The 88,826-nt window shown below is 71.4% G+C and carries 79 protein-coding genes, 1 tRNA gene, 1 rRNA gene, 1 pseudogene and 2 riboswitches; of the genes and pseudogenes, 38 read left to right on the top strand and 44 right to left on the bottom strand.

Annotated elements, in window-relative coordinates; all coding sequences use genetic code 11:
- On the top strand, nt 1-1,217 hold a 1,217-nt coding region (locus tag BMZ47_RS24135), incomplete at its 5' end, for a glycosyltransferase (protein ID WP_139221055.1).
- Complete coding sequence (locus BMZ47_RS29225; protein WP_091864548.1) at nt 1,214-1,933, top strand: CatB-related O-acetyltransferase; 720 nt, start codon at nt 1,214-1,216, stop codon at nt 1,931-1,933. The genes BMZ47_RS24135 and BMZ47_RS29225, both read left to right, overlap by 4 nt.
- A gap of 3 nt (nt 1,934-1,936) precedes the next feature.
- On the opposite strand, the gene BMZ47_RS28705 is transcribed toward BMZ47_RS29225, so the two are convergent.
- The 3 genes and pseudogenes from BMZ47_RS28705 to BMZ47_RS28230 form a co-directional block, all read right to left on the bottom strand.
- The gene (locus BMZ47_RS28705) at nt 1,937-2,080 is read right to left on the bottom strand and encodes a hypothetical protein (RefSeq protein ID WP_167369092.1); all 144 of its coding nucleotides are present in this window, start codon (nt 2,078-2,080) and stop codon (nt 1,937-1,939) included.
- Nucleotides 2,081-2,151: 71 nt separating this feature from the next.
- Complete coding sequence (locus BMZ47_RS24125; RefSeq protein WP_091864546.1) at nt 2,152-2,874, bottom strand: glycosyltransferase; 723 nt, start codon at nt 2,872-2,874, stop codon at nt 2,152-2,154.
- 554 nt (nt 2,875-3,428) lie between these two features.
- Nucleotides 3,429-3,518 (bottom strand): annotated as a pseudogene (locus BMZ47_RS28230) (IS5/IS1182 family transposase); the annotation flags it as partial.
- A gap of 103 nt (nt 3,519-3,621) precedes the next feature.
- Here BMZ47_RS28230 and BMZ47_RS29350 point away from each other — a divergent pair.
- Both BMZ47_RS29350 and BMZ47_RS29345 read left to right on the top strand, forming a co-directional pair.
- Nucleotides 3,622-3,879 carry a transposase gene (locus BMZ47_RS29350; RefSeq protein WP_425285078.1) on the top strand — a complete coding sequence of 86 codons (258 nt, stop codon included), beginning with the start codon at nt 3,622-3,624 and terminating at the stop codon, nt 3,877-3,879.
- Between the two features lie 135 nt (nt 3,880-4,014).
- Complete coding sequence (locus BMZ47_RS29345; RefSeq protein ID WP_091864539.1) at nt 4,015-4,338, top strand: transposase; 324 nt, start codon at nt 4,015-4,017, stop codon at nt 4,336-4,338.
- On the opposite strand, the gene BMZ47_RS24105 is transcribed toward BMZ47_RS29345, so the two are convergent.
- The 5 genes from BMZ47_RS24105 to BMZ47_RS24085 form a co-directional block, all read right to left on the bottom strand.
- Nucleotides 4,322-5,557, bottom strand: coding sequence for a Zn-dependent hydrolase (locus tag BMZ47_RS24105; RefSeq protein ID WP_091864537.1), 1,236 nt, complete (start codon nt 5,555-5,557; stop codon nt 4,322-4,324). The genes BMZ47_RS29345 and BMZ47_RS24105 overlap by 17 nt on opposite strands.
- 168 nt (nt 5,558-5,725) lie before the next feature.
- Complete coding sequence (gene trmFO / locus BMZ47_RS24100) at nt 5,726-7,153, bottom strand: methylenetetrahydrofolate--tRNA-(uracil(54)-C(5))-methyltransferase (FADH(2)-oxidizing) TrmFO (protein ID WP_091864535.1); 1,428 nt, start codon at nt 7,151-7,153, stop codon at nt 5,726-5,728.
- A gap of 78 nt (nt 7,154-7,231) precedes the next feature.
- The gene (locus tag BMZ47_RS24095) at nt 7,232-7,378 is read right to left on the bottom strand and encodes a DUF1127 domain-containing protein (RefSeq protein WP_007566967.1); all 147 of its coding nucleotides are present in this window, start codon (nt 7,376-7,378) and stop codon (nt 7,232-7,234) included.
- Between the two features lie 270 nt (nt 7,379-7,648).
- A complete protein-coding gene (locus BMZ47_RS24090; protein ID WP_007566965.1) occupies nt 7,649-7,915 on the bottom strand; it encodes a GCG_CRPN prefix-to-repeats domain-containing protein in 267 nt (88 codons plus the stop codon).
- Between the two features lie 173 nt (nt 7,916-8,088).
- Nucleotides 8,089-9,063 carry a S1C family serine protease gene (locus BMZ47_RS24085; RefSeq protein ID WP_007566963.1) on the bottom strand — a complete coding sequence of 325 codons (975 nt, stop codon included), beginning with the start codon at nt 9,061-9,063 and terminating at the stop codon, nt 8,089-8,091.
- 303 nt (nt 9,064-9,366) lie between these two features.
- Between BMZ47_RS24085 and BMZ47_RS24080 the strand changes: the two genes are divergently transcribed.
- Both BMZ47_RS24080 and BMZ47_RS24075 read left to right on the top strand, forming a co-directional pair.
- A complete protein-coding gene (locus tag BMZ47_RS24080) occupies nt 9,367-10,017 on the top strand; it encodes a sigma-70 family RNA polymerase sigma factor (RefSeq protein ID WP_007566961.1) in 651 nt (216 codons plus the stop codon).
- On the top strand, nt 10,014-10,709 hold the full coding sequence (locus BMZ47_RS24075) for an anti-sigma factor (protein ID WP_091864532.1): 696 nt from the start codon (nt 10,014-10,016) through the stop codon (nt 10,707-10,709). Before BMZ47_RS24080 ends, BMZ47_RS24075 begins: the two co-directional genes overlap by 4 nt.
- Nucleotides 10,710-10,771: 62 nt before the next feature.
- Here the strand turns inward: BMZ47_RS24075 and BMZ47_RS24070 are convergent, their stop codons facing one another.
- From BMZ47_RS24070 to uvrA, 3 genes are all read right to left on the bottom strand, one after another.
- A complete protein-coding gene (locus BMZ47_RS24070; protein ID WP_007566957.1) occupies nt 10,772-11,341 on the bottom strand; it encodes a fasciclin domain-containing protein in 570 nt (189 codons plus the stop codon).
- A gap of 235 nt (nt 11,342-11,576) precedes the next feature.
- Nucleotides 11,577-12,560: a transporter family protein gene (locus tag BMZ47_RS24065; RefSeq protein ID WP_091864530.1), complete on the bottom strand. Its 984-nt coding sequence runs from the start codon at nt 12,558-12,560 to the stop codon at nt 11,577-11,579.
- Between the two features lie 504 nt (nt 12,561-13,064).
- On the bottom strand, nt 13,065-16,181 hold the full coding sequence (gene uvrA / locus BMZ47_RS24060; RefSeq protein ID WP_091864528.1) for an excinuclease ABC subunit UvrA: 3,117 nt from the start codon (nt 16,179-16,181) through the stop codon (nt 13,065-13,067).
- Nucleotides 16,182-16,470: 289 nt separating this feature from the next.
- On the opposite strand from uvrA, the gene BMZ47_RS24055 reads away from it, so the two are divergent.
- Both BMZ47_RS24055 and BMZ47_RS24050 read left to right on the top strand, forming a co-directional pair.
- Nucleotides 16,471-16,740, top strand: coding sequence for a type II toxin-antitoxin system ParD family antitoxin (locus BMZ47_RS24055; protein ID WP_007566950.1), 270 nt, complete (start codon nt 16,471-16,473; stop codon nt 16,738-16,740).
- Nucleotides 16,733-17,023: a type II toxin-antitoxin system RelE/ParE family toxin gene (locus BMZ47_RS24050; RefSeq protein ID WP_091864527.1), complete on the top strand. Its 291-nt coding sequence runs from the start codon at nt 16,733-16,735 to the stop codon at nt 17,021-17,023. The genes BMZ47_RS24055 and BMZ47_RS24050 overlap by 8 nt, the downstream gene beginning before the upstream one ends.
- 23 nt (nt 17,024-17,046) lie before the next feature.
- On the opposite strand, the gene BMZ47_RS24045 is transcribed toward BMZ47_RS24050, so the two are convergent.
- Both BMZ47_RS24045 and BMZ47_RS24040 read right to left on the bottom strand, forming a co-directional pair.
- Nucleotides 17,047-17,469, bottom strand: coding sequence for a cupin domain-containing protein (locus tag BMZ47_RS24045; RefSeq protein ID WP_091864525.1), 423 nt, complete (start codon nt 17,467-17,469; stop codon nt 17,047-17,049).
- Between the two features lie 10 nt (nt 17,470-17,479).
- Nucleotides 17,480-18,499, bottom strand: coding sequence for a zinc-binding alcohol dehydrogenase family protein (locus BMZ47_RS24040; protein ID WP_091864523.1), 1,020 nt, complete (start codon nt 18,497-18,499; stop codon nt 17,480-17,482).
- Between the two features lie 123 nt (nt 18,500-18,622).
- Here BMZ47_RS24040 and BMZ47_RS24035 point away from each other — a divergent pair, with 123 nt between their 5' ends.
- The gene (locus BMZ47_RS24035; protein ID WP_039903813.1) at nt 18,623-18,994 is read left to right on the top strand and encodes a winged helix-turn-helix transcriptional regulator; all 372 of its coding nucleotides are present in this window, start codon (nt 18,623-18,625) and stop codon (nt 18,992-18,994) included.
- 96 nt (nt 18,995-19,090) lie between these two features.
- Nucleotides 19,091-21,142: a methyl-accepting chemotaxis protein gene (locus tag BMZ47_RS24030; RefSeq protein ID WP_091864522.1), complete on the top strand. Its 2,052-nt coding sequence runs from the start codon at nt 19,091-19,093 to the stop codon at nt 21,140-21,142.
- Between the two features lie 127 nt (nt 21,143-21,269).
- On the opposite strand, the gene BMZ47_RS24025 is transcribed toward BMZ47_RS24030, so the two are convergent.
- Nucleotides 21,270-22,124, bottom strand: coding sequence for an amidohydrolase family protein (locus BMZ47_RS24025; protein ID WP_091864520.1), 855 nt, complete (start codon nt 22,122-22,124; stop codon nt 21,270-21,272).
- A gap of 174 nt (nt 22,125-22,298) precedes the next feature.
- Nucleotides 22,299-23,732 (bottom strand): MFS transporter, encoded by a 1,434-nt coding sequence (locus BMZ47_RS24020; RefSeq protein WP_091864518.1) that lies wholly within the window; start codon nt 23,730-23,732, stop codon nt 22,299-22,301.
- Nucleotides 23,733-23,897: 165 nt separating this feature from the next.
- On the opposite strand from BMZ47_RS24020, the gene BMZ47_RS24015 reads away from it, so the two are divergent.
- On the top strand, nt 23,898-24,788 hold the full coding sequence (locus BMZ47_RS24015; RefSeq protein WP_091864516.1) for a polysaccharide deacetylase family protein: 891 nt from the start codon (nt 23,898-23,900) through the stop codon (nt 24,786-24,788).
- A gap of 219 nt (nt 24,789-25,007) precedes the next feature.
- Nucleotides 25,008-27,005: an HWE histidine kinase domain-containing protein gene (locus BMZ47_RS24010; protein WP_244536925.1), complete on the top strand. Its 1,998-nt coding sequence runs from the start codon at nt 25,008-25,010 to the stop codon at nt 27,003-27,005.
- Nucleotides 27,006-27,169: 164 nt separating this feature from the next.
- Here the strand turns inward: BMZ47_RS24010 and BMZ47_RS24005 are convergent, their stop codons facing one another.
- Nucleotides 27,170-27,424, bottom strand: a complete 255-nt coding sequence (locus tag BMZ47_RS24005; RefSeq protein WP_091864514.1) for a hypothetical protein — start codon at nt 27,422-27,424, stop codon at nt 27,170-27,172.
- A 127-nt stretch (nt 27,425-27,551) separates the two neighbouring features.
- A complete protein-coding gene (locus BMZ47_RS24000; RefSeq protein WP_230367217.1) occupies nt 27,552-28,382 on the bottom strand; it encodes a TrmH family RNA methyltransferase in 831 nt (276 codons plus the stop codon).
- A gap of 743 nt (nt 28,383-29,125) precedes the next feature.
- On the opposite strand from BMZ47_RS24000, the gene BMZ47_RS23995 reads away from it, so the two are divergent.
- On the top strand, nt 29,126-30,226 hold the full coding sequence (locus tag BMZ47_RS23995; protein ID WP_007560538.1) for a replication protein RepA: 1,101 nt from the start codon (nt 29,126-29,128) through the stop codon (nt 30,224-30,226).
- Between the two features lie 137 nt (nt 30,227-30,363).
- On the top strand, nt 30,364-31,008 hold the full coding sequence (locus tag BMZ47_RS23990; protein ID WP_091864510.1) for a hypothetical protein: 645 nt from the start codon (nt 30,364-30,366) through the stop codon (nt 31,006-31,008).
- 99 nt (nt 31,009-31,107) lie between these two features.
- On the opposite strand, the gene BMZ47_RS23985 is transcribed toward BMZ47_RS23990, so the two are convergent.
- The 6 genes from BMZ47_RS23985 to BMZ47_RS23960 form a co-directional block, all read right to left on the bottom strand.
- A complete protein-coding gene (locus BMZ47_RS23985) occupies nt 31,108-31,419 on the bottom strand; it encodes a hypothetical protein (protein ID WP_007560536.1) in 312 nt (103 codons plus the stop codon).
- Between the two features lie 258 nt (nt 31,420-31,677).
- Nucleotides 31,678-32,355 carry a carbonic anhydrase gene (locus BMZ47_RS23980; RefSeq protein WP_050734673.1) on the bottom strand — a complete coding sequence of 226 codons (678 nt, stop codon included), beginning with the start codon at nt 32,353-32,355 and terminating at the stop codon, nt 31,678-31,680.
- A gap of 225 nt (nt 32,356-32,580) precedes the next feature.
- On the bottom strand, nt 32,581-32,889 hold the full coding sequence (locus tag BMZ47_RS23975) for a hypothetical protein (protein WP_007560534.1): 309 nt from the start codon (nt 32,887-32,889) through the stop codon (nt 32,581-32,583).
- A gap of 414 nt (nt 32,890-33,303) precedes the next feature.
- Entirely contained in the window at nt 33,304-34,170 is an 867-nt protein-coding gene (locus BMZ47_RS23970) for an alpha/beta hydrolase (protein ID WP_091864508.1), read from the bottom strand.
- Nucleotides 34,171-34,239: 69 nt separating this feature from the next.
- The gene (locus BMZ47_RS23965; protein WP_091864507.1) at nt 34,240-34,674 is read right to left on the bottom strand and encodes a GlcG/HbpS family heme-binding protein; all 435 of its coding nucleotides are present in this window, start codon (nt 34,672-34,674) and stop codon (nt 34,240-34,242) included.
- Nucleotides 34,675-34,710: 36 nt separating this feature from the next.
- Nucleotides 34,711-35,010: a hypothetical protein gene (locus BMZ47_RS23960; RefSeq protein WP_091864506.1), complete on the bottom strand. Its 300-nt coding sequence runs from the start codon at nt 35,008-35,010 to the stop codon at nt 34,711-34,713.
- Nucleotides 35,011-35,169: 159 nt separating this feature from the next.
- Here BMZ47_RS23960 and argE point away from each other — a divergent pair, with 159 nt between their 5' ends.
- Nucleotides 35,170-36,354 carry an acetylornithine deacetylase gene (argE, locus tag BMZ47_RS23955; RefSeq protein ID WP_091864505.1) on the top strand — a complete coding sequence of 395 codons (1,185 nt, stop codon included), beginning with the start codon at nt 35,170-35,172 and terminating at the stop codon, nt 36,352-36,354.
- Nucleotides 36,355-36,508: 154 nt separating this feature from the next.
- A complete protein-coding gene (locus BMZ47_RS23950; RefSeq protein WP_007560528.1) occupies nt 36,509-36,976 on the top strand; it encodes a DoxX family protein in 468 nt (155 codons plus the stop codon).
- Between the two features lie 64 nt (nt 36,977-37,040).
- Here the strand turns inward: BMZ47_RS23950 and BMZ47_RS23945 are convergent, their stop codons facing one another.
- The 3 genes from BMZ47_RS23945 to BMZ47_RS23935 form a co-directional block, all read right to left on the bottom strand.
- On the bottom strand, nt 37,041-37,646 hold the full coding sequence (locus BMZ47_RS23945; RefSeq protein WP_007560527.1) for a glutathione S-transferase: 606 nt from the start codon (nt 37,644-37,646) through the stop codon (nt 37,041-37,043).
- A gap of 77 nt (nt 37,647-37,723) precedes the next feature.
- The gene (locus BMZ47_RS23940; protein ID WP_007560526.1) at nt 37,724-37,975 is read right to left on the bottom strand and encodes a hypothetical protein; all 252 of its coding nucleotides are present in this window, start codon (nt 37,973-37,975) and stop codon (nt 37,724-37,726) included.
- A gap of 208 nt (nt 37,976-38,183) precedes the next feature.
- Nucleotides 38,184-39,560: an MFS transporter gene (locus tag BMZ47_RS23935; protein ID WP_091864504.1), complete on the bottom strand. Its 1,377-nt coding sequence runs from the start codon at nt 39,558-39,560 to the stop codon at nt 38,184-38,186.
- A 331-nt stretch (nt 39,561-39,891) separates the two neighbouring features.
- On the opposite strand from BMZ47_RS23935, the gene BMZ47_RS23930 reads away from it, so the two are divergent.
- Nucleotides 39,892-40,866, top strand: coding sequence for a LysR family transcriptional regulator (locus BMZ47_RS23930; RefSeq protein ID WP_208601102.1), 975 nt, complete (start codon nt 39,892-39,894; stop codon nt 40,864-40,866).
- Here BMZ47_RS23930 and BMZ47_RS23925 read toward each other — a convergent pair.
- From BMZ47_RS23925 to BMZ47_RS23915, 3 genes are all read right to left on the bottom strand, one after another.
- Entirely contained in the window at nt 40,850-41,263 is a 414-nt protein-coding gene (locus BMZ47_RS23925; RefSeq protein WP_091864502.1) for a GFA family protein, read from the bottom strand. The two genes, BMZ47_RS23930 and BMZ47_RS23925, sit on opposite strands and share 17 nt — an antisense overlap.
- Before the next feature lie 112 nt (nt 41,264-41,375).
- Complete coding sequence (locus BMZ47_RS23920) at nt 41,376-43,163, bottom strand: ABC transporter ATP-binding protein (RefSeq protein ID WP_091864501.1); 1,788 nt, start codon at nt 43,161-43,163, stop codon at nt 41,376-41,378.
- Nucleotides 43,164-43,459: 296 nt separating this feature from the next.
- Nucleotides 43,460-43,795: a hypothetical protein gene (locus tag BMZ47_RS23915; RefSeq protein WP_091864500.1), complete on the bottom strand. Its 336-nt coding sequence runs from the start codon at nt 43,793-43,795 to the stop codon at nt 43,460-43,462.
- A 145-nt stretch (nt 43,796-43,940) separates the two neighbouring features.
- A riboswitch (glycine riboswitch) is annotated at nt 43,941-44,044 on the top strand.
- Between the two features lie 3 nt (nt 44,045-44,047).
- Nucleotides 44,048-44,155: riboswitch (glycine riboswitch) on the top strand.
- A gap of 67 nt (nt 44,156-44,222) precedes the next feature.
- Here BMZ47_RS23915 and BMZ47_RS23910 point away from each other — a divergent pair.
- The 6 genes from BMZ47_RS23910 to BMZ47_RS23885 all read left to right on the top strand — a co-directional run bounded on the left by BMZ47_RS23910 (nt 44,223) and on the right by BMZ47_RS23885 (nt 51,871).
- Nucleotides 44,223-45,497, top strand: coding sequence for a D-amino acid dehydrogenase (locus tag BMZ47_RS23910; RefSeq protein WP_091864499.1), 1,275 nt, complete (start codon nt 44,223-44,225; stop codon nt 45,495-45,497).
- Between the two features lie 191 nt (nt 45,498-45,688).
- A complete protein-coding gene (locus BMZ47_RS23905) occupies nt 45,689-46,822 on the top strand; it encodes a threonine synthase (protein WP_091864554.1) in 1,134 nt (377 codons plus the stop codon).
- Nucleotides 46,823-46,875: 53 nt separating this feature from the next.
- Nucleotides 46,876-47,997, top strand: a complete 1,122-nt coding sequence (locus BMZ47_RS23900; RefSeq protein ID WP_007560514.1) for a DSD1 family PLP-dependent enzyme — start codon at nt 46,876-46,878, stop codon at nt 47,995-47,997.
- Between the two features lie 162 nt (nt 47,998-48,159).
- Nucleotides 48,160-49,089 (top strand): ornithine cyclodeaminase family protein, encoded by a 930-nt coding sequence (locus BMZ47_RS23895; RefSeq protein WP_091864498.1) that lies wholly within the window; start codon nt 48,160-48,162, stop codon nt 49,087-49,089.
- 48 nt (nt 49,090-49,137) lie between these two features.
- The gene (gene cobF / locus BMZ47_RS23890) at nt 49,138-49,893 is read left to right on the top strand and encodes a precorrin-6A synthase (deacetylating) (protein ID WP_091864497.1); all 756 of its coding nucleotides are present in this window, start codon (nt 49,138-49,140) and stop codon (nt 49,891-49,893) included.
- A 286-nt stretch (nt 49,894-50,179) separates the two neighbouring features.
- Nucleotides 50,180-51,871, top strand: a complete 1,692-nt coding sequence (locus tag BMZ47_RS23885; protein ID WP_091864496.1) for a DEAD/DEAH box helicase — start codon at nt 50,180-50,182, stop codon at nt 51,869-51,871.
- Between the two features lie 563 nt (nt 51,872-52,434).
- Here BMZ47_RS23885 and BMZ47_RS23880 read toward each other — a convergent pair.
- From BMZ47_RS23880 to BMZ47_RS23860, 5 genes are all read right to left on the bottom strand, one after another.
- Complete coding sequence (locus tag BMZ47_RS23880) at nt 52,435-53,571, bottom strand: hypothetical protein (protein ID WP_091864495.1); 1,137 nt, start codon at nt 53,569-53,571, stop codon at nt 52,435-52,437.
- A gap of 164 nt (nt 53,572-53,735) precedes the next feature.
- Complete coding sequence (locus BMZ47_RS23875; RefSeq protein ID WP_091864494.1) at nt 53,736-54,764, bottom strand: patatin-like phospholipase family protein; 1,029 nt, start codon at nt 54,762-54,764, stop codon at nt 53,736-53,738.
- 102 nt (nt 54,765-54,866) lie between these two features.
- Nucleotides 54,867-58,076, bottom strand: a complete 3,210-nt coding sequence (locus tag BMZ47_RS23870; RefSeq protein ID WP_244536924.1) for an efflux RND transporter permease subunit — start codon at nt 58,074-58,076, stop codon at nt 54,867-54,869.
- Nucleotides 58,069-59,178, bottom strand: coding sequence for an efflux RND transporter periplasmic adaptor subunit (locus BMZ47_RS23865; protein WP_091864493.1), 1,110 nt, complete (start codon nt 59,176-59,178; stop codon nt 58,069-58,071). The genes BMZ47_RS23870 and BMZ47_RS23865 overlap by 8 nt, the downstream gene beginning before the upstream one ends.
- Before the next feature lie 112 nt (nt 59,179-59,290).
- A complete protein-coding gene (locus BMZ47_RS23860; RefSeq protein ID WP_208601101.1) occupies nt 59,291-60,544 on the bottom strand; it encodes a sensor histidine kinase in 1,254 nt (417 codons plus the stop codon).
- 249 nt (nt 60,545-60,793) lie between these two features.
- On the opposite strand from BMZ47_RS23860, the gene BMZ47_RS23855 reads away from it, so the two are divergent.
- From BMZ47_RS23855 to BMZ47_RS23810, 10 genes are all read left to right on the top strand, one after another.
- Nucleotides 60,794-61,057, top strand: a complete 264-nt coding sequence (locus tag BMZ47_RS23855) for a hypothetical protein (protein ID WP_007560496.1) — start codon at nt 60,794-60,796, stop codon at nt 61,055-61,057.
- Between the two features lie 326 nt (nt 61,058-61,383).
- Nucleotides 61,384-61,605, top strand: coding sequence for a hypervirulence associated TUDOR domain-containing protein (locus tag BMZ47_RS23850; RefSeq protein ID WP_007560494.1), 222 nt, complete (start codon nt 61,384-61,386; stop codon nt 61,603-61,605).
- Between the two features lie 121 nt (nt 61,606-61,726).
- On the top strand, nt 61,727-62,218 hold the full coding sequence (locus BMZ47_RS23845; RefSeq protein WP_007560492.1) for a (2Fe-2S)-binding protein: 492 nt from the start codon (nt 61,727-61,729) through the stop codon (nt 62,216-62,218).
- Entirely contained in the window at nt 62,215-63,255 is a 1,041-nt protein-coding gene (locus BMZ47_RS23840) for an FAD binding domain-containing protein (RefSeq protein WP_091864492.1), read from the top strand. The genes BMZ47_RS23845 and BMZ47_RS23840 overlap by 4 nt, the downstream gene beginning before the upstream one ends.
- 11 nt (nt 63,256-63,266) lie before the next feature.
- Nucleotides 63,267-65,525 carry a xanthine dehydrogenase family protein molybdopterin-binding subunit gene (locus BMZ47_RS23835; protein WP_091864491.1) on the top strand — a complete coding sequence of 753 codons (2,259 nt, stop codon included), beginning with the start codon at nt 63,267-63,269 and terminating at the stop codon, nt 65,523-65,525.
- A gap of 577 nt (nt 65,526-66,102) precedes the next feature.
- Nucleotides 66,103-67,068: a galactofuranose ABC transporter, galactofuranose-binding protein YtfQ gene (gene ytfQ, locus BMZ47_RS23830; RefSeq protein WP_007560487.1), complete on the top strand. Its 966-nt coding sequence runs from the start codon at nt 66,103-66,105 to the stop codon at nt 67,066-67,068.
- A 35-nt stretch (nt 67,069-67,103) separates the two neighbouring features.
- Nucleotides 67,104-68,642, top strand: coding sequence for a sugar ABC transporter ATP-binding protein (locus BMZ47_RS23825; RefSeq protein WP_091864490.1), 1,539 nt, complete (start codon nt 67,104-67,106; stop codon nt 68,640-68,642).
- Nucleotides 68,642-69,613: an ABC transporter permease gene (locus BMZ47_RS23820; RefSeq protein ID WP_091864489.1), complete on the top strand. Its 972-nt coding sequence runs from the start codon at nt 68,642-68,644 to the stop codon at nt 69,611-69,613. Before BMZ47_RS23825 ends, BMZ47_RS23820 begins: the two co-directional genes overlap by 1 nt.
- Nucleotides 69,613-70,629 carry a galactofuranose ABC transporter, permease protein YjfF gene (gene yjfF, locus BMZ47_RS23815; protein WP_091864488.1) on the top strand — a complete coding sequence of 339 codons (1,017 nt, stop codon included), beginning with the start codon at nt 69,613-69,615 and terminating at the stop codon, nt 70,627-70,629. The genes BMZ47_RS23820 and yjfF overlap by 1 nt, the downstream gene beginning before the upstream one ends.
- 120 nt (nt 70,630-70,749) lie before the next feature.
- On the top strand, nt 70,750-71,697 hold the full coding sequence (locus tag BMZ47_RS23810; protein ID WP_091864487.1) for a dihydrodipicolinate synthase family protein: 948 nt from the start codon (nt 70,750-70,752) through the stop codon (nt 71,695-71,697).
- Nucleotides 71,698-71,763: 66 nt separating this feature from the next.
- On the opposite strand, the gene BMZ47_RS23805 is transcribed toward BMZ47_RS23810, so the two are convergent.
- Nucleotides 71,764-74,193 carry a membrane-bound PQQ-dependent dehydrogenase, glucose/quinate/shikimate family gene (locus tag BMZ47_RS23805; RefSeq protein WP_091864486.1) on the bottom strand — a complete coding sequence of 810 codons (2,430 nt, stop codon included), beginning with the start codon at nt 74,191-74,193 and terminating at the stop codon, nt 71,764-71,766.
- Between the two features lie 146 nt (nt 74,194-74,339).
- Nucleotides 74,340-75,152, bottom strand: coding sequence for an aminotransferase class IV family protein (locus BMZ47_RS23800; protein WP_091864485.1), 813 nt, complete (start codon nt 75,150-75,152; stop codon nt 74,340-74,342).
- Nucleotides 75,153-75,226: 74 nt separating this feature from the next.
- Between BMZ47_RS23800 and BMZ47_RS23795 the strand changes: the two genes are divergently transcribed.
- Nucleotides 75,227-75,601 (top strand): MerR family transcriptional regulator, encoded by a 375-nt coding sequence (locus tag BMZ47_RS23795; protein WP_091864484.1) that lies wholly within the window; start codon nt 75,227-75,229, stop codon nt 75,599-75,601.
- A gap of 10 nt (nt 75,602-75,611) precedes the next feature.
- Here BMZ47_RS23795 and BMZ47_RS23790 read toward each other — a convergent pair whose 3' ends face one another.
- Complete coding sequence (locus BMZ47_RS23790; RefSeq protein WP_007560475.1) at nt 75,612-76,883, bottom strand: efflux RND transporter periplasmic adaptor subunit; 1,272 nt, start codon at nt 76,881-76,883, stop codon at nt 75,612-75,614.
- 306 nt (nt 76,884-77,189) lie between these two features.
- On the opposite strand from BMZ47_RS23790, the gene BMZ47_RS23785 reads away from it, so the two are divergent.
- The 3 genes from BMZ47_RS23785 to purD all read left to right on the top strand — a co-directional run bounded on the left by BMZ47_RS23785 (nt 77,190) and on the right by purD (nt 80,229).
- A complete protein-coding gene (locus BMZ47_RS23785; RefSeq protein ID WP_091864483.1) occupies nt 77,190-78,419 on the top strand; it encodes an oxalate decarboxylase family bicupin in 1,230 nt (409 codons plus the stop codon).
- A 75-nt stretch (nt 78,420-78,494) separates the two neighbouring features.
- Nucleotides 78,495-78,803: a hypothetical protein gene (locus BMZ47_RS23780; RefSeq protein ID WP_091864482.1), complete on the top strand. Its 309-nt coding sequence runs from the start codon at nt 78,495-78,497 to the stop codon at nt 78,801-78,803.
- Between the two features lie 148 nt (nt 78,804-78,951).
- A complete protein-coding gene (purD, locus tag BMZ47_RS23775; RefSeq protein ID WP_091864481.1) occupies nt 78,952-80,229 on the top strand; it encodes a phosphoribosylamine--glycine ligase in 1,278 nt (425 codons plus the stop codon).
- A 67-nt stretch (nt 80,230-80,296) separates the two neighbouring features.
- Here the strand turns inward: purD and ggt are convergent, their stop codons facing one another.
- Nucleotides 80,297-82,066 carry a gamma-glutamyltransferase gene (gene ggt / locus BMZ47_RS23770; protein ID WP_091864480.1) on the bottom strand — a complete coding sequence of 590 codons (1,770 nt, stop codon included), beginning with the start codon at nt 82,064-82,066 and terminating at the stop codon, nt 80,297-80,299.
- Between the two features lie 558 nt (nt 82,067-82,624).
- Entirely contained in the window at nt 82,625-83,635 is a 1,011-nt protein-coding gene (locus BMZ47_RS23760) for a 1-aminocyclopropane-1-carboxylate deaminase (protein WP_007560465.1), read from the bottom strand.
- A 197-nt stretch (nt 83,636-83,832) separates the two neighbouring features.
- On the opposite strand from BMZ47_RS23760, the gene BMZ47_RS23755 reads away from it, so the two are divergent.
- Complete coding sequence (locus BMZ47_RS23755) at nt 83,833-84,297, top strand: Lrp/AsnC family transcriptional regulator (RefSeq protein ID WP_007560463.1); 465 nt, start codon at nt 83,833-83,835, stop codon at nt 84,295-84,297.
- A 7-nt stretch (nt 84,298-84,304) separates the two neighbouring features.
- Here the strand turns inward: BMZ47_RS23755 and BMZ47_RS23750 are convergent, their stop codons facing one another.
- The 5 genes from BMZ47_RS23750 to rrf all read right to left on the bottom strand — a co-directional run bounded on the left by BMZ47_RS23750 (nt 84,305) and on the right by rrf (nt 88,810).
- Nucleotides 84,305-85,648, bottom strand: a complete 1,344-nt coding sequence (locus BMZ47_RS23750; protein ID WP_091864478.1) for a replication-associated recombination protein A — start codon at nt 85,646-85,648, stop codon at nt 84,305-84,307.
- Nucleotides 85,649-85,735: 87 nt separating this feature from the next.
- Nucleotides 85,736-87,193 carry a DegQ family serine endoprotease gene (locus BMZ47_RS23745; RefSeq protein ID WP_091864477.1) on the bottom strand — a complete coding sequence of 486 codons (1,458 nt, stop codon included), beginning with the start codon at nt 87,191-87,193 and terminating at the stop codon, nt 85,736-85,738.
- Nucleotides 87,194-87,316: 123 nt separating this feature from the next.
- Entirely contained in the window at nt 87,317-87,808 is a 492-nt protein-coding gene (locus BMZ47_RS23740) for a Ros/MucR family transcriptional regulator (protein ID WP_091864476.1), read from the bottom strand.
- A 705-nt stretch (nt 87,809-88,513) separates the two neighbouring features.
- Nucleotides 88,514-88,590: transfer RNA gene (locus tag BMZ47_RS23735), tRNA-Met, on the bottom strand.
- Nucleotides 88,591-88,694: 104 nt separating this feature from the next.
- Nucleotides 88,695-88,810 (bottom strand): 5S ribosomal RNA (rrf, locus tag BMZ47_RS23730).
- Between the last annotated feature and the right edge of the window lie 16 nt (nt 88,811-88,826).

Raw genomic sequence — 88,826 nt, 5'->3', positions numbered from 1 at the left:
TCCGCGGCCGGGCGGTGCTGTTCGTGACCCATAGCTGGGGCGGGGGCATCCAGCGGCACATCGACGACATGATCGCCCGGCTCAAACGCGAGGGCACGGCCGTGGTGCTGCTCTCGGTCGACCGGGCCCGGAACATCCAGGTCAACGTCTCGTATCGCAGCCGGGAGTTCGTGTACCTGCCGAGCCTGGACAGCCTGTACCTGCCGCGCGATGCCGAGGCGGTGGCGGCGTTCGTGGAGCAGCTGGCGCCGCTCTTGATCCACGTGCACTCGCTGGCGGGCCTGCGCTGGAATGCGGCGCGGGCGCTGATGGACCTCGTGTCCGGGTCGGGGCGGCCCTATGCCTGGACGCTGCACGACTTCTCGCCGGTGTGCCACCGCAACCACCTGGTGATGCCGGACGGGCGCTATTGCGGGCTGGCGCCGGTGTCTCTGTGCCGGGACTGCCTGGCCTCGGACGCGGACGGCTACGAGGAGCCGGATCCGGCGGAGCGGCGGGCCACGTTCGGGCGGTTCCTGGCCGGGGCGGCGCGGGTGCTCGCGCCGTCCGCCGACACGGCGGGGCGGATCGGCGGCGTGTATCGGGATCTGGCGATCACGGTGCGGCCGCATGTCGAGGCCGACCGAAGCGTGCGGTCCACCGCCCTGCGGCGGCCGGGCCGCCTGCGCCGGGTCGCGGTGCTCGGCGCGATCAGCGCGACCAAGGGCGGCCTGTTCCTGCAGGCCCTGGCCACCGACGCCCAGGACCGGAAGCTGCCGCTGCGGTTCGCGATCGTGGGCTTCTCCGATCCCGCGCTGGCGGGCGGCCTGGAGCGGGCCGGGGTGAGCCAGACCGGCCGCTACGCTGGCGACGACGAGGCCCTCGACCTGGTCTGGCGGACTTCCGCCGACCTGGTCCTGCTGCCGGCGATCTGGCCGGAGACGTATTCGTATGCCCTGACGCTCGGGCTGCGGACCGGCCTGCCGGTGGTGGCCTTCGATCTCGGCGCCCAGGGCGACCGGCTGCGGGCCTATCCGAACGGCCATGTCCTGCCCTACGCCCTGGCGCATGATCCGGCCGCCTTCAACGACCGGTTGCTGGCGCTCGACATCTCACGCGCCGGGGAGCTCTCGGTGCCGATCCAGGCGGCCGAGTACGACGACCTGATGCGCGACTACTACGTCCTGGACCTGAATCCGGCCGGGGCGAAGAACCCATTCGACGAGGACGCCGCATGATCTCCGTCAACGAGGACATGAAGCAGGAGATGCTCCGGCGCGGCATCTCGGTGCTGCACCCGGCCCCGTTCGGCCTGCCGGAGGATTGCACCTTCGAGCCGCCCTGCAGCATCAAGTGGATGGGGATCGATTACTGCCTCACCATGGGGGCGTTCTCCTACGCGGTGAGCGGCTATTATTTCGGCGCCGACATCGCCCGCTACTGCTCGATCGGCGAGAGCGTCCAGGTCGGGCGCGGCAGCCACCCGGTCCATTGCGGCTCGACCTCGCCGCTGTTCTACACGCACCATTCCGCCGTGTTCGACCGGCTGGATCCGCGCGCGGAGGATTACGAGATCTGCGGCCCCTACCTGTGGCCCAAGCGGGTGCGCATCGGCAACGACGTCTATATCGGCCACGGCGCCTTCCTGATGCCCGACATCACCATCGGCGACGGGGCGATCATCGGCGCCATGGCGGTGGTGACCAAGGACGTGCCGCCCTACGCGATCGTGGCCGGCAGCCCGGCCCGGGTCGTGAAGATGCGCTTCCCCGACGCGCTGATCGAGCGTTACCTGAAGGTGCAATGGTGGCGCTACGCCTTCTGGGACCTGCGCCAGTGCTCGATCACCGACCCCGAGAAATTCCTCGACGCGGTGGAAGAGCGGATCGCCGGCGGGATGCAGGAATATCGCCCGGACCTGATCCCGATCCAGTCGCTGATCCCGGGCGCCTGAGGCTCAATCCCCCGCCTCGGCGAACCGCCGCGCGAATGCCGCCACCAGCGCGTCGGCGGCCGGCCCGCTCAGATCGCTGAAGCAGAGGCCCTCGCCGACGAACACGGTCCACACCCCGTCATACGTCGCTTCCTTGCGGATCCGCATGGCCGCCCTCCGGCATCGTTCCGGATCAACGGTTGGATGTGGGGGGACGTTGCGTGAGTCCTCATCGCCCTTCAGGCGCGCCCCATGATCAGGCGACGCTGGTCGCGCTCCGGAAGACGACGCCAATATTCGTCGGCTGCGCGCACATAGCTGAGGTCGACCGTTCCCTCCGGGGGCGACTCGTGGCGTCCGGTGTAATGCACGGCCCATTTCGTTTTGTAGTTCATCGTCGCCATTTCGGTGAGGGCGATCTTGAAGCCTCTCTGCTTGATCGCCGACCAGACGACTTGGTCCCCCGCGCCGCTGAGTCCAACCGGCATCGTCGCCCATAGAGCCGCGATCTCGATGGCAGACCTAGTCAGCATGACCGTTCCCGTGTCGGCGAACCGAACCCCGTCGCTCTCCCAATCGAACGGATCCAGGACGCTGCGATCGAGGCGGCGTAGCATCCTCCGCGAAACGCCTATGTCGGCAGACGATTTGGAGACGGCTTGATAGAGGCTCGAGACGTGATTGGTTTCGAGCCAATTGTCGGCATCGAGGAAACAGACATATTCGGCGCCGCTCTGGAAAGCGTGCAGAGCCCCGACACCCCGAGCGAAATTGCCAGCGTCGCCATGAGCGGATGGCAAAACGATGTGTTGGCAATCCCAAGTGGACACCACCGGGTTTGGATGGCCATCCGCGACCATGATGTGGATGACTTGGATGTCCTGCCGAAGCACGCTCTCGTGCGCGACGGACAACTCATCCGGATGCTCTTTATAGTATGGCGTTACGACAGCGATATGCATCGGCGCTTCCTATCTTAGTGCCAAATTTTCTATCTATATATCAAATTACCTCCGAATGAACACAACTATTGCTCCGGGAAACCCTTTCACATCATATGAAAAGCCGATTTGATTGAGAGCCTCAAAACAAGACATAATGCCTTATCCTCCGATGCTGGCTGGATGGATTTCACACATAATGCTTCTGACACAGTCAGGAGCTACCATTCCTCGAAATAGAGACTCCTCTCCGCCCTCAATGTCTAAAACCAAAACATCAGGGCACATCTTATCAATAAATTTTGATTTATTGATGAATTACGCTCTCGTTTCGAAAATATCCGGCAGACAATGCGACAAAGATGACCAAAATGTATCCTTCCGATGAAAAATATATTGCCTGTCGTCGGTAGATGCAAGCCCCGAAGTACTTAGGCATATACGTTGTTTAATATATAGCTTTTTATTACATGTATCAATATCTCATTGGCCCCTACAGAACAGACATAGCTTGCACATAGATACTTGAGTGCGAAGTTGATGTAAATCCAACTCCCCCGACTCAAAAACTCGATCGTCTGCACGAAGCGGTCGTAGCGGGTCGCGATGCGCCGCCAATCTTTGATGTGGCCGAACAGGCGTTCGACGCGATTGCGCCGCCGGTATGCGATCCGGCTGTAGGTAGGGAACTCATACGACCAATTGCTTTCGCTTGCGTTTTCTTCCTGGCTTTGAGGTTTTCAGCGCAGGAGGATCGTAACGGCACAGTTGTTCTGGCTTTCGGATGAAGCCTGGGCGCGGATCGAGCCACATCTGCCTCACGGGCAACCGGGCAAGCCCCGAGTCAACGACAGGCGGGTGATCAGCGGCATCCTGCATGTGCTGAAGGTCGGCTACGCCCTCCGCGTACGGCCCGCACACCATGATCTACAACCGCTACAACGGGTGGTCCCAGCGCGGGCTCTGGCAGCGGCTGTTTTCCGAGATCGCAGCCGCAGGCCCTGTTCCAGACGAACTGATGCTTGATGCCTCTCACGTGAAGGCACACTGCTCGGCATCGGGCGGAAAGGGGGGGCCTGGAGCTTTGGGCATCGGCCGTCTCATCCTGAGCCTATCAAAGGACACGCGGCGGGTTCACGAGCAAAATCCATTGCTTGGCCGATGGTCGTAGCTGACAGCACCATGGCGCTGCCGCTGCTGCAGGCTGTCGTGCCGCCCAAGCGTCTGATCGCCGACAAAGCCTACGATGCGCAGAGCTTGAGGGATTGGCTCAAGAGTTACCGGGTGATCGCCACCACCCCGTCCATCGCCACCCGAACGGTACCCTACAAGCAAAGCCGGATCGCCTACCGCCGGCGCAACAGGATCGAGCGCCTATTCGGCCATCTCAAAAACTGGCGGCGCATCGCGACCCGCTACGACCGCTTGGCCTGCAACGACCTCGCGGCCGTCGCGCTCGTTTCCTGTGTCATCGCAGCGACCTGAATGAGTCCCCTGCCTTGCGAGTCGCCAGCACCCGAGCCGCCGCCGCGCCGAGCGTGCGCACCCCGAAGGCCAGGTCCGCGTCGCTGGTATCCTCCGCCCAATGGTGGCTGATGCCGCCGATCGACGGGACGAACAGCATGGCGGCCGGCAGGATCCGGGCGATGTTCTGGGCGTCGTGGCCGGCGCCCGAGGGCATCACCTGCCAGCGGCCGGGGCAGACCTGCTCGGCGGCCTCCGAGAGGGCCCGCATGAGGTCCGGGTCGCAGGGGGCGGGGATCGCTTTCGACAGGGCCGTGAGGGTGGCGGGGCAGCGCTCGCGCCGGTTCGACTCGCGCACCAGAGCCTCGAGGCACGCCTCCATGCGCTCCAGCACCGGGATCGACACGTCGCGGAACTGGAAGGCCACCTCGGCGCGGCCCGGGATGATGCTGTAGCCGCCGGGATCCAGGGTGATCCGCCCGGTGGTCCAGGTGCTGCGGGGGCCGCAGAGTTTCGGGAATTCCCGGTCGATCGCCGCGAGCAGGCGTACCGCCGAGAGCCCCGCATCCCGGCGCTCGGCCATGGTGGTCCCGCCGGCATGGTCCTGGTTGCCGTCGAACACGATCTGGAATTGCCAGATCGCCACGATGCCGCTGACCACACCGAGATGCAGACCGGCGGATTCGAGCTGCGTGCCCTGCTCGATATGCAGTTCCAGGAAACCCCGGTAGCGGGCCGGATCGAGCCGCATCCGCGGCAATCCTGCGAGTCCGGCGGCCTCGAGGGCCCCGCGCAAAGGCGTGCCGTCGGTGCGGTTGCGGGCGGCCTCGATCTCGGCCTCGGTCAGGTCGCCGATCGCCGAGCGGCTGCCCAGGAAGCCGCCCGAGAAGTGCCCCTCCTCGTCCGCGAAGGCGACGACGTCGACCGGCAGCCCGGCCCGGGCCAGGGCCAGCCCGGCCACCACCCCCAGCGCCCCGTCGAGCCAGCCGGCCTCGTTCTGGGTCTCGATGTGGCTGCCGACCAGGAGGTGGGGTCCGGGGCCGCGATGGCGCCCGAGCACATTGCCGATCCCGTCGATCGATGCCTCCAGCCCGCATTCCTCCAGCTTGGCCATCAGCCAGCGGCGGGATTCCATGTCGGCGGCCGAGAAGGTCGGGCGGTGAACGCCGGTGCGGAACCGGCCGATCTCGCGCAGAGCATAGAGGTCGGCCAGGAAGGCGTCGGTATCGATCTCGGTCATGCAGCGGTCCCCGGGAGTTGAGCGCCCAGACTGTGCAAGCGCCATGCGCACATCGGGGTTTTCAAAGGGCGAGCCCTTTGGCGGGGTGTCGGGGCGGAGCCCGACAGCAGGGCTTCAGCCCTGCACCCGCGAAAGGTCCCGGCCCCTTCGAAACCGCGCCTCGCCGCGCTACTCCGCCGCCGCCTGTTTCCAGTCCGCGGGTTGCGCCCCCGCCATCCAGGCACCGAGGTCGGCCCTAGCCCGGTCGGTGAGGGCCCGCTTCTTCAGCACCGCCTTCTCGGGCCCGCGCAGGCGGCGGCCGGTCTCGTTGCGGGGCGCCTGGGCCAGGGGCGGGAACAGGCCGAAATTCACGTTCATCGGCTGGAACGAGCGCGGGGCGTTGGCCTCGCCGTCGGCCACCATGTGGCCGCCGGTGATGTGGGCGATGAGCGCGCCCAGCGCCGTGGTCTGGGGCAGGGGGCTGAGCGGCCGGCCCGCCGCCTCGGCCACCGCGAAACGGCCGGCCATCAGGCCGACCGCGGCGCTCTCGACATAGCCCTCGCAGCCGGTGATCTGGCCGGCGAAGCGCAAAGCGGGCCGGGCCTTCAGCCGGAGGGTGGCGTCCAGCAGGCGCGGGCTGTCGAGATAGGTGTTGCGGTGCAGGCCGCCGAGCCGCGCGAACTCGGCCCGCTCCAGGCCGGGGATCGTGCGGAAGATCCGGACCTGCTCGGCATAGGTCAGCTTCGTCTGGAAGCCGACCATGTTGTAGAGGGTGCCCAGCGCGTTGTCCTGGCGCAGCTGCACGATCGCGCAGGACTTGACCAGGGGATCGCGCGGGTTGGTGAGCCCTACGGGCTTCATCGGGCCGTGCCGCAGGGTCTCGGGACCGCGCTCGGCCATCACCTCGATCGGCAGGCAGCCGTCGAAATACGGCGTGCCCTCCCATTCCTTGAACCCGATCTTCTCGCCGGCCACGAGGGCGGCCACGAAGGCGTCGTACTGCGCCCGGTTCATTGGGCAGTTGAGGTAGTCGGCACCCGTGCCGCCGGGCCCGGGCTTGTCGTAGCGGGACTGGAACCACGCCACGTCCATGTCGATCGAGTCGCGATGGACGATCGGCGCGATGGCGTCGAAGAAGGCGAGGGACTCGGCGCCGGTGAGCGCCCGGATGCCCTCGGCGAGCGCCGGAGCGGTCAGCGGGCCGGTGGCGACGATGCACGGCCCCCACGCCTCCGGCGGCAGGCCCTCGACCTCGCCGCGGACAACCGTGACGTTGGGGTGCTGCTCCAGGCTCCTTGTCACCGCCGCGGAAAAGCCCTCGCGGTCCACCGCGAGCGCACCGCCCGCGGGCACCTGGTTCGCGTCCGCCGCCCGCATGATCAGCGAGCTTAAGCTGCGCATCTCCTGGTGCAGCAGGCCGACGGCGTTGCTCTCCGCATCGTCCGACCGGAACGAGTTCGAGCAGACCAGCTCGGCCAGGCCGTCGGTCTGGTGGGCCTCGGTGCCGCGCACCGGCCGCATCTCGTGGATCACGGCGCGATGGCCGGCCTCGGCCACCTGCCAGGCCGCCTCGGATCCCGCCAGGCCGCCGCCGATGATGTGAATGGTCTGTGTCATATCCCAGAATAGCGAAGGACCGTCGCCCGGATCAACGGGCGGCGGTCCTTTCAGTCGAATCGCGATGGTGCCGGGAGATCAGACGCGGGCGATGCCGTGGATCTCGCTGCGGTTGATGCCGAGATCGGCAAGATCGCGATCCGAGAGGCGGGAGAGCTGGGAAACGGTGTCGCGGTACCGGAGATAGGCGCGGACGCGACTCAGGACGCTACGAGCGGCGGACATGGAGTTATTTGACCTCTGTTCAGGCAGTGGATGGCGCGCCGTTGCGCATCGCTGCCTCTTGTTGGTGCAACGCACATATAAACCTCCCGCGGCGCAGCAGGAGTCGAAAGGCCAAGGATCTGGCCTGCGTGCGCCGCATGCCCGGATTAAGAAACCGGCAACCTTCCCGGATGGTCATTCTTTGTGCGCATGCCGGGAGCCCTCTGAACGCGCGAAGGGCGCCCCACCGGCCGGCGGGACGCCCTTCGCGGCGCAAAACGGATGGATCCCTCAGTAGAACGGGCGCGGGCCATAGAAACCGTAGGGTCGGTAATAGGGCCGGTAGAACGGCCGCGGCCGCACGTAGCCGCCGTAATAGACCGGCCGGCGCCAGTAGGGGCGGGGGCCCCAGTTCGGGCGGCAGATGCCCCAGGGGTTCGGATGGAAGCCCGGGCCGCAGCCCCCCGCCGCCTCGGCGGAGCCCGCGAGCCCGAGGCCGCCGGCGATCGCGGCGGCCATAACGAGTGCCTTCGCGCGCGGTGCGCTCAGAATCGCCATGACACATCTCCTCAAAGGGTCCGGCGGATCGGTGCCGGTCGAGAGAGATTCGGCCCCGCCGCCTGAACCGAAGCTGAGCCTGTGGTTGTATCCCGTGCAGCCTCGACCTCGGCATCCGAGAAACGCAACCCCGGCCGCGACGGTTTCGCCGCCGGCCGCCGCGGATGGCCCCGTCAGTGCAGCGAGGGCGTGCGCAGGAACCGCTCGCGGTCCGCCGAGACGAGGGCGAGCTTCACGCTGCGCCCGTCGCGGCGCACGGTGAGCGGGACGCGGACCCCGGCCTCCCCGAGCGCCCAGATGCTGCGGAACAGGGCGGCGAGATCCGGGATCGGCTCGCCGGCCACCGCCTCGATCACGTCGCCGCTGCGCAGGCCGCCGGTCTCGGCCGGGCCGCCATCGGCCAGCCCCATCACGACGATGCCCTCCTCGCTCTCGGTGGCGTAGAGGCCGAGCCAGGGCCGGGGCGGCCGGTTGGCGCGCCCGCGCGTGGCCAGGTCGTCGAGGATCGGCGGCAGCAGGTCGATCGGCACCACCATGTTGATCGGGCGGCCGCCGCTGCTGCCGCCCTGCTGCAGCTGCAGGGAACCGATCCCCAGCAGCTCGCCCTGCGCGCCGATCAGCGCGGTGCCGCCCCAATGCGGGTGAGCGGGGGCGGTGAACAGCGCCTCGTCCAGGACATACTCCCAGTACCCGGCGAATTCCTGCCGGGCCACGACCTCGACGGCGACGCAGCGCTGGCGCCCGCCGGCGCCCGCCACCACGGCCCGGTCGCCCGTCTTCAGCTCGGCCGAGCGGCCGAGCGGCAGGGCCGGGACGCCGAGCTCGCCCAGGGCCTGGACCAGGCCGAAGCCGGTGGCGGCATCGAAGCCGAGCACGTGGCCCTGGACCGAGCGGCCCTCCCGGGTGGTGAGCCAGACGCTCTCGGCCTCCGTGATGAGGTAGCCGACCGTGAGAACGAGCCCGTCCTCCCGGATCACCACGCCGTTGCCGGCCCGCTCGGTGCCGAGGGTCTCGGCCGTGAAGGCGCTCTCCGGCACCCGCGCCGACAGGGCGAGCACCGACGAGAGCGCCCGATCGAGATCGTAGCCGTAATCCGCAGGCCTGGGCTGGGCCTGCGCGGGGATCTTCCACTCGCCCTGGGTCGCCATGAGATTCCTTCGGCTCGTTCGCCCCTGCGCCGCCGCCGGCCGCGCCACTTCGGACTGAAGCCGCGTCCCGCATGTCGGACGCGGCTCCGGGATTGTGCTGCGCATCGTCGTGTCCCGAAAGCCGGCAACCACCGGATCGGGATGAGAGCCTAAGATAGGCGGTCCGCCCGGCCTGCGACACCCGTGGCGCGGCGCCGCGCGCGGATCGCTGAGCCGACGACCTATCGACGATCCCGCGCGGCCGGCGATGTGACAGCACGCGCAGGGACGTCTAGACCACTCTTACGGGAGCGCGACCGGCAGATGAACGGCGCGCGGGCACGGGAACGGATCTTGACCGGACCGATCTTTGCCGCGGGGGCGTCTCCAGCCCCGGCGCGACCGCCAGGCTCTTCCGGTGCCGACGAGGCGCAGCTGCGGCGCCTGCTGGCCGAGATCGGGCGCGGCGAGGCGGCCGCCCTGGCCGAACTCTATGACCTGACGAGCCCGAAACTCTTCGGCGTGATCCTGCGTATCCAGCGCGACCGGTCGCTCGCCGAGGACGTCCTTCAAGACGCGTATCTGCGGATCTGGCAGGCGGCCGGGACCTACGATCCCGAGGCCGGACGCCCGCTCGCCTGGCTGTGCACGATCGCCCGCAACCGGGCGATCGACGGCGTGCGCCGCAAGGGGGTGGCCGAGGTTCAGGGACCGGTGCGGGATGACGGTGAGGATTGGGTGGCGCGGCTGATGGATCCGCATGACGACGCCGCGGCGTTCCTGGACCGGGACGCGCTCGGGGCGTGCCTGGGCCGGCTGGAACCCGCGCACCGGGATTGCGTGGTGCTGGCCTATTGCGAGGGCCATTCGCGGGACGAACTGGCCCAGCGCTACGACCGGCCGGTCAACACGATCAAGACCTGGCTGCACCGGGCGCTCGCGTCCTTGAAGACCTGCCTGGAGGCTGTCTCGTGAGCGGCGGCCTCGACGACCCGGCCTCGGATCCGGACCTGCGCGCGGCCGAGTACGTGCTGGGCACCCTCGATCCGGGGGAGCGGGCCGAGATGGCCCGTGCGATCACCACCGATGCCGGCGCGGCGGCCCGGGTCCGGTCCTGGGAGCGGCGGCTGTCGCCCCTGCTGTCCGCGATCCCGCCGGTGGCGCCGCCGCCGCGGGTGCGCGCGGCGCTGCTGCGGGCGCTGGGGGCCCGGTCCGCCGGCGCGCCCGACCCGCTCGCCCACCTGCGCCGCCAGGTCCGGCGCTGGCGCATCGCCACCGCGGGGACCGGCCTACTGGCGGCCGGGCTCGCGCTGTTCGTCGCGGTCGGGTCGCGGCCGGAGCCGGAGGGCGGCCGCTACCTCGCGGTTGTCCAGGGCGGCGGCGCCCTGCCGGCCCTGATCGTGCGCGTCGACACCCGCACCGGCACCGCCCAGGTCCGGCCGGTCGGGGCCGAGGCGCCCGCGGGTCGAAGCCTGCAATTGTGGTATGTCGGCGCCGAGGGGCCGAAGCCGCTCGGCCTCGTGGGAGCCGATGCGAGCCGGGTGAGCCTGCCCCAGGGCGCCTCGCCGGACGGGGTGCTGGCGGTGTCCGTGGAGCCGCCGGGCGGCTCGCCGAGCGGCCAGCCCACGGGACCTGTGGTCTATACCGGCAAGCTGATCGCCGAGTAGGCGCCGGGCAGAACCCGCGGCGCCGGGGCGGCGCCGCGGATGGTCGGATCACACAATCCGGCTCAGGGCATCAGCACGGCGTTGATCACGTGGATCACGCCGTTCGACTGCATCACGTTCGGGATCGTCACCGTGGCGGTGTTGCCCTTCACGTCGGTGATCAGGACCTTCTTGCCCTGCACCGCCACCGCGAGCGGCTCGCCCGCGACCGTGGTGAGCTGGCCCTGGCCGCCGCCCTTCTTGACGAGCGCCACAAGGTCCTGGGCGGTGTAGACGCCCGGGACCACGTGGTAGGTCAGGATCTTGGTCAGCGTCGGCTTGTTCTGCGGCTGGACGAGGCTCTCCACGGTGCCAGGCGGCAGCTTGGCGAAGGCGGCGTTGGTCGGCGCGAACACCGTGAACGGGCCGGGCCCGCTCAGCGTGTCGACGAGGCCCGCGGCCTTCACGGCGGCGACCAGCGTGGTGTGGTCCTTGGAGTTGACCGCGTTCTCGACGATCGTCTTGCTGGCATACATCGGCGCGCCGCCGACCATCGGGTTCTTGGCCTGGGCCATACCGGTCGCGCCGAGGCCGAGGGTCAGAGCGAGGGCGAGCGCCCGGGCCGCGCGCCGGCCTCCGATAACGTTGAGCATCCTGGAGTTTCCTTCCGTCAGGCATCCCGCGATCACGTCAGGACCGGGATTGCGCCGCCGCTTACGGCGCCTCGAGCGGAAAGGTTTCGCAGGATCTGACTATCGGCCGCTCCCTGCGCCGGCCATGAAAAAACCGCCCGGCGGGAGCCGGGCGGTTCGCCGTCCTCGCGGACGGTGTCGTCGAGATCCGGGATCCCCCGCCGCCTTGGCGGCGGGAGACCGGCGTGTCGTCTGATCAGTACTTGCGGACCAGGGCGGTCGGGACCGGCGACACGGGGGCCGGCGAGTACAGCGGCACGATCAGGCGCAGCCAGCCGTCCGTGGAGTAGTTGTCACGGGTGCGACCGAAGGCGGTCGTGTAGGTCGCGCTGGTGACGACGTCGCGGGCGACGTAGGCCTGCACGGTGAAGACCTTGAAGTCGTAGCCGATCAGGCCGCCGACAGCGAACCGGCCGCGGTTGCCAGCCGCCGCGCTGAACTGGCCGATGTCGAAGTTGTAGGTGCCGTAGGCGACCGGGCCGATCTCGAAGTTGCCGAACTTCTTCGTCGCGGTGATGTCGAAGTTCAGGGAGTCGGACAGGTAGAACGGACCGCGGGTGGGGCCGAAGCCGGGGAAGCGGCCGGGCGAGTCGTAGATGTTGGCGGTCAGGTTGCCGGTGATGTTCCAGCCGTCGCCGGTGTAGCTGCCGGCCACGCCGAAGCGGTAGGTGTTGGAGGAGAGCTGCGGAAGGACCGGGCTCGGACCGCCGACGCTGGCGAGCGTGCCGCGGTCGCCGTTGAGGTCGTTCAGGTAGGCACCGCCGAGCAAGCTGACGCCGAAGTTGTTACCCAGGTCGAATGCCCAGATGCCGCCGACAAAGGTGCCGACGTTGATCGAGATGTCCTTGTTGTTCCGGCCGGCACCGTTGCGGGTGAAGGCGAACACGGTCGGGGGAGCGACGAGCAGCTCGATGCGGCCGCCGAGCGGCACCAGCGGGGTCGACCAGACCAGCACCGGGATGTTCACGGCCGTGTCGAGCGCGCCACCGACGGCGGTCGACGGCGCATCGGCGCGGCGGTACGTGAACGTGTTGATCGCGTAGATACCCTCGGGCAGCGGCGCGCCGACGGCGAGGCCGACCTGCTCGCCCGGGATGGTCGTGGTCTGCGCCTGCGCGATCGTCGACGTCATGCCGACCGTGAGCGCGACTGCGCCGGCCGCGAGCCAGTTCTTCATCATTGTTTCATTCCTTCCCAAGGTCTCAAGGCATCCGTCCCGCATTCGGCACTACCCTGCCGGTCTGCTCGCCCTTGGCGGCTGCCGACTTCCGGTGTGCCGAGCGCCCCCACGGAGCCCGCCCGTCTCAACGTTGGTGACTATTCTACAGAGACCTGCGGAAAGACAGTGGAATGCTGATCGAAGCGGCAAAACCGGCCGAACCGTTGCGCAAAAGCCGCATTTTTGCGGCGATGCAACACAGTCCCCAGGAATGAATATGGGGGTTCCGGCCGGCAAAATATCGTTGAACGGTCAAGCTGTTGCCGACGGCGCTGGCGGGAGAATCCGGCAAGCGGGAGCGGGGGAACGGGCAGGGGCCCGGCCATCACCCACGGGCCGGAATCCCCGCCCCGACCGGGCCGCCCGGGGCCGGCATCGGCGGCCGGCGGCCCGAATCAGGCGGCGTGGCGGGCCGACCGGGCCGGGATTCCCGCCCTCACCCGGCAGAATTTGCCGCCCCGGCGCCTATTCGGCGGCGCTGCGGCGGCCGGTCTGCGGGGCGGGGCGCCGGGCCAGAACCTCGCGCAGGAACCGGCCGGTATGGCTCGCCTTCGCGCGGGCGATCTCCTCCGGCGTGCCCAGGGCCACCACCCGGCCGCCGCCATCGCCGCCCTCGGGACCCATGTCGATCACCCAGTCGGCGGTCTTGATCACTTCGAGGTTGTGCTCGATCACCACCACCGTGTTGCCCTGGTCCACGAGCTCGTGGAGCACCTCCATGAGCTTGGCCACGTCGTGGAAGTGCAGGCCGGTGGTCGGCTCGTCGAGGATGTAGAGGGTGCGCCCGGTGGCGCGCTTCGACAGCTCCTTGGACAGCTTCACCCGCTGCGCCTCGCCCCCCGACAGGGTGGTCGCCTGCTGGCCGACATGAACGTAGTGCAGGCCGACCCGCTTCAGGGTCTCGAGCTTCTCGCGGATCGCCGGCACCGCCTTGAACAGCTCGGCCGCCTCCTCGACGGTGGAGTCGAGCACGTCGGCGATCGACTTGCCGCGGTACTTCACCTCCAGGGTCTCGCGGTCGTAGCGCTTGCCCTTGCACACGTCGCAGGTGACGTAGACGTCCGGCAGGAAGTGCATCTCGATCTTGATGACGCCGTCGCCCGAGCAGGCCTCGCACCGCCCACCCTTCACGTTGAAGGAGAAGCGGCCCGGCTGGTAGCCGCGCGCCTTGGCCTCGGGCAGGCCGGCGAACCAGTCGCGGATCGGCGTGAAGGCGCCGATATAGGTGGCGGGGTTCGAGCGCGGCGTGCGCCCGATCGGCGACTGGTCGATGTCGATGACCTTGTCGAGATGCTCCAGCCCCTCGAGGCGGTCGTACGGGGCCGGGTGCTCCAGCGCCCCGTTCAGTTTCTTCGCGACGGCCTTGTACAGGGTGTCGATCACCAGGGTGGATTTCCCGCCGCCCGAGACGCCGGTGATGCAGGTGAAGGTCCCGAGCGGGATCTCGATGTCGACGTCCTTGAGGTTGTTGCCCCGGGCGCCGAACACGCCGAGCTTGCCCTTGCGCCCCTTCCGCCGTGCGGCCGGGGTGCGTACCGCCATCTCGCCGGTGAGGTACTTGGCGGTGAGCGAGGCGGGGTTGGCCAGCACCTCGGCCGGCGTCCCCTGGGCGATGATCTCGCCGCCATGGATGCCCGCGCCCGGGCCGACATCGACCACGTAGTCGGCCTGCAGGATCGCGTCCTCGTCGTGCTCGACCACGATCACCGAATTGCCGAGATCGCGCAGGCGCTTGAGCGTGCCGAGCAGCCGCTCGTTGTCGCGCTGGTGCAGGCCGATCGAGGGCTCGTCCAGCACGTAGAGCACGCCGGTCAGGCCGGAGCCGATCTGCGAGGCCAGCCGGATGCGCTGGCTCTCGCCCCCCGACAGGGAGCCGGAGCCGCGGGCCAGCGTCAGGTATTCCAGGCCGACATCCACCAGGAAGCTGAGCCGGTCGCGGATTTCCTTCAGGATCCGGACCGCGATCTCGTTCTGCTTGGCGGTCAGCTTCTCCGGCAATTCGGAGAACCAGCGATGGGCCTCCGAAACGGACAGCGCCGTCACGTCGCCGATATCGGCCATGGCGACCTTCACGGCCAGCGCCTCGGGCTTCAGCCGCTTGCCGCCACAGGACGCGCAAGGCGTCTCGCTCATGAAGCGGCCGATTTCTTCCCGGACGGCGTCGGAATCGCTCTCCTTGTAGCGGCGCTCCAGGTTCGGGATCACGCCCTCGAACGGCTTGTTGACCGCATACTTGCGCAGGCCGTCATCGTAGGCGAAGCGGATCGCCTGCTTGCCGGAGCCGTAGAGCACGATGGCGCGGGCCGCCTCCGGCAGGCTCTGCCAGGGCACGCTGGTCTTGAAGCCGTAATGCTCCGCCAGCGCGTCGAGCGTCTGGCCGTAATAGGGCGAGGTCGATTTCGCCCAGGGGCCGACCGCGCCGCGCTTCAGGCTCAGGGCCGCGTCCGAGATCACCAGCTCGGGGTCGATCCGCATCTCGTGGCCGATGCCGCCGCAGGTCGGGCAGGCGCCGAACGGGTTGTTGAACGAGAACAGCCGGGGCTCGATCTCCGCGATGGTGAAGCCCGAGACCGGGCAGGCGAAGCGCGAGGAGAACGTGATCGTCCGAGGCTCCTCGCCTTCGGGGGCGTCCGCGAACACGATCTCGGCGATGCCGTCGGCGAGCTCCAGGGCGGTCTCGAACGAGTCGGCCAGCCGCGCGGCGATGTCGGGCCGCACCACGATCCGGTCGACCACCACGTCGATGTCGTGCTTGAACTTCTTGTCGAGCTTGGGCGCGTCGTCGATCGCGTAGTATTCGCCATCGACCCGCAGCCGCTGAAAGCCTTTCTTTTGGTACTCTGCGATCTCTTTCCGGTATTCGCCTTTTCGCCCACGGACCACCGGGGCCAGCAGGTACAGCCGGGTCTTCTCCGGCAGTTCCAGCACCCGGTCGACCATCTGCTGGACGGTCTGGCTCTCGATCGGCAGGCCGGTGGCCGGGGAGTAGGGGATGCCGACCCGCGCCCAGAGCAGGCGCATGTAGTCGTAGATCTCGGTCACCGTCCCGACGGTGGAGCGGGGATTCTTGGAGGTGGTCTTCTGCTCGATGGAGATGGCCGGCGAGAGCCCGTCGATCTGGTCGACATCGGGCTTGGACATCATCTCCAGGAACTGGCGGGCATAGGCCGAGAGCGACTCGACGTAGCGGCGCTGCCCCTCGGCGTAGATCGTGTCGAAGGCGAGCGACGACTTGCCCGAGCCCGACAGCCCGGTGAACACCACGAGCTTGTCCCGGGGGATCGTCAGGTCGACGTTCTTGAGGTTGTGCTCCCGGGCGCCCCGGACCGTGATGACCCGCCGGTCGCCGGCGGCCGGCTGCGCGGCGTCGAACAGGGCCTCCAGCTTGGCGTCGGTGGCGGCCTCCGCGGCCGCGTTCCGCCGGTCCGGCGCGGGGGCCTCGGCCTTCTTGCGCGCGGGCTTGACCGGCACCGCGTCCGCAGGCGCCTTGGCTGCGGAAACCTTCACGGGCGAGGGTTTGGGGGCGGCTTTGCTGGCGCCGACTCGGGCTCCGACTCGGGTTCCGGCTTGGGCTTTGGCCATGAGGGCGGCGGTCTTTCGAGGCGTCGACGCGGTCGGGGCTGGCTTGCGCGCGGGTCAGCCGCCGCACCCGCTCATGTCGAGCCGGGAGCGGTCGACGGCAAGGTGGGGCCGGCGGGACGCAGGCCCGTCATGCGAAGCCCTTGCTAGAACGAAACGCGTACGCCGGCAACCACGTGGTGAAACAGTTGGATCCGGCCGGCGGCGAACCGCGGGCATAAGAAATTTTGTGAAAAACGCTTATCCTTGATATCGTGGTCTCCGATCCTCCCGGGCTTATGACGAGGCCCTCATGGCCACCATGACCATTTCCCTGCCCGATCCGATGAAAGAATGGATCGAGGCGCAGATCAAACAGGGCGATTACGCCAGCACGAGCGACTATGTCCGCGACCTCGTGCGCCGTGATCGCGAGCGGCGGGTCCAGCCCGAACTGACGATCGAGGATCTGCGCCGGATCGTCGACGAGTCCCGGGCCAGTGGAGCGAGCCATCGCAAGGTCCCCGACATCGTCGCCCGGGCCAGGACGCATGCACAGAGCGACCAGCCGCTGGATGAGTGACTACACCCTCACAAAGAGGGCAGAGGCGGACCTGTTCGACATCGCCGTCCACGGCTACCGGCAGTTCGGTGTCCGCCAAGTCGAAGCCTATGCCACCGGTCTGGAGCACGCCTTCCAGCTCCTCGCCGACAATCCCCGTATGGGCCGGAGGGCCGACGCGATCCGGCCCGGCGTGCACAGGCACGAATATGCCGCGCACGTGATCCTCTACGAGCCGGTGGATGACGGCGTCCTGATCCTGGCCATCGTCCACGGCCGCAGCGTGAGACATCTCGCGCTTTAGAGCATCATCCCGGTTGCGAATTCTTACGACCCGGCGTTGCGCGCCATGAGGGTGGCGGGGGTGCCGTCCTCGGGGTTCACGAAGATGATGTCGGTGGGCGCCCGCCGCGGGGTGTCGATCGACAGGAACGTCACCGGCTCGTCCGGGGCGATCTCCGGCATCGCGTGCACCGTGCCCTTCTCGAAGAACAGGAGCTGGCCGGGACCGAAGGTCGTCAGGTTCGCGGGGTCGCCCAGCCAGACAGTGCCGCGTCCCGAGAGGCAGTAGAGGTACTCGTCGCAGGTGGCGTGGTAGTGCGGCGGCGTCGGGCGGTAGACCCGGAACACCCGGGCGCTCGCCGCCTCCCGGTCGGTCAGGTAGGTGTCGACCAGGAGCGTCCGCGCGCTGTCGGGCAGGGCCGCCGCGAGCGCCGCCACGTCGAAGAGGCCGGTGCCGGCCTCGGTCATGGCGCCCGCCTCACGACGCGAAGCCTTCGAGCACGATCTTGCCCTTGGCGCGCCCGCTCTCGATCAGCGCGTGGGCCCGCCGCAGGTTCTGGGCGTCGATCCGCCCGTAATGCTCGCCCAGGGTCGTGCGCAGGCGCCCCGCATCCACCAGCCGGGCGACCTCGTCGAGGAGCGCGCCCTGGGCGCCGATGTCGGAGGTGCCGAACATCGAGCGGGTGAACATGAACTCCCAGTGCAGCGACAGGCTCTTGCGCTTGAGCTGGGCCACGTCGAGCTGGGCGGGGTCGTCGATCAGGGCGAACCGGCCCTGCGGGGCGATCAGCGCGGCGATCTCGGCCAGGTGCGCGTCGGTGTTGGTGGTCGAGAACACGAGGCCCGGTGCGCCGAGGCCCAGGGAAGCCACCTCGGCGGCCAGCGGCCTGGCATGGTCGACCACGTGGTGGGCGCCGAGATCCCGGCACCAGGCCGCCGTCTCGGGCCGGGACGCGGTGGCGATCACGGTCAGGTCCGTGAGGTGCCGGGCGAGCTGGATCGCCACCGAGCCGACGCCGCCCGCCCCGCCGACGATCAGGATCGCCGGGGCGGCGCCCGGCACCGGCTTGGCGGTGTCGAGCCGGTCGAACAGGGCCTCCCAGGCGGTGATGGCGGTGAGCGGCAGGGCGGCCGCCTGCGCCCAGTCGAGGCGCGCGGGCTTGTGCCCAACGATGCGCGCATCGACGCAGTGGAATTCGGCGTTGGTCCCCGGCCGGGTGAGGTCGCCCGCGTAGAACACCGCGTCCCCGACGGAAAAGCCCTCGGCCTCGGCGCCCTTGGCGACCACGGTGCCGGCGGCGTCCCAGCCCAGCACCTTGACCCCGCCCGCCTCGGGCTCGGCCCGCAGGCGGATCTTGGTGTCGACCGGGTTCACCGAGACCGCCTCGACCTTCACCAGGAGGTCGCGGGGTCCGGGCTCGGGCTGGGGCAGGTCGCAATCGACCAGGGCCTCGGCCTCGGTGATCGGCAGGGATTTTCTGTACCCGACGGCGCGCATCGCAATCTCCTCCGGCTGACCCGCCAGGAGATGCCGCCCGCCTTCACGAACCGCAAGTACGCACATAAAACGCCGCTAGTGCCGAAAATGATACCGTCCCTGGAGACGGCCGAGGATCCTGCCATGCCCCGCACCCGACATCATCGCGGCGCCTGCAGCCCCGGCTGCGCCGTCGAGGCGACCCTCCGGCTCATCGACGGCAAGTGGAAGGGCGTGATCCTCTACCACCTGATGGAAGGGACCCTGCGCTTCAACGAGATCCGCCGGCGGCTGACGAACGTCACGCAGCGCATGCTGACGAACCAGCTGCGCGAAATGGAGGCGGACGGCCTGATCGCGCGGAAAGTCTACGCCGAGGTGCCCCCGAAGGTGGAATACAGCCTGACCGCGCGCGGGCGGTCGCTGGAGCCGGTCATCCACGCGCTGAAGGTCTGGGGCGACCGGCATGTGGAACTGCATGACGACGCGGCACCGACTGTTCGGAGTGCCGCCTGATTGTGCATGGCGGTCCGCGCCAAACCCTTCCACCGTAACGGTGTTTTTATACCCGTCCCGGATGATTCGGGTTAACCGCGACCGCTCTGGATTCCGATGACCGTCCTCTCCTCGCTCCGCGCCCGCATCCTCGCGGTGGCGCTTGCGCCATGCCTCGCCTTCGCGGGCGCAGCGGGGTGGGCGGTGTCCGACCAATGGGCGCGGCGCGCCGAGATGGACCGGGTCGAGAACCTCGTCGGCCTCGCCTCGCGGATCAGCGCCTTCGTCCACGAGGCGCAGCGCGAGCGCGGCGCGTCCAGCCTGTTCCTGGGCGCCAAGGGCGCGCAGTTCGGGCCGGAACTCGCGGCCCAGCGCAGCCGCACCGACGCGGCGCTCGCCGGGCTTCCCGACGCGATGACGGCGGCGACCGGCTTCGGCCCCGCCTTCGCGGCGCGGGCGGACGGATTGTCCAAGGCGCTCGCCGTGCTCGCGGCCCAGCGCCGGGCGGTCGACGCCCTCGGCGTGAGCGCGCCACAGGCGGTATCGTTCTATACTGGCCTGATCGGCGAGGGGCTGGGCGTGGTCCGGGCGATGGGCGGGGTGATCGGCGAGGCCGGCATCGCGGGCCGGGCGAACGCCTACGCGGCGTTCCTGGCGCTGAAGGAGGCCGCCGGCCAGGAGCGGGCCGCCGCCTCGGCGGTGTTCGCCTCCGGCACCCTGGACCTTCCCGCCACGCGCCGGCTCACCACGCTCTCGGCCGATCAGGCGACCTACGGCGCCCTGTTCCGGGCCGGGGCCTCGGACGGGCAGGCCGCGCTCTTGGACGCCGCGGAGGCGACCGAGCCGGCCCGGGAGGTGGCGCGCCTGCGCAAGGCCGTGCAGGAGACGATGCCGGGCACGACCCTCGCCTTCCGCGACGCGCCGGCCTGGTTCCGGCTCGCTACCCAGCGCATCGACGCCCTGAAGGGCGTCGAGGACCGGCTGACCGCCGACCTCGTGGCCGCCGCCGACGCGGTGCGGGCCCGGGCCGACCGGATGCTGGCGGTCTGGATCGCGGGCGGCCTCGCTTTGTTCGCGCTCTCGGTGGGCTTCGCCTTCTGGCTGGGCACGGCCATCGCCCGGCCCCTGGCCCGGATGGCCCGGGTGCTGACGGCGATCGGCCGGGACGAGCCGGGCGCCGCCGAGCTGGCGATCCCCGCGGGGGGCCCGCGCGAGGTGCGGGCGATCGCCGCCGCCGCGGTGACGTTCCGCGACAGCGTCGCCGAGCGCCGGCTCGCCCGGGCCGAGCAGCAGCGGCTCGCCGCCGAGAACGCCGCCGCCCAGCGCGCCGCCGCCCTGAGCCTGGCCGACAGCTTCGAGCGGCAGGTCGGCGGCATCGTCGAGGCGGTCTCGGCCGCCGCCGAGCAGCTGGAGGACTCCGCCCACGGCATGGCCCGGGCCGCCCGGGACACCACCGACCTCAGCCGGGCGGTGACCGGCGCCGCGGATTCGGCCGCCCGCTCGGCCGATACGGTGGCGGCGGCCACCGAGGAGCTCACCGCCTCGGTCCGGGAGATCGGCGTGCAGGTCGGGGCCTCCGCCGACCTCGCGGCCTCCGCGACCCGGGATGCGGACGGCATGGCCGGGGAAGTCCGCCGCCTCGCCCAGGCCGCCGGCAATATCGGGGCGATCGTCGCGATGATCTCGGACATCGCCGGCCAGACCAACCTGCTGGCGCTCAATGCCACAATCGAGGCCGCCCGGGCCGGGGAGGCGGGGCGCGGCTTCGCCGTGGTGGCGTCCGAGGTGAAGGAACTGGCCGGCCAGACCGCCAAGGCCACCGAGGAGATCGCCGCCAAGGTCGCCGAGATCACCGGCTCCACCGAGGCCTCGGTCCGGTCGATCGGCGGCATCACCGAGGTGATCCGCACCCTCGCCCGGATCGGGGCCGAGATCGCCGCCATGGTCGAGCAGCAGGGCGCGGCCACCGCCGAGATCGCCCGCACCACCGGCCAGACCTCGCAGGATACCCGCGCGGTCTCGGGCCACATCGCCGGCGTGGGCGAGGCGGCGGACATGGCCAGCCACGGCTCGTCCCAGGTGCTCGACGCCGCCAGCGACCTGGCCCGGCAGGCCAGCGCCCTGCGCGGCGCCGTCGGCGACTTCCTGGCCAACGTCCGCGCCGCCTGACGACAAGGTCCCGGATTCACAAGGTCCGGGACCTTGTGCGGGTCCAGGGCGGAGCCCTGGTGTCTCGGGGGCTCCGCCCCCGAACCCCTGCCAAAGGGCTGAGCCCTTTGGGATCTCAGGACCGGGCCTAGGCGAGGCCGAGGTTGAGCAGGCGGTCGGCGTTGCGCCAGAGGGCGGCGTCCAGGGCCTCCTCCGAGAGGCCGAGGGCGCGAAAATCCGCGACGCCCTGGCGCATCGGCCGGAACGGGAACGAGGAGCCGAACAGGAACTGGTCCTTCATGAAGCCGTTCGCCGCCTCCACGTAGAGGCCGCCGCCGGGGGCGAACGTGTACATGTCCGGGGAGACGAACACGTTCTCGTTGCGGAAGGCCACGGTCACCATCTCGGCCACGTGCGGATAGAACCCGTGGCAGCAGACGATCGGCAACTTCGGGAAGGTCCGGGCGACCCGATCCACCGCCAGCGGGTCGTTGAGGCGCAGGTCCGGAGTGGTGGGGCCGGACATCACGAAGGCCGGGACCGCGAGTTTCTCGCACAGCTCGTAGAGCGGCATCAGCCGCTCGTCGTCGGCCCGCATGCCCTCCCGGTAGAAGCCCGCATCGAGGTTGATCCCCTTGAAGCCGAGCTCGGTCACGGCGCGCTTGGCCTCGGCGACCGCGGCCTTGCGGCCGAGCTTCACCGGATCCACCGAGGCGATGCCGATCAGCCGCTTCGGATCATGCCCGGCGGCCTGCGCGAGGGCGTCGTTCGAGACCCGCACCCCCGGCACCGAGCGGGCGACCATCACGGCGACGTCGATCCCGGCGCCGTCCATCTCGGCGCAGAACCCCTCGATCGTGGCGCCGCGGGTGAAGTGCTCGACCTCGCGGCTGCCGACCCGGGCGTTCAGCCAGCGCGCGACGCCGAATTCCGGCGTGTCGGGCTCGGCGCCGAAGAACTTGTGCAGGAAGGTCGGCCGGCTGCGCATGTCCACGACGGGCATTGTTTGGGGACTCCATGGTTGTGACTGGATCCACAAGGTCGAGACCTTGTGCGGGTGCAGGGCGGAGCCCTGCTATCGGGCCTCGGGCCGTGCGCTCAAGGGCTCCGCCCCTGAACCCCGCCAAAGGGCTGAGACCTTTGGAAACCCGATCTCGTCCCTGGTAGGCGGGTCTCGTCAATGCGAGACCGCCTCCAGCACCTTGCCGCGCGTCTCGACCCCGAGGGTGAGGACCAGCAGGGCGGCGATCAGGAAGCCGCCCGCGCCGACCTGGAAGGCGGTGGCCGGGCCGTAATCGCGGACCAGCACGGGCACGATCATCGGCCCCAGGATGGCGCCGATCCGCCCGAAGGCCGAGGCGAAGCCGGCCCCCGTGGCCCGGGCCCGGGTCGGGTACAGTTCCGGCGTGTAGGCGTAGAGGCAGCTCCACATGCCGAACATGAAGAACTGCATCACGAAGCCGGCGACGAACAGCCAGGTCACCGCGAGGCCGGCGACGGTCAGCACGGGCTCGCCGCCGGCATTGCCGTACAGCCAGGCGGCCGCCGCCGCGCAGACGAGGAACAGGGAAGTGGTCGGCTTGCGGCCGATCCGCTCGAGCAGGACGGCCGCCGCGGCGAAGCCCGGGATGCCGCCCAGCGTGATCAGGGTCACGAACCCCACCGAGCCGACGATCGAGAAGCCGCGCTCCTTGAGCAGCACCGCGATCCAGGAATTGAGCCCAAAGAACCCGATCAGCGCGAAGAACCACAGCCCGAAGGCCATCACGGTGCGCATCCGGTAGGCCGGCGCGAACAGGGTCGCGACCGCGCTCAGGCGAGGGCCAGGAATCGGTTCGGCGACGGTCTCCGCCACCGCGGCGGCGATCTGCGGGGTGACCGGGGGCAGGGGTCGGCCGGTGGCGCGCTCGACCGCGCGCTCCATCGTGGCCATCACCGCCTCGGCCTCCGCGTGACGGCCGGATTCCGCGAGCCAGCGGGGCGATTCGGGCATGGTCCGGCGCACCGCCAGCACGACCAGCGACAGCAGGCCGACCACCACGAAGGCCCAGCGCCAGCCGAGATAGGGCAGGACGAAGAAGCTGATCGCCCCGGACAGCACGTAGCCCACCGCCCAGAACCCTTCGAGGATCGCGATGTACTTGCCGCGCACGGAGGCCGGGACGATCTCCGAGACCATCGCCTGCGCCACCGGCGCCTCGCCGCCGACGCCGACCCCGATCAGGAACCGGCAGGCCATCAGGACGGGCAGGCTCCAGGCGGTCGCCGCCGCGAGGCTCGCCAGGCCCCAGACCACCATGGTCACCTGGAACACGGCCTTGCGGCCGAACCGGTCGGAGGCGGTGCCGGCGGCGATGTTGCCGACGAGCTGGCCCGCGAAGGTCATGGCGGCGAGCTGGCCGGCCTCCGTGGGGCTCAAGCCGAACGCCACCACGATCGAGCCGAGCAGGAAGGTCAGGAGCGCCACGTCGATCTGGTCGACCAGCCACGCCGAGGCGATGATCGCAAAAATCTTCCGCTGGTAGCGCGACATCGGCAGCCGTTCCAGGCGCGCGGCGATGTCGGAGACGACCGGACGGCCGTCCCCCTGAGATGTCGCGGCAAGCGGCACGGCGGATCCTTCCTCGGCACCCGGACCGCGCCCCGCGCGGTCCCGTTTCCGACCCGGTACAGCAGGGCCGCCCGCCCGAACAGGCATGGCGGCGGATCGGCCGGCGCTGTCGGCGGCCCGGATCCGGCCTATCTGGTCGGGCGCCCCCGGACATTGAGACCCGCGATGGATGAGTCTGCCTCGGCCGCACTGCACGGCCGCTACCGCTACAGCGCCCTTCCGGACCGGCCGGTCTACGACTGGCCCGGGGGCAGGCGGCTCGCGGTCTATGTCGGGCTCAATCTCGAGACCTTCGATTTCGGCTCCGGGCTCGGGGCCGAGCTCGCCCCGGGCGGGCCGCAGCCCGACGTGCTCAATTACGCCTGGCGCGACTGGGGCAACCGGGTCGGGGCCTGGCGGCTGCGCGACGCCCTCGACGGCCTCGGCCTGCCCGCGAGCGTGCTGGTCAACAGCCGGCTCTACCGGGACTGCCCGGGCCTGATCGAGGCGTTCCGGGCCCGGGGTGACGAGATCGTCGGGCACGGGCGCACCAATGCCGAGCGGCAGGGCACCCTGCCCGAGGCGGAGGAGCGGGCCCTGATCGCGGAGGCGACCGCGATCCTGACCCGACAGGAGGGCCGGGCGCCGGCCGGCTGGCTCGGCCCCTGGATCTCGCAATCGCGGGTCACGCCCGACCTGCTCGCCGAGGCCGGCTACCGCTACCTGCTCGACTGGTGCCACGACGACCAGCCGACCTGGATGGCGACCCGGGGCGGCGGCCGGATCCTGGCCGTGCCCTATCCGCAGGAGCTGAACGACATCCCGGCGATCGTCGCCCGCAAGGAGACCGGCCGGCAATTCGCCGACGCCATCGTCGACGCCTTCGACGAGATGCTGGAGCAATCCGCCGCCGCGCCGCTGGTGATGGGCATCGCGCTCCATCCCTACATCGTCGGCCAGCCCCACCGGCTGCGGCCGCTGCGGGCGGCGCTCGGCCATATCGCGGCCCACCGGGACCGGATCTGGCTCACTACGGCGGGCGGAATCGCCGCGCACGCCACGGCCCTGGCGGGTTGATCGGCGCCGGGCGCCCGCTCCCGGGCCGGATCCCGGTTCCATCGGTCCGGATTGGCTATCCAGGCCGATCTGATCGGGTCTCGTCGAGGTCTTCCGGGCCCGAAAACGCGCCTCATCGTTTCGGATGAGGCCCGGGATCGCGATTTTTGCCCAGTCAGCCTTGCTGCCGCCATCGTTGCCCCGGAGGCGGCTCTATCCGCGTCCACCGATCACGCCCCGATGCACGACGTCCGCGACCCGTGCCGCCTCGCCGCGCCGGCCAGCTTCGTTTCCGACACCCCGCCGGAGGCCGGGTTCGCGGACCTCGTCCGCATGGCCCGGCGGGCCTGCGCAACCCCGATGGCCTTGCTGGGCCTCGCGGCCGGAGACCGGGTCCGGTTCCAGGCCGGAGCCGGGTTCGAGCCCGGCCCATACGCGCCCGGCAGCAGCCTCGACGGTCTCCTCGGGCGTATCCCCGACGGGCCGGGCCTGCTGGTCATCCCCGACCTGACGACGGATCCGCGCACCCGCGCCGACCCGCTGGTCGTGGCCGGCCCGGGCCTGCGCTTCTACGCCGGGGCGGCGCTTCAGACCGAATCCGGCGAGCGCCTCGGCACCCTCTGCGTGCTCGACCACGCCCCCCGCCCCGGAGGCCTCGGAGCCGAGGAGGCCGAGGATCTGGCCGCCCTCGCCCGGCTCGCCGTCCGGCAGCTGGACTTCCAGCGGAGCCGGGCCGCGCGCGACCGCCTCCTGACCCAGCGGGCGGTGGTGGCCGGGGTGCTCACGGCTCTGCTGGAGGCCGGCGACCGGCGGGCGATCCTCGATCTCCTGGTGGCCGCCGCCCTGGCGGCGGTGCCCGAGGCCGAGGGCGGCGGCGTCGCGATGCGCGAGGGCGCCGACCTGGTCTACCGCTCGGGGGCCGGGACCCTCGCCGGCCAGGTCGGCCTGCACCGGCCGCTCGCCGGCAGCCTGGCCGGCGCGGCGCTGACCGGGGACACGGCGCTCCTGAGCCCGGACCTGGCGGCGGATCCGCGGGTGACGCAGGACCCGCTGCCGGTGCCCGGGATGCGCGCGGCGCTCTACGCGCCCGTGCGCCTCGGCGGCGCGGTTCTGGGCATCCTCGAATTGCGCGCGGCCCGGGCGGATGCCTTCACGCCGGACGATCTGGAGGTGGCCCGGTTGATCGCCGGCACGGTCGCGGCGGGGCTCGCCGAGACCCGCGAGGTCGGCGCGGCCGAGGCCCGGCTCGCCACCGTGATGGACACGGTCCCGGTCGGGATCCTGCTCGCCGAGGCGCCGTCGGGCCGCATCGTCATGGGCAACCGGCGCATCCGCGAGGTGCTGGGCCACGACACGCTCTACGCGCAGGCCAGCACGGAATACGGCGTCTACGTCGCCTACCACGCCGACGACAGACCGGTGGCCCCGGAGGAATTCCCCCTCGCCCGGATCTGCGCGGGCCAGGCCGCCCGGGCCGAGCTGGAGGTCCGCTACCAGCACCCGGACGGGGCGCGCCGCTGGATCGCCATCCGGGGCGAGGCGATCAAGGATGCCGCCGGCGCCACCGTCGGCGCCGTGGTTGCGGTGTCCGATATCGAGGCGCGCAAGCGCACCGAGGCGAACCAGACTCTGCTCAACGGCGAGCTGTCCCACCGGCTCAAGAACACTCTGGCGCTGGTGCAGGCGATCGCCGCGCAGACGCTGCGCAACGCCCCCGATATCGACGCGGCCCGCGAGGCCCTGGCGGCGCGGCTGGTCGCCCTGGGCCAGGCCCACGACGTCCTGCTCGCCGGGCACCTTGCCGGCCAGGCCGAGACCGCCAGCGTCGCCGCGGTGGTGACGGGAAGCCTGGCGCTGCATCAGGACGGGCGCGGCCGGTTCGAGCTGAACGGCCCGGACCTGCTGATCGGGCCGTCCGCCGCCCTGTCGCTGGCCCTGATGCTGCACGAGCTCGGCACCAACGCGGTCAAATACGGCGCGCTCTCGACGGAGACGGGCCGGGTCGCGGTGCGCTGGGAGACGGGCTGCGACGCGGCCGGGGACGATGGCTTCACGCTGGTCTGGCGGGAGAGCGGCGGCCCGCCGGTGGCCCCGCCGAGGCGCAGGGGCTTCGGCTCGCGGCTGATCGAGCGCGGGCTGGCCGGGGCGGTCGGCGGCCGGGCCGAGCTCGACTTCGCCCGCGACGGGCTCGTCTGCACACTGACCGCACCGCTCGCCGGATTCCGGGCCGAGCCGTAGAGCCGGCGCGACGGCGCTTCCAAAGGGCTCACCCCCTCGGCGGGGTTCAGGGGCGGAGCCCTCGCGGCAGGACGTTACCCACTCAGAGCACCTCACAAAACTCCCGGTTCCCGGGAGCCCTCGCCTCGCACGCGACTGTGCGGCGGGAGTTTTGTGAGAGGCTCTCAGTCGGGGATCGCGAGGCCGATCGACAGGCACAGGGCGCCGACCGCGGTCAGGGCCACGGCCGCCTGGCGGATCTGATGCCAGCGGGCGGTGCGGGCGCGCTCCTCCGGGCTCGCGCCCAGCCGCAGCTCGTCGTCGAACCCCTTCACGAAGGACTCGAAGCTCGGGATCGCCCGCCGGGCGAGCCACAGCCACACGCCGACCGCGATCAGGCTGAAAGCCCCACCGCCGTAAGTTAAAGCATCGTCCAGCATCCGGCGCACGCCTCGCAGCCCACGCCCCCCTCAATGCGGTCTTCTACGGCAGAGGACTGGAATTGCCTAGGTCGCGGCACGGATTCGGCGCGGGTCTTTTTGTTTCCGGGCCGTATCCGGCCGCCCTTCAGGCCGGCGGCCGGCCCAGGGCGTAGAGCGTGATCGCGGCGGCGTTCGAGACGTTGAGGCTGCGGATCGCCCCCGAGAACGGGATCCGGGCCAGGATGTCGCAGCAGGTGCGGGTCCGCTCGCGCAGGCCCTTGCCCTCCGCCCCGAGGACGATCACCAGCGGCCGGGCGATGGTGAGCGTGTCGAGGCTCGCGGGCGCGTCGGAATCGAGGCCGATCCGCGTGTAGCCGCGCTCGCCCAACTCGATCAGCGCCTCGGCCAGGTTGCGGACGGTGACGAAGGGCACGTGCTCCAGCCCGCCAGAGGCGGATTTCGCCAGGACCCCGGTGGCACCCGGCGCGTGCCGCACCGTGGTGACGATGCCGGCGACCCCGAAAGCCGCAGCCGTGCGGACGATCGCTCCGACATTGTGCGGGTCGGTGATCTGGTCCAGCGCCAGCAGCAGGGCATCGGCCGGCAGGTCGTCGAGCCCGGGGGCGGGCAGGGGCTCGGCCTCGAGATAGAGACCCTGGTGGACCGCGTCCGGCCCGAGCAGGCGCCCGATCTCGCTCGGCCGCACCAGCTCGGGGGTGATGCGCAGGGCGTCGCCGAATTCCTCGGTCAGCCGGGCCGCCGCGTTCTCGGTGGCGAGCAGCCGGTGCAGGCCGCGCTCCGCGTTGCCGAGCGCCTGTACCACCGGGTGCCAGCCGTAGAGCACCGCGGCGCCCTCCGGCGCGCCGGATTCGGGCCGCGGCCCGGACCCGCCGGGACGCCCCCCAGGCCGGAAGCCGGGTCGGAACCCGGACCGGGGTGGGCCGCCCGGGCGACCGTCATTGCGGCGGCCGGTCATCGGAACGCGATCGGGGAGGGGAGCATCGGCACGGCCTTTCCAGACTGGGTCGGTCCGAGAAACCGGGCGGCACAGCCCACGTCAACCCGAGGCCGTCCGAAACATCGTCGCCGGGCTGACCGGGCACCGGATTCCCTGACGGACGCCTCACCCCCGCACCCCGGTCTGTGGATGGATCGGGTATATTCCCTTCAAACCATGTGCATGTCGACGGAACCGGATGTGTTCGTCAGAACGAACGAGCGCCGCGTTAAGTAGGAAGATTATCTAGAAGGAATCTTTCAGAGAGTCAGTTCGGAAGACTATATGCAGTGCCCAATTCCTCATCTGTGCCATGGGTTTAGGCCTGGTTTTCGTATCCGACTCTGCGTGGATGCGCATGCGACTCTGCGCGCCGGCGTATCGGAGTCTGCGCGGATCCGGCCGGTGGGCGCATGGGATTCTGCGCGGTCGCGTATCCGATTCGGCGCGGATTCGGGGTCGGGGCGGTGGAATGCGGGGACAGAATGCCCGGACCCGGGCGTATCGAACTCTGCGTGGGCTCAGGGCCCGGATCCGCGCGTATGCAACTCTGCGCGGCTGCCGCTCTGGAGATCCTCGCGACAGGCCTCGGGGAAGCGTGGATTGCCGGGACAAGCCGGATCGGACCGGAGCCCCGGCGGGCGAATCGTGGCATGGCAGGATCGGGCCGCCTCTCCGCCTGTTGGAAGGGCGTGCCCGCGTGCGGCTCGGGCTGAGGGGCGATGGGCATCGAGGAAAAGATTGCCGCGATCCACGACGCGGATCTGCGGGCCGAGATCGAGGCGGCGCGCGGCGGCTTCCTGTTCGCCCAGATCGTCGAGCACGTGCTGCACCGCCAGCGCGCGCGCGATGCCGAGGCCGCCGTTCTCGGGGAGCAGGAGCTCCGCCGCGCCCAGCTGTCGCGCGACCAGCGCCGCCGCGACGCGGTGCGCCTCGTCATCGAGAGCGAGCCGGCGCTGCCCTCGAGCCTGCAGCACATCCACTCGGTGCTGGCGCTCTGCGGCCTGCCCTATCGCGATCCCGGGCCGGTGCGGGAATTCTCCCGCACCTACGGGCGCAACTCGCTGAGCCTGATGGCCGGGCGGATCAAGGATCCGGAGACCGGCGCCTTCGAGCCCCAGGGGCTGCCCTACGGGCCGAAGGCCCGGCTGGTGCTGCTGCACCTCTGCACCGAGGCGGTGCGCCAGCGCAGCCCCACCGTGAAGGTCGCCGAGACGCTCTCGGGCTTCATGCGCGAGATGGGGTTCGCGGTGACCGGCGGCGAGCGCGGCACCATCCGGCAGTTCAAGGAACAGCTGAACCGGCTGGCCGCCTGCACCATGCAGATCGGCCTCTGGGACGGGCGCGACAGCGCCACCACCCTCAACGTCCCGCCGTTCCGCAGCCTGGAATTGTGGCGTCCGCGCGCCGGCGAGGGCGAGGAGGAGGCGGGCCGGACGGTCCGGTTCGACCCGGAATTCTACGAGACGCTGATCAAGCACGCCCTGCCGGTCGACGTGCGGGCGGCGCGGGCCTTCTCCGGCTCGGCGCGCAAGCTCGACCTGCTGTTCTGGACCGGCTACCGGCTGCGGGCCCTGCAACGGCCGCTGCGGCTGACCTGGGGCAACCTGCACGCACAGTTCGGCGCCGAGAACGCCTCGATCCGCAGCTTCCGGCAGGCGTTCAAGGCCGATCTGGCGCATCTGCGCGAGGTGTTCCCGCGCCTGCCGATCGTGCTCGACGATGGCGGCCTGACCCTGCACCCGGCCGATCCGAGCGCCCTGCTGGTGCCGCCACGCCCGGCCTCCACGAAGGGAATGAAAGCGCGCCGGCAGGGAATTTGAGGGAACGGAGTGAATTCCCTTTCAGAAGGGGTCAATTCCCTCATGCGTCTGGCTGCCGAGGCAATGGAACGAAGACGAGCTATTCCCTAGGCGTTTGGAACAGGCTACATGTTCCGTCCTGCTGAAGGGAACGCGACATGGGCCTGTCGGACGAGGAGATCGAGGCGCGGCTCGCCGCGTTGCGGCGGCAGCGTGAGGCGCTCGACCGCGAGATCGCCGATCTCGTGCTCTACCGGGAACTCGGCCGGCGGCTGAAGGGGGCGGGGAGCGGGTCGGCCGTCCTCGATCGAGACGAAGGCCGCGACGCGGGCCACGCCGCCCGTCCGGCGCCGGAACCGCGGCCTGCCGCAGCCCGGGGCATCCCCGTCGAGACCAGCCCGCCGCCCGGCTCCCGGCCGAGCCCGGCCGCGCCCGAGGCCTGGGACATCCCAGCCCAGGAGACCCGACCCGTTCCACCGCACGAGGAGCCGGCCGGGATCCCGCCGGCGATCGCTTTCACGGAGGATGCGGCGGCCGCGCGCCGCTACGGACGGGCGCTGGTGGAGGCGGCCTGCGGGGCGATCCTGGAGGCCGGCCGGCCGTTGCACGCGGCCGAGATCCTGGAGATCCTCCTGGCCCGCGGCTTCAGCCTGCCGGGGCGCGATCCGGTGGCGGCGCTCAACACCCGGCTGTGGAAGCGAGCCGGATCCGGCGGACCCCTGCGCCGCGTCGCCGAGGCCACCTACGCCCTGGCCGGAGAGGCCGATCCCCCATTCGAGCGGGACCCGGATCCGGAGGCTTGAGAACGAGGCTGGGCGCGCGGCGACGCGATCTGGCTTGCGGCGTCCCCGAGGGCACGGGCCCGCTGCCGCAAACCGCCGTCCCGGGCGTCGGGAGGCGCTTCAGTTGATCAGGCAGAAGCCCGCGCCGGTGCCGACGCGTCTCTCCTGCGCGCACCAGGGCTTGGGGACCGGCCTGAGCGCCTCCCTGGGCAGATCCGCCGGGCTCTTCAGGGACGCGGTGGTCTGGGCGGCCTCGGGCTCCGGGTGACGGAGGGCGAGGCTGTCGAGGGGGATGCGGGGCGCGGGGTCCGGTCGCTGCGCCTCCGGCCCCGGGATCGCCGCCACCGGTTGGACGCTCTCGGTCCGGTCCTGCGCCGCGGCGATTCCGGCCAGGGCCAGGCAGGCGACCGGGGCCGCGAGGAACCTGAACATCGACGAAGCTCCCTGCCGAAGACGCATGTCCGCCGGATCCCGGGCCGCGGGTCGACCGGACCGGGCGAGTGTGGCGGCGGCGTCTTAAAAGGGCGCGAAGATTCAAGCTTAACCGGATGCGAAGATCTTGGGTCGAAGAGGCTATACGGGCGGACAAAGTTTTCGGCCCGGGTCGTGATCAATCGTCGGCGCTGTGACATCCGGTCCGGGCGGGCCGTGCCCGCGTCTCGCCGGGCCGGCCGCGGCGCGGGTGGGCGCTTACGCGGCGCGCATCCGGTCCCCCGGCAGGGGCGACTGGGCCACGGGCATGTCCACCTCGGCGATCGGCCGGAACCGCCCGGTCGTGCCGTCATAGGCCAGGAGCGCGCCGGACTCGATCTCGAAGAACCAGCCGTGCAGGCGCAGGACGCCCCTGGCCAGGCCGGCGGCGACGCTCGGATGGGTGCGCAGGTTGGCGAGCTGGACCACCACGTTCTCCAGGGCGAGGGCCCGGTGGCGCTCCTGGGGATCCATCCCCTCGGGATAGGCCTCGCAGACGATCCGCTCGGCGGCCTCGGCGTGGCGCAGCCAGGCCGCGACGCTGGGCATCTTCTTCAGGAGGTCCGGCTTCATCAGGCCGCTCATGGCGCCGCAATCGGAATGGCCGCAGATCACGATGTCACGCACCCCCAGCGCCACCACGGCGTACTCGATCGCCGAGGAGACGCCGCCGACCACGTCGGAGGCCGGGGGCACGATGTTGCCGGCGTTGCGGCAGACGAACAGGTCGCCCGGGCCCGCCTGGGTGATGTGCTCGGGCGCGACCCGGGAATCGGCGCAGGCGATGATCAGCGCGCTCGGGTGCTGACCGTCGCGCACCAGCTGCTGGTACATCTGGCGCTGGCCCGGGAAGACGCTGCCCTGGAAGCTGGCGATGCCCTGGATGATGCTGTTCACGGATATGGCCTTCGGCGGCGAGAGATCGGGCTGTGAGGGAGGGGCGAACAGGGGCCGGCACGGGGGAGCCCGGGCGCCGCGCCGTCTCGGCGTGGCGGTGCGGGCCTTCGGATGGGACCGCCCGACCCGGGGTCTCGGGCATCATCCCGACAGGGGGGCTCTACGAATCCGGCGCCGCGTCCCGGATATCGGATGCGGGACGCGGCGCCGGGTCTCACGCGAAGGTCAGCGCCGGGTGCGGCGCTCGACATGCCCGGAAGCCCAGTGCGGATCGATCACGCTGCGGCGCGCGACCGTGGCGTGGCCCCGGTCATGCAGCATCGGGGCACCGAGCAGCTGGCCGCTGCCCACGCGCTGCGAATGCAGGGAGCGCGGATCGTGGGAAGGATCGCTGACATAGGAGCTCATGTGGCCGCCGCCGGCGGCCTGCCGGCTGCCGCCGCCACCCTCGCCGGCCTGGGCTGCCATCGGCAGGGCGAGGGCACCGGCCAGGAGGCCGAGGGTCAGGATGCGCTGGGTTGTGGTGCGCGTCATGTGAAGCTCTCCGCCTGTGTTCGTCATGCTGGCTCGGGACACCGCGTCCTGTGCCGATGAACCCAACATAGCTTCGAGCGATCCAAGTAGATGTGCGGATAAGCACAGTAGATCGATGTAAAATTTAATCCGATTTGCTGATCGACTTGGTGCGTGACCGCACGCGGCAACCCGAGGCCTGTCGGACCGATGGATTAACCGGCCCCGATCCGGTTCGCGCTGCGGGATCGCGGCCGCCCGGTCCGGGGCGGGGGAGGGGCGGGGGAGGGGCGGGGATGGAGGCGACCGGCTCCGGACAGGACCCGCCGAGGCCGGGCCCGTGCGCGATCTCACCCCTCCGCAGGGTCTTCCGCAGGGGCGGCGTGTCCGGCGAAACGGCGGTCCGTGCTGCCGCGCGGACGTCGGCGCGGGCGCTCAGCCGCCGAGCAGCGCATGCGCCGCCCGCACCAGGATCCCGTCCGGCCGACGCAGCTCGCCGAGCACCGAGAAATGCTCGGCCCCGGGGACCGGCAGCAGGGGACCCGGCGCATGGGCCGCCGCCCGCAGGGCGTGCAGGTTGCGGGCATCGTGGATCAGGGCCGGCAGCTCGCGGCTGCCATAGGCGAGGCAGAGCGGCTTGCCCACCACCGGCAGGCGCAGCGGCGACAGGGTCTCGACCTCCGCCTCCGTGAGGCCGAGCTTGTCGTCCAGGGTAGTCTCACGGATCGGCGCGAGATCGTAGACGCCCGAGATCGCGAGCCCCGCGGCGATCGCCGGGTGGCCGAGCTGCAGCGCGGTCAGCAGCCCGCCCGCCGACCAGCCGGCCAGGACCAGGGGGCCGCCGATCCCGTGCGCGGGTCCCTGGGCGCCGATCCAGTCGAGCGCCGCGCCGATCTCGGCTGCGATCCGGGTCAGGCTCGCCTCCGGGGCGAGGGTGTAGCCGACCAGCGCCACCGACCAGCCGGCGGCGTTCGGCCCCTCGGCGAAGCAGGCGAACAGCTCGCGGGCGCCGCGCTGCCAGTAGCCGCCATGGAGGAAGATCAGGCCGGGCGCCGAGGCGTCGCGGGCCGGGTAGAGGTCGAGGGCGTTGCGGGGGCCGGGGCCGTACGGGATGTCGAGGCCGGCCGGATGCCGGGCCCGGTAGGCGGCCGAGGCGGCGTCGCGGGCGGCCACCTGGGCGGCGCTGTCGGCCACCGCGCGGGTGTTGTCGTAGCAGGCGCTGCGCGCGTCCCGGTCGAGCTCGGCCCAGCGGCGGCGCGGATCGGCCGGGGTCGGATCGTCCAGGCGGAAATCGAGAACCATCGTGGGTTGCCTCCCGGCCTCCCGCCACACCATGACAGGCCGCCGGACCCGGGTCGAGCCGCCCGGTTCTCAGGCCGCGGGGTCGGGATCCTGCGCGCCGATCGCCCGCAGGCCGGCGCGGGCCACCGCCACGTCCTGGTCGCTGGCGCCGGAGCCGACCCCGATGCCCCCCAGGCAGGCGCCGTCGATCACGATCGGCAGGCCGCCCGGGAGGTTGGTCAGGCGGCCGCCCGAGGCGAGGGCGACCGTCACGGCGAGATCGGCCGGGAGCTGGCCGGTGGCGGCGCCGTTCGAGGCGGCGGTGACCGCCTTGGCGAGCGCGCTCTCGCGCGACAGCAGCTTGGCGCCGTCCATGCGCAGGAAGGCGAGCAGGTTGCCGTCGGCATCGACCACGGCGACGTTCTCCGGCACCCCGATCGCCTCCGCGTGGGCGATGGCCGCCTGGAGGACGGTCAGGGCCGCGGCATGGGTGAGCCGGGCGGCGGGGCGGGTGGGGGCAGGCATCGCAATCCTCGGACGCGGAGTCGGGCGGGGGAGGGGTCAGAATCCGGGCCGGGCCCCCGGGATCGTGCCGCCATAGCCCCATCCTGTGACGGGCGGGGCCGCGACCCGCTCCCGCGTCGCCGGGGGAAGGATGCCCGCGCGGGGCCGGGGCCTCTGCCACGACCGCCAGCCCCGGAGCCGGTCGCGCTCGGCCATGCGGGCCAGCGTCGCCTCCATGTCCGGTGCTGCGCGGTACTGCAGTTCCCGCGGGCGCGGGCGGGCCTCGGCCGGAGCGGGCGTCAGCAGCAGCGCCGCCGGCAGGAGGGCCGCGAGGATCGGGACGGACGCGGGGCGCATGGTTCGGGCTCGGCTGTGCGGGCTCTCCGGCGCCTACGCGGCTCCGCGCCGCCGGTTCCGGGGGCGATCCCCGGGGCAGGGCGGTTTTCGCCGGTCCGGAACTTGCGAAAACGCCGTAGGATGCGGGACGCCCTCCCCCGAGACGATGCGAGCCGCCCGATGCCGATCGCCGCCGAAAACCCCGCCGCGCAGGATCCGGTCGCGCTGCTCGAGACCCTGGTGGCCTTCGACACCGTGAGCGCCCGCTCGAACCTGCCGCTGATCGACTGGGCGGAAGGCTACTGCCGCGCTCACGGCGCCGCGGTCGCGCGAGTGCCCGACGCCACCGGCACGAAGGCGGCCCTGCTCGTCAGCGTCGGCCCGTTCGAGACGCGGGCCGGTTACGTCCTCTCCGGGCACAGCGACGTGGTGCCGGCCGAGGGCCAGCCCTGGTCGTCGGACCCGTTCGTGCTGCGGGAGGAGGCGGGCCGGCTCTACGGGCGCGGCACCTCGGACATGAAGGGGTTCCTCGCCGTCTGCCTGGCGCTGCTCCCGGAGATGGCGGCGGCGGAACTCGCCACCCCGCTCCACATCGCGATCTCGTACGACGAGGAGGTCGGCTGCCTCGGGGTGCGGCCTCTGATCGCCCGGATGCTGGAGCGGGGGCCGCGCCCGCTCGGCTGCTTCGTCGGCGAGCCCACCGGGATGGGCGTGGTGGTCGGGCACAAGGGCAAGTCGGCTTCCCGCCTCACCTTCCGGGGCAAGGCCAGCCATTCGGCCCTGGCGCCCGCGGGCGTCAACGCGGTGGAATACGCGGCCCGCTTCATCGAGCATGTCCGGCTGTCCGCGGAGGCGATCGCCCGGGACGGGGCCCGCGACCCGCTCTACGACGTGCCCCACACCACCGGCCTGTCGAGCGTGGTCCGGGGCGGCTCGGCGCTCAACATCGTGCCGGATGCCTGCAGCGTCGAGTTCGAGTACCGGGCGATCGGCGCCGACGATGCCGGGGCGCTGGCGGCGGCGGCGATCGCCTACGCCACCGACATCCTGGCGCCGCTGATGCGGGAAACGGACCCGGCCTGCGGCGTCGAGGTCGAGCCCCTGATCGACTATCCCGGTCTCGACACCGATCCCGAGGCGGCGATCGTGACGCTGGCCAAGCGGCTGGCCGGGCGGAACGCGCACGGGAAGGTTTCGTACGGGACGGAGGGCGGGCTGTTCGAGCGGCTGGGCGGCGTGCCGGCGGTGGTGATCGGTCCGGGCTTGATCGCCCGGGCCCACAAGGCCGACGAATACGTGACCCGGGACGAGCTCGCCGCCTGCGCGGAGTTCGTCCGGCGGCTGATCCGGGCGTGCCGGGGCTGATGGCGCGGCGCAGAGCGGCCCTCCCCGCGAGGAGCCTTCGAAGGCTGGCCTTGTCCCACTCCCGTCGGCCTTCCCTTCGAAGAAACCTTTGCGCCGCTCGCGGTTTGGAGGAGCGGCGGGCCGTGGAGCCGGCTCGGGAATCGTCGAAAAGCGCATGGCCAGCCTCAGCGTCGCGATCGCGTTCGGCGTCCGCCTGCTCCTGGTGCTGCTGTTCCTGCCGTTCAGCGCCCTGGACAAGATCCTCAACTTCAAGGGCGCGGTCGGCCAGGCCCGGCAGGCGGTGCACGCCACCGGGCCGGCGACCCTGCTGATCCTGATCGGGCTCGGGGTCGAGATCGGGATGTCGCTGTGCATCCTGACCGGCTTCGCCGACCGGGCGGCGGCCTTCGTGCTCGCCGGCTATTGCGGCGTCACCGCGCTGCTGTGGAAGCCATTCTGGGCGCCCGGCGATTTCTGGGCGGGCGGCAAGGGCCGCGAGCTGTTCTGGGATTTCCTGAAGAATTTTGCGCTGGCCGGAGGCTTCTTGCTGATCACCTTCGGGACCGGCGCCGGGACGGTCGAAAACTTCTTCGCCGACCCGCTTGCCTCGTCCCAGCCCTACGCGGTCCAGGCCAAACCGTAAAATCCGTGATTCCAAAGGGCCCCCGGCCCTTTGGCGGGGTTTTGGGGCGCGCAGCCCCGAGGCCTTATCCCTTCGGCACGGTGGCGACCATCGAGGGCCGGCCCTCGAACACCGCGTACCAGGCGGCGGTGGCGGGGCGCCCCTCGCGCCAGGCGAGGTCGGGGAAGCGCAGGTCGAGATAGCCGAGCGCGCAGGCGATCGCCACCGAGCCGATATCGAGCGCCGGCATATCCGCGACCAGGGCCTCGAACCGGTCGAGCGCCGCCCTGATCTTGCCGACCTGGCCGGCCTCCCAGGACGCCCAGCGCTGCGCCTCCGGGCGCAGGACCCGCTCGTAGCGGGTGAGCAGCGCGGCATCGAGCAGGCCGTCGGCGAGCGCCTGCCGGACCAGGGCGTCCCAGCGGGCCGCGCCTTCGGGGAACAGGCGCGGTCCGGCCGAGAGCCCATCGAGATACTCGCAGATCACCCGGCTGTCGTAGAGCGCGGTGCCGTCCTCCAGGACCAGGGCCGGGATCTTGCCGAGCGGATTGTGGGCTGCGACCTCCGGGGAGGGGCCGGTCGGGGAGGCCCCGGCGACCGTGACGGCGATCCTGTCGATCAGCCCGGTCTCGTGGGCCAGCACCAGCACCTTGCGGGCATACGGGGAGGCGGGGGAGTAGAGGAGCTTCATCGGACCGTCCCGGTTCGTGGCGACGCCTGGTCGAGGCGCTCGGACCTTGCACTCCTGCCGGCCGGAATCCAGCCCCGTCAGAGCTTCCGGGACATCCCGGAGCCGGCATGCACCACCCGGCCCCGCACCCGGCTCCGGCGCTTGGACTGCCGGCGCGCCCGCCAGGCGAGGATCCCGGTGGCGACCCGGTCCAGGAGGAGCAGGGACAGGCTGCCGATGATCGCCAGCACGCAGACGGCGCCGATCAGGACGCCCCAGATCCCGGGGGCCGGGATGATCATCAAGCACAGGAGGCCGAACACCGCCGCCCCGGGGATCCATCTCGCCATCGTGCTGCCTGTCTCCGATAAGGGTGTCATCGCGGGGGGAACCCTGGGAGGAAGGCCTTAATATCTGTGTTTGCGGCTATTATACTGACCCTATTGCCTGAAAATATGGTTTATGTTTGGTTTTATCGATCGATTACAGGTATCGGCCTTGTCTCAGCGCGTTTCGGCGCTGCGGGCGAACCCGGATGGCGGGGCGGAGGGGCCAACCTCAGGGCTGCAAAACCGCCCGCCGGCCCCGACCGAGCCAGACGGTGACGAGCAGCGCCCCGACCGTCACGGCCACCAGAAACCCCATGCCGGCATGGTAGCCGGCGGCCGGGCCGGCGGGCTCGGCCGCGCGGTAGACGGCGCTCGCCAGGGCCAGGCCGAGGGCCCCGCCGAGATTGTGCAGGGTCCACGACACGCCCATGGCGACCCCGCCCGCGGCCTCGCCGACGGCGCCGATCGCCGCCACGGTCGAGGGGCCGAGGACGCAGCCCCAGCCCAGGCCCATCAGGGCGAAGCCGGCGAGGAGCAGGGGCAGGGGGGTCTCGGCGGTGAAGAGCGTCTGCACGGCGGCGGAGCCGGCCAGCAGCGCCAGCCCGGCGCGCAGCAGCGGGCGGGGGCCGGCGCGGTCGACGAGGCGTCCGACCACCGGGGAGGACAGCGCCACCAGGGCGGTGGTCGGCAGGAGCGCCAGGCCGACCTGGACGGGCGCGATCCGCCGGATGTCGCTGAGATAGAGCGGCATCATGAAGAATGCCGCGCAGTAGAAGAAGGCCAGCGCGACGGTGGCGATGGCGGCCTCCCGGAAGAGGCCGTTGGCGAAGAGGTCGAGGCGCATCAGCGGGGCGGACGCCCGCGCTTCGACCCGCAGGAAGGCCGCCAGCAGCGCCGCCCCGCCCAGGATGGATCCCCCGGTACCCGGCGCCGTCCAGCCGGAATCGGGGATGCGGCTGATCCCGAACAGGAGCAGCAGCATCCCGGGAACCAGCAGGGCCAGCCCCGGCCAGTCGATGCCGCCGGGGGCGGGATCGCGGGATTCGCGCACGCTCAGGCCGCACAGCAGGCCGGACAGGGCGAGGAACGGCAGGTTGATCAGGAACACCCCGCGCCAGCCCCACAGCGCCACCAGGACGCCGCCCGCCACCGGCCCCAGCGCCAGCCCGAGGCCGTTTCCGGCGAACAGGAGACCGATCGCCCGGCCCCGTTCCGCCTCCGGGAAAGCGTCGGCCACGATGGCGGCCGAGGCCGTGTACAGGACGGCCGCGCCCAGGCCCTGGACGAACCGGAAGGCGACCAACTGGCCGATCGTGCCGGCGAGGCCCGCCCCCAGCGAAGCGAGGGCGAACAGGACGAGCCCGCCCTGGAGCATCCGGCGCCGGCCGTAGAGGTCGGCCAGCCGGCCGCCCACCACCATGAAGGCCGACAGGGCCATCACGAAGATCGTCACGATCCACTGCGTCTCGCCGACCGTGGCCGCCAGCGCCCGCTGGATGTCCGGGATGGCGGTGTTGACGATGGTGAAGTCGAGGCAGCCGACGAAGCTGGCGATCGCGACGCCGAGCAGGGCGATCCAGCGCGGTGCGGGGGCGGGAGAGGACATGGTTTCCTCGCTTGGGATGTGGACGGAGGTCCGAGGCGTGCCCGCTCCTGCCGGCCGCGCCGGGGTGGCGGATGAGGGCTCCGGCCGATCGACGGGCCTTTCCCTCCCCCTCCGGGGCCAGCGGATTCACCCGTCGTCACCCGGAAAAGCCGCGGGTCCCCTTTCCTGAACGGGGAGGGGCGCGTCGTGGCCTGCGCACGCGGATGTGTGGGCATCGGGACCCGCACGGGGCGTGGCCCGACCCGGGGCCGAGGCCCGTATAGCGTTGAAGGACATGCGCCCGGGGCGATATCCCATCCCCGGATTGGCGAATTCAGTTCGGAAATCACCGGTGACCATCGCGAGCGAGCGGCTTCAGGGGATCCGGGCCTTCCTGCAGACCGCGGAGGCCGGCAGCTTCACCGGGGCGGCGCGGCAGCTCGGCCAGTCCAAGTCGACCATCGCCAAGGCGGTGGGGCGTCTCGAGGCGCGCCTGCGCACCCGGCTGTTCCTGCGCACGACCCGCAGCCTGTCGCTGACCGACGAGGGGCGGCTCTTTCGCGAGAGCTGCCTGCGGGCGCTCGCCGAGCTGGAGCGGGCCGAGGCCGGGCTCGAGGCCCGGCTGGCCGACCGGGCCGCCGATCCGGTCGGCCGGCTGCGCATCGCCATGCCGGTCCTGTTCGGGCGCGACTGCGTGATGCCGATCCTGCTGGCGCTGATGGAGCGGCACCGGGGGCTGGAGCTGGAGGCTTTGTTCTCGAACCGGCCGACCCACCTGATCGAGGACCGGATCGACCTGGCGGTCCGGATCGGGGCGCTGCCCGACACGCTCGGGCTCACGGCCCGGCGGTGCGGCACGCAGCGCTCGGTCACCTGCGCGGCGCCGGCCTATCTCGACCGGCGGGGCATGCCGGAGGATCTCGACGCCCTGGCGGCCCATGACTGCATCGGGATCCTGCGCGACCGCCGGGTCGAGCCCTGGCGCTTCGCGGTCGGGGGCCGGCTCGTGCAGGTTCCGGTCCGCACCCGGATCCGGGTCGGCCATGTCGAGGCGGCGCTGCTGGCGGCCCGGGCCGGGCTCGGCCTCGCGCAGGTTCCGCTGTGGCTGGCGCAGCCGCTCCTGGGGGAGGGGCATTTGGAGGAGGGGCATCCGGGGCAGGGGCATCTGGGGCAGGCGCGTCTGCGGCCGGTCCTGGCGGCGCGCGAACCGCCCGGCCTGCCGATCCACCTGGTCTGGCCGACGGACAGCCTGATGACCGCCCGCCTCCGCCTGGCGATCGACGCCCTCGCGGCCGGGCTCCCGGCGCCTCCTAATCGGCCGGGATGAACCGCAGCGTGCCGGCCCGGCGGGTCGGCCGGCCGGTATCGTTGGTGTGGTTGACCCCGTCCATGACCGGCACCGCGGCGAAGTCGAACGGGCTGACCCCGTCCAGGCACGCCACGTTCACGGCGTAGAGGGCCTGGTTCGAGCGCCGCTGGTGGTGGGTGTAGATCCCGCAGCGGGCGCAGAAGAAATGCTCCGCCGAGCCGGTGTGGAACCGGTAGCGGGTCAGCGCCTCCGCGCCCTCCAGGATCTCGACCCCGCCCGCCTCCGCCATGGCGACCACGGCGCCGCGCATCCGGCAATAGGAGCAGGTGCAGCGGCGGATCGATGCGAAGCCGTCGCCGAGCCGCGCCCGGAAGCGCACCGCGCCGCAATGGCACTGGCCGGTATGGAGGGTCATGATGCCGGGTCCCGTCCGGAAACCCGACGGGGGTAGACCCGGGATCCCGACCGGACAATCCCTGAAACGCTCACGCGGCGCGTGAGGAAAACGCACGCGCCGCGCGCGGCCCTCACGCGCTCTCCGCCAGGACGGATTGGCGCTCGAACAGGGCCCGGTAGGCCCCGCCCGGGCGGCGCATCAGGGCGGCGTGGGGGCCGTCCTCGACGATGCGGCCGCGGTCGAACACGAGGATCCGGTCCAGCGCCTGCACGGTCGAGAGCCGGTGGGCGATCACGATCGCCGTGCGCCCGTGCATCAGCCGCGCCATCGCCTCCTGGACCAGGGCCTCGGATTCCGAGTCGAGGCTCGAGGTCGCCTCGTCCAGGATCAGGATCGGCGCGTCCGCCAGGAAGGCGCGGGCCAGCGCCACCCGCTGGCGCTCGCCGCCCGACAGCTTGACGCCGCGCTCGCCCACCAGCGTGGCGTAGCCCTTGGGCAGCCGCGCGATGAAATCGTGCGCGTTGGCGAGCCGGGCCGCCCGCTCGATGTCCTGCGCCGAGGCGCCGGGCCGGGCATAGGCGATGTTCTCGGCCAGCGACCGGTGGAACAGCACCGGCTCCTGGGGCACGATCGCGACCTGCGCCCGCAGGCTCGCCTGGGTCGCCGCCGCCACGTCCTGCCCGTCGATGGTCACCCGCCCGCCCGAGACGTCGTAGAGCCGCTGGATCAGCTTGACGAAGGTGGTCTTGCCCGAGCCCGAGCGGCCGACCAGCCCGACCCGCTGGCCCGCCGGGATCGTCACCGACAGCCCGTCGTAGAGCGGGTTTCCGTGGGCGCCGTAATGGAAGCGCACATCCGCGAAGCGGATCGTCCCGCCCGCGACCGCGAGCGGGACCGCGCCCGGCCGGTCGGGGACGCCGACGGGCTCGGCCGCCAGCGCGACCAGCTCCTCCATCTCGTTGATCGCCCGCTGCAGGTGGTTGATGTGGCCGCCGACCTCGCGCAGGTAGCCGTGCACCACGAAGGTGGTGGTGAGCACGTAGGCGACGTCGCCCGGGCTCGCCTCCCCGCGCCACCACAGCCAGAGGGCGGTGGCGACGATGGCGGTGCGCAGCGCCAGCAGCAGCCCGAGCTGGCCGGTGCCGCTCCAGGTGATGATCATCCAGGTGCGGTGCGTGCGCCGCTGCCACTTGGCCAGGAGCCGGCCGAGGCGCGCCTCCTCCCGGCCCTCGGCGCCGAAGGCCTTGACCACGGCGTTGTTGCCGATCGCGTCGCTCAGGGCGCCGCCGAGCCGCGTGTCGAGGGCGTTCGAGAGCGCGGAAGCGGGCGCGATGACCCGGGTCGCCAGGAGGGCAGTGGCGCCGACATAGGCGGCCGCGCCGAGCGCCACCACCGCGCCGAGGGCCGGCCAATGCAGGCCGAGCACGAGGGCGGTGCCCAGGAGCACCACCAGGGCGGGCAGCAGCGCCAGCAGCAGCGTGTCGTTGAGCCCATCGAGGGCCCACATGCCGCGGGAGATCTTCCGGACGGTGGAGCCCGAGAAGGTGTTGGCGTGCCACTCGGTGGAGAAGCGCTGGACCCGGGCGAAGCCGTCCCGGGCCATGTCGCTCATGGTGTGGAGGGTGAGCGGCACGACGAGGCTCCAGGCGACGTGGCGCAGCAGCGCAGTGGCGAGGCCGAGCGCCGTCATCGCCAGGAAGGCGGGCAGGGCGGCCGCCAGGGCCGCCTGGCGCTCGGGCCCGGTGAGCGCGTCGACCAGCCGGCCCGCGTAGAGCGGCAGCATCACCTCCGCGAAGGTGGCCAGCGTGATCGCGCCGGACAGGCCGGCGACCAGGGGCCAGCGCTTGCGCCAGCCGCGGACGACGAAGGCGAGGACGCGGCGGACCGCGCCCGCCCGCCGGGGGGAGGACAGAGACATGCCTATGCCCGACGCGCAGGCGTCGGCTCCAAGAGGCGCGGGCCCGGCATCGGATGCGACGCGGGCCGGCGAGGTCAGACGGGAGGAGGGCTCAGGGGCGCCGGGGCCGTGGGGCCGGGCGCGGCGGGAAGGCGGCTAGCCGATCCAGGCGGCGACGCCGGCGATTCCTGCGGGGAGGACGGCAACGACAGTTATCATGCAGCCCCTCCCTCGATCGAGCGCGACGGGGACGAGGCTAGGGGAACCGAAACCGATTCGCAACGCCGGATCCCGCCCCGGCGGCCGCGCATCCGCCCCTAGCCCGCGACCTCCAGGCTGCGGGCCGCGCTGACGAGATGGTAGAACCGGCCGTCGAACAGCTGCATCACCGCCTCGGTGGCGGCGTGGGATTCCGGGCGGATCGAGGAGGCCAGGCAGGCGTCGAGCGCCGCCTGATCGGGAAAATCCATCTCCAGGATCATGGCGATCGGCCGGGCGTCGGCATCCTTGGAGACGAGGCGCTGCACCCGCACCGCGGTCACCCCCGGGAAGCGCCGCCAGAACGGCTCCAGCTCGTCCCGGACCCGGCGGAAGAACTCGTCCTCGCGGCCGTCGCGCACCGTGCCCTCGTAGATCGCGGTCCTGGTCAGCATCGGGGCGTCTCCTCGGCCTCGACCGTTCAACCGGCCAGCGCCGGGTTCGCTCCCGGCGGGTGACAGGGCGGCCGCGCTGTCGGCCGGGACGGGGCGCCCGGCCTTCACCCGGTCGGCCGAATCGGGGTATCCCGTCTCAGCCCATCACGACGATGCGGGAGAGACCGGGATCCACCCGCCAGAGGGGGGCCCGGCGCCGACGGAGCAACCGCCCCGGAAACTCTCAGGCACCGGAACCGTGTCGTCAGGGCGATCTGGAGAGCGGTGCAGCGGATTTCTCCGTGGGCACCCGCCGAAGGGGACGTCCGTGCCAGCCTCGCCAGGGCCGGCCGGATCAAGCTCTCAGGCACCGGGACAGATGGGGCGCGCAACCGGCCAACCCGCAAGGGGCGGCCTTCCCGCGTCCGCACGTCCCGGAGTACCCATCATGACCCACATCGCCATCATCGGCGCCGGCATCACCGGCGTGACCACCGCCTATGCGCTCGCCCGGCGCGGCTACAGCGTCACCGTCGTCGACCGGCAGCGCTACGCCGCCATGGAGACCTCCTTCGCCAATGGCGGCCAGCTCTCGGCCTGCAACGCCGAGGTCTGGAACAAGCTCTCCACCGTGCTCCACGGCATCCAGTGGATGATGCGCCGCGACGCGCCGCTCCTGATGAATCCCACCCCGTCCTGGCACAAGCTGTCCTGGATGGCGGAGTTCATGCGCGAGATCGCCCATTACCGGCAGAACACCGTGGAGACCGTGCGGCTGGCGCTCAAGGCGCGCACCGCGCTGTTCGCCATGGCGGAGGCCGAGGGGATCGATTTCGACCTCAAAACCCGCGGCATCCTGCATTTCTACCGGGACCGGGCGAGCTTCGAGAAGGCGCACGCCGTCAACGCCCTGCTGCGGGAGGGCGGGCTCGAGCGCTACGCCGTGACCCCGGAGGAGATCCGGGCGATCGAGCCGACGCTGGCCGGCACCTATGCGGGCGGCTACTTCACCCCGTCGGACGCCACCGGCGACATCCACAAATTCACCCGCGGCCTCGCCGCCGCCTGCGCGCGCAAGGGCGTCCGCTTCGTCCACGACGCCAGCGTCGAGACGATCGCGGCTGGGGAGGGGGGCTACGCCATCGGCTGGCGTCAAGCAGGCCATCTTGCCGACCGGCCGGCCGCCGACGCGCAGGTGCTGCGCGCCGACGCGGTGGTGATCTGCGCGGGCTGCGCCAGCCGGCGCTTCGCCGCGATGCTCGGGGATCGGGTCAACGTCTACCCGGTGAAGGGCTACTCGATCACCGTCAACCTGCTGACCCCGCAGGCGCAGAAGGCGGCCCCGGAGGTCAGCATCCTCGACGAGGCGGCCAAGATCGTCACCAGCCGGCTCGGCGACGAGCGCCTGCGGGTCGCCGGCACCGCCGAGTTCAACGGCTTCAACCGCGACATCCGCCACGACCGGGTGCAGCCGCTGATCGACTGGACCCGGGAGCAGTTCCCGCTGGTCGATACCGACCGGGTCGTGGCCTGGAGCGGCCTGCGCCCGATGCTGCCGAACATGCTGCCCAAGGTCGGCCGCGGCCGCCGGAAGGGCGTGTTCTACAACACCGGCCACGGCCATCTCGGCTGGACCCTCTCGGGCGCCACCGCCGAGCTCGTCGCCGAGGCGGTGGCCGCCGAGCACGCGCCGGAGGCCGTGGGCCTGGATCTGGCGGCCTGATGCGGCTTGGATAGTCCGGGGTTCCCAAAGGGCCAGCCCTTTGGCGGGTGATCAGGGCGGAGCCCTGATGTGGCAAGAGAGCCCCGCTCCGCATCCGCACAAGATCCCGGACGTCCCACGGCCGACGTGCCAGGTCGGATTATTATGTATACACTACCCGAGCTGCCCCGGATTCCCGAGCCGTGATGCGCATGCCCCCAGCCTATATCGACCCCGCCACCGGCGCCTCCTACCCGATCGAGATCCCGCGCTGGCGGGGTGATTCGGGTGGCCCGCTGATGATCTCGCCGCTGCCCGGGATCGACCGGGGGCAGATCGATACCGGGCAGCGCTCGCTCTGGCGCTACGCGGCGGCGCTGCCGGTGGCGGTCACGGATCCGGTCTCGCTGGGGGAGGGCTGCACGCCGCTGGTGCGCCGGCCCTGGCGGGGGCGCCAGGCCCATTTCAAGCTCGAATGGTTCGCTCCCTCGGGCAGCTTCAAGGATCGCGGCGCCTCCGTGATGCTGTCGATCCTGCGCCAGCAGGGCATCGACGCGGTGCTGGAGGATTCGTCCGGCAACGGCGGCGCCGCCGTGGCGACCTACGCGGCCGCCGCCGGGATGCGGGCCAAGATCCTGGTCCCGGCCTCGACCTCGCCGGCCAAGACCGTGCAGATGCGCGCCGCCGGCGCCGAGGTCGAGCTGATCCCCGGCACCCGCCAGGACACCGCGGACGCGGCCGTGCGGCAGGCCGAGGAGATCTTCTATGCCAGCCACAACTGGCAGGCGCATTTCCTCCAGGGCACCAAGACGCTCGCCTACGAGCTGTGGGAGGATCTGGGCTTCTCCGCCCCCGGCGCGGTGATCATCCCGTGCGGGGCGGGCAGCAACATCCTGGGCTGCGATATCGGCTTCTCGGAGCTGCTGCGCCGGGGGGCGATCGCCCGGCTGCCGCGCCTCTACGCGGTGCAGCCGGCCCATTGCGCGCCCCTGCATGCCGGCTTCGAGGCGGGGGCCGAAGACTATGTGGCGGTCACCCCGCGCCCGACCCTCGCCGAGGGCGCGTCCATCGCCCAGCCGGTGCGCGGCCGGGCGGTGCTGGCGGCGCTCCGCCGCTCCGGGGGCGGCACCGTGGCGGTCTCGGAGGCGGCGATCGAGGCGGCGCTGATGGAGCTCGCCCGCTCCGGCCTCTACGTCGAGCCGACCTGCGCCATGGCCGCGGCGGCGCTGACCGACCTGACCGCGAGCGGCGCGATCCGCCCCGACGAGACCGTCGCGGTGGTGCTCACCGGCACCGGCATCAAGGCGACGCCGCGCATCGCCGAGCTTTTGGGTCTCGCCCCGTGACCTGAGCTTTAGCGACCGCGAACCAAGAAGACGCCCCGACAGGAGGAAAACCCATGCGCAACAACATTCCCGCCCGCGTCGGCATGCCGGTCGAGGAGATCGACACCCCCTGCCTGATGGTCGATCTCGACGCGTTCGAGCGCAACGTCGACAAGCTCGGCCGCTTCATGAAGGAGAACGGCCTGCGCCACCGGGCCCATGCCAAGACGCACAAATCCTCCGACATCGCGACCGTGCAGATCGAGCGGGGCGGGGCCTGCGGCGTCTGCTGCCAGAAGGTCAGCGAGGCCGAGGCCCTGGTCAGCGCCGGCATCCGCGACGTGCTCGTGTCGAACCAGGTCGTGGCGCCCCAGAAGATCGAGCGCCTGGCCGCGCTCGCCACCCGGGCGCGAGTGCTGGTCTGCGTCGACGACCTCGGCAATGTCGATGACCTCTCGGCGGCGGCGGTGAAGTACGGCGTCACCCTCGAGGCCCTGGTGGAGATCGATGTCGGCGCCGGCCGCTGCGGCGTCGCCCCGGGCGAGCCGGCCGTGGCGATCGCCAAGCGGATCGCGGCGGCGCCGGGGCTCACATTCGCCGGGCTGCAGGCCTATCAGGGCCGGGCGCAGCACGTGCGCGACTACGCCGAGCGCAAGGCGCTGATCCAGACGGCGATCGACGACACGAAGCGCACCGTCGACCTGCTAAAGGCCGAAGGGCTCGATTGCGCCATCGTGGCGGGCGCCGGCACCGGCAGCTTCGCCCTGGAGGGCGGCAGCGGCGTCTACAACGAGCTGCAATGCGGCTCCTACGTGTTCATGGACGCCGACTACCAGCGGGTGAAGGATGCGAGCGGCCAGCCGATCGGCGATTTCGAGAACAGCCTGTTCATCGTCACGTCGATCATGAGCAAGGCCAAGGCCGATGTCGCGATCTGCGATGCCGGCCTGAAGGCCCAGAGCATCGACAGCGGCCTGCCCCTGGTGTTCGGCCGGAGCGATGTCGAATACGTCAAGTGCTCGGACGAGCACGGGGTGATCAGCGATCCCGGCAACGTGCTCAAGCTCAACGACCGCCTGAAGCTGATCCCGGGCCATTGCGACCCGACCGTCAACGTCTACGACTGGTATGTCGCCGTGCGGAACGGCCGGGTCGAGGCGGTCTGGCCGGTCACCGCCCGCGGCATGACGTTGTGATGGGGTCTGTACCGTCATGGGTTCCCAAAGGGCGAGCCCTTTGGCGGGGGGTATCGGGCAGAAATTCTAAAGCCGGCCCTGATGCATCCTAGCAAGGCTTTGCCCTGCACCCGCAAAAGGTCGCAGACCTTTTGAAACCATGACCTTGGAGATCGTCACGTCATGCGCTTCATCTCGGAAGAGGAATCCGCCGCCCTGGTCGATCATGCCCTGGCGTTCGAGGCGGCCCGGGAGGCGCTGATCGCCGCGGTCGCGCCGGGCACCACCCTGTTCCCGGCGGTGCTGGGGCACGGCTCGGAGCCGACCAACCGGTTCTCGATCAAGTCGGGATCGACCGCCGCTTATGCCGGCCTGAAGGTCGGCTCGTTCTGGCCGGGCAATCCCGACCGGGGCCTGCCACGGCACAATTCGGTGATCCTGCTGTTCGACCAGGAGGTCGGCCGGGTCGACACGGTGATCGAGGCGGGCCGCGTCAACGCCTACCGCACCGCCGCCGCCGACGCGGTGGCGGCGAGCGTCCTGGCCCGGCCGGATTCGGCGGTGCTCGCCGTGTTCGGGGCCGGCAACCAGGCGGAGTTCGAATGCGCGGCGCTCGCCCGGATCCTGCCGATCCGGACCGTGCTGGTGGTGGCGCGCGACGCGGCCAAGGTCGCGGGGTTCGGCGAGCGCCTGCGCGGGCAGGGGATCGCCGTGGAGGTGCGGGCGGCCGATCCGCAGGAGGCCTGCCGGGCCGCCGACGTGATCGTCACGGCGACGCCCGCCCGGGCGCCCTTGTTCGAGGCCGATTGGGTCCGCCCCGGCACCCATGTCGCCGCCATGGGGGCGGATGCCAAGGGCAAGCAGGAGCTGCCCCCGGCCCTGCTGGAACGGGCGGCCCTCTACTGCGACCTGCCCGGGCAATCGCGCACCATCGGCGAGTTCCAGCACGCCCCCGCGGCGGCGGAGCTGCGGGCGATCGGCGCCGCGCTCGAAAGCGGGGAGGGCGCGCGGACGGACCCGGAGGCGATCACGGTGTTCGACTCCTCCGGCATCGCCCTCCAGGACCTGACCATCGCCCGGGCGATCCTCGCCAAAGCGGGCGGGCGCGGGTAGGGGACGCCGACGCCGGCCCTCCCCCGCCCCGGCGGAGGACAGAGCGGCATGCAGGACAGGCAGATCCGGGTCATCGGCATCGGCACGGGCGATCCCGAGCACCTGACCCTCCAGGCGGTGCGGGCGCTCTCCGATGTCGACGCGGTGTTCGTGCTCGACAAGCGCGCCGAGACCGCCGACCTCGTGGAGATCCGCAAGCGGATCTGCGCCGCCCATATCCGAAACCCCTACCGGGTCGTCACCGTCGAGGACCCGCCCCGGGAGCGCCACCCGGCCGATTACGGCACCACCGTCGAGGCCTGGCACGCGGCCCGGGCCGAGCGGCTGGAGACGGCCTTCGCGGCGGAGCTCGAGGCCGGGCAGGTCGGGGCGATCCTGGTCTGGGGCGACCCGGCCCTCTACGACAGCACCTTGCGGATCCTCGACCGCATTGCGTCGCGCGGGCGTCTCGCGCTGAGCTACGCCGTGATCCCCGGCCTCTCCAGCGTGCAGGTCCTGGCCGCCCGCCACGGCGTGCCGCTCAACGCCATCGGCGGACCGGTGCTGATCACCACCGGGCGCCGCCTCGCCGCGGGCTGGCCGGAGGGGGCCGACAGCGTCGTGGTGATGCTCGACGGCGATCCGCGCTTCGCCCATCTCGACCCGGATCTGACGGTCTACTGGGGCGCCTATCTCGGCAGCCCGGACGAGATCCTGGTCTCCGGCCGCCTGGGCACGGTCGGCTACGAGATCCGGAGGGTCCGGGCGGAGGCCCGGGCACGGCACGGCTGGATCATGGATATCTACCTGTTACGACAGCTCTGAGCATGAGAGCCTGCCGACCTGCACGGCCCTGAATCACTGCGCTGCGCGCGCGACTATCCCACTCTCGCCCCTCATCCTGAGGCGGCGCAGCGAAGCGGAGACCTCGCAGGAGCCCTCCAGCCAGCCGCGCGATCCCTGGCGGGCTCCTTCGGGGCCGCTGCGCGGCACCTCAGGATGAGCGGGGGCGGTGGGAGAACCCGCGTCCACACGCCCTGCATGGACGCCGACCCCATCCGTGACCCCGCCGCCACGGACAGGGCGGCCCGACCGGGCTAGACCCGCCGCCATGCTGCGCTTGCGGGACTACCAGCGCGCCAGCCTCGACGCGCTCGCGGCCGCCTGGGGGCGGGGAGGGGGCGACGCGGCGGCGCCCGGATATCTGGTCGTGCTGCCCACCGGGGCCGGCAAGGCCCTGGTCATCGCCGCCCTCGCCCGGGAGGCCGTCACAAAAAACCCCCTCGCCCGGGTGGCGATCGTCACCCACAGCCGCGAGCTCGTCGCCCAGAACTTTTCCGAGTTGACCCGCTACTGGCCGGAGGCGCCGGCCGGCATCTTCTCCGCCGGGCTCGGGCGGCGGGAGGCCGGGGCGCAGGTCCTGGTCTGCGGCATCCAGTCCGTGGCCGACCGGCTCGACGTGATCGGCCCGCGCGACCTCGTGATCGTCGACGAGGCGCACCTGATCCCCCGCGCCGCCCATACCCGCTACGGCCGGTTCCTGGCCGGCCTGCAGGCGCTGACCCCCGGGATGCGGGTGGCGGGCTTCACCGCGACCCCCTACCGGCTCGATTCCGGCCGGCTCGACGCAGGGGAGGGCCGTCTGTTCGCCGGGATCGCCTACGAGGCCGATACCGGCGACCTGATCCGGCGCGGTTTCCTGGCGCCCCTCGTGTCCAAGGCGACCCTGACCCAGCTCGACGTCTCCGGGGTCGGCCGGCGCGGGGGCGACTACATCCCGGGGGAGCTGGAGGCGGCGGTCAACCGCGACTGGATCACCCGGGCCGCCGTGGCCGAGCTGACGGAGTACGGCAGCGGGCGCCGGGCCTGGCTCGCCTTCTGCGCCGGCCTCGCCCATGCCGATGCCGTGCGCGACGCGGTGCGGGCCGAGGGGTATTCCTGCGAGACGGTCTCGGGCGAGACGCCCCGCCGGGAGCGCGACCGGATCGTGACGGCATTCCGGGCCGGGAAGATCCGCTGCCTGACCTCGGTGGGCGTGCTCGGCACCGGCTTCAACGCCCCGGAGGTCGACCTTGTGGCCCTGCTGCGCCCGACCCGCAGCACCGGCCTCTACGTCCAGCAGGTCGGCCGGGCGCTGCGCTGCGCCCCCGGCAAGGAAGACGCGCTGATCCTCGACTATGCCGGCCTGGTACGGATGCACGGGCCGGTGGACGCCGTGACGGCGCAGAGTGCCGCCCAGGTGCTCGGCGGGGCAGGGGGCCTGCGCGCCAAGCCCTGCCCCGGCTGCGGCGCCCTGATCGCCCTGAACGCCTCCACCTGCGAGGCCTGCTGGACCGAGCCGGAGGACGAGGCCGACCCGGCCGCCCTGCATGACGCCGCGGCCGAGGACGAGCTGCCGATCCTCTCGGCCGAGATCGTGCCGGCCGTGGAGCCGGCCGGCCCTGCCCCGGAGGCGGATGCGCCCTGGCATCCGGTGACGGATCTGAGCCTTGAGGCGGCTCCGGACGGGCTCGACCTCGTGCTCGGCTGGCGGGACGGTCCCGCCGCGGCCGATTGGCGGGTGCGCCTGCGGCCCGAGCGCAGCGGCTACGAGCGGGAGAAGGCGGTGCTGTGGTGGCGCGGGCTCGGCGGCGGCCGCGACGCGCCGATGGACGCCGCCGGCTTCCTGGACCAGGCCGATTCCCTGGCCCGGCCGGCGGCGATCCGGATCCGGCCGGGTCGGTTGTCGGACCAGATCGAGTGCCGCGCCCAGGACGGCCGGATCTTCGTCGATCAGAGCCGCCTCGCCGGGCGCGCCGCGTGACGCCGCGGGGAGGGCGCTTTGACCCGGGTTGCTCGAACCGCCCTCACCCGGTTCCGCCGCTTCGCTTCTCGGGCGTGCGGCCGTTTCGCGGCGCCGAGGATCGGGCCGGCTCTCGGGGGCTGGCCAGAGCCCGGTGGGATACGCCGCTCCGATCCGGCGGCGAACCCGGCCATCTGGCATGCCAGACCCCCTCACCCGGTCGCCCTGGTGGTCATAGTTCCATAATATATCTTATGCGAACTTTGGATATGGGTTGGGAGGGGGTGTGGCCGGGGCCCGATGGCTCGGTCCGGGATGTCTCCTGATGGACCTGGCGCAGGATCCGGGCAGCCGCCCCCAGAACCACACCGTCATCCCGGGGCCGCGCAGCGGAGCCCAGGATCCAGACCCGCCGACAGGTCGAGGTCTTGCAGGCGGTCGGCGGATCCCGATCACCGCTTCGAGCGGCCTTGCCTGCAGGGCCGTGGACTGGCGCGTGAGCGATCGAGCGCCGGTGCGACGCCCCGGACGCCGCCCCGGCGCACCGAGGATCGCCGACACGGGCGCGGCGATGGACGCGGGCGTTACGGCAGCTTGGAGCGGAGCCAGCCGAACAGGCGCCCGCCCGGGAAGCGGGCAGGCGGCATCCGGACGGTCGGTGCGGCCCCCTCCTCCGGGATCGGGCCCTCGTGGAAGCGCGCGCCGAACGACCAGAACTGGTCCTGCCGGGTCCCGATCATGCCGAGCCCGACGGGTTCGCGGTCGACGCCCGGGCGCATCCGCCCGGCGGCCCAGACCCGCTGCCAGCAGCCGCGCCGCGACAGGTCGGCGTCGCGCCAACCCAGGCGCCCGTGCCCGGCGACGGCAAACACCCGTTCGCCGCCGAACGCCTCCGGGATCCACACCCAGGTCGAGAACACGTAGGCCCGGTCGGTGCCGAGGTCGGCCGGATCGACCGCCCGCGTATAGGCGCTGAGCGCCGGGGTCCGGTGCCGCCCGGCATGCCGGCGCAGGCCGGACGGCAGGGTCAGGGCGTCCGCGAAGGCCCCCGCCCCTAAGTCGGTCGGCGCCTGGTCGTGCGCCAGCGCGTAGGCGCTGTCGATCAGGTGGATCCAGGGCTCGAGATCGACCTCCCAGGCCTGCTCGGTGGGGGCGAAGCGGCGCACCTGCCCGGCGATCACCCGGTCGGCGACCCGCCGCGCGGGCTCCGGGCGCCAGTCCGGCCCGGCCGCGGTGACGCGCAGCAGCGTCGAGGGCCCGTGCGCCCAGACCGCCTCGGCCAGGCGCGCGAACTCGGAATCCGGGGTGTCGCGGCCGAGCTTGCGCACCAGGATCTTCGATCCGTCGGCGAGATCGTCCAGCATCTTGCGCTTGAGGTGGGCGAGGCGGCCGTATTCGCGCTCGACCAGCACCTCAGGGTCGATCGAGCCGGCGGGGTGGCCGGTGTTCGCCCAGATGTTGTAGGCAACGCTGTGGCAGTAATAGGTGCCGCCGGCGCTCACCGCGATGCGCAGGTCGCCCGGCGCGCCGAAATCCGCGAAGCCGCAGCGCAGGCCGCGGATCAGATCCTCCATCGGCGTGTACGAGAACCGCAGCAGGCCGGACGGCTCGACGCCGCCGTAGCGCTGGACGAAGCCGAACTCGCAATTGTCGCCCAGGCTGCGAAACCCGTGGAGCCGCTCCGAAAGCCTCGCGGCCGCCGCGTTCCTGATCCCGGTCACTGTCGTCCGCTCTGATCCACCGAGCCCTTTCGCGCCAGATCGCGGGGTCCACCCGGGTTTGTCCAGCCCCGTCGGCGCATGGCCGACGCGGCGGCGGCGACTTGGTCGGCCCGGGAGGAGGGGTGTTTTTCGGTGTCCGGTGCGCTGGAGCCCCCTCCCCGGCCTCAGGGCGCGATCACCGCCTCCAGGGTCTGCAGGCTCGAATCGGTTCCGATCGCGTGTCCGGATTCCGACAGCCAACGCTCGGCGGTGGCCCGGCCGAGGTCGCGCAGGGCGCCGATCGTCGACCAGCGGGTGTCGAGCTTGCTGATCTCGCCCCCGGCCAGCTCGCAGGGCGCCTGCAGCAGGTGGATGTTGATGTCGGCCACCGCCCCCATCCGGGCGTCCCGGGTGTCCGTTTCCCTGGCGTAACGCTGCAATTCGGTCAGCGCCTTCAGGTCGCGCATCAGGCAGGCGTTGAAGCTGATGTCGCTGACCCGCCCGGCGATCTCGGAGGGCAGCCGGCCGATCTCGTCGGTCACGAACGGCGTCAGCTGCAGGACGATCAGGTCGGTGGCGCCGTGGCCGTTGAACACCAGCGGCTCCAGGGCCGGGTTGGCGGCGTAGCCCCCATCCCAGTAGCGCCGGCCGTCGATCTCCACCGGGGCGAACAGCTCCGGCAGGCACGAGGAGGCCATCAGCGCCTTGAGCGTGACCTCGGGCCCGGTGAACAGGCGCGCGGCCCCGGTCAGGATGTCGGTGGCCGAGACGTAGAGCGGCACCCGCTCCTGGCGGGCGACGGTCTCGAGGTCGATGCTGGCGCGCACCACCGCCTGGAACAGGTGCATGTCGCGTAACGTCGGCAGGAACGGCGAGACATAGGCCGAGGCCTCCCGGAACAGCGCCAGGGACCGGGCGACGAACGGGTCCAGGAAGGGCTCGAAATAGGTCCCGAACCCCTCGAAGCCGCGCAGGGGCGAGCGCTCGGCGGTCGCCCGCCACAGGCGCTCCAGGGCCTCCCGGCCGCCGTCATCGCCGCCGGTGGCCAGCCCCGCCACCAGGGCGGCGCCGTTCAGCGCGCCCGCGCTGGCGCCGCTGACCGCGACGATCTCGATATGCTCCTCCAGCAGCCGGTCGATCACGCCCCAGCCATAGGCGCCGTAGGAGCCGCCACCCTGGAGCCCGAGGGCCACGCGCGGTTTCATCTCTGCCATCGTCCCTGCTGATCCGGAGCGCCCGGGCATCGTCCCGAACCAGCGGCAACGCGCCCGCGCCCGGATTGCTGCACCGCGGCGGACCGATCCGGTGCCGCAGGCTCAGGCTGCGGCCCGGGGCTCCGTCTCGAGCCCCCTCCCCGGCCCCCGGAACCGGGCGAAGCGCAGGGCGAGCTCCGGCAGAATCGCCAGGGTGAGCAGCGTCGCGGTGACGAGGCCGCCCAGGATCACCAGCGCCATCGGGCCCTCGATCTCCCGGCCAGGCTCGCCCGCCCCCAGCGCCAGGGGCAGCAGGCCGAGGCCGGTGACCAGGGAGGTCATCAGGATCGGCACCATTCGGTCGGCGGCGCCCTCCACGGCGGTGGCCCGGTTCCAGGGGCGGCCCGCGGTGACGAGCTGCTCGTAATGGGCGATCATCATCACGCTGTTGCGCAGGCTGATGCCCGACAGGGTGACGAAGCCGACGATCGACCCGAGGGAGAGCACGCCCCCGGTGAGCACGATCGCCGCCACCCCGCCGACGAACGCGAAGGGCAGGGTCACCAGCACCAGCAGCAGGTTGGCCCCCGAGCCGGTGACCACGGCGAGCAGCAGCACGATGCCGAACCCGGCGAGCGCCGCATGGGCCAGGAGATCGGTGCGGGCCTGGGCCTGCGCCTCCGCGGCCCCCGCGAAGGCGACGTAGACGCCCTCCGGCAGGCGCACCGACCGGGCGATCTTGGCGCGCGCCGCCGCCACGAAGCCGGCCACGTCCCGGCCCTCGACGCCCGCGGTCACGGTCTGGACCCGCTGGGCGCCCTGGTGCTGGACCTGGTAGCGGCCGGTGCTCTCGTAGATGTCGGCCACCTGCGAGAGCCGGACGTAGCGCCCGCCCGGATTGCGCAGGGGCAGGTCGCCCAGCGCGCTGAGCCGGCCGCGGGCCCGGGCGTCGAGGATCACCAGCACGTTGAACACCGCGTTGCCGACATAGGTCTGGCCGACCGTGTCGCCCTGGTAGGCGGTGCGCACCGATTCCAGCACCTCGATCGCGTCGAGCCCCCAGTGGCGCAGGTCCGCGGGGCGTAAGGAGGCGGTCACCTGCGGCAGCCCGGCCGGCGCGGCGAGCTGCACGTCCCGGGCGCCCCGCACCTCGGCGAGCTCGCGCGCCACCGCCCGGGCGGCGGCCTCGATCCGGGGCAGGTCGTCGCCGATCAGGTTCACCACCACGGGCGCGGTATGGCCCGAGACCGTCTCCTCGATCCGCTCGGTCAGGAAGGTCTTGAGCGAGAAGGCCGCCCCCGGGAATCCGGCCGTCAGGGCGCGGATCCCGGCTTCCGTGGCCCGCTGGGCCGCCCCGTCGAGGCCGGGGTCGAGGTCGATATGGATCTCGCTGTAATGGGTGCCGGCGGTGTCCTGCCCGGCCTCGGCCCGGCCGATCTGCGCCGCCACGGTCCGGACGCCGGGGATGCCCTTGAGGCCGGCGGTGATCAGGCCGCCTAGGCGCTGCGATTCCTGCAGGGCGGTGCCGGGGGCCGCGGCCATGTGCAGGATCAGGTGGCCCTCCTTCAGGTCGGGCAGGAAGCTGGCGCCGAGCCGGGGCACCAGGGCGGCCCCGGCCAGCACCGTGAGCGCGCTCAGGACGATCGCGGTGCGCGGCGCCCGCCCGATCCCGGCGAGCAGCCCGCGATAGGCCGCCCGGCACAGGCGCACCACCGGCGGGTCGGCGGCTTCGGCCTTGGCGCGCCCGGTCCCGCCGAGCAGCATCAGGGCGAGGGCGGGGGTGACCGTCAGCGCCACCAGCAGCGAGGCCAGCACGGCGGCGATGTAGGCGAGCGCCAGGGGGCCGAACAGCCGGCCGGCTACCCCGGTGAGCGCCAGCACCGGCAGGAACATCAGCAGCACCGCCAGGGTGGCGTAGGCGACCGCGCCGCGCACCTCCAGGATCGCGTCGAACACCACGCGAGGGCCGCCGCTCCTCCCTTTTGCCCGGGCCTCGCGCAGGCGCCGGGCGACGTTCTCGACGCCGATCACCGCATCGTCCACCACCTCGCCGATCGCCAGCGCCAGCCCGCCCAGCGTCATGGTGTTGAGGCTCTCGCCCCAGGCCTGGAGGGCGAGCGCCGCGGCGATCAGCGAGAGCGGGATCGCGGCCGCGCTGATCAGGGCGGTGCGCCAGTCGGCCAAAAAAACCAGCAGGACGATGACCACCAGGGCGCCGCCCAGCATCAGCGCCTGGAGGACGTTGCCGTTGGCGACATCGACGAAATTCGCCGGGCGGAACAGGTCGGCGTGCAGGCTCAACCCGGCCCGCGCCAGGGCCGGCCGCAACTCCGCCAGGGCCGCCTCCAGGCGCCGGGTGACGGTCCTTGTGTCGACCCCGACCTGGGCGCCGACCATCAGCAGCACCCCCGGCTTGCCGTCCACCAGGGCGGCGCCGATCGCCGGCTCGGGGGCGGCCAGGATCGTGGCGACGTCGGCCAGGACCACGCTCGCCCCGCCCTCGTTGACCAGCACGGTGCGCCCGAGCGCCTCCGGGGTGAGCGACTGCCCCTCGGTGCGCAGGCCGACCCGCTGGTTCGGCGTGTCCACGAAGCCGGCGCCCCGCACCCCCGTGGCCTTGCGGGCGGCGGCCAGCACGTCGTTGAGCCCGACCCGGTAGCGGATCAGGTCGTCGGGGCGAACCTGCACCTGGAGGGCGCGCACGTCGCCGCCATAGACCGAGACCTGGGCGATGCCCGGCACCGCCTGGAGGCGCAGCCGGACCGTCCAGTCGGCGAGCGTGCGCAGGTCCATGGCGCTGCGGCTGTCCGAGGTGAGGCCGATCAGCAGCACCGTCGAGGTCGAGGAGGTCAGCGCCGTCATGGCGGGCGCCATCACACCCTGCGGCAGCCGTCCGGCCAGGGCGGCCAGGCGCTCGTTGACCCGCTGGCGCACCCGGTCGATGTCGCTGCCGGCCCGGAACGCCGCGCTGATCACCGACAGGCCCTGGATCGACGAGGAGCGCAGGCTCTCCAGCCCGGGCAGGCCGCCCACCGCCCCCTCGATCGCCTGGGTGACCAGGACCTCGACCTGCTCGGGATCGAGGCCCGGCGCCTCGGTCTGGATCGTCACGGTGGGCGGCGCGAATTCCGGAAAGACGTCGTAGCGGGCGCTGCGCAGGGCGTAGAGCCCGAAGGCCAGGAGCGCGCAGGCGAGGGCCAGCACCACGTGCGGCCGTCGCACCGAGAACCCGACCAGCCCGGCCTGGGGGCCGCGGGGCAGGGGCTCACCGTGATTCAACGCGCTCGCCGGCGCCGAACCGGTGTCCACTTCGGCGGCGCGCGCTTCAGTCATCGTCGTCGCCGGAGACCCGGATCTGGCCCTTCATCTCCTCGGAGAGCAGGGCCTGGCCGCCCTTCAGCACGATCTCGGTGCCGTCGGGCAGGTCCTCGACCACGAAGGCGTCGGCCGAGAGCGGCGCGTCGGCCCGGACCGGGTGGCGGACATAGCCGCCCTGCATCCCCCGGTAGACCCAGGTCCCCCCCTCCCCGTGCACCACGGCGTCCTCCGGGACCAGCACCCCGGTGGCCGAGCGGGCGGCCGGCAGGAACGCCATCGTGCTCATGCCGGGCAGGAGGCCGCCCGCCCCGGAGACGCGGTAGAAGAAGCTCTGGCCCTGGATCCGCGGATCGGTGCGGGTCGCCGGGGAGACCAGCCGCAGGGGGACCCGGTCGCTCTGCGGCGGTACCTCCGCGAAGGCGGCGTCCGGCGGCGGGTTCAGGGCCTCGCCCGGGGGCAGGGTCACCTGCATCAGGAAGTCGGCGCGCTCGATCAGGCGGGTGACCAGCGGCCCGCGCTCGACGATGGCGCGGCCGAGCACCGGGCCCCATTCCTGCTGGGCGGTGGCGGCCAGGGTGCGCAGCTGCGATTCCGCGGTTGTGACGGCGGCCTGGTCGGTCAGCACGGTGGCCTCGACGGTCTCGATCTGGGCAGCCGCCATGGTGGCGGGGCCGAGGCTGCGAGCCCGCCGCGCGGCGCTGGCCGAGACCTCGGCCCGGGCCCGGGCGGTCTGGAGCCCGGCCACCGCGCCGGCATAGGCGTTGGTCAGCTCGGTCACCCGGGCGAGGTCGAGGACGCTGCCATAGGCGGTCAGCTCCTGGCGGTGCGGCCGGGCCGGCAGGATGGCGGTCCGGAGGCCGACCCGGTCGCGCTCCTCCGGGGTGAGCCGCACGATCGTGCGCCCGTCCTCGACGGCGACCCGCGCAGTCGCCTTCGGCTCCGGGACGGCGGCCGGCGCCTCCGGCAGGAATGCCGTGACGAGGCCGTTCAAGGTGGCGAGCAGGGGAGCGCCCCGCGCGCGCAGGTCCGGCCCGGCCAGGGCGGCGAGAGTCAGGACGGCAAGGGTGAGGAGGCCTGCCAGGGCCAGCCCTGCCAGCAGCACGCGCCGCCGTCGCATCCCGCCCCCTCCGCAAGCGCCGATCCCGGGGTGCCCCGACGGCGATTGCCACTTTTGCCCGGTTTCTTCGTCCGAATCTACCTGAACTTGGGCAGGGGGGCGGGACGGCGGCTCAACCCGCCAGGGGCACTTCGAGCCGGAAGCAGGCGCCCTGCCCCGTCCGCGGCACCGTCAGCGTGCCGCCGAGCTGCCGGGTGAGGCTGCCGACCACCCGCATGCCGAGGCTCTTCGAGCTGCGCCCGATCTCGAAATCCGCCGGCAGCCCGACGCCGTCGTCGGCGACCTCGACCACCAGGGTGTCGAGTTCGCGCTCCGCGCGGACCCGGATCGCGCCGCCGTCCGGATGCGTCTCGGGCGGGTAGGCGTATTTGAGCGCGTTGGTGACGAGCTCGTTGACCAGGAGCCCGATCGGGATCGCCCGGTCGGCCGAGATCCGCTGCGGCGCCGCCGTGCAGGTGAGGGACTGGCCCGGGGCGCCGCTGTCGAGATTGGCCACCAGCTTCTCCAGGAAGGGCGCGAGGTCGAGCTCGCCGGGCACGCCCTCCCCCTCCCCGTCCCCGGTCTTGTCTCCTTGCCGCCAGAGCTGGTCGTGGACGCCCGCGATGGCCTCGACGCGGCTGCGCGCATCCGACAGGGCCGCCTGCACGGCCGGCTCGGCCTCGGCGGCCCGGGCCTGGAGGGCGAGCAGGCTCGCCACGATGGCGAGGCTGTTCTTGACCCGGTGGCTCATCTCGCGGGCGAGGAGATCCTGCCGGGCCAGTGCCGCGCGCAGCAGGCTCTCGGTGCGTTGGCGCTCGATCGCGCCGCCGAGCAGGTTGGCGAAGCCCTGCATGAAGGCGATGTCGGATTCCTCGAACATGCCCTCGCGGGTGTCGTCCACCTCGAGCACCCCGAAGGCCCCGTCCCGGTTCTCGATCAGCACGTTGATCGCCCGGCGGATGCCGTACTCGGCCATCAGCTGGGGCGTGCGGAAGCGGGTCTCCTCGGCGAGATGGTTCGAGATCACCGGCCGGCCGGTCTTGAGGGCGAAGCCGGCCGGGGAGGCGAGGTCGGCCCCGACCCGGGCCTGCCCGATCACCTCCGGGCCCCAGCCGACGCCGGCGCGCACCAGCAGCGTGTCCTCGCCCCGGCGGTATTCCAGCGCCTTGCAGAACTCGGCCCCCATCCCCTGGGCGCACAGCTCCGCGGCCCGCTGCAGCAGGTGGTCGACATCGGTGCCGCGCAGGGCCTCGACGCCGAACTCGGACAGGATCACCTGCTGGCGCAGGCGGTCGCCGAGATCGGGCGGCGCGAGTCTGGGCGCGGCGGGATCCGTGGGCGCGTCGGGGCTGGGTTCCACTGCGGTCTGATCGGTCTGTGCGGTCATGGGCGGCGGCAGATTAGCAGGAAGGCGGTCCCAGGGCGACGCGGAGCTGCGGGCCCGGCTCCGGGACCGCGATCCGACGCGCGCGCTGACGCCGAACCGGCGCCCCTCGCGGCGGCACGCGCTCTAGCCTCCGGCGGCGCATCCGTCGTCGCCCCTGTCGTCGCACCGGATCGTCGCACCCCCGCCCGCCCCCGGACCCGTCGGCGCCGGGCGGCGTTCCGTCAATCCCCCGTCTCGAAGGATGGCACCATGGCCGACGATGTGAACGGACTCTCCGACAAGGCGCTCTCGATCTTCGCCTTCGCGGCCTATCACCGCCTCGTCAGCGGCGAGCGGGTCACCTCGGTCATCCGCAAGGACGGCGCCGGCCATGAGGCCGACCCGGCGGGCGTGAAGGAGCTGGAGGAGCGCGGCCTCGTCACCGCCGGCGAGACCGACATCGACCTCGGCGACACCGCCCAGGCCACGGTCGAGGCGATGGTCGCGGCGTTGCGCGGGGAAGTCGGGCGCTGAGGCTGCCCGCCGCGTCTCGGACCGCCTCTTCGGTCGGTGATGGGACGGGCGCGTCTGAATCGCCCGGTCATTCCCGGGCTTTGCTTCGCGGCCCCGGACTGACACGGTTGGGTGTTCGACCGTCGGTACACGTGCCGATCAGGCCGGCGCATAAGGCCTTCCCCATCATCGTCCGATGGGACGCGGCCCGCGGGAGCCCAGGCGACGTCATCCTGAGCCGCATCGCTTTCGGCACCGCGCCCGGACCTGCGGCATCCCGGCCGTGGAAGCCCGGGAACGCCCCCGCCCCCGGCGGCCTTCTCCCGCACCAGACGATGGAGTGCGCGATGAGCAAGGCGAAGGTGAAGACCGGGGACGACGTCACCTACAAGTGGGGTAAGGGCACCGTCGAGGGCGCGGTGACCAAGGTCCACACCAAGGACGTCGAGAAGACCATCAAGGGCAACACGGTCAAGCGCGAGGCCTCGAAGGACGAGCCCGCCGTGGAGATCAAGACCGGGAAGGGCAAGACGGTGCTCAAGTCCGTCTCCGAGGTGACGGTCAAGTAAGCGGATCGGCGCAGGCGTACCGGCCTGTGAGCTGGCGCACATAATACCCGCCCCGGGCCTCGCCGGGGGCGGGGGGGCGGCTATCTGTAACGGTTCCAGCCTTTGCCAGCCGGGACCCAGCATGACCATTCCCCTCAGGCTCACCCTGAATGGGCAGGCCCGCGAGATCGCCCTCGACGATCCGCGCGTCACCCTCCTCGACCTCCTGCGCGAACGTCTCGGCCTGACGGGCGCCAAGAAAGGCTGCGACCGCGGCCAGTGCGGCGCCTGCACGGTGCTGGTGGACGGGCGGCGGATCAACGCCTGCCTGACGCTCGCCGTGAGCCTCGACGGCGCCGAGATCCTGACCATCGAGGGGCTGGCCGAGGGCGACCGGCTGCATCCGGTCCAGGCCGCCTTCATCGCCCATGACGGCTTCCAGTGCGGGTTCTGCACCCCCGGCCAGATCATGAGCGCGGTCGGCCTGATCCGCGAGGGCCATGCCGGCACCGATCCCGAGCGCATCCGCGAGGGCATGAGCGGCAACCTCTGCCGCTGCGGCGCCTATGCCGGCATCCTGGACGCGGTTCAGGACGCTGCGGCCCAGAACGAGCACCGGGAGGACGCGGCGTGAGGAACTTCGACTACATCCGCCCGGCGAGCCTGCCGGAGGCGGTCGCGGCCGGGCAGCGTCCCGACACCGCCTATCTCGCCGCCGGCACCAACCTGGTCGACCTGATGAAGGGCGGCGTCACCGCCCCGGCCCGGATCGTCGACATCACCCGGCTGCCGGGTCTCTCCAGCATCGAGACGCTGCCGGACGGCGGCACCCGGATCGGCGCCCTGGTGCGCAACAGCGACCTCGCGCACGACCCGGCCTTCGCGAAGACCTACCCGATGGTGGCCGAGGCCCTGCTGGCCGGCGCCTCGGCGCAGCTGCGCAATGCCGCCACGGTGGGCGGCAACCTGATGCAGCGGACCCGCTGCCCGTTCTTCACCGACGCGGTCTCGCCCTGCAACAAGCGCGCGCCCGGCTCCGGCTGCGCGGCCCTGGGGCACGCCACCCGCATCCACGCCGTCCAGGGCTGGAGCGAGCACTGCATCGCCACCAACCCGTCCGATTTCTGCGTGCCGCTCGCCGCCCTCGACGCGGTGGTGGAGATCGCCGGGCCGGACGGCGCCCGGGAGGTACCGCTCAACGCCTTCCACAACCTGCCCGGCGACCATCCGGAGCACGAGACCGCGCTGCGCCCGGCCGAGCTGATCACCGCCCTGCGATTGCCCCCCGAGGCGGCCGCGTTCCAGGGCCATGCCCGCTACCTCAAGGTCCGCGACCGCACCTCCTACGCCTTCGCGGTGGTCTCGGCGGCAGCGGCCCTCACGCTCGACGGCGCAAAAATCGGCCGGGCCCGGCTCGCCTTCGGCGGGCTGGCGCTCAAGCCCTGGCGGGTGGAGGCGGCTGAGGCCGCGCTCGCCGGCCAGGCGCCCTCCCCCGAGGCCTATGCCCGGGCCGCCGCCCTGGCGCTGGACGGCGCCAAGCCCACCGGCGAGGCCAACGCCTTCAAGATCGAGCTCGCCCGCCGCGTCGCGGTCCGGGCGCTGACGCTGGCCGCCGCCGGGACCCCCGCGCGGATCCCGGCCCTTCCCGCCTCCCCGTTCGGCATCGTCTGAGGACAGACCGCATGACCGCGACCGCCACACCCCAGAACGCCGCCGCTGGCACTCGCCACGGCTCCAGCATCGGCCAGCCGCTGACCCGGCGGGACGGCCCCCTCAAGGTGACCGGCCAGGCCCGGTTCTCCGCCGACAACCTGCCCCCCGGCACGCTGCACGCGGCGCTCTGCGTCGCCCGGATCGCCAAGGGCCGGGTCACCGGCCTGAACCGGGCCGCCGCCGAGGCCCATCCGGGCGTCGTCGCGGTGATGACCCCGGAGAATGCCCCGAAGCTCGCCCAGGACCCGGACGCCAAGGCCGGGCCGTTCATCTTTCGCCTCGACCTGCTGCAGAACGACCGGGTCCGCTACGCCAACCAGCCGATCGCCGTGGTGATCGCCGAGACGCTCGAGGCCGCCACCGAGGGCGCGCGGCTGCTGGCGCCGACCTACGAGACCGAGACGCCGCGCATCGGCCTCGACGCGGGCGACGTGTTCACCCCGGATGCCGTCGGCGTCGGCGCGCCCCCGGCCGAGAGCGATGGCGACGTCGAGGCGGGCCTCGCCGCCGCCTCGAGCACCATCGCGGCCACCTACGAGACGCCGGCCCAGTACCACAACGCCATGGAGCCCCACGCGGCCCTGGCCCAGTGGGACGGCGACCGGCTGACCCTGCACATGCCGACCCAGGGCCTGGCGATCTCGCAGGGACGGCTCGCCGGGCTGTTCGGGATCCGGCCCGACGACATCCAGATCGAGAGCCCCTATCTCGGCGGCGGCTTCGGCTCGAAGGGCGTGCCCTCGGGGCCGCAGGTGCTCGCCTGCATGGCGGCCCGGATGGTCGGGCGGCCGGTCAAGCTCGTGCCGACCCGGTCGCAGATGTACGGCCCGATGGGCCATCGCGGCCCGACCCGGCAGACGCTGCGGCTCGGCACCGACGCGGCCGGCAAGCTCACGGCTCTGGACCACCACATCCTGACCGCCTCGTCGAGCTTCGACGACTTCTTCGAGCCGGCCGGCCGGGCGACCAGCACCCTCTACGCCAGCCCGGCCATCGCCATCCGGCACGAGGCGGTGCGGCTCGATACCGGCACGCCGCTGTTCATGCGGGCGCCCGGCGAGGCCAGCGGCAGCGCGGCCCTGGAGAGCGCGCTCGACGAGATGGCGCACGAACTCGGCATGGACCCGCTGGAGTTCCGCCTCGCCAACTACGCCGAGGTCGAGCCGATCACCGGAAAGCCGTTCTCCTCCAAGGCCCTGCGCGAGTGCTACCGGCGCGGTGCCGAGGCGTTCGGCTGGGCCGGGCGCCCGCTCCGGCCCCGTCAGACCCGGGACAAGGACGGGTTCCTGGTCGGCACCGGCATGGGCACCGCCACCTTCCCGGCCCTGATCTTCGAGGGCATGGCCCGGGCCGAGATCCGCGCCGACGGCACCGGCACGGTGGAGCTCGGGGCGATCGACATGGGCCAGGGCGCCTGGACGGCCTTGGCCCAGATCGCCGCCGACGGGCTCGGGATCGGGATGGAGGCGCTGACCTTCCGGATGGGCTCCTCGGACCTGCCCAATGCCGGCATCGCCGGCGGCTCCGGCCACACCGCCACCGCCGGCAACGCGATCCACGCGGCCTCCCAGGACGTGATCGCCCAGCTGGCGAAGCTCGCCACCGACGACCCGGCCTCCCCGCTCTACGGCGCGGGCAATGCCGGCGTCACCGCCGCAAACGGGCGCCTGACCCGGCGCGACGACCCGAGCCGCAGCGAGGCGTTCGCCGACATCCTGAAGCGGGCCGGGCGGGCCAGCATCGAGGGCCAGGGCAAGGCCGGCGCCGACCCGGCGGCGCAGAAATCCTACGCGATGCACGCCCACGGGGCGGTCTTCGCGGAGGTGAAGGTCGATCCCGATCTCGGCCAGATCCGGGTGAGCCGGCTGGTCGGCGCCTTCGCGGCCGGCCGGGTGATCAACCCCCGGCTGGTCCAGAGCCAGTATTACGGCGGGATGATCTGGGGCCTGTCCTTCGCCCTGCACGAGCGGGCCGAGATGGACCCGCGCACCGGCCGCTTCCTCAACGACAACCTCGCCGAGTACCATCTGCCGGTGAATGCCGACATCCCGGCCATGGAAGCGATCCTGGTCCATGAGGACGATTCCGTGGTGAACACGCTCGGCGTGAAGGGCGTGGGCGAGATCGGGATCACCGGCACGGTCGGCGCCATCGCCAACGCGGTCTGGCACGCCACCGGCGTGCGGGTGCGCGAGATGCCGATCACCCTGGACAAGCTCCTGGGCTGATCCCGGCGGGCCGGGCGGATCTTTGCCGTCCGGCTCCCCGCGTCCGACGGTTCGAACGACGAGAACCCTGCCCGCTCGGGCAGGGTTTTTTGTTGTTTGCCGGGCCGTTCGCTCCGTCTGAGGGACGGCACGGGCACCGCTCCAGGCCCATCACCGGTTCGCACCGTCCCGGCAGCGATCGAGCCCACGCGCCGTAAACTCATACAATTACCGTCCTGCACGGTGATCCGTTCGGCGAATCGCCGGCCCCCGTCAGCCGGGAAACCGGCGCCGGCGCACCAACCCGGCTTCCGGAAAGCGCGGCGGCAAAGGTGAAAAGCGCACCTCGCCGGCCCGATGCTGGCAGGCGGCATTCGGGGCCTCGACATCAGTCAACGACCACAAGAGACTGAGATAAAGTGCTGTTCTACCGGTCGCGCGGCCGATAGGCCGGTGCGAATAGCGCCGCGCTCCGGGACTTGGCGGCGCGGTCGGCAACCCGAGGGATGCGGCTGTTCAACGCGCCGTGCATATGTCATACATATGCCGACCGATCGTCCTGAAGAGGCGGCGGAAACATTCGAATGGGGGGACGTCGATGAGAGGGACCATTTCCATCAAGGCCATGCTCGCGGGCGCGCTTCTCGCGTGGGCCGGCGGGGCCCAGGCGGCCTCGCTGACCGTCGGGTTCTCGCAGATCGGTTCCGAATCCGGCTGGCGCGCCGCCGAGACCACCGTGACCAAGGACGAGGCCAAGAAGCGCGGCATCACCGTCAAGATCGCCGACGCGCAGCAGAAGCAGGAGAACCAGATCAAGGCGATCCGGTCCTTCGTGGCGCAAGGGGTCGACGGGATCCTGCTCGCCCCGGTGGTCGCCACCGGCTGGGATTCCGTGCTCAAGGAAGCGCGCGACGCGAAGATCCCGGTGATCCTGCTCGACCGCGACATCGATCCCGCCGGCAAGGACCTCTACCTGACCGCCGTCACCTCCGACAGCGTCGAGGAAGGCCGGGTCGCCGGCACCTGGCTGACCAAGACGGTCGGCGACAAGCCCTGCAACGTGGTCGAGCTCCAGGGCACGGTCGGGGCCAGCGTCGCCACCAACCGCAAGAAGGGCTTCGACGCCGCCATCGCGCCCCACGCCAACATCAAGCTCGTGCGCAGCCAGACCGGCGACTTCACCCGGGCCAAGGGCAAGGAGGTGATGGAGAGCTTCATCAAGGCGGAGGGCGGCCGCGCGATCTGCGCGGTCTACGCCCACAACGACGACATGATGGTCGGCGCCATCCAGGCGATGAAGGAGGCCGGCCTGAAGCCCGGCAAGGAGATCCTGACGGTCTCGATCGACGCCGTGCCCGACATCTTCAAGGCGATGGCCGCCGGCGAGGCCAACGCCACCGTCGAGCTCACTCCCGACATGGCCGGCCCCGCCTTCGACGCGCTCAAGGCCTACAAGGAGAAGGGCACCGTCCCGCCCAAGTGGATCCAGACCGAGTCGAAGCTCTACACCGCCGCCGATGACCCGATGAAGGTCTACAACAGCAAGAAGAACCTCGGCTACTGACGCGCCCCGCGCCGCCCGACCTCTGCGATCGCATCGTGTCCGATTCCGTCCTGCTCACCGTCCGTGGGCTCTCGAAGAGCTTTGCCGGGCACCAGGCCCTCGCAGGGGTCGACTTCACCTTGCGCCGGGGAGAGATCCACGCCCTCCTCGGCGAGAACGGCGCCGGCAAATCGACCTTCATCAAGACCCTGACCGGCGTCGTCCGGCGCGATGCCGGCGAGGTCTGGCTCGACGGCGAGCCGATCGCCCCGCGCTCGGCGGAAGCCGCGGCGCGGGCGGGCATCGCCACGGTCTACCAGGAGGTCGGCCTGCTGCCGAACCTCACCGTGGCCCAGAACCTGTTCCTCGGCCGCGAGCCGACCCGGTTCGGCCTCGTGCGCAACCGGGAGATGCGCCGGCGCGCGGTCGCGCTGCTCGCGGATTTCGGCCTGTCGATCGATGTCGGCGCGCCGCTGGGACGCTACCCGGTGGCGGTGCAGCACCTCGTGGCGATCGCCCGGGCGGTGGATCTCTCGGCCCGGGCGCTGATCCTCGACGAGCCGACCGCGAGCCTCGACACCCATGAGGTCACGGTGCTGTTCGGCGTGATGCGCCGCCTCGCCGAGCGGGGGATCGGCATCGTCTTCGTGACCCACTTCCTGGAGCAGGTCTACGCGATCACCGACCGGATCACGGTCCTGCGCAACGGCCGGCTGGTGACGGAGCGCGAGACCGCGCACTTCCCGCGCATCGAGCTCGTGCACACGATGCTGGGCCACGACCTCGCCGAGACCGAGGCGCGGGTGGAGCAGGCGGACCGGCCGGCCCGCGCCGGATCCGGGACGCCGGTCCTGCAGGCGGAAGGGCTCGGCAAGGCCGGCTACCTCCAGCCCATCGACCTCACGGTGGGCAGCGGCGAGGTGGTGGGCCTCGCGGGCCTCCTCGGCTCGGGCCGGACGGAGACCGCCCGCCTGCTGTTCGGCGCCGAGCGAGCCGATCGCGGCCGCATCCGGCTCGACGGCAAGCCGGTCCAGATCGGCGGGCCCCGGGACGCCCTGCGCCACCGGTTCGGCTACTGCCCGGAGGAGCGCAAGACCGAGGGCATCGTCGCCGACCTGACGGTGCGGGAGAATATCGTGCTGGCCCTGCAGGCCCGGCGCGGCCCGTTCCGGCCCCTCGGCCGGGCGGCCCAGGACAAGATCGCCCGCGACTTCATCGCGATGCTCGACATCCGCCCGCCCGATCCGGAGCGGCCGATCGGGCTCCTGTCCGGGGGCAACCAGCAGAAGGCGCTGCTGGCGCGCTGGCTCGCCACCGAGCCGCGCCTGCTGATCCTCGACGAGCCGACCCGCGGCATCGATGTCGGCGCCCATGCGGAGATCATCCGGCTGATCCGCCGGCTCTGCGACGAGGGGCTCGCCCTCCTGGTGATCTCCTCGGAGCTCGAGGAGATCGTGACCTATTCCGACCGGGTGATCGTGATGCGCGACCGGGCCCAGGTGGCCGAGCTCGCCGGCAGCGCGGTCGACCTCACCGCCATCCTCCGGGCGATCGCTGCCGAGGCAGCGCCCGCACTGGTCCCGGAACCCGCCTGATGCGCGTCCTTCGCTCCGGAGCGCCCCAGCTCCTCGCCTTCGCGGCCGTGCTCCTGGCCGACCGGCTCGCCTCGCCGCAATTCCTCGCGGTGCATCTCCAGGACGGGCGCCTGTTCGGCAGCCTGGTCGACGTGTTCAACCGCGGCGCGCCGGTGGCGCTCCTGTCGCTCGGCATGGTGCTGGTGGTGGCCACCGGCGGCATCGACCTGTCGGTGGGCGCCGTGATGGCCATCGCGGGCGCGGTCGCGGCCAGCCTCGCGGACAGCTACCCCCTGCCGGTGGTCCTCGCCGCCGCCCTCGGCACCGGGCTCGCCTGCGGGCTGTGGAACGGCTTGCTGGTGGCGAGCCTGCGGATCCAGCCGATCGTCGCCACCCTGATCCTGATGGTCGCCGGCCGGGGCATCGCCCAGCTGATCACCGAGGGGCGCATCGTCACCTTCACGTCGCCCGATCTCGCCTTCCTGGGCGGGGGAGCCCTGCTCGGCGTGCCGATGCCGGTGGTGCTGGTCCTCGTCATGCTCCTCCTGACGCTCGCCCTGGTGCGCGGCTCGGCGCTCGGCCTGATGATCGAGGCGACCGGCGGCAATGCCCGGGCCAGCGCGCTCGCCGGCATCGACACACGGTCGGTGACGGTGGCGGTCTATGCCTGGAGCGGCCTCTGCGCGGCGCTGGCCGGCGTGGTCGCGGCCGCCGACATCCTGGGCGCGGACGCCAACAATGCCGGCCTGTGGCTGGAGCTCGACGCGATCCTGGCCGTGGTGGTGGCCGGCTCGTCCCTGCTCGGCGGGCGGTTCAGCCTGTGGCTGGCGGTGCTCGGCGCTTTCATCATCCAGGCGATGAACACCGGAATCCTGCTCTCCGGCCTGCCGCCGGAATTGAACCTCGTGGTCAAGGCGGCGGTGGTGCTGGCGGTGCTCCTGCTCCAGTCGCCCCGCCTCTCGGGCCTGACCCTGCTGCTGCGGAAGCCGTGATGAGCCGCAACCTTCCGGTCCTGGTCGCCGCGCTCCTGTTCGCGGTCGGCTATAGTCTCTGCGCGACGCAGTTCCCCGCCTTCCTGACCACCCGGGTGGTCGGCAACCTGCTCACCGACAGCGCCTTCCTGGGCATCGTCGCGGTCGGCACGACCTTCGTGATCATCTCGGGCGGCATCGACCTCTCGGTCGGCTCGGTGGTCGGGTTCACCACGGTGTTCCTGGCGCTCGCCATCGAGCGCTGGGGGATCCCGCCCCTCGCCGCCTTCGCGATCGTGCTCGGGGCCGCCGCCCTGTTCGGCGCCGCGATGGGCGCGCTGATCCACGTCTTCGAGATGCCGCCCTTCATCGTGACCCTGGCCGGCATGTTCCTGGCCCGGGGCGCGGGCTTCCTGCTCTCCACCGAGTCGGTCCCGATCAACGCGCCCCTCTACAGCGCGGTCGCCGACCTGTCCCTGAGCCTGCCCGGCGGCGGGCGCCTGACCCTGACGGCGGGGGTGATGCTGGCCGTCTTCCTGGTGGGCGGGGTGCTGCTCCACGCCACGCGCTTCGGCGCCACCGTCTACGCGCTGGGCGGCAGCCGCCACACCACCGGGCTGATGGGCGTGCGGGTCGGGCGCAACACCATCGCGATCTACGCCCTGTCGAGCCTGCTCGCGGCGCTTGCCGGGATCGTGTTCTCCCTCGACACCGCCTCGGGCACCCCGCTCTCGGCGGTGGGCGTCGAGCTCGACGCCATCGCCGCCGTGGTGATCGGCGGGACGCTGCTCACCGGCGGCCAGGGCGGCATCCTGGGCACGTTCCTCGGCGTGATGATCGGCGGCCTGATCCAGACGGCGATCACCTTCGACGGGACCCTGTCGAGCTGGTGGACCAAGATCGCCACCGGCCTGCTGCTCTTCGCCTTCATCGCCCTGCAGCAGGGCTCGGTGGCCCTGGCCGGGCGCTCCGGTCGGGCCGCCCGCCCCCGCGCCGGGCAGCAGCCGGTCGTCCGGCCGGCCGAGGCCCGGCCCTGACGGCGCCGGATCTTTTTGGCACAGCCGGCGATCACCTTTTCGCGGGATGCCCTATGATCCCCGCCCGCGCGGCCGCCCCCTCGGCTGCCCCCTTGCCGCGCGACGGAGGACAGAACCGGCATGCCCCTCACCAGCGATCTCCGCGGCGTCGTGCCGATCGCCCCGACGCCGTTCCACCCGGATGGCCGGATCGACGCGGTCTCCCTCGACCGGATGACCGATTTTTTCGGGGCCGCGGGCGTCGACGGCCTGACCATCCTCGGCCAGCTCGGCGAGGCGGGCAAGCTCGACCATGACGAAGGGCTCGCCGTCGCGAAGCAGGTCCTCGGGCGCACCCGGCTGCCGGTGATCGTTGGCGTGACGGCGCCGGGCTTCGCGGCCATGCGGGCGCTCGCCCGCGAGGTGATGGCGATGGGCGCGGCCGGCGTGATGATCGCGCCGCCGAACACCCTGCGCACCGACGACCAGGTGGTCGGCTATTACCGCAACGCCGTCGAGGCGATCGGGCCGGACGTGCCCTTCGTCCTGCAGGATTACCCCCTCACCTTCTCGGTCCAGATGACCCCGGGCGTGATCCGCCGGATCGTGTCCGAGAACCCGTCCTGCGTGATGCTCAAGCACGAGGACTGGCCGGGGCTGGAGAAGATCTCGACCTTGCGGGGCTTCGAGGCCGACGGCTCGATGCGCCACATCGCGATCTTGGTCGGCAATGGCGGCCTGTTCCTGGATTTCGAGACCGAGCGCGGGGCCGACGGGGCCAATACCGGCTACGCCTTCCCGGAGATGCTGGTCGACGTGGTCCGCCTCGGCCGGGCCGGCGAGCGCGACGCGGCCCACGACCTGTTCGACGCCCACCTGCCCTACCTGCGCTACGAGCAGCAGCAGGGCCCGCTGGGGCTCGCCGTGCGCAAATACGTGTTCCAGCGCCGGGGGATTTTTTCGTCTGACGCTCAGCGCAAGCCGTCCCAGGCGCTCACCCCGCAGGCCAGGGCCGAGATCGAATACCTGCTGGCCCGCCTCGCCCGCACGGATGCGCGGGCGAAGCTGATGGATCCGAAAGGTCTCTGACCTGTCAGGGCTCCGCCCTGACGACCCGCCAAAGGGCTCAGCCCTTTGGGATCCCCGTCCGGGCGCTCAGTCGAGCCGGTAGGCGATGACCGAGTCGCCCGGCGTGGTGCCGAGCGAGCCGTGACCGCCGGCGGCGATCACCACGTATTGCTTCCCGTCCTTGCCCCGGTAGGTCATCGGCGTCGCCTGGCCGCCCGCGGGCAGCTTCATGGACCAGAGGGTCTCGCCGGTCTGCATGTCGTAGCCGCGGATCAGGTCGTCGAGGGTTGCGCCCGCGAAGGCGACGCCGCCGGCCGTGGTCAGGGTGCCGCCATGGGCCAGCATGCCCATCTCGAACGGGATCGGCACGGCGAGGCCGGCGACCTTCTGGCCCGCCACCGTGCCGTTGCGGTGCTTCCACGCCGTGGTGCCGTCCGCGAGGTTCACCCCGACCCGCACGCCCCAGGGCGGCGCGTTGCAAGGCACGCCGAGGGCCGAGCGCATATGGGCGATCGACACCGCGTAGGGGCCGCCGAGATTCTCGTTGCCGGGCTTGGATTCCGGATCGGTCGAGAACAGCCGCTTGTTCGGCTCGCCCGCGGGGCGCCGGTACAGCTGGTAGATGTAGGGTAGGTATTGCGGCGTCGCGATCATCCAATGGTTGACCGGATCGACGGCCACGGAGCCCCAGTTGAACACCCCGATATTGCCCGGCCAGACGATCGAGCCGCCCGACGCCTGGGGCGGCGTGAACGGGTTGCCGTCGTAGCGGTTCGACCGGAACGCGATGCGGCACTGAATCTGGTCGAACGGCGTCGTGCCCCACATGGCCGCCTCGGTGAGCGGCGCCGGGGTGAAGTTCAGCGCCGACATCGGCTGGACCGGCGACAGGGTCTCGCCCGGGATGTCGGTTTGGGTGGAGACCTTCATCTGCTCCACCGGCACGATCGGCTCGCCCGTGCGGCGATCCAGGACCCAGATGTTGCCGATCTTGGTCGGGATCAGGATCGCCGGCACCGCTTCACCCTTGTGCGGCAGGGTCAGCAGCACCGGCTGGGACGGGTTATCCCGGTCCCACAGGTCATGATACGCGGTCTGGAACTTCCAGATCAGCCGGCCGGTCTTGAGGTCGAGGGCCGCCAGGGCGTCGATGAAGGCTTCGTCCGTCTTGGACCGGGACACGCCGACCTGGTCGGGCGAGCGGTTGCCGAACGGCACGTAGACCTGGCCCAAACTCTCGTCGGCCGAGAGCTGGGTCCAGGCCACCGCCGAGTTCGGCTCGTAGAGTTCGCCCGGTTTGAGCGGCGCGGTGTCGTCGGGCTTGCCGGCGTCGAACTTCCACACGATCGCGCCGGTGCGCACGTCGTAGGCGCGGATCGCTCCCGACGGGTTGGTCGCGTAGTAATTGTCGGCGATGGCGCTGCCGAGGATCACGAGGTCCCGGGTCACCAGCGGCGCCGAGGTCTGCTGGTAGGTCGCCCGCTGCAGGCCGGGCATCTGCGCCTTCAGGTCCACCGCGCCGTCGGTGCCGAAGCTTCTGCACGGGGCGCCGGTATCGGCGTTCAGGGCGTAGAGCTTGGCGTCCACCGAGGCCGCGATGATCCGGCGCGGGCATTCGGCGATGGCCGCCGCGGCCGCCTGGGCGGTGGCCGGATCGGCCTCGGCCGGCGGCGCGTAGGCGGCCGAGTCGTTGTAGGACACGCCGCGGCAGGTCTGGTGCTGGTACTGGGCGTCCCGCTGCATCTTGGGATCGAAGGCCCAGACCAGCTTGCCGGTCTCCGGCTCCAGCGCCTGGACGATGCTGTGCGGGGTGCAGAGATACAGCAGCCCGTTCACTTTGATGGGCGTCGCCTCGAAGGTGTATTCCTTCGAATCCTTGCTGTCGCCCTCGCGCAGGTCGCCGGTATGGTGCTCCCAGGCGACCCTCAGGCTCCGGACGTTGCCGGTATCGATGTCCTTCAGCGCCGAGTAGCGCTGGCCCAGATTGGTGCCGCCATACGCGACCCAGTCGTCGGCCGGATAGGGGACGCCGCTCGGGTCGATGGCGGCGTTGCCGGCCTGCGCGACCTTCGGCAGGTTGCCCTTCGTCTCCACCGGATCGACGAACCAGGCCGCGACACCCAGGATCGCCAGGAGCGCCACGACGGCGCGCAGGGCCAGCGGGCCGTTCCGCAGGCTCGGCGCCCACGGGTCGTGCGGTGCATTCCGCAAGCCCCCGGGCACGAACGGCAGGGACAGCAGCAGGCCGAGGAACAGGATCAGCGCGCCGCGCGGGATCCATTGCCACTTGTCGAAGCCGACCTCCTGGATCGTCCAGGCGAAGGCGGCCGCCAGGGTGAGCGCGTAGAGCCAGAACCCGCTCTGGCGGCGCCGGGCGAGCTGGATCCCGGCGCCGAGCAGGCCGAGGCCGATCCAGACGTAGAACGCCGATCCGCCGACCGACGCAAGCTTGTATCCGAAGCCGATCAGGGCTAAGCCCAGTATAGCGGTCAGCAATCCCAGGAGTTTGACTGCCATTGCGATGGAACCCGCTCTCTTGATCCGGAAGAAAAGGGTGGATCTTGGGGGCTGCCGGACAGAATACCCGCGCAATGCCCCGAGTCGGGCGGCTTATCTTCGCTGTAGCTGGCCTCAAGCTGTGCGGTTCACCACGGCTATCAGGTTCAGATCGGAAGCAGGGCCTCTGAACGATAGGCACGATGCAGCATCGCGACCAGCGTATCGGATTGAGGGAACGTCGCTGTGCCGATAGCGCTCACGGCAACGGCGGGTGTCCAAGAGTTCATCACGACACAACCCGTCAGAGCCCCAAGGGCATCCACCCGAACCTGCGCGCTGCGCTGGACGATCCCAAGCCCAGCCAATTGCCGTCGCAGGATGCCCATCGTCACGCCGGGCAACAGGTCTGCCTCCGGCCAGATCACGGCTTCGCCGTCCCAGAAGGCCAAGTTCCAGATTGTCGCCTCGCTGATCCGGCCCGTGCGATCAATGAACAGCGCGTCATCGCAGCCCTGCTTCACCGCCTCGCGGAGGAAGTAGGTCTTGGCAGCTTCGCCGACATGTTTGATCCCGGGAAGCCAGCGCTCGTGTTCGACGGCGGCCAACCGCAGCGGCCCGGTGGGCCCATCCGAGGCTGAGCCGGTCCGAATCAGGATGCTCGGATCGGAAGGGTCGCCAGCGGGAGTGAACTCGCCGCGGCGCGAGAACAGGGTGGCGGTCAGCGACATCGCAGCCGGTCCCCGCGCGACGGCACCGCCAATCGACCGCCGCATGATCTCATCCGGCCGCGCGCGGCCGAACAGGATCAAGGAGGCCGATCGTAGGCGGTCGAGATGCAGGTCGAAGCCTCGGACACGGCCGTCACGAACTTGCATGGCGGTGAAATGGGCAAAGCCCGCGTATGCGAGCGGGGCCAGGTCGGGCGCCTCCGCGATCCGATCCTCGATCAGCGTGTGGAATTGAAAGGTTTCGCGCATGGGCTTGCTCCCGCGTGCTTCACGTCGGCGAGCCTTGGCCATAAACCGTGACAGCCATGTCAGGGTCAAGGGCAATGCGGATCGGCGAACTGTCACGACAGTCGGGCGTCAGCATCCGCATGCTGCGCTTTTATGAGGCGCAGGGATTGCTGAAACCGGGCCGGACAGCGTCCGGCTACCGGGATTACGGTCCGGACGAGGTGAAGGCTGTCATCCGGATCACCCTGCTTCGGGCCGCCGGCATGACACTGCCGGTCATCCGCGACTTCCTTCCCTGCGCGCTGGATACGCGCGGGGCGTTCGAGCCGTGCGACGAGCTGCGGATGACGGTGCGTCGCCAGATCGGCCGCGTGGATGACCGCATCGAAAGCCTGAAGCGGAGCCGGGCGGCGTTGGAGGCGATCCTCGCCCAGCTCACGCTGCCCGAAACGGAGGCATCGGCCTCATGACGGCCGCCGCTCACGTCCCGGCCTTGCCCTCCGCCCGCAGGGCGACCGCGTCGCCGTCGCGCAGCGAGGCCGGCGGGCCGACCACGACCTGCTCGCCGCCGTCGAGGCCGGTGCGCAGCTCCAGCGTGGACCCGGTCTGGCGGAAGATCGTGACCGGGCGCATCCGCACCCGCCGGCTCCCGTCCTGGCCCGCCTCCACCACCGCCACCCGGGTGCCGTTCTGGTCGAAGATCAGGGCGTCGCTCGGCACCGTCACGGCGGGGGAGACCCGCGGGATCGCCAGCGTCAGGGTGATGTAGAGGCCGGCCTGGAGGGCGCGGTCGGGGTTGGGGATGTCGACCTGCGTCACCAGGGTGCGGGAGGCGTGGAGCAGGGTCGTCGACGAGCGCGAGACCCGGCCCGGGAAGACCTTCCCGGGGAGCTGCGCCACCTCGGCCTTGGCCTCCAGGCCGTCGCGGACGCCGTCGGCCGCGTAGAGCGGCACGTTCACCGCCAGGCGCAGCACGTCGTCCCGGGCCAGCGTCAGCAGCGGCGCACCCGTATTGGTGTCCGCCGTGACCGCGTCGCCGACATCGGTGTTGCGGGTGGTCACGACCCCGTCGAACGGCGCCCGGATCTCCTCGAAGCCCGTCAGCACCTTGAGCCGGGCGACCTGGGCCTCCTGGGCGGCGATGTTGGCCTCCGCGACCTTCACGGCCGCCTTGACGGCGTCGACATTGGCGCTCTGCGCCAGCACCCCGGCCTGCGAGGTGTCGGCGTTCTGTCGGGTTTCGGCCCCGGTGCCGGCGAGCGTCGAGGTCCGCCGGTTGGTCACGTCCGCGAGGTGGCGGTTGGCCTCGGCCTGGTCGACCATCGCGCGCGCCTGGATCAGCGCCGCCTGCAATTGCAGCACCTGCGCCTGCGCCTGGACGAGCTGCTGGTCGAGATCCGGCGCGCTGATCCGGAACAGCAGGTCGCCCTTCTTCACGTGCGAGCCGATATCGACCTTGCGCTCGACGATGTAGCCGGTGGCCCGGGGATAGAGGCTCGCCGTGTCGAAGGCCTGGGCGGTGCCGGTCTGGGTGAGGCTGAGCGTGTCGGAGGCCCGCTGGGCCTTGGCGACCCGCACGGTCTGGGGTTTCGGGGCCGTTTGGGACGGCGGGGTCGCCGCCCGGGACGGGTCCGGCCAGTGGCGGTAGCCCAGGAGCCCGATTCCCGCCAGCGCCAGCAGGCCGACCCACAGGCGGCCGCGTCGCGCGGGGCCGCCGGCCTCGCGCGCGGCTGAACTGTCCCGGTCCGCCATCCTGGTCCTCGGGTCGCGCCGAACGTCCTCCGTCGCAGAGGCGCCCCGCCCTGCGGCCGGCGCCCGCCGACCGGAGCACATCCAATATCGTATTCAATTCATAGACCACGCCCGGGGTCCGGGCGAGATGCCGCAGCGCACGATCATGTGCTGGATCCTCCGTTGAACCGGCCGGTTACCCTCGCGACGGAGCCGGAGCGGCCCGATCGTAGGGCGAGCGAGCCTGGCTCCGCGCCCGTGTTCCACCGCGCGCGGACGCCGAACCGGTCCCCGCTTCGACGGCGCGCTTCAACAGACCGAGACGCGATGACCGAGATCTCCCGGCGCTCCATGATCGCCGCCGCCGGCGGTGCGATGATGGCGTCCCCCGCCCTGGCCCAGACCGCCACCGCTCCTGCCGCCCCCCTGCCCCGGCGCGGCTCCAAGGGCGCCGACATCCTGGGCCCGACCAACGACCCCCGGGCCGCCGAGGAGCCCTTCACCCAGGCGCCGCCGGCCACCGACCACGGCACGATGCCGAACCTGAAATGGTCGTTCAGCGACAGCCACATGCGCCTCGAAGAGGGCGGCTGGGCGCGCCAGACCACGGTGCGCGAGCTGCCGATCTCCAAGGCCATGGCCGGGGTCAACATGCGGCTCAAGGCCGGCGTGGTCCGCGAGATGCACTGGCACAAGGAGGCCGAGTGGGCCTACATGATCAAGGGCAAGGCCCGGATCACCGCGGTCGACCAGGACGGGCGCACCTTCGCGGACGATGTCGGCGAGGGCGACCTCTGGTACTTCCCGGGCGGCATCCCGCATTCGATCCAGGGGCTCGCCGCCGACGGCGTCGACGGCTGCGAATTCCTGCTGGTGTTCGACGACGGCGGCTTCTCGGAGGATTCGACCTTCCTGCTGACCGACTGGCTGGCGCACACGCCGAAAGACATCCTGGCCAAGAACCTCGGCGTGCCCGAGAGCGCGCTGGCCAAGATCCCCGAGAAGGAGCTCTACATCTTCCCTGGGCCGACGCCCGGCCCGCTCGCGGCCGACAAGATGGGCGGCGCCGGCGACGTCCCGAAGACCTTCAGCCACCGGATGCTGGCGCAGGAGCCGATCCGCACCAGGAGCGGGCGCGTGCGCATCACCGATTCCACGGTGTTCCCGGCCTCGGTGACGATCGCGGCGGCGTTGGTCGAGGTCGAGCCCGGGGGGCTGCGCGAGCTGCACTGGCACCCCAACAGCGACGAGTGGCAGTACTACCTCTCGGGCAAGGGCCGGATGACGGTGTTCGGCTCGGAATCGAAGGCCCGCACCTTCGACTACCAGGCCGGCGACGTCGGCTACGTGCCCTATGCCATGGGCCACTACATCGAGAATACCGGCGACACGACGCTGACCTTCCTGGAGATGTTCAAGAGCCCGCGCTACGCCGACATCTCGCTGAACCAGTGGCTGGCGCTGACCCCGCATCCCCTGGTGCAGGCCCATACCGGGCTGGATCCCAAGCAGATCGACGCCCTGTCGCAGACGAAGACGCCGGTCGTGCCGGGTTGACGCGGCCAGGAACCTGATCGAGCCTGGATGCGTCGATGGGATGGACAATATTCAGGCCTGATCACGGAGAGACAGATGCGCGCTTTCCCCCGCGCGTTCCTCGCCCTGGCGCTCGCCCTCCCGGCGGGCGCCGCCCGGGCGCAGGTGCAGCCGAACGACCCGAACGCGGCCAACGCCTCGTTCGCCCTGCAGAGCCAGATCCGCACCCTCAACCAGCAGCGGGTCTCCGACTACAACACGCTGAACCAGCAGCTCCAGCGCAACGTCCAGTTCCAGCCGCACGCGCCGGTCTACGGCGTCTATGGCGGGCGCCGGGTCGGCCGGCACGGGATCGCGCGGGCGCCCCGGGGCGGGCTCAACACGAGTGTGTGCATCGGCTGCTGAGCGGCGGGCATCGTCCCGAACGGCGGCCGCCGGCTTTCGGGACCGGACGATGCCGGGGCGGAAATCCCGGCATAGCGGGGACAGCCCGAAAAAAACCTTTTCCCGTCCGCACGCTTGGCCCAGAAGCAGGGCCCATGGTGGCGCGCGCATGAACATTCTGCTGATCGGCTCGGGGGGACGCGAGCACGCGCTAGCCTGGCGCCTGGCCAAGAGCCCGCTCTGTACCCGCCTGTTCACGGCGCCGGGCAATCCCGGCACCGCCCGGCACGGCACCAACCTGCCGGACCTCAAGGTCACCGACCACGCCGCGGTGGCGGCCTTCTGCACCGCGGAATCGATCGGCCTCGTGGTGGTCGGGCCCGAGGCGCCGCTGGTGGCCGGGCTGGTCGACGACCTGAAGATCGCCGGGATCCGCACCTTCGGCCCGACCCGCGACGCGGCCCGGCTCGAGGGCTCCAAGGGCTTCACCAAGGATCTCTGCGCCGCCTGCGGCATCCCCACCGCCGCCTTCGCGCGGTTCACCGAACTCGAGCCGGCGCTCGCCTATGTCCGCCGGCAGGGCGCCCCGATCGTCGTGAAGGCCGACGGGCTGGCCGCCGGCAAGGGCGTCACCGTCGCCGAGACCCTGGACCAGGCCGAGGACGCCCTCACGTCGCTCTTCGAAGAGCCCGGCGCCGAGGTGGTGGTCGAGGAATGTCTCTTCGGCGAGGAGGCGAGCTTCTTCGCGCTGTGCGACGGCACCCGGGCGATCCCGCTCGGCACCGCCCAGGACCACAAGCGCGTGTTCGACGGCGACCGCGGGCCCAATACCGGCGGCATGGGCGCCTATTCCCCGGCCCGGGTAGTGACCCCGGAGATCGAGGCTCGGGTCATGGCCGAGATCATCATGCCGACGCTCGCCGGGATGCGGGCGCGCGGCTGCCCCTTCACCGGCATCCTCTACGCCGGCCTGATGCTCACCGCGGACGGTCCCAAGCTGATCGAGTACAACACCCGCTTCGGCGATCCCGAGGCGCAGGTGCTGATGCCCCGCCTCGCCTCCGACCTCGTGCCGGCCCTGCTCTCGGCCAGCGAGGGCGACCTCTCCGGGATCACGCTCGAATTCGACGCGCACCGGGCCGCCCTCACCGTGGTGATGGCGGCGGCCGGCTATCCGGGCGCCGTGGTCCGGGGCTCGGTGATAAGGGGCGTCGAGGCGGCCGAGGGCGACGGCGTGTTCGTGTTCCAGGCCGGCACCCGGGCCGAGGGCGGGCAATTGCTCGCCGATGGCGGCCGGGTGCTGGCGGTCACGGCGCTCGGCGACAGCGTCACCGACGCCCAGGACCGCGCCTACGCGGCGGTGGCCCGGATCGACTGGCCGGAGGGCTTCTGCCGGCGCGACATCGGTTTCCGCGAAGTCGCCCGGGAAGCCGCCGAGCGGGGCTAAGGTCCCGCTGTCTTCAGGGGCTCCGCCCCCCGAACCCCCGCCAAAGGGCTTGCCCTTTGGGAACCCGTTACTCGCCGATGGCGGCACCGGCCGGACGGCGGTTGTCGTTGGCGCCGTAGAGCAGGCCCGGGCGCATCCGCTCCGTGCGGGTCGCGTCGTTGCCCGAGGTGGCCACGTCGGCGGCATCCGGCACGGCCGCGCGGACCGCGATCAGCTCCTGCGCGCCCCAGGGTTTCTGCTCGACGATCGTGTGGCCCATGCCCCGCAGGATGCCTTGCGTGTCCGCCGAGAGCGCGAACGGCTCGGCATAGACCGTGTCGGGCAGCCACTGGTGATGGATGCGCGGGGCGTCCACCGCCTCCTGCGGCTCCATCCCGAAATCCAGCATGTTGATCAGCGTCTGGGCGTTGATCGTGATGATCCGCGAGCCCCCCGGCGAGCCCGCCACCAGGGCGACCTTGCCGTCGCGTAGCACGATGGTCGGCGCCATGGACGAGAGCGGGCGCTTGCCCGGCTCGATCCCGTTCCGGGCACCCTGGACCAGGCCGAACAGGTTCGGCACCCCGAGCTTGACCGTGAAGTCGTCCATCTCGTCGTTGAGGAAGAACCCGGTCGCGCCCGCCATCACCCCGGCGCCGAAATAGCCGTTGATCGTGTAGGTCAGCGAGACCGCGTTGCCGGCTCTGTCCATCACCGAGATATGGGTGGTCTCGGGCTTCTCCTGCGGGAGGTTTTCGGGGGCCGGGCGGATATCCGCCGACGGGGTCGCCCGGTCCGGCCGGATCGTCGCCCGGAGTTTCTCCGCGTAGGCCGGCGACAGCAATTGCGCCACCGGGTTGGGCCCGAAATCCGGGTCGCCCAGCAGGATGTTGCGGTCGGCGAAGGCGCGCCGCATCGCCTCGACCATCAGGTGCACGGTCCGGGCGGAATTGAAGCCGGCCGCCCGCAGGTCGTAGCCGTCGAGGATCGTGAGGATCTCGCACAGGGTCGTGCCGCCGGACGAGGGCGGGGGCGCCGACAGGATGGTGGCGCCCCGGTAGCGGCAGCTCAGCGGCTCGGATTCGGTCACCGTGTAGGCGGCGAAGTCGGCCGCCGTCAGCAGCCCGCCTCCCGCCCGGGATGCCGCCTCGACCTGGCGGGGGATCTCGCCCGTGTAGAACGCGTCCGAGCCGCCCGCGGCGATGGCCTGGAGGGTGCGGGCGAGGCCGGCCTGGACCAGCCTGTCGCCGGGCCGCCACGAGCTGCCGTCCGGGCGCAGGAAGACGCGGGCGACGTTGGCCTGCCCGGCGAACAGCTTCGCGCCGAAATCCAGAATGTCGGTGTCGCCCCGGGTGAGCACGAAGCCGTCCCGGGCCAGCGCCACCGCCGGGGCCATCACTCGGGCCAGCGGCAGGGTGCCGTATTCGGCGAGCGCGGTGTTCAGGCCGAGCACGGTGCCGGGCACGCCCGCCGCCTTCCAACCGCGCAGGCTCGCGCCCTTCACGACGTTGCCGGCGGCGTCGAGATACATGTCGCGGCTGGCCGCCCCGGGGGCCTTCTCGCGGAAATTGATGAAGCGGCTCTGCCCGTCGGCCCGGTGCAAAACCAGGAAGCCGCCGCCGCCGATATTGCCGCAGCACGGGTTCACCACCGCCTCGGCATAGGCCACCGCCACCGCGGCATCGATGGCGTTGCCGCCGGCCTTCAGGATGTCGGCGCCCACCTGCGAGGCCAGGCGCTGGGACGACACCACCATGCCGTTCTCGGCCTCCACGGCCGGTCCCGAGGCGGCCCGCGCCCCGGGGCCTGCGAGGGTGACGAGAAGCCCGAGGAGCAGCGCGCGTGCCGGTACGATCATCCAGGCTCTCTCCGATGCGGGTCCGGCGCTGCCATATAGGGGGCCACGCGCCGGAGTCGCGGCTCCCAACCACACCCGCATCATAAGGTCCCGAAGCGGAGCGAAGGCCTCGAAAGAGGGCTCCAGAAGCCTCATGATTCCTAGAGGGCCCCTTCGAGGCCCGCTGGCGCAGGCGCCTCAGAGGTTGTGAGTCTTTCGATCGGTCGGCCTTCGACCCGCCTCGCGAGCCGAGCACCCGAGCGGTCCCGGACCGGCCTGTGCCCTAGGACCAGGCTCGGGTCCCCTCTCCCGTGCGGGAGAGGGACAGGGTGAGGGATGCGACCTCTCCGGATAAGCCTGGTCCCTCACCCCAGCCCTCTCCCGCCCGGGAGAGGGGGCGTGTCGCGCTCGATCATCGACCCCAGCCCAAAACCTGCGGGAGACGTCCCGCCTCGGCTCGTGTGCCAGGCTGGATTGTCCCAGAAGCGCCGCGGCGCCTTTCACAGGTGCAGAACCGAAAGACTCACACCCTCTCAGGATGAGGGGGATGCGGGAGGTGCGGCGCTTGGCTGACCGGCCTCAGCCGTTGCGGAACGTGTAGCTGTAGCCGTTCAGCGCCGGCGCGCCGCCGAGATGGGCGTAGAGCACCTTCGAGCCCTTCGGGAAGAAGCCCTTCTTCACGAGGTCGATCATGCCCTGCATGGATTTGCCCTCGTAGACCGGGTCGGTGATCATCCCCTCGAGCCGGGCCGAGAGCCGGATCGCCTCGACGGTCTCCTGCGAGGGCACGCCGTAGACCGGGTAGGCGTAATCCTCGTTGAGCACGACGTCGTCGGCGACGATGTCGCCCGCGCCGACCAGGGCGGCGGTGTTCTGGGCGATCTCGAGGACCTGGGCCTTGGTCTGGGCCGGGGTGCAGGAGGCGTCGATGCCGATGACGTTGCGGGCGCGTCCGTCCGCGGAGAAGCCGACCAGCATGCCGGCATGGGTCGAGCCGGTGACCGTGCAGACCACCACGTAGTCGAAGCGCAGGCCCATCTCGGCCTCCTGCTTGCGCACCTCCTCGGCGAAGCCGACATAGCCGAGCCCGCCATACTTGTGCACCGAGGCGCCGGCCGGGATCGCGTAGGGCTTGCCGCCCTCGGCCTCGACCTCGGCCAGCGCGCGCTTCCAGCTGTCGCGGATGCCGATGTCGAAGCCGTCATCCACGAGCTGCGTCTGCGCGCCCATGATCCGCGACAGGAGGATGTTGCCGACCCGGTCGTAGACGGCGTCCTCGTGAGGCACCCAGGCTTCCTGGATCAGCCGGCACTTCATGCCGATCTTGGCGGCCACCGCCGCGACCATGCGGGTGTGGTTCGACTGCACGCCGCCGATCGAGACCAGGGTGTCGGCACCGCTCTTGATCGCGTCCGGCACGATGTATTCGAGCTTGCGCAGCTTGTTGCCGCCATAGGCGAGGCCCGAATTGCAATCCTCGCGCTTGGCGTAGATCTCGACCTCGCCCCCGAGATGGTCCGTGAGCCGCTTGAGCGGCTCGATCGGCGTCGGGCCGAAGGTCAGGGGATAGCGCTCGAAATCTTGCAGCATCGGGTCTCTCCGGGTCTTCCGGCCGCCGGGATTGTTTTCCACCCGGCACGGCCGCCTTCGGGTTACGGCAGAAAACTACCCCGGATGGCTTGAAAGGTGCTCTCGATCTTGGCCTGCCGATGGCCGCCCACTTGCATAGATTGCCGCAGTGGACGAGAAATCGTCCGGAAATCGGCGAAAAAACGAAAGAAACCGCCATGTCCGCAGGGCTCGACCGGATCGACCTCAAGATCCTGCGCCTGCTGCAGGCGGACGGGCGCATGGCCAATGCCGAGATCGCCGAGCGGTCGGGCACCAGCGCGGCGACCTGCCATCGCCGGATCCAGCGGCTGTTCACGGAGGGCTTCGTGCGGGCGGTCCGGGCGCTGGTCGATCCGGCCCGGGTCGGCCGGGGCACCCTGGTCTTCGTCGGCGTCGTGCTCGACCGCTCGACGCCGGAGAGCTTCTCGGCGTTCGAGGCGGCGGTGCGGGCGATTCCTGTGCTGCTCGACTGTCACCTCGTGGCCGGCGACTTCGACTATATCCTGAAGGTCCGCGTCTCCGACATGGCCGACTTCAACCGGCTCCACAGCGCGACGCTGATCGGCCTGCCGGGGGTGCGCCAGACCCGGACCTTCTTCGTGATGAAGGAGGTGATCGACAACGCGCCGCTCGACCTGTGACGCCGCCCTACCCTTCCCCGCGCCGCTCCTTGCGCAGGGCCTCCCAGCGGGCGAGGCGCTCGGCCAGGCGGGTCTCGTAGCCGCGCTCGGTGGGCGCGTAGAGGTGCTGGCGCCCGAGGGCGTCCGGCCAGTAATCCTGGCCCGAGAAGGCGTCGGGCTCGTCGTGGTCGTAGCGGTAGCCCTCGCCGTAGCCGATCCGCTTCATCAGCTTGGTCGGCGCGTTGAGGATCGTGCGCGGCGGCGGCAGGGAGCCGGCCTCCTTGGCCAGCCGGGTCGCGGCCTTGTAGGCGGTGTAGACCGCGTTCGATTTCGGCGCGCAGGCCAGGTAGATCGCGGCCTGGGCCAGGGCCAGTTCGCCCTCGGGGCTGCCGAGGAAGTCGAACGCGTCCTTGGCGGCGTTGGCCACCACCAGGGCCTGGGGGTCGGCCAGCCCGATATCCTCCACCGCCATCCGGACCAGCCGGCGGGCGATGAACAGCCGGTCCTCGCCGGCATCGAGCATCCGGCACAGGTAGTACAGCGCCGCGTCCGGATCCGAGCCGCGCACCGTCTTATGCAGGGCCGAGATCAGGTTGTAGTGGCCCTCCTGGGCCTTGTCGTAGATCGGCGCCCGCCGCTGCACGATTTCTTGCAACTCGTCCGCGCCGAGAGTTTCCCCCGGGCTGGCCGAGCGCCAGACCTCCTCGGCGAGCGTCAGCGCCGCGCGGCCGTCGCCGTCGGCCATCCGGACCAGCACGCCCCGCGCCTCCTCGGTGAGCGGCAGGGCCTGGCCCGTCAGCGCCTCGGCCCGGACCAGCAGCCGCGCGATCGCGCCCGGGTCGAGGGCCCGGAACAGCAGCACCCGGGCCCGCGACAGCAGGGCCGCGTTCAGCTCGAAGGACGGGTTTTCCGTGGTGGCGCCCACCAGCGTGACGGTGCCGTCCTCCATCACGGGCAGGAAGGCGTCGAGCTGAGCCCGGTTGAACCGGTGGATCTCGTCGACGAACAGCAGGGTCGCCTGCCCGGTCGCCCGGCGCTTGCGGGCGGCCTCGAACACCTTGCGCAGGTCGGGCACGCCGGAAAAGATCGCCGAGATCTGCTCGAAATGCAGGTCGGTACCCTGGGCCAGGAGCCGCGCCACCGTGGTCTTGCCGGTGCCGGGCGGTCCCCAGAAGATCAGCGAGCCGAGACTCCTTCCGCGCAGCAGGCGGGTGAGCGCCCCGCCCTCCCCGGTCAGGTGCTCCTGGCCGACGACCTCGGCGAGGCTTTGCGGGCGCAGCCGGTCCGCGAGCGGGCGGCTCGCCGCCGCGACGGGGGCGTGGCCGGATTCCGGTCCCGATGGGGGCTCGGCGGAGGCGAACAGGTCGGACATCCGTGCATCAACACCGGGCCCGGCGGCGGGCGCAACCCGGGATCCGGGCCTTGCCCACGGCCATGAGCCGGACGCGCCCCGTCCGGCTCAGCCCCCGAACACCGAGGTCATGATCTCGCCGTTGCGGTTGATCACGACCTCCCAGGAATTGAGGGTGTTGCGGGTGACCCGGTCCAGGTCCTTGGTGGTCGCCACCGGCACGCCGTTGACCGCCACGACGATGTCGCCCTTCTGAAAGCCGAGCCGGCTCGCGATGGAGTTCTCGTCCACGGCCTGCACGGCCACGCCCTCGGCCGGGAAATCGACCTGCAGCTCCTCGGCCACCGCCGGCGAGGTGTTGACCAGGGTCGCACCCTGGAACGGCGAGCGGGTGCGCACCTTGAGCACGTCGCGCGGGCGCGTCTCCGGGGCGGGGGCGAGCTTGACCGTGACCGTCTGGCGGGCCGTGCCGCGCAGGATCCCGAACCGGGTCTGGCCCTGGACGCCCTTGAGCGCGAAGCGGTAGCCGAACGCCTCCGGGTCGGCGACCTCCTGGCCGTCGATCGTCAGGATCAGGTCGCCGCGCTTCAGGCCGGCCTCGTCCGCGGGGCTCTTGGGCTGCAGGCTCGCCACCAGCACGCCGGTGGGATGGTCGAGGCCCATGCTGTCGGCGATGTCGGGGGTCACGCTCTGGATGCGCGCGCCGAGCCAGGGCCGGCGCACCACGCTCGCGCCCTCGCGGGCCGCGTCGACCACCGCCTTGACCATGCCGACGGGGATCGCGAAGCCGATGCCGTGGCTGCCGCCGGATTGCGAGTAGATCGCCGTGTTGATGCCGACCAGCTGGCCGCGCAGGTCGACCAGGGCGCCGCCGGAATTGCCCGGGTTGATCGCCGCGTCCGTCTGGATGAAGTACTGGTAATCCGCCGAGCCGACCTGCGTGCGCGCCAGCGCCGACACGATGCCCTGCGTTACGGTCTGGCCGACCCCGAACGGATTGCCGATCGCCATCACGAAGTCGCCGACCTCAAGGGCGTCGGCATCGCCGAACGGCATCGGCACCAGGTTCTTCGGAGCCTCCTTGAGCTTGAGCACCGCCAGGTCGGTGCGGGTGTCGCGCATCACGATCGTCGCCTCGAACTCCCGGCGGTCGGAGAGCGCGATGCGCACCTCGTTCATGTTGTCGATGACGTGGTTGTTGGTGATGACCAGGCCGTCGGCATCGACCAGCACGCCGGAGCCGAGCGACCGCTGGGCCCGGTCGCCCCGGGGGCCGCGGCCGCCCTCCGGCTCGCCGAAGAAGCGGCGCATGAACTCCTCCATGGCGCTGGTGCGCGCGTTGGAGCGCTTCTCGACATGCGAGGCGTAGACGTTGACCACCGAGGGGGCGGCCCGCTTCACCACCGGGGCGAAGGAGAGCTGGATGTCGGTCCGGCTGAGCGGGACCGTCTTGGCCGTCCCCTCCTTCGGGGCGGCCGGGGCCTCGGTGCGGGCCATCTGCGCTCCGGCGGGGCCGGCGGCCAGCAGGGTTGCGACGAGGGCGGGCAGGACGAGGCGGGTCAGCATGCAGGGCTCCGGCGGCAGGTCGGCGCGCCGTGCGATCGGCGGCGCGCCGTGCGGCCTTACGCTATCGGAGCCGATTGCGGCAGGCCCACGACACCGTTGCCGGAAGCCCGCGTTCGGGCCCGGTCAGGCGTCTTCCTTGCGGCGGGCACCGCGCTTCTTGGTGGGCGCCGGGGCCGGCTCCTCCGGCTCGGCGGCCGGCGCGGCGGATTTCCGGCGCTGCTGGCCGAGGCCGAGCGAGCGGGCGAGCTGCGAGCGCTGCTCCGAATAGCTCTGGGCGGTCATCGGGTAAGCGGCATCGAGGCCCCACTTGGCGCGATAGGCCTCCGGGGTCAGGCCCCGCAGGGTCAGGTGGCGGCGCAGGGTCTTGTAGGGCTTCCCGTCCTCGAACGAGATCAGGAAGTCGGGCGTCACCGAACGCCGGATCTCCTGCGCGCTCGGCTTGTTCGGGGCCGCGACCGCCGGGGCCCCGACGCAGACGCCCCGGATCGCGCCGTGGATGTCGTTGAGCAGTTTCGGGAGATCCGCGCTCTGCACGTGATTGTTGCTCACATAGGCCGAGACGATCTCGGATGCGAGCGTAACGAAGCGGCTTTTGTCGTCCTCGACTCGATTCATAACCTGTCCGCCGCCTCTTCGTGATGTCGAAACTGTCGAGAACGCAAGCACAACGTCGCGATCCCGCGGGCAGATACAATCGCTTTTCGATGAACCGTCAAGGCTCGAATTCGGTATCGACTTATACATTCGGAAACAGCGCAAGAACCGCTACATTGAGGGATCAACCTCAAGGAAAACGGTTGTCCGCAGTATGGCTTGTGCACAATCGATGTCGGTGCGCCCACCGAAACGTCGAGGCGGAGACGGCTATTACATGGCTGATCCGGCCGAGCTTGACGCAATAGAGACTTGGCCTGGCGCAGCATCGGTTCTTTTCGGGGCGAACGGAAGGCGGGGCCGCGCATCGCCGCGTGAATCCGGCTGCACGGGGGGACGCCTTGCGCAACCCCAGCGTGCCCATCGCCCCCGGGAGGCCGACGCAACACGGGCCTCGGCCTGTCACCGCGGACAGGGTTGGACCCGCCCCGCGAGGGGCCGTCTCGCGAGGACCATCCCGTGCGAGACCGTGGCCGGGCTTCGAGGCCGCGACGCGCGCGGATCGCCGGCCGGAACCGGCCGAGCCGGCGGCCCGTAATACAGGCTCGCACCCACGATGCCGTCCGATCGACCGAGCGAAGCAGGCACGCATAGCCCCGAACGCAGAAAACCCGGCTCGCGTTAGCGAGCCGGGTTTTCCGAAGGGTCGAGTCGTCGAAAGAGATTTGGTTGCGGGGACAGGATTTGAACCTGTGACCTTCAGGTTATGAGCCTGACGAGCTACCGGGCTGCTCCACCCCGCGCCAAGGTTGTGCGGCTGGTCCGGGCTGGCTGATCGCCTGTGGGGCGGGCTCCGGGGCCGATCGCGGTGATCGTGCTGAGGGAATGGTGTGATTGCGTTGTGCGGGTCTGGCGGCGACCGACTCTCCCGTGCCTTGAGACACAGTACCATGGGCGCTGGCGTGTTTAACGGCCGAGTTCGAGATGGGATCGGGTTCTGGGCACGCCGCTCAAGCCACCAGACCGGCGCAACGCAATT

Origin of the sequence: Methylobacterium brachiatum, from assembly GCF_900113845.1 — a bacterium.
Lineage (GTDB): Bacteria > Pseudomonadota > Alphaproteobacteria > Rhizobiales > Beijerinckiaceae > Methylobacterium > Methylobacterium brachiatum.
Note: the sequence above shows the minus strand (reverse complement) of the source record. Positions and strands in the feature narration are given on the sequence as shown.

Coding starts and splice junctions, on each gene's coding strand:
- BMZ47_RS24090 (WP_007566965.1), bottom strand. CDS start 7,915: ATGGCGATTCTGAGCGCACCGCGCGCGAAGGCACTCGTTATGGCCGCC.
- BMZ47_RS23745 (WP_091864477.1), bottom strand. CDS start 87,193: ATGCTGACCCGCCTCGTCCTGCCCGCCCTCGTCGCAACCCTGCTGGCC.
- BMZ47_RS23905 (WP_091864554.1), top strand. CDS start 45,689: ATGCCCCCAGCCTATATCGACCCCGCCACCGGCGCCTCCTACCCGATC.
- BMZ47_RS23895 (WP_091864498.1), top strand. CDS start 48,160: ATGCGCTTCATCTCGGAAGAGGAATCCGCCGCCCTGGTCGATCATGCC.
- BMZ47_RS23870 (WP_244536924.1), bottom strand. CDS start 58,076: ATGACTGAAGCGCGCGCCGCCGAAGTGGACACCGGTTCGGCGCCGGCG.
- BMZ47_RS23860 (WP_208601101.1), bottom strand. CDS start 60,544: ATGACCGCACAGACCGATCAGACCGCAGTGGAACCCAGCCCCGACGCG.
- purD (WP_091864481.1), top strand. CDS start 78,952: ATGAACATTCTGCTGATCGGCTCGGGGGGACGCGAGCACGCGCTAGCC.
- yjfF (WP_091864488.1), top strand. CDS start 69,613: ATGAGCCGCAACCTTCCGGTCCTGGTCGCCGCGCTCCTGTTCGCGGTC.
- BMZ47_RS23790 (WP_007560475.1), bottom strand. CDS start 76,883: ATGGCGGACCGGGACAGTTCAGCCGCGCGCGAGGCCGGCGGCCCCGCG.
- BMZ47_RS24035 (WP_039903813.1), top strand. CDS start 18,623: ATGCCCCGCACCCGACATCATCGCGGCGCCTGCAGCCCCGGCTGCGCC.
- BMZ47_RS24055 (WP_007566950.1), top strand. CDS start 16,471: ATGGCCACCATGACCATTTCCCTGCCCGATCCGATGAAAGAATGGATC.
- BMZ47_RS23750 (WP_091864478.1), bottom strand. CDS start 85,648: ATGTCCGACCTGTTCGCCTCCGCCGAGCCCCCATCGGGACCGGAATCC.
- BMZ47_RS24045 (WP_091864525.1), bottom strand. CDS start 17,469: ATGACCGAGGCCGGCACCGGCCTCTTCGACGTGGCGGCGCTCGCGGCG.
- BMZ47_RS23940 (WP_007560526.1), bottom strand. CDS start 37,975: ATGGCGAGATGGATCCCCGGGGCGGCGGTGTTCGGCCTCCTGTGCTTG.
- BMZ47_RS23755 (WP_007560463.1), top strand. CDS start 83,833: ATGTCCGCAGGGCTCGACCGGATCGACCTCAAGATCCTGCGCCTGCTG.
- BMZ47_RS24040 (WP_091864523.1), bottom strand. CDS start 18,499: ATGCGCGCCGTCGGGTACAGAAAATCCCTGCCGATCACCGAGGCCGAG.
- BMZ47_RS23965 (WP_091864507.1), bottom strand. CDS start 34,674: ATGCCTGCCCCCACCCGCCCCGCCGCCCGGCTCACCCATGCCGCGGCC.
- BMZ47_RS24065 (WP_091864530.1), bottom strand. CDS start 12,560: ATGATGAAGAACTGGCTCGCGGCCGGCGCAGTCGCGCTCACGGTCGGC.
- BMZ47_RS23855 (WP_007560496.1), top strand. CDS start 60,794: ATGGCCGACGATGTGAACGGACTCTCCGACAAGGCGCTCTCGATCTTC.
- BMZ47_RS23820 (WP_091864489.1), top strand. CDS start 68,642: ATGCGCGTCCTTCGCTCCGGAGCGCCCCAGCTCCTCGCCTTCGCGGCC.
- BMZ47_RS23810 (WP_091864487.1), top strand. CDS start 70,750: ATGCCCCTCACCAGCGATCTCCGCGGCGTCGTGCCGATCGCCCCGACG.
- BMZ47_RS24000 (WP_230367217.1), bottom strand. CDS start 28,382: ATGACCGGCCGCCGCAATGACGGTCGCCCGGGCGGCCCACCCCGGTCC.
- BMZ47_RS23935 (WP_091864504.1), bottom strand. CDS start 39,560: ATGTCCTCTCCCGCCCCCGCACCGCGCTGGATCGCCCTGCTCGGCGTC.
- BMZ47_RS23785 (WP_091864483.1), top strand. CDS start 77,190: ATGACCGAGATCTCCCGGCGCTCCATGATCGCCGCCGCCGGCGGTGCG.
- BMZ47_RS23995 (WP_007560538.1), top strand. CDS start 29,126: ATGGGCATCGAGGAAAAGATTGCCGCGATCCACGACGCGGATCTGCGG.
- BMZ47_RS23900 (WP_007560514.1), top strand. CDS start 46,876: ATGCGCAACAACATTCCCGCCCGCGTCGGCATGCCGGTCGAGGAGATC.
- BMZ47_RS23970 (WP_091864508.1), bottom strand. CDS start 34,170: ATGGTTCTCGATTTCCGCCTGGACGATCCGACCCCGGCCGATCCGCGC.
- ytfQ (WP_007560487.1), top strand. CDS start 66,103: ATGAGAGGGACCATTTCCATCAAGGCCATGCTCGCGGGCGCGCTTCTC.
- BMZ47_RS23945 (WP_007560527.1), bottom strand. CDS start 37,646: ATGAAGCTCCTCTACTCCCCCGCCTCCCCGTATGCCCGCAAGGTGCTG.
- BMZ47_RS23740 (WP_091864476.1), bottom strand. CDS start 87,808: ATGAATCGAGTCGAGGACGACAAAAGCCGCTTCGTTACGCTCGCATCC.
- BMZ47_RS29225 (WP_091864548.1), top strand. CDS start 1,214: ATGATCTCCGTCAACGAGGACATGAAGCAGGAGATGCTCCGGCGCGGC.
- argE (WP_091864505.1), top strand. CDS start 35,170: ATGCCGATCGCCGCCGAAAACCCCGCCGCGCAGGATCCGGTCGCGCTG.
- BMZ47_RS24050 (WP_091864527.1), top strand. CDS start 16,733: ATGAGTGACTACACCCTCACAAAGAGGGCAGAGGCGGACCTGTTCGAC.
- BMZ47_RS23805 (WP_091864486.1), bottom strand. CDS start 74,193: ATGGCAGTCAAACTCCTGGGATTGCTGACCGCTATACTGGGCTTAGCC.
- BMZ47_RS24125 (WP_091864546.1), bottom strand. CDS start 2,874: ATGCATATCGCTGTCGTAACGCCATACTATAAAGAGCATCCGGATGAG.
- BMZ47_RS23795 (WP_091864484.1), top strand. CDS start 75,227: ATGCGGATCGGCGAACTGTCACGACAGTCGGGCGTCAGCATCCGCATG.
- BMZ47_RS24010 (WP_244536925.1), top strand. CDS start 25,008: ATGCACGACGTCCGCGACCCGTGCCGCCTCGCCGCGCCGGCCAGCTTC.
- BMZ47_RS23910 (WP_091864499.1), top strand. CDS start 44,223: ATGACCCACATCGCCATCATCGGCGCCGGCATCACCGGCGTGACCACC.
- BMZ47_RS24105 (WP_091864537.1), bottom strand. CDS start 5,557: ATGACCGAGATCGATACCGACGCCTTCCTGGCCGACCTCTATGCTCTG.
- BMZ47_RS29345 (WP_091864539.1), top strand. CDS start 4,015: ATGGTCGTAGCTGACAGCACCATGGCGCTGCCGCTGCTGCAGGCTGTC.
- uvrA (WP_091864528.1), bottom strand. CDS start 16,181: ATGGCCAAAGCCCAAGCCGGAACCCGAGTCGGAGCCCGAGTCGGCGCC.
- BMZ47_RS23850 (WP_007560494.1), top strand. CDS start 61,384: ATGAGCAAGGCGAAGGTGAAGACCGGGGACGACGTCACCTACAAGTGG.
- BMZ47_RS24030 (WP_091864522.1), top strand. CDS start 19,091: ATGACCGTCCTCTCCTCGCTCCGCGCCCGCATCCTCGCGGTGGCGCTT.
- BMZ47_RS23990 (WP_091864510.1), top strand. CDS start 30,364: ATGGGCCTGTCGGACGAGGAGATCGAGGCGCGGCTCGCCGCGTTGCGG.
- BMZ47_RS24070 (WP_007566957.1), bottom strand. CDS start 11,341: ATGCTCAACGTTATCGGAGGCCGGCGCGCGGCCCGGGCGCTCGCCCTC.
- BMZ47_RS24005 (WP_091864514.1), bottom strand. CDS start 27,424: ATGCTGGACGATGCTTTAACTTACGGCGGTGGGGCTTTCAGCCTGATC.
- BMZ47_RS23865 (WP_091864493.1), bottom strand. CDS start 59,178: ATGCGACGGCGGCGCGTGCTGCTGGCAGGGCTGGCCCTGGCAGGCCTC.
- BMZ47_RS24015 (WP_091864516.1), top strand. CDS start 23,898: ATGGATGAGTCTGCCTCGGCCGCACTGCACGGCCGCTACCGCTACAGC.
- BMZ47_RS23920 (WP_091864501.1), bottom strand. CDS start 43,163: ATGTCTCTGTCCTCCCCCCGGCGGGCGGGCGCGGTCCGCCGCGTCCTC.
- BMZ47_RS23835 (WP_091864491.1), top strand. CDS start 63,267: ATGACCGCGACCGCCACACCCCAGAACGCCGCCGCTGGCACTCGCCAC.
- BMZ47_RS24085 (WP_007566963.1), bottom strand. CDS start 9,063: ATGGCGACCCAGGGCGAGTGGAAGATCCCCGCGCAGGCCCAGCCCAGG.
- BMZ47_RS23875 (WP_091864494.1), bottom strand. CDS start 54,764: ATGGCAGAGATGAAACCGCGCGTGGCCCTCGGGCTCCAGGGTGGCGGC.
- BMZ47_RS23800 (WP_091864485.1), bottom strand. CDS start 75,152: ATGCGCGAAACCTTTCAATTCCACACGCTGATCGAGGATCGGATCGCG.
- ggt (WP_091864480.1), bottom strand. CDS start 82,066: ATGATCGTACCGGCACGCGCGCTGCTCCTCGGGCTTCTCGTCACCCTC.
- BMZ47_RS23985 (WP_007560536.1), bottom strand. CDS start 31,419: ATGTTCAGGTTCCTCGCGGCCCCGGTCGCCTGCCTGGCCCTGGCCGGA.
- BMZ47_RS24080 (WP_007566961.1), top strand. CDS start 9,367: ATGAACGGCGCGCGGGCACGGGAACGGATCTTGACCGGACCGATCTTT.
- BMZ47_RS23975 (WP_007560534.1), bottom strand. CDS start 32,889: ATGACGCGCACCACAACCCAGCGCATCCTGACCCTCGGCCTCCTGGCC.
- cobF (WP_091864497.1), top strand. CDS start 49,138: ATGCAGGACAGGCAGATCCGGGTCATCGGCATCGGCACGGGCGATCCC.
- BMZ47_RS23950 (WP_007560528.1), top strand. CDS start 36,509: ATGGCCAGCCTCAGCGTCGCGATCGCGTTCGGCGTCCGCCTGCTCCTG.
- trmFO (WP_091864535.1), bottom strand. CDS start 7,153: ATGACACAGACCATTCACATCATCGGCGGCGGCCTGGCGGGATCCGAG.
- BMZ47_RS23885 (WP_091864496.1), top strand. CDS start 50,180: ATGCTGCGCTTGCGGGACTACCAGCGCGCCAGCCTCGACGCGCTCGCG.
- BMZ47_RS23960 (WP_091864506.1), bottom strand. CDS start 35,010: ATGCGCCCCGCGTCCGTCCCGATCCTCGCGGCCCTCCTGCCGGCGGCG.
- BMZ47_RS23780 (WP_091864482.1), top strand. CDS start 78,495: ATGCGCGCTTTCCCCCGCGCGTTCCTCGCCCTGGCGCTCGCCCTCCCG.
- BMZ47_RS24095 (WP_007566967.1), bottom strand. CDS start 7,378: ATGTCCGCCGCTCGTAGCGTCCTGAGTCGCGTCCGCGCCTATCTCCGG.
- BMZ47_RS24025 (WP_091864520.1), bottom strand. CDS start 22,124: ATGCCCGTCGTGGACATGCGCAGCCGGCCGACCTTCCTGCACAAGTTC.
- BMZ47_RS23915 (WP_091864500.1), bottom strand. CDS start 43,795: ATGCTGACCAGGACCGCGATCTACGAGGGCACGGTGCGCGACGGCCGC.
- BMZ47_RS23925 (WP_091864502.1), bottom strand. CDS start 41,263: ATGACCCTCCATACCGGCCAGTGCCATTGCGGCGCGGTGCGCTTCCGG.
- BMZ47_RS28705 (WP_167369092.1), bottom strand. CDS start 2,080: ATGCGGATCCGCAAGGAAGCGACGTATGACGGGGTGTGGACCGTGTTC.
- BMZ47_RS23845 (WP_007560492.1), top strand. CDS start 61,727: ATGACCATTCCCCTCAGGCTCACCCTGAATGGGCAGGCCCGCGAGATC.
- BMZ47_RS23760 (WP_007560465.1), bottom strand. CDS start 83,635: ATGCTGCAAGATTTCGAGCGCTATCCCCTGACCTTCGGCCCGACGCCG.